We start from the raw sequence: 115,343 nt of genomic DNA, 5'->3' as shown, positions 1-115,343 counted from the left end.
CCTTGGCCACCAGCTCCTCATGCGTGCCCTCATCCACGATGCGGCCATTGTCCATGACGATGATGCGATCCGCCTCCCGCACCGTGGCCAGCCGATGGGCGATGGCCAGGGTTGTGCGCCCTTCCATCAGGGTTTCCAGCGCCGCCTGCACATGCTGCTCGCTTTCGGCATCCAGCGCGCTCGTCGCCTCGTCCAGAAGCAGGATCGGGGCATTGGCGAGAATGGCGCGGGCGATGGCGATGCGCTGGCGCTGTCCGCCGGAAAGATTGACACCCCGCTCGCCAAGCATGGTGTTCAGCCCATCCGGCAGCTTCTCCGCGAATTCGTCCACCCGCGCCGCCCGCGCCGCGGCCAGCACCTCCTCGTCACTGGCCTCAGGATTGCCAAAACGGATGTTCTCCAGAATGGTGCCAGTGAAGATGACCGTCTCCTGCGGCACCAGGGCCGTGCGCGCCCGCACCTGTTTGGGATCGGCCTTGCGGATGTCCACGCCATCAATCATCACCGCCCCGGAATCGGGATCATAGAACCGCAACAGCAGCGAGAAGATGGTGGACTTGCCCGCTCCCGACGGCCCGACGATCGCCACCCGCTCGCCCGGCTTGACCGAAAGCGAAACCCCGTCCAGCGCCTTGTGATCCGGCCGTGTCGGATAGGTGAAGGTCACATTGTCAAAACGCACCTCCCCGCGCGGCGGCTCCGGCAGCGGTTCCGGCCTGGCCGGAGCGGTGATCTGCGGCTTCGTATCCAGTATCTCGGCCAGCCGCTCCGCCGCGCCGGCGGTGAGCTGCACCTCGCCCCAGACCTCCGAGAGCGATCCCAGCGAACCGGCGGCGAAGGCGGCATAAAGCACGAACTGACCAAGCTCGCCGCCGGTGAGCCGCCCGGCCAGCACATCCTGCGCCCCCAACCACAACACGGCAACAATGGCACCGAAGGCGATGAAAATGATTGCCGCGGTCAGAAACGCCCGGGCCCGCGTACGCTGCACCGCCGCCCGAAAGGCAATACGCGTTGCTTCGGCAAACCGGCGGATTAGGCGATCTTCCTGACGATAGGCCTGCACCACCGCCACCGCCGGCAGTGCTTCTTGCGCCAGCGAGGCCGTCTGCGCCAGGGTGTCCTGCGCCTGGCGGGAAAGGCTGCGCACCTTGCGGCCATAGATCACCAGCGGCAGGATGATGAGGGGGATGGCCAGAAGCGTAAGCCCCGAAAGCTTTGGCGAGGTCACCACCATCATCACCACCGAGCCCACAAGCAGCAGCAGGTTGCGCAGCGCCTGCGACGCCGTGGTGCCAAAGGCTGACTTGATCTGTGTGGTATCAGCGGTGAGCCGCGAGAGCACCTCGCCAGTGTGCGTTTTCTCATAAAAGGCCGGTGAGAGTTTCAGCAAATGGGCGAAAACATCGGTGCGCAAATCGGCCACCACCTTTTCGCCCAGCCAGGTGACGTAATAATACCGCGCGGCGGATGCCGCCGCCAGGATGCCGGCCACCACCAGCATCATCGCAAAATACTGATTGACGAACTGGACATTCTCCGCCGAGAAGCCATGATCGATCACCCGCCGCACCGCCAGCGGCACCGCCAGCGTGGCCAGCGCGGCGGCGATCAGCGCCACCAGCGCCATGGCAACATGGCCGCGATGGCGCATGAGATAGGGAAGAAGCCGCTTGAGAGGCTTGAGATTACGGCTTTTCGCCCGTCGCTTGGGGTCGGTCACGATACCGCCCGCCTCGGCGGTATCGCTCTCATCCGTCGCTGCGCTCTCCTCCACCTCTCTGATGCGTCTTCTTCTCATGGTCGCTTCCGTCCCCCCTGATCTGCCGACAATAGCGTACAAACGGACTTAAAAACAGCGCACCGTAAAAAGCGCGGGACTTAGACGCACGCCCTTGAGCCACCTGCTTTCACAAACGCCATTTCGCTGGTCTTTATACTCCGCATCCGCCGCCATGCCAGCGGCAAATCGCCCCGTTTGCGCCTTTCTCCTCGTTTGCGGCGCAGCGGCCTTGCTAAACAGCCCCGTCTCGGGTATAGGAGCCGCGAAAGCCGGGTCGGGAGCGCAAAATTGCGCGCTCCCGCCGTTTTTCGTTGTCCGGAAAGGACAGCGTCAGCGTTGAAGGAATTCCGCCCCGGCCGGTGTCGGGCGCGACAGCAGACAGGATCGCCGAGAGCCATGAAAAAGGACATCCACCCCGATTATCACTTCATTAAGGTGGTCATGACCGACGGCACCGAGTACATCACCCGCTCCACCTGGGGCAAGGAGGGCGATGTGCTCCACCTCGAGATCGACCCCAAGTCCCATTCCGCCTGGACCGGCGGCCAGCAGGCCCTGGTGGACAGGGGCGGCCGCGTCTCCCGCTTCAAGGAGAAGTTCGGCTTCCTCATGGGCGAGAAGTGAACATTCTCGCAGATTGTGCGCATGCTCGCCTGCGCATGCCTGTGACATGACGGAACGGAATTCGCCGCCCCGCGTATGGGACTACCGCGGCGAGATCATGAAAGGGCCCGGTTTCCGGGCCCTTTTTGCGTTTGCGGCAAGAAACCGGGCGCAATGACTGCAGGCAACACATAGCGCCCCCATAGTACACGACACAACGTCACCATTTTTTCTCGTCACCCCGGCGAAAGCCGGTATGACGACGCGGGTGTCGTGTAGTGTGTAGCGCCCCACATTGGCACGTGCCGCCTTACCATCCGGCCATCAAAATTAAAGGGCCCCGGAACGGGGGCTTTCCGGGGCCCCGGCTCCACATCCGCCCCTCGCAAGGCGCGGAGAGGAACCGGCTGCGACATATGCATTTCCTCTCATGAAAAATCCAGCGATTATCACGGGAACTTCCCGCGCATGTGCAACAGTGTGATCTTGTCACAAAACAGCCCGCCGTCAGACAGGCCGGAACGTGGCGGATGTGCGCTGCATCACGTCTCGGCGATGCTGATGCGGTCGCCGGGTCTGATCACGCCCTCGGCGATGGGTTCCAGATACAGGCCGCAATCCTTGTGACCATAGACATCCAGCATCGTGCGGGGGATGTTCATGTCCCGCTCGCCGGTCTCGGGGTTGACGCCCGTGGCAATGCAGCGCCCGATCCGCTCTTGTGCCACGAACATCGGCTTGCCATTGACGAGGATGGTCTTGCCCAGCCAGGAAAATTCCTCCCAGGCCTCCGGGCCCTCGATATAGATGTTGGCACGGAAACGCTCCTTGTGCACGGGCTTGCCGACAACGCGCGCGATATCCGCCACGCTGGCGAGATTGATGAGAGAAAGATAGGGCTTGGGCACGTCGAAGAAATGATGTTCCCCGGCGCCGACCACGCGGGGCGGACCGGGGATCTCATCCCCCAGCCAGGCGGCGAGGAACTGCTCGATGATGTGCCGTCCCACCGGCGTCGTCAGCTGCCCCTTGGCCACCTGCTCGCCCTTGCGCAAGAGTGTGAGCGTTGCGGTTTGCGGATCATAGCGGCTTTCAAGCTCCGCCAGCCGCGCGGTGTTGACAAGCTGCAGGAACTTGCCCTTCGGCACGTGCCGTGGATTGAGCGGATCGAACACGCGCGCCCCCCGCTCGATGGCCCAGCGCCTGTCGTGCGCCAGCGGCTTGTGCGGCTCTATCTGCGCCTCCTTGAGCGCAAGGCCGGAAAGCCCCTTCACCGGCCAGATGTACAGCGACTCGATCCGCGCTTCTTGTATCGTGCCGTTCTCGCTCATGATCCAGGAACCTTTTTTGCCTGCCCACACTTGTGAGCCCTTTTCTGCACACTATATCGGTTTCAGGCAATGGTGCGCATGGCCGCTGCCGCAGGCGGGGCGGCCATGGGCGAAAGAGCAAAGAGCACACTTCCTTTCGGGGAATTTCAATGACCAAGACGCGGCAGGGCAAAGTTCCCGGAAACGGTGCCGAAAACCGCATGCCGGAACCTTCCCGGCGTGTATGAACAGGGCCGTTTCATGCCGCGGGCTTGAAGGGAGAAAGGACACATGAACCTCGAGAAATACACCGACCGGGCCAAGGGTTTCATCCAGTCGGCGCAACAGGCGGCACTCGCTGCCGGGCATCAGCAGTTCACGCCGCTGCACCTGTTGAAAGTCCTGATGGACGATGATCAGGGCATGGCCGCCAACCTGATCAAGGCGGCCGGTGGCGATCCGCGCCTGGTGCAGGCGGACGTGAAGGCGGCGCTGGACAAGCTGCCGAAGGTGGAAGGCGCCGGCGCCGGCCAGCTCTATCTGGCGCCGGAGACCGCGCGCGTCTTCCAGCGCGCCGAGGAGCTGGCGAAGAAGGAAGGCGATTCCTTCGTCTCGGTGGAGCGGCTTTTGCATGCGCTGGCCATCGAGCCCTCCGAGGCCGCCGATATCCTGAAGAAGGCGGGTGTGACGCCTGTGGCCCTGAATAAGGCCATCGACGAGATGCGCGGCGGCCGCAAGGCGGATACGGCCTCGGCGGAAGAGACTTACGAGGCGCTCAAGAAATACGCCATCGACCTGACCGAAAAGGCGCGCGAGGGCAAGCTGGATCCGGTGATCGGGCGTGATGAGGAGATCCGCCGCACCATCCAGATCCTTTCCCGCCGCACCAAGAACAACCCCGTGCTCATCGGCGAGCCGGGCGTGGGCAAGACGGCCATCGTGGAAGGGCTGGCCCAGCGCATCGTCAATGGCGATGTGCCCGACAGCCTGAAGGACAAGCGCATCCTGGCGCTGGACATGGGCGCCCTCATCGCCGGCGCGAAATACCGCGGCGAATTCGAGGAGCGGCTGAAGGCCATCATCAACGAGGTGGTGAACTCCAACGGCAAGATCATTCTCTTCATTGACGAGATTCACAACCTCGTCGGTGCCGGCAAGTCCGAAGGCGCCATGGACGCCTCCAACCTGCTCAAGCCTGCGCTGGCGCGCGGCGAGCTGCATGTGATCGGCGCCACCACGCTCGATGAATACAAGAAGTACATCGAGAAGGACGCCGCGCTGGAGCGCCGTTTCCAGCCCGTCTACGTCAAGGAGCCGACGGTGGAGGACACCATCTCCATCCTGCGCGGCCTGAAGGAGAAGTACGAGACGCATCACGGCGTGCGCATTACCGATTCCGCGGCGGTGGCGGCGGCGACCTTGTCCAACCGCTACATCTCCGACCGCTTCCTGCCGGACAAGGCCATCGACCTTCTGGACGAGGCGGCGGCGCGGCTGCGCATGCAGGCCGAGTCCAAGCCCGAGGCGCTCGATGAGCTGGAGCGCAAGATCATCCAGCTGAAGATCGAGCGCGAGGCCCTGAAGAAGGAAACCGACGAGGCCTCCAAGGAGCGGCTGGAGAAGGTGGAGAAGCAGCTGGCTGAGCTGGAGCAGCAGGCTGCGGAGCTCACGGCCAAGTGGCAGGCGGAGAAGTCGCGCCTGGATGAAGAGAAGAAGCTCAAGGAGGAGCTGGACAAGGCCCGCATCGAGCTGGAGCAGGCCCAGCGCTCCGGCGATCTCACCCGCGCCGGTGAGCTGGCCTATTCCGTGATCCCGCAGCTTGAGCAGAAGATCAAGCAGATGCAGGAGCAGGAGAAGGGCTCTTCCGAGCTTCTGCGCGAGGAAGTCACGGAAAAGGACGTGGCGCAGGTGGTCTCGCGCTGGACCGGCATTCCGGTGGACAAGATGCTGCAGGGCGAAAACGAGAAGCTCCTGCACATGGAGGAGGAGCTCTCCAAGCGCGTGGTCGGTCAGGAGGAGGCGGTGCGCGCCGTGTCCACCGCCGTGCGCCGGGCGCGCGCCGGCCTGCAGGATCCCAACCGGCCCATCGGCTCCTTCCTCTTCCTCGGCCCCACCGGCGTGGGCAAGACCGAGCTGGCCAAGGCGCTTGCGGAGTATCTCTTCGATGACGAGAACGCCATCCTCCGCATCGACATGTCGGAGTTCATGGAGAAACACGCCGTGGCCCGGCTCATCGGCGCCCCGCCCGGCTATGTGGGCTATGAGGAAGGCGGTGTGCTCACCGAGGCGGTGCGTCGCCGGCCCTATCAGGTGATCCTGTTCGACGAGATCGAAAAGGCACACCCGGATGTGTTCAACATCCTGCTGCAGGTGCTGGATGACGGCCGCCTGACCGACAGCCATGGCCATACCGTGGACTTCCGCAACACCATCATCATCATGACGTCCAACGTCGGCGCCGAGTATCTGCTCGAGCTCGGCGAGGACGAGGATGTCGATAAGGTCCGCGATCAGGTCATGGCTGAGGTGCAGCGCACCTTCCGGCCCGAGTTCCTCAACCGGCTGGATGCCATCATCCTCTTCCATCGCCTGAAGAAGAAGAACATGAAGGCGATCGTGGAGATCCAGCTGGGCCGTCTGGAGAAGCTCCTGGCCGATCGCAAGATCCGGCTGGACGTGGACGACGCCGCCAAGGAGTTCCTCGCCGAAAAGGGCTACGATCCGGCCTTCGGCGCCCGGCCGCTGAAGCGGGTCATCCAGGCCTGGGTGCAGGATCCGCTGGCGGAGATGATCCTCGCCGGCAAGATCAAGGACGGCGATACCGTGCACATCACCGCCGACGATCAGGGCCTGATCATCAACGGCGAACACGTCAAGCCGGAGAAAACGGCCGGCATCGCCAGCGCCGCGGCTTAACAGACCTGAAAGACGCAAACCACACGAGAAAGGGCGGAACGGCCTTGCGCCTTCCGCCCTTTCCTTGTGCCCCAACGATTTTCATTAATGCACACTACACGACGTCATGCCGGCGAAAGCCGGTATTTCAGGCCACAAATGCATGAATTTGCGGCCCGAGACCCCGGCTGATCTACGGGGTGACAAAGCACATGGTTCTTATCAGGGACTGTCCCTTGTGCGGACTGAGTCCAGACGAAGCGCCCTCTGCCCCACATCCCGCATCACCTGTCGCCCCTGGACAGCCGGGACAAGCCCGGCTGTGACGGAGTTGGGGAAAGCGAGGTGAAATACAACAACCTTCTCCCTCGCCACAAGAAAGGAGATAGTCACCAACCTATTGAATTTCCATACACTTTCGTCATTGCCGACCTTGCCTGTCCCGGGCTTGAACCGGGAACCCGGCAATCCAGGTCACACGCTGAGGCGGTTATGGAGGGTGATGACATTCGCCGGCAGGCTTGACTTAAGCCTTATGGAAATAAAATGCCGGAACGGGAGTGTATTCCGCTCCAAAATGATTTGGGGGGGAATTTTCCCCGCCGTGAATGTCCTGAATGAACGAGATGAACACCCAGCCGGATTCTTGGCAGAAGGATATCCGAGATCCTTCCCGTATCAGATCAAAATTCAAGCGTCCTTACCACTTCTTTTGGCACTTGCCTTCCTCGTCCAACTTCTGACACTCCTCGCATCCCTTGTCGTTGTGCGGGATGTAATGGCGGACGGTGTAGTCCTCCTTTGGCCAGCCGGAGCAGTTCTCGCACCAGTGCCAGACGTCACCACCGTATTTCTTGCGATACACCTTGCGCATGGATGTTTCCTCCTCCTGTTATCATTGCGTGATGCCGACAGGCCCGCGCCTGACGGAATGGGAAACAAGGGCAGTCAAAGACCTTTTCTTGCGTCTTTGCCGCCGCTCAATGCCGATCGCAAGGGCGGAAGCGCCCCCCGTCCCTTCATTTCTGGGAAGCGGAAAGGCCCATTTCAACCTTTCCCATGCCGGAGAAAACGCAAAACGGTCAAAAGCGTTTTCAGGCCGAGGCCAGCCCTTTTAGCGCCAGCCGGATGAGGCGGGCGGCATCCGCGCCCTCGCCGGCTTCCTGAATGGCTGAGGCCACCGCCGAGGCCGCCTGAGTCTTTGGATAACCGAGATTGACGAGGGCCGAAATGGCATCCTTCGCTTCGGCCGAGGCCTCTTCGTCCACCAGGCCGGACGGCGCCTGCGCCGCCAGGGCCGCGGCTGTCTCCGCCGGCACCGACAGGGTCTCGGGCAGACGATCCTTCAGCTCCGAGCAGATCCGCCGCGCCAGCTTCGGCCCCACGCCCTGGGCGCGGGTGAGCATGGTCGCATCGCCCATGGCGATGGCCGTGGACAGTTCTGCCGGGGACAAGGCCGAAAGCAGGGCCAGCGCCACCTTCGGCCCAACACCCTGAACATCGGCGAGAAGGGCATACCAGTCCCGCTCCTGCGGCGTGGCAAAACCGAGAAGGCGCATCGCGGTTTCGCTGACCAGCATGATGGTGAACACTTCCGCCGCCTCGCCGGGGGGCGGTAAGGCCGCCAGCGTGCGCGCGGAGGCTTCCACCAGATACCCCACGCCATGCACATCGATGATCAGCCAGTCCGCGCCCTTCGAATCGATGATGCCCTTCAGTTTCGCAATCATGATTGTGCAAGCCGCATGGCGGCTCCCCTGTGATGGGCGTGACAGATGGCCACGGCGAGCGCATCCGCTGCATCGGCGCTCTCAGGCCTGGCGCGCGGCAGCAGAATGCGCACCATCGCCGTCACCTGCCGCTTTTCGGCCGTGCCCGTGCCGGTCACCGCCTTCTTGATCAGCCGGGGCGCGTATTCCGCCACCTTCAATCCCGCCTGCGCCGCCACCAGAAGCGCCACGCCCCGTGCATGGCCGAGTTTCAAGGATGCCTTGGCATCGCGGGAGACGAAAGTTTCCTCCACCGCCACTTCCGCCGGCGCATGCGCGGCAATGACGGCGGTGAGCGCCTCGTGCACGCAAAGCAGGCGTTGCGCCATTGGCGCATCCGCATCCGGGCGAATGACCCCGCAGGCGATGAAGGCAAGTCGTGGCCCTTCGCACTCGATAACACCCCAGCCCGTATTGCGCAGGCCGGGATCCACCCCCAGTATGCGAATCCGTTCGCTCATGCCGGCAGATTAGAGGCTGTGCGCGACAAGCGAAAGGCAAAGAGGCGCCCCTGCTTGACGGATTGTGGATTCGGCGCGAAAAAGGCCGCCAGGTTCAAGGCCGCCCCATGACACCGCGCCGCCAGCTCTGGCCGCGGGCGGCCGCAAGGCAGGAAACCCGTTTACAGGCAACAGGAAGAGCCATGGAGAAGTTCGTGCGCCTTGAGGGCATCGCCGCGCCGCTGCCCCTGACCAATGTCGATACCGACATGATCATCCCCAAGCAGTTCCTCAAGACCATCAAGCGCTCAGGCCTGGGCAAGGCCCTGTTCTATGAACTGCGCTACAATGAGGACGGCTCGGAAAATCCGGATTTCATCCTCAACCGCGAACCCTGGCGCAAGGCCAGCATCCTTGTCGCCGGCGAAAATTTCGGCTGCGGCTCCTCGCGCGAGCACGCGCCCTGGGCCCTGCTGGACTTCGGTATCCGCTGCATCATCGCACCCAGCTTTGCCGACATCTTCTACAACAACTGCTTTCAGAACGGCATTCTGCCCGTGAAATTGCCCAAGGCCGAGGTGGACCGCCTCATGGCCGTGGCCGAAAGCGACATGCCCGAGCTTGCCGTGGATCTCGAAAAGCAGCAGATCGAGGCGCCCAATGGTGTCACCATCCCCTTCGACATCGATCCCTTCCGCAAGCACTGCCTGCTCGAAGGGCTGGATGACATCGGCCTCACCTTGCAGAAGCTGGACGTGATCGAGGCCTTCGAGAAGGACTACGCCGAACGTTTTCCGTGGTTGTAAGCCACGTTTGCCGGACTGACGGAAGATGAGGAGAGAGGGGTAAGGGGACATGGCCACCTACAAGGTTCTGCTGCTGCCCGGAGACGGCATTGGCCCGGAGATCATGGCCGAGGCGAAAAAGATCCTCGACTGGATGAACGAAACCGGCATTGCCCGTTTCGAGATGGAGGAAGGGCTCGTCGGTGGCGCCGCCTATGATGCCCATGGTGTTGCCATCTCCGAGGAGGACATGGACAAGGCACTGAAGGCTGATGCCGTGCTCTTCGGTGCCGTTGGTGGCCCGCAGTGGGATGACGTCCCCTACGAAGTGCGGCCCGAGGCCGGCCTGCTGCGCCTGCGCAAGGATCTGGAGCTCTTCGCCAACCTGCGCCCGGCCATCTGCTATCCGGCGCTGGCCGATGCGTCCTCTTTAAAGCGCGAGGTGGTGGAAGGCCTGGACATCCTCATCGTCCGCGAGCTGACTGGCGGCGTCTATTTCGGCGAGCCAAAGGAGATCGTCACGCTGGAATCCGGCGAAAAACGCGCCGTGGATACCCAGCTCTATCACGAGCATGAGGTGGAGCGCATCGCCCGCGTCGCCTTTGATCTCGCCCGCGCCCGCAATAATCGCGTGCATTCCGCCGACAAGAAGAACGTGATGAAGACGGGCGTGCTCTGGGATGATGTCGTCCGCCGCGTTCACGAAACCGATTATGCGGACGTGGAACTGCACCACATCCTCGCCGACAACTGCGCCATGCAGCTGGTGCGCTGGCCCAAGCAGTTTGACGTCATCGTCACCGACAACCTTTTCGGCGACATTCTCTCCGACGTGGCCGCCATGCTCACCGGCTCGCTGGGCATGCTGCCTTCCGCCTCGCTCGGCCCTGCCGATGCGGAAGGGCGCCGCCGCGCCATGTATGAGCCCGTGCACGGCTCCGCGCCGGACATCGCCGGCCAGGGCAAGGCCAACCCCATCGCCATGATCGCCTCGCTCGGCATGATGCTGCGTTATTCCTTCGGCATGGGCGATTGGGCGGACAAGGTGGATCAGGCCATCGCCAACACTTTGGCCAGGGGAGTCGCCACCGCCGACATCGCCTGGGACGGCGCGCGCGTGGTCTCCACCGCCGAAATGGGCGACATGATCCTGGCCGAGCTCAAGGCCCTGGCCGGGTGAGCCATGGATCAGACACTCACCTGAAAACCGGCCCGCTGTGACGTGACAGTCATCCCTTGCCATTCACACCGCCCGGAACATCCATGTCGGACGGTCACAAGATTTCATGCGCGCCTTTTCAGCTCTCCAGCAGGCGGCGGGCGATGACTTCCGCCTGGATTTCGGCCGCGCCCTCGAAGATGTTGAGAATGCGCGCATCGCACAGAACGCGCGAAACGGGAAACTCCAGGGCGAAACCGTTGCCGCCGTGAATCTGCACGGCATTGTCCGCCGCCGCCCAGGCCACGCGCGCCGCCAAGAGCTTGGCCATGCCGGCCTCCATGTCGCAGCGCCGTCCGGCATCCTTCTCCCGCGCGGCGTAATAGGTGATCTGGCGTGCGGCCATGATCTCTGCCGCCATCAGCGCCAGCTTGTCCGCCACCCGCGGGAAATCGATGATCGGCCGTCCGAACTGGATGCGCTCTTCGGCATAGCGCAGGCCAAGATCCAGTGCCGACTGTGCCACACCAATCGCCCGCGCCGCCGTCTGGATACGCGCAGCTTCAAAGGTGCGCATCAGCTGCTTGAAGCCCTGGCCTTCCTCCTCGCCCAGCAGATTTTCCGCCGGCACCGCAAAATTTTCAAACCGCAGCTCGAACTCCTTCATGCCGCGATAGCCAAGCACGGGAATTTCCGTGCCCGTCAGTCCCTCCACCGGGAAGGGATTCTCCTCCGTTCCGCGCGGCTTTTCGGCCAGGAACATGGACAGCCCCTTATAACCAGGCTCGTCGGGATTGGTGCGGGCAAGCAGCGTCATGAGATCGGCCCGGGCCGCGTGCGTGATCCAGGTCTTGTTGCCGGTGATGCGCCAGACATCACCATCCCGCACCGCCCGTGTCGTCAGATGCGCAAGATCCGAGCCGTGATTGGGTTCGGTGAACACCGCCGTCGGCAGGGTTTCGCCCGAGGCGATGGCCGGAAGCCAGCGCTCCTTCTGCGCCTCGGTGCCGCCGGTGAGAATGAGCTCGGCCGCGATTTCCGAGCGCGTGCCCAAGGAGCCCACGGCGATCCAGCCGCGCGAGAGCTCTTCGGAAACCACGCACATGGCCTCCTTGCCCATGGCCAGCCCACCGTATTCCTCCGGGATCGTCAGGCCAAAGACACCAAGCTCCGCCAGCTCGCCGATGATGTCCATCGGAATGTAGGCATCGGCCAGATGCCATTCCTGCGCCTTCGGCTCCACCCGTTCGCGCGAAAAGCGCGCCATGTGCTCGCGCATGTCATCAAGCATCTCATCCAGGCCGCAATCGCCATAGGTGAGATGCCCCTGCGCCTCCCGCATCAGGGCAACGAGCTCGGCCCTGTTTGCGCGGGTGTTGCCCGCACGCAAAAGCTCTCCGGCGGCGCCTTCCTGCATGGGCACCAGATCCGCCTGCTCCAGCCCGAGATCGGCGGGCCGCACGAATTCGGCCTGATTCATGGGAATGGCCGAAACGATCTGCCGCGCCATCTCTCCCCCGGCCACGGAGAGCACCAGCCGCTCCATATCGCCCAAGCGCCCCTCGGCGGAAAGCCGTTCGGCGAGATCGGCAAGCTGGGTCAGGGTCTCGGCCGTGGTGGCGAACCAGGCAAGCCCGTGCGTGGCATGCTGCTGCGCCGTCATCTCCGCAGGCAGCAGTTTGCCTTCGGCACAGACCTTAGAAGCAATCTGCGCCTTCGCCTTTTCCTTCAAGGCCACGGCCTTCTCGGCCGCCTCCTTCAAGGACGCCGCAAGATCCCCGATCACAGCCATGATCCCGCCCTCTTCAAATGCCTCGGTTTTCGCATGCCAGGGATGCAAGGAAATGTGGCTTTGCATCCTAAGGCGGCCCGGGCAGGCACGAAATTGGTCAAACGGAGAACCATACGCCCCCGAAAAAGACCGTGGCCAGTATGATTCAAGAATTCAGGACGGGCATGGCAAATCACATGAGAGAGGAACGTGGCGCACAATTACGCCCCTTCTTCCGGCGCCTCCTCCAGCACATGACCGACGAAGGGAAGCTCGCGGAAGGCATGAGCCTTGTCCATGCCATAGCCGACAACGAACAGATCCGGGCATTCAAATCCGCGAAAATCGGCCTCGATGTCAGCAACGCGATGATGCGGCTTGTCCAGCAGCACCGCCGTCATCACCCGGGCAGCACCGCGCTTCAGCAGCATGTCGCGCGCATGCGCCAGCGTTCGCCCGGATTCGAGAATGTCATCCACAAACAGGACATCCCGATCACGCACATCCGTCTCGATATCCCGCAACACCTTCACCGTGCCTGAAGAGCGTGTTCCGGCGCCATAGCTGGAAAGGATCATGAAATCCACTTCCGGCAAAAGGCCCACCCGGTAAAACGCGCGCAACAGATCGGCAGCGAAAATGAAACTGCCCTTCAGGATCGGAACGACCAGCAGCCGCCGCGGATTTCTGCGGGCGATTTCCGCCGCCATTTCCTCCACCCGCCGCGCGATCATTTCCTCGGAGTAGAGAACCCTGATGCGCGTTCCCTCTATCGTGACCGTATCCATAATCCCTTGAGCGTCCTGTTCACGTCATATGCACCTGGAACCGACAAGTCCGGCACAATCGTCCCGAGACGAAGGCACAGCGCCAAACCCGTGCAAGCAGCGCCTTACCAGCTCGCCCCGGCAAAGGCCAGCATCTCTTGGCGCATTTTTGCGCTTCTTGTGGCCTTTGCCCACAGGAAGTTTCAGGCCGCCTTGCGCGAATGCGCCGGATCGGTCAGAGATGATGCGAGAGGAGAGGAAAAGATGTCGGGCACGCAAGTTATTGGGACCGAGGCGGACCGGCGCCTGCGCGGCGCGCTTGTGCGCCTGCGCACGGCCAGCCTGTGGGCCGACGCCCTCTCCCGCCTGGCACCGCAAGCGCATTTGCTCGACGAGGATTTGCCGCTGCTGTCCCGCCGCGCTTTCCTGAGCGCCTGTCAGGAAATCAGAAACAGCCAGGGCGGAAGCTGCATAACGCTGAACTTTCCTCACGCTGATGCGCGCGCGCTGCATATTGCGGGCATCGTGCTGTTCGAGACCCTGCGCCGCACCGATATCATCGGCCGCCTCGGCCAGCGCACGCTTGCCGTCGCTCTGCCCGGCTGCCCGCCGGCCAGGGCGCGCAATGTGTGCACCCGCATCGAACGCGCCTTGCTTTCGGAAGCGGCCCGCACCCCGCAGGCCGCCACACTCGCAAGAGGTCTTCACGCCGAAATCATCCCCCTCGCTCCTGACGGCTGAAGCCAAAGACCGGCAAACGCTCAAAGCGCCCAAGGATACGCGCAAACGCCATGTGCATGCACGCAGGCGCTGCACATGAAATTTCCGTCATTTGATCCAGGCCATTCGACAAAGCCGGGCAATTGTGTCACACTTTCCCCTGCAGCCGAGGCTGCATGGAAGGGGAAAATCGCACAACGACAAAGGAGGTGCTCATGTCACTGGAAGCGCACATCCGTGAGCTGGAAGCCCGTCGTCAGCGGCTGAAGGAAAAGATCGCGGAACTCATGGCGCATCCGAGTGTGGACGATATCGAGATTGCCCGGCTAAAGCGTGAAAAACTGCATCTGAAGGACGAGATTGCCCGCCTAAAGAAGGAAATGGGCGTGGCGTAAGGTCGCGTCACACAAAGGATCAGACTTGCGGCCGTCTGTGCGGTCTCTGCACCCTTCCGCCGGGAATGGCATATCCGGCCATTTTTGGGCGGCAAGGGAAGGATAAGGAGCATATTCATTCCTGAACCGCGGCAGAAGGCCCTACAACATGCACAATCGTGCGCTGCGTGTCAGGGAAAATCCGGTGAGTAAGTGTGTGATCACCGTGGTTTTCTCCTGAAAGGACAAGAGCTTGCCTGCCCTGCCGTGTTTGCTTCGGCAATGTGGTACAAGCGCTTTTGAGAACCCCACACCATCTCAGGCCCCATCTCCCATCGGGAAACGGGGCCCTCGTTTTGCCAAACGCCTCCTTTTCCCCTTCTTCCGTCGATTGGCAGCGCCTGATCAGGCGCACGGGTCTTTCCTCTCGCCGGATCGAAAAAGGAGCCTCCTTGATAAGAAAGTCCTTGACTTGCCGCGCCGGCCCGTCCACTGTGCTCCCTGTCGATGGCCGCTGCCGGCTTGGCCCGCAGGCAAAACCTGCGCCAGCGCCAAGGCAGGCCCGCGACACAACTGTAAGAAACATCCGACTGTTCACGCCAAAGGCACGTGTGCAGCGGCAGCGCCGGCAAAATGCCGGCCAGGAAGACGACCACGACCCGAGAGAGAAGCCCCTGCCCGTGCCCACGAGATCCCGATCAGGCGTCTGCCGGAAGCAGACCGTCCCGCAAATTCCCCACATCGCGAACACGACGACTGAGGCGCGCAATGCCTCTCGCGCCCGTCAAAACGCATCAGCGCCGCTTCTCAAGAGAAAAACGGCGGACGATCACCTCTATCACTAACGCCATACAAGGAGTGAAGATCATGGCGAATGGTACCGTGAAATGGTTCAATCCGGAAAAGGGCTACGGCTTCATCGAGCCGGAAGGCGGCGGCAAGGATGCCTTTGTGCACATCTCCGCCGTGGAGCGCGCCGGCCTGTCCACCCTGCATGAGGGCCAGAAGGTCTCCTATGACCTCGTGGAAGGCCGCAACGGCCGCTTCTCCGCCGAAAACCTGCAGGTGGAAGAATAAAGTCGAGACAATCTGAGATTATCCATCTCATTACACTCTTTCAGGGCACCACAACATTTGTGGCGCCCTTTTAGTTGCATAAAATACTCTTTGAGTGTATTTGAAATTACTTCAACAATTATCACGATTTTCTAAGAATATATTTTTAAAGTTCTCCAATTCAGATCAGACATAACCCGCTTGACTCACAACTTTTCCTCGGTATATATCCATTACGTCAAGATTAGTTTGCTTGGCCTGCCGGGGGATTGCGTAAAATGAATCATGTAATAGATAAGGATTATTTTAAATACAAAACAGTTGATGATGTTAATTACACAGAAATTAACATAGCTTCAAGGGAAATCATCACAAACAAACATAAATCTACCAAAACGAGTGACATAGAAAACAGGATAATACAATATATAAGAGAAAATGATATAAAAGTTCTCTCCTTTGATGTATTTGATACGTATTTATTGCGAAACAGCAAGCCGGAAGCGGCCAGATATATGGAGCTTTCAAATATCATATTGAAAAGATTAAAGGATTCTCTCCCGCATCAGGAGAGATTATCCACCCTTGATCCAGCAGATATCTGTCTGGCGCGCATTGCGGGCATGCAGGCGACATACAGAACACGACCGCGGGTGGAAGGCTGTGGCGAAGGCGAAATTCGCGAGGTCATCGCCATGCAGTGCCGTCTGATCGGCCTGCCGGCGCAGGCGGAAGACATCCTGCTCGAAGCGGAAATCGCCTACGAAGCGGAAAATCTGTCCGAGAACACGCTGCTCGCCCGCCTAGCCCGCCGTTTCCGCAAGGAGGGCGGCAAGGTCATCCTTGTCAGCGACATGTATCTCGGCGCCGACATCATCGCGGAAATCATTCACCGCGTCGTCAAGCGCCCCGTGCATCAGCACCTCTTCTCCAGCGCCGACATGGTCGTTTCCAAGCGCAGCGGCAAGATTTTCCCGGCCATCGAGCGGATTCTCGGTCACGCCCCGCGTGAATTCCTCCACATTGGCGATTCCTGGACCGGAGACGTGGAACGCCCGCGCAAGGCCGGCTGGCACGCCATGCATTTTCCCATCCCGCGTACGGAGCTGAACAAGCGCAAGGCGGCGCTGGCCGAGTTCATCCGCGAGATGGACGAAAAAGGCATAAACACCCGCGCCTGGGCCAAACTGTAGGACGGGGGCAGATGCAGGAGCTGATCGCAAAGAATGCGGATCATGCCCGCCATGAATTCGGCCGGGAGCTGCTTGGCCCCGTCGTGGCCGATTATCTCTATCGCCTCTATGGCACGATCCGCTTCTTCCAGGACGTGCGCAAGGCCCGTGTCCTCTTCGTCTCGCGCGCCGGCATCCGCATCCGCCGCGCCCTGGACACATTCACACAGGCCACGGGCCTGCCCCCCGTCGAAGACGCGCCGGATTTCTGGATCTCCCGCCTCATGGTGGCCAAGGGCACCTGGCGGCGCCATCGCGACAACGCTATCGCCGTCCTCAAGGGCGAGTTCTACCATCACACATTGCGGGAAATGGCCGAGGCCATGTTCCGCCATGACGGCCTGCCGCCGGATTTTCCGCAGGATGATCCCTGGCTGGAACGCAAGGGCAAGGAGATCGAGGCCTTTTTCGCCGAAAACGGCCCCGCCGCTCAGGTCATCGCCGCCCATTTCGAAGATCAGTCCCGCCTCTTTGAGGAGTATTTCACGGACCTCGCCGGGGATCGCGACACCATCCTTCTCGTCGATACCGGCTGGGCGGGCACGGCGCAGCGCCTTCTCGCCGACGCCTGGCCGGAGAAGACCTTCTGGGGCGCCTACTTCGGCCGCTATGGCTTCGAGACCACCGATCGCCGCTACTGGCCCAACATGATCGGCCTCGTTTTCGAGCAGGATACCTTCGAATACGAAAAGCCCGAGACCTGTGTGGTGCTTCACCGCCACATGATCGAACACCTCTTCGAGCCGCATGGCCCCAGCATAGAACGGCTCGCCCGCAGTGATGCGGGAACGGTTTTCGCCCCGGAGGCCGAGGCGGTGCGCGCCGATGCCCCCACCGCCGCCACCGATCCCATGTTCACTGGGGTCATGACCTATCTCGCCGACCTGCCGGACGGCGGCAGCCTCGCCGCGCTTCATGCAGCCGCCGGCCGCGCCTGGCCGGAGATCGCCCGCATCGTCACCCTTCCCACGCGGGAAGAAACGGCGCTGTTCGGTCACATCCGCCGCTCCGCCGATTTCGGCAAGACGCTGATGGTGCCGCTTCTGTTGCCGCCCGAGGACAGGTTTGAGGGCGATTCACCGGAGCGGCGCATCCAGGATTCGCTCTGGCAGCCCGGCCAGGCGGCCCTCGAATACCCGCGCGACCTCGCCGAGCCGCTGCAGCGGCGCCTCGCCGGCCTCGGCCCCTTCGACTTCAAGAAGCCGTGGACGCCGCCGGCCGTCAATGTCCATATCCGTCAGCGCCCGGCCGTGGCGGTCATCACCCGCACGCTGGACCGCCCCATGTTCCTGAAGCGCGCGCTTGAAAGCGTCGCCGCCCAGACCTTCGACGATTATGTGCACGTCATCGTCAGCGACGGCGGCGATATCGATCTGGTGCGCGACACCATCCGCGACACCGAATGCCGCCACAACCGCATCCTCCTCATCGACAATGTCGAAAACCGCGGCATGGAGGCCGCCTCCAACATCGGCATCCGTGCCGTGGACAGTGACTATATCGTCATCCACGACGATGACGACAGCTGGGAGCCCGCTTATCTCGAAAAGACCGTCGCTTTTCTGGACGGCCCGAAGGGCGAGATCTATGGCGGTGTCATCTCCAAGTCCATGTACGTCTCCGAAGAGGTCACGCGCGAGGGCATTAAGGTGCACGCCCGCGTGCCATATCACGGCTGGGTGGAAAACGTGCACATCATGGAGATGGCCATCCAGAATTTCTTCCCGCCCATCGCCTTTCTTTACAAGCGCGAGATCTATGACCGCATCGGCGGCTATAACGAGGCCTATCCCGTCCTGGGGGATTGGGATTTCAACCTGCGTTTCCTCATGGAGGCGGACATCGGCGTTCTGCCCGAGCCGCTTGCCAACTATCACCATCGCGACCGCGGCAACACCCATCTGTTCGGCAATTCGGTCATCGCCGGCCGCGACAAGCACGTGGAATACGCCGCCATTGTCCGCAACCGCCTGACGCGCAACGCCCTGCAGGGCGGCGGCAACGCGTCCATTGCCGTGCTCGTTGGCATCGGCCTGCATCTGGACGCCTTGCGCCAGGAAACCCGGCGCATTCAGCAGCGCACGGAAGAGATGCCGGGCATGATCAACGCCCTGGCCAATCCCATTCAGGAGCTGGCCCGCAAGCAGCAGAACGAGATGGAGCGCCAGTCCGGCCCCGGTCTGTTCGATGCCGATGACTACTGGGTGGCCATGACCCGGCTGGAACGCGCCGTTCTGCTCAAGGACTGGAGCGTGCTGCGCAAGCTCGGCGTGAAAGACATCAGCCGCGGCCGTCTGCTCCTGATGAAACTGGGCCTCTCACGAAAGGGATTCGAGAAACCACCAAGACTATCTGCGGAAAGCATAAAGTTCTTGACTCAACTCCGAAAGAAAGGCTATGAATTGGAACCACCTCCGGATTTCGATGAGGAAGCATATCTCAGTAGAAACCCGGATGTGGCCGCCGTAGTTGCTCAAGGCAAACTTCATAGCGGCTTTGAGCATTACTATTACTACGGCAAAAAAGAGGGCAGAAAGAGAATTAGTAGGAATTAATAAATGTATATAAAAAGAGATAATAATTTGATTTTTGACATTGGTATGCATAAAGCCCTAGATACAGAATTTTATCTAAAAAAAGGATTTAATGTTGTTGCTGTAGAAGCTAATCCACAATTAGTAGAAGACGCTAAGTGCAGATTATATGATTATATAAAAGAGGGAAGGCTTACTATATTAAATCTTGGAATTTCACCAACTGAAGGAAAGTTAACTTTTTATATAAATTTAGAAAATGATGAATGGAGTAGTTTTAACAAAAATCTCGGAACAAGGGATAATACGCGATATGAAACTATAGAAGTAGATTGCGTAACTCCAATGTATTTATTTACAAAATTTGGTATTCCTTATTATGTTAAAGTAGATATAGAAGGATACGATGTTTATGTTATCAATACTATTAAAGAGTTAAAGATAAAGCCCAAATATGCATCTATAGAGGATTCAGGAATTGATAGTTTAATCAGTTTTTATAATAGCGGATGTAGGAAATTTAAATTATTAAATCAAATAGATAAATGGAAGATACAATTGCCCAATCCCGCTTTAGAAGGAAATTATATAAGTGATTATTCGTTTGGCGCTTGTACTTCAGGGCCTTTTGGAGATGAAGTTCCTGGAAGATGGCTTTCAATAGATGAAGTTATGTATGAATACTTGAATAAAGTTAGAAAGCCTGGTGAACAACATATAATTCAACATGGATGGTGGGATATACATGGTTGTTATGAATGAGGGAAGACATGAAAAACATACAAGAACATATCATTCAAAAAGATTTTTCTCAGTACTTTCCTTATCCGATACCGCAAATTAAATATTTAGCTAATTGCTCTGAAAAATATAAATATATATACGTTTCAACCCCAAAAGTTGCATGCTCAACAATTATAAAAACTTTACAATATTTGGAAGTTGGAGAAGACATGAATAAATTACCTCAGCATGTACATGACAGACATAACTCACCATTATTAAATCCTTATGATTTAAATGCAACACCATACGAGATGCTTGAAACAGATATGTATTTTAGATTTACATTTGTACGCAATCCATACACAAGAATACTTTCTGCATATTTAGATAAAATAGTTAACAATCAATGGGAACGAAATAGATTATTACCTAAATTAGGGTATTCAAAAAATGCTAATCTTACATTAACACAATTTCTTGAAACAATAAGAGAGATCCCCGATGTACACAAAGATATACACTGGACACCTCAATATTATTTAATACAACCTGATAAAATAAATTATCATGTAATAGGTAGATTTGAAAATTTCTCTATCGCATTTAAAAAAGTTATAGAGAAAATAAATAGTGAATGTAATATTGAACTCTTCAAAACTAAAGCAGACCACCATAAAACTAATGCAGGAAGTAAAATATTGGATTATATAGGGAAAAGAGAAAGAGATTTAATATTAGAAATATTTGAAGATGATTTTGTAAAATTTGGATATAGTGAAGATCCGTTTTTTGCTGAGATATAAATATTAAATAGTAACCCACCAGCAAAGCACGAAAGAAGTGACTAAAAAAATGAACTGCAAAGAAAAATACCAACAAGGATGGTCTCTATGGCTAGAAAAGAGGTTTTATGACGCCTTTAAAGAATTTCATGATATAATATTATATAAAAAAGGAGATATAAAAGTCAGAAAAAAGGCATTTGATGCTGCATGCTTTATGTTGATAAAAGATGGAAATAGGGAAAATGAATTTATAGGCTTACTTAATCTAGCTAATGATCTGGATTTTTTTCCAGATACACTTACACAATATCAAGCAAGTTATGAACTCTATAAAGGAAATTATAATAAATTTTGGAAATATATATCTATCTGCCCTCCTTATAATGAAAAGACAATGGGGCCATGGTCAAGAGGATGCACGACTTTACCAAAATCAGAAAACTGGTATTATGAAATAAGTAAAATTAAAAATAATAAGGATGATATTAAAATTCTAATGGATAACAAAAAAAGTAGAAAAAAATTTGTATGTCTCTTTGCTTCTGATGCGAATTATTTTAATAAATATTATTCCTATCCATTTAAATCTATAATTAACAGCAAAACAGAAGCCGATCTTCACTTTCATATTATTAATCCCAACAAACAAACTTATGATATTATCAATAATATAAAAAATAATAATTATATAAATTTTAGTATAGAAGAAGCAGAATACAATAATAAAGCCTATTTTGCTTCATCTAGATTTTTGGTTGCTCCAAACATTATTAGATTTTATGAAAAGCCAATGTTTATATTTGATATTGATGTTTGCATAAATGATAATTTAGAAAAACTTTTCACAATAGAGAAGTGGGATAGAAATATTATTGGTGTACGGCATACTTACGGACTGGCTCTGCCATGGCAAAGAATGGCTGCAGGAGCTATGTATATTCCTTTTAATGGAGCATCTATGCTTTACTTAAGAAAAATTAAAACATATTTATCTTCTATCTTTGATAAAATAGAGCCTAATATAGATATTTGGTGGGTAGATCAGAATGCAATCTTTTTCTCGTTGCTTGATATGATGAAAATTAAAGGATTTAAGTTCCAAACATGGGGAATAAGATTAAAATATTTAACTTTCCCAAACTTATTTCAAGATAAACAAAAAATATTAAATACAAAAATCAAATGATCAATGATAAAAATTATCGAAAATAATCATGTAAATTATGATGAGAGAGGTTATTTTTTAGAGGTTTATAATAAAAAAGTTTTATCATCACTTGGCATAAACGTTGACTTCGCCCAAGATAATCAGTCCTTTTCGTGGAAGGCGGGTACGATTCGCGGGTTGCATTTTCAGATTCCGCCGCATGCCCAGGCCAAGCTTGTGCGTGTGCTGCGCGGGCGCATTCTCGATGTCGCCGTGGACATCCGCAAGGGCTCGCCCACGTTCGGGCAATATGTCGCCGTGGAGCTTTCCGCCGAAAACCGCAAGCAGCTGTTCATTCCTGAAGGCTTCGCCCACGGCTTCTGTACGCTCGAGGATGAAACCGAGGTCTTTTACAAGGTCTCGGACTATTACGCCCCGGAATGCGAACGCGGCCTGCTGTTCGATGATCCCGCTCTCGCCATTCCCTGGCCCGTCTCCCGCGAAAACGCCATCATCAATGCGCGTGATCTCGCCTTTCCCACCCTCGCCGAGCTGCCGGACTACTTCGTCTATTCCGGCCGGGACGGAAAGGAGGACTGACCCATGCGCGTCCTCGTCACCGGTGGTTGCGGCTTCATCGGCGCCAATCTCTGCCTGTATCTCGTGCGTGAGGCCGGGTGTCACGTGCTCAATGTCGATGCCCTCACCTACGCCGCCAATCCCGCCTCGCTGCGCCCCATCGCTGATCACGCCCGCTACCGTTTCCTCAGGGCCGACATTGCCGATGCCGGCGCCATGCGCCAGGCCATCGCCGCGTTCGCTCCGGACATCATCATACACCTGGCCGCGGAAAGCCACGTCGATCGCTCCATTACCGATGCCGCCCCCTTTCTTCGCACCAATGTCATCGGCACCCACGTCCTCCTTCAGGCCGCCACCGCCTACTGGCAGGCCCTGCCGCCGGAAAGGCAATGCCACTTCCGCTTTCTCCACGTCTCCACCGATGAGGTCTTTGGCGATCTTTCCCTGCAGGAAGAGCGTGCCTTTTCCGAACAGAGCCCATACGCTCCTAGCTCGCCCTATGCCGCCAGCAAGGCCGCGGCCGATCATCTCGTCCGCGCCTGGCACCGCACCTACGGCCTGCCCATTCTGATAACCAACTGCTCGAACAACTATGGCCCGCGCCAGTTTCCGGAAAAGCTCATCCCGCGCATGATCATCAACGCCCTCCTGGGGCGGCCGCTGCCCGTTTATGGCCGCGGCGAGAACGTCCGCGACTGGCTGCATGTCGAGGATCACGTGCGCGCCCTTTTCCGCGTGGCGCAAAAGGGGCGCCCCGGCCGCACCTACTGCATCGGCGGCCGCTGCGAACGCAGCAACATCGACCTCGTGCGCACGCTTTGCCGCATGCTCGATGAGATGCGTCCCGCAGGCACGCCGCATGAACGCCGCATCACCTTCATGCCCGACCGTCCCGGCCATGACCGGCGCTATGCCATCGACCCCACCCGCATCGAGACGGAACTGGGCTGGCGCCCGCGCCTCAATTTCGACGACGGCCTGCGCCAGACGGTCCGCTGGTATCTCAACAACGAGGACTGGTGGCGCCCCCTGCTGAAACGCGCCGCGGCACGCGGGGAAGGGGGCATCCTCTATGAGGATGGAACCGGAGACTGAAGCCATGCGCATCCTCGTTATCGGTCACATCGGCCAGCTGGCCACCGCCTTGCGCGAAACATCCCTGCCCGCCGGCTGGCATCTGCGCACGCTGGGGCGCCCGGCTCTGGACCTCTGCGATGCCGAGGCCATCGACTTTGTCCTGACCAATGACGCCCCGGACGTCATCATCAATACCGCTGCCTACACCGCCGTCGATGCCGCCGAGGAGAATGCCGAAGCCGCCTTCGCCCTCAACCATGACGCGCCCGCCCGTCTCGCCCGCGCCTGCGCGCGGCAGGCCATTCCGCTCATTCACATCTCCAGCGACTATGTCTTCGCCGGCAACAAAGGCGCACCCTACACCGAGAATGATCCGCCCGAACCCGTAAGCGTCTATGGCCGCTCGAAACGGGCTGGCGAAATGGCCATTCGCGAATCGGGCGCAACGCACCTCATCATCCGCACCGCCTGGCTCTTCGGCCCGTACGGACACAATTTTCTGCGCACGATTTTGCGCCTGGCGGAAAAAGGCGCACCCTTGCGCATCGTCGCCGATCAGCGCGGCTCCCCCACCTGCGCCCTGCATCTGGCTGCGGCGCTCATTGCCCTGCTGGCGCGCTGGCTTGCCGAACCTGAGACCTTTCCCTGGAACCGCACCTGGCATCTTGCCGGCGCCGGACACGCCACCTGGTTCGAGCTGGCCACGGCGATCATGTGCGCCGCACCCGATTTCGGCCTGCCTTCCGTGCCCATCCAGGCCATCGCAACATCCGCATATCCCGCAAAGGCACCACGGCCACCGGATTCGCGCCTTGACTGTTCGGCTATCGACCGCGCCCTGGGCATCCGCCTGCCGCCCTGGCGTGAGGGGGTCATCGCATCCTTGCAACATCTGGTTTCGAGGGAGGGGGCATCATGAAAGGCATCATTCTCGCCGGCGGCTCCGGCACCCGGCTCTATCCGGCTACGCGCGCCATCTCCAAGCAACTCCTGCCGATCTATGACAAGCCGATGATCTATTATCCGCTCACCACCCTGATGCTGGCCGGCATCCGCGACATCCTCGTCATATCCACGCCGCGCGATCTGCCCCTTTTCAGGGAACTGCTGGGAGATGGCCGCCAGTGGGGGCTGACACTTTCCTATGCGGAACAGCCGCGACCGGAAGGCCTGGCGCAGGCTTGCATCATCGGTGCCGATTTTGTTGGCGAGGAGCCTTTCGCCCTCATTCTTGGCGACAATGTCTTCTATGGCCATGGCCTGCCGCAGCGCCTGCGTGCCGCCCGCGAGCATGTGGAGCGACAGGGCGGTGCCGCCGTTTTCGCCTATCAGGTGACCGAACCGGAGCGCTTCGGCGTCATCACCTTCGATGAAAAGGGCCGGCCGCTTTCCATCGTTGAAAAACCCGAATGCCCGCAATCCCGTTGGGCCGTCACCGGGCTTTACATGTTCGATGCCCAGGCGCCCCGCATCGCCCGGGGGCTTGAGCCTTCCGCCCGCGGCGAGCTGGAGATTACGGATCTCAACAATATCTATCTCGCCCGGGGCACGCTGCATGTGGAGCGTTTGGGCCGTGGCTTCGCCTGGCTGGATACCGGCACACCAGACGGCCTGTTGCAGGCTGCCTCTTTTGTTGCCACCCTCACCCACCGCCAGGGTCTGCGTATCGCCAGCCCGGAAGAAGTAGCATTGCACATGGGATTTATCACGCAAGAGGAGCTGCGCGCCACGCTGCATGCACTCAAGTCATCGAACGCCCCATACGTGCGCTATCTTCGCCGGCTCGCCGGTCAGGATACGGGCTGATCCCCGTATCCTTTTGCCCTCATGGGAACGGCCCATGTGCCTCAATTCCATAGGATTTATGGGCTTTTTCCAAATGAGCCAGTTTCAGTCAGCTCATGGATCCTGAAAACAACCAAAACGCATGTCTTTCACCCGCTCAAAGCGCGTTCGACAATGTCGCGCACATCTGCGGACAAGGCATCGTCTTCGGCCAGGCCCTTCAAAGTTTCTTCGGCTTTCTTTCTTCGCTGTGGCTCCATTACCCGCCAGTTGCCGAAGGCCTGAGCCAGTCGCGCCGCCGTCTGCGGATTGAGCGCATCCACCTTGCGCACCGCCCTGGCCAGAAGCGCATAGCCCGAGCCGTCTGCGGCATGAAAGCGTACGGGATTGGCCATGCCAAAAACCCCGAAGAGAGAGCGCACGCGGTTGGGGTTGCGCCAGGTAAAGGCCTCATCCTCCGTCAGCGCCCACAGGCGCGCTGCACACCCCTCTCCCGTCCAGCGCGCATGCCAGGCAAGCCACTTGTCCAGCAAAAGCGGCTCATGCCCGAAGCGCTCGCGGAATTCCGCCAGCGCCTCATCCCGCTGCGGTGTTTGCGTGAGATTGAGCGCATCCAGTGCCAGCGCCGTCTCCGTCATGTTGCGGGCGGTCCTGAATACCTCCATGGCCAGCGCCGCCCCCCGCGCCGCATCTGCCTGTACAAACAGGGCGAGCATCACCGCCTGTGCCGCACGCCGGCCACACTGTTCCGGCGTCGGCGCATACGGTTCCGTTACGGCAAGTTGCGAAAAGAGCTCAGGTAAACTCTCTCCCAGCCGCCGGGCAAAATGCGCCATGACCGCCTCCCGTGACAGATGCAGGGCCTCCGGATCGACATCGCGCCCCACATGCACGGCTAAATCCTGCACGCCGGGAAACTTCATGATCTCGGCCAGAAACGCCGGATCCGCATTGGCCAGCCGCGGCAAGTCCGGCAGCAGGGCCTCGGCCATGGCGTCAATCAGGGAAAGGGCATCATCGGTCTTTCCCCGCAGATGATCGAGAATGGCCGAAACCGCAAGTGTCTGTCCTGCCTCCCAGCGATTGAAGGCGTCATCGTCATGCTTCAGCAGAAACAGAAGCGTGTCCCGGTCAAGATCGCTCTCAAGCCGGATGGGCGCGGAAAAGCCGCGGTTGAGCGACACCACCGCATCCCGGGGCACATCATCGAAGGTGATCTCCAGCGCCGTTGAATCAAGCAGCAGAATATCGCCCGCCGCCCCGGTTACATGGCGCGCCCCCTCGCCCACAGGCCGCAGCGGCAGCCGCTTTCCCTCCTTGTCAAACAGGGCAAGGCGAAGCGGTATCGGCTGCGGCAGCGCCTTCTCGGGCTTTGCCTCCTGCGCTTTCGGATTGTTCTGCACAAGATGCAGCGTAAGCCGCCCCTCATCGTCATGGCTACGGCGCATGGTGACATGCGGCGTTCCCGCCTGTTCATACCAGCGCATGAAAGCGGAAAGATCGCGCCCGCCGCCTTCTGATAGCGCGGCGATGAAATCCTCCACTGTCACCGCCTGCCCGTCAAACCGTTCGAAATAGACGTCCATGCCCTTGCGAAAGGCGGCCTCGCCCAGCAGCGTGTGCATCATGCGCACGATTTCCGCACCTTTCTCATAGACGGTGACCGTATAGAGGTTGTCGATGGCCCCGAAGGAGGACGGGCGCACCGGATGCGCAAGCGGCCCGGCATCCTCCGGAAATTGCAGGCTGCGCAACAGGCGCACATCCTCAATGCGTTTCACCGCCCGCGAACGCACATCGGAGGTGAACTCCTGATCGCGGAAGACCGTCAGCCCCTCCTTCAGGCACAGCTGAAACCAGTCGCGACAGGTGATGCGATTGCCGGTCCAGTTGTGAAAATATTCGTGCGCAATGATGGCCTCGATATTCTCATAATCCCGGTCCGTGGCCGTGTTCTCATCGGCCAGAATGTAGCGATCATTAAAAATGTTGAGGCCCTTGTTCTCCATCGCCCCCATGTTGAAGTCGGGCACGGCCACGATGTTGAACACATCAAGATCGTAAACGCGGCCGAAGCGCTCTTCATCCCAGCGCATGGCCTTCTTCAGGCTTTCCAAGGCGAAACGCGCCCGCGCCGCCTTGCCCGGCTCCACCCAGATGGCAAGATCCACCGTCCGCCCGTCCGCTGTCGTGAACGTATCCTTCAGCGCTTCCAGCCGCCCCGCCACCAGCGCAAAAAGATAGGAGGGCTTGGGGTACGGATCCTGCCAGACGGCATAGTGCCGGCCATCGTCCATCCGGCCGCTTTCCACCGGATTGCCATTGGAAAGAAGAACAGGCACTTCTTTCTCATCGGCCTGAATGCGCACGGTGAAGCGGGAGAGCACATCCGGCCGGTCCGGCCAGTAGGTGATGCGGCGAAAGCCTTCCGCCTCGCACTGGGTGCAATAGATGCCGTTGCTCATGTAAAGGCCGCTCAGCTGCGTATTGGCGGCGGGATTGATGCGCACGCGCGTGTGCAGCGTAAAGCGTTCCGCAGGCGGCCGTGTAATGATCAGGGCATCATCGCGCACCACATGCGCGCGTGCATCGAGAGGCCTTTCCTCCTCGCCGATTCGCACATCGACAAGCTCCAGCGCCTCGCCATCAAGACGCAGCGGCGGCAGGGCGTTCCCGCCCTCTTTCATGCAGGCGGGATTGCGCCGCACCTGCAGCCGTGCTGAGACCTCCGTATGCTGCGGATGCAAATCGAAGGTCAGCGCCACATTGTCGATCAGCCACTCAGGCGGCGCATAATCGGAAAGATGAATGCGTTTCGGCGCTGCGCTCATGAACGCGTCACTCCTGCTTTAAGCGAGACACTTTTAGGGGCGATGTCATCAGACGGGTGAATTTTGCGAATCAACAACGATACCCGGCAGGATGGCACGAAGGTGAAGACATGAAAAAGGCGCCATTCCGCATCCGGAATGACGCCATGAGGATACATGCCTGAATCGGCTTGTGAGGGCGCCTTTACGTCTCAGTGCGAGAAGAGGACCGGCACGGTCATGTGTTCCATGACGTGCTGCGTGGCGCCGCCAAAGACATATTCGCGCAGGCGTGAATGCCCCCATGCGCCCATGACCAGCAAATCCGCACCGGTATCGGCCACGTGATTGAGCAGCACTTCCCCGGCATCCAGCCCGCCGGAGACCAGCGCATCCACCGCCACCGGCGCACCATGACGGGCAAGCGCATCAGCCAGCTCCGCACCCGGCAGATCGCCCGCTTCTTGCGGATTTTTCTGCGGATCGATCCAGGCAATGCGCACATCCTTGGCGCGGGTAAGGAACGGCAAGGCGTCATGCACCGCCCGCGCGGCCTCGCGCGAACCATTCCAGCCAGCAACAATGATCTCGCCCACCGTCTCGAAAGTGCCTTCTCGCGGCACGAACAGAACCGGCCGGCCGCTTTCCATCACCAGCCGCTCGGCAAAATCCGCTTCCATGGCCGCCGTTTCCTCCTCCGGCGGCTGAGAGGCAATGACAAGATCGCAACGACGGGCAGCATCGATGACCACATCGGCAATGATTGGCGCCGGCGATTCAATCAGCCGCCATTCTCCGTTCAGCCCCTCTCTTTCAAGAAAGTCGCGGAACTGGCCATGAACGTTTTCCGCCATCTCCTCGAACGCCTCGCGATGCTTTTCAAACACCTCCGGCGGCATGGCCATGGTCGCCACCGGATAGATCCGCGGCGCCGGAATGACGAACAGGCCTTCCACATGTGCTTCAAAGGCCTTCGCCACCTTTGCCGCGACATTGAGCACTTCGGAGACGCGATCCACATCATTGAGCGAAACGAGAATGGTGCGATAGGACATGGGCCCCTCCTTGCCGATCCTGCTTTCTGCCCCCTGCCCGGCCTCGCCTGCGCGAACCCCGGCATGACCTGAAATCTTTCACGCACTTCAACAGTTGCGTGATCATTCACTTCCGATATGGGCATCATGCCAGCCTTTTGAAAGAGGCGCATGCCCTAGCCCTTCACATACGCCACCCATGGCGGGACCTGTGAATGAAGGAGCGAGCCTTAAAAAAACACCTGCCTGCAAACCGGAAACCCGCCCTCATGACACGCTGCAATTGCAGGCCACTTTCCGCGAAAGCATGAAGGGCCGGGCGTCCACACATACGACCGCACTTTGAAATGCGGCTGATCATGGCTCATGGCGATGCAATGCGCATTTCGCGCAAGACAAACGGAAATCTGTCGCATCGCTCATGGTCGCGCCACATGAAGCTCAGGCGCCTTCCGTCTGCCCCGCCGCTGCTTGCAGCGCCGCAATGTCCGGCACGAACACCTCGCCGGCCGCACCGGTCTCGATGATTCCCTCATGCCGCAAGTGCGTGATCTGACGCGAGACGGTCTCGATAGTCAGGCCCAGATAATCGGCAATATCCGCACGTTTCAAAGGGATGGTGAATGTAATCGAAGATTCCTCCGCGCAGGCGGGACAGGCTGCCTTGTTGGTGCGGCGGGCCAGCAGCATCAGAAAGCTCGCCACCTTTTCCCGCGCCGTCTTGCGCCCCAAAAGCACCATCCACTCCCGCGCCGCGTCCAGCTCGTCCAGCGTTTTTTCCAGGAGCCGGTGCTCCAGATCCGGATATTTCTGCAAGAGCGCCTGAAAGGCATCGGCCGGATAGCAGCACAGCTCCACCCGCGTTGCCGCCTCGGCAAAACAGGCGTGAGACTGCCCGAAGGCCCGGCCGAGAAAATCCGGCGGAAACTGCAGGCCAACGATCTGCTGGCGGCCATCAGCCAGGGATTTTGTCAGCTTCACCGCGCCGGAAAGGATGTTGGCGAAGAAATCGGGCTGTTCACTTTCGGAGAAAATGACCTGACCCGCCTCATAAGTGCGATGATGGGCCAGCCGGTTGAGCGCGGCAAGCGCATCCAGGTCAATATTGTCGCAGACGCCACCGAACCGGGCCGGACAGCGCTCGCAGGATTTCAGGAAATCCGGCAGGATCACCCTGCCGGTATCGTGCACGTTCATCCCGTTCCCCTCCCGTCCGGCCTGGCTTCACCGGCATGACCGTCCGCCCGCGGCACAACGACGGCCCGAAAGCCCTCCTGTCTTGCGTGCATGGTTTCACGCCAATGTGAAGCACAAGCGCCCAATGCCGTCAACGGCACGCCACCCCTGACATTCGACCTTCAGGAAAAAGCCACAAGCAGCCGCTGCGCACCAACCCCATCCTTTGGCAAAAACGAGGCCATGGTTAAAAAAACAGAAGGACCGTGCACCCCCTTGCGGGATGCACGGCCCAGTTCGGCACGGATGCCGTTCGGCCGAAGAGGAAACAGGAGCGGTGGACTCTCACGGAAAGTGGGGGGAACGAAGCGACAGCTGGCTTTCTCGACAGACCCCACCGCTCCTGAATCACGCGCTTGCCGACTTTCGCCGGATGATTCGAACAGGTGGTCAACTTTCCTGTCCGATACTGCGTTTTCTTTAAACGGCGCCTGCCCAAACCGCATTGATATCGATCAAAGGGAGCGCATTTCTCGCAGCTTCCGCTTGCATGACTTTCGTCTAATAAAGCGCTCCCCAGCCCCGGTGCGCCGGCATTGCAGCGCAAGAGCTGACAAACGCAAGCGCCGATCAGATAGCCGTTGCTCGGAACACCTGTTCTTGTCCTTCCGTATCCCTTTGTCTGCACCGCTGAACGTGCAACAATACGCAAGGCATCCACAAGGGGCATCGCAAGGGGCATACGGCTTGAAAAGCCCCCGGTTTCTGGCGATGCGAACGGCCATGCAGACAGAGGATCAATCCGCCCAGATCGCCTTCATGCTCAACCCGGCCCACTGGCCGGACGGCACCACCCAAGTCGAACATGTGGAGACACACATCTCCCATGTCTTTCTGGGGCGCCGTCTTGCCTACAAGATGAAGAAGGCGGTGCGTCTGCCCTATCTTGATTTCTCCACCCTGGAGCGACGCCGGCGTTTCTGCCGCCGGGAGCTGGAGATCAACGCCCGCTTCTCTCCTCGGCTCTATCTGGGCCTGGATGCCATCACCCGCGAAAGCGACGGCACGCTCGCCCTTTCCGGTCAGGGCGAGCCCGTCGAATGGCTGGTGCGCATGCGCCGCTTCGATACGGCGGACATTCTTGCCAACCATGTGCGCGCGCATGGCATGGACGATGCGCTCATTCGCGCGCTTGCCCGCACCGTCGTGGAAAGCCATCGCATCGCCCAGCCGCGCCTGGTGCCTTCCGGCGCTGCCATTCTCGCCACCACCATTGATGATCAGCTCAATCCCTCCTTCAGCGCGCACACGGATGTGCTCACAGATAAAGGGGAAACACTCCTTGCCCGCCTCAACGATCTGCTGAAACGCCATGCCGCGCGCCTGAATGCCCGCGCCCGCTCAGGCTGGGTGCGCCGCTGTCATGGCGATCTTCATCTTGGCAACATCGTCCTTATTGACGGCCGGCCTCAACTCTTCGATGCCATCGAGTTCGATGAGGCTTTGGCCACCGTGGACGTTCTGCACGATCTTGCCTTCCTGCTCATGGATCTTGTGCACGGATCAGAGCGGGATGCGGCCAATCGGCTGATGAATACCTGGCTTGCCCTCATGGATGACCCTGCCCATCACGAGGCCATGGGCGCCATCGGGCTGATGTGCGCCATCAGGGCCGCCATCCGCTGCATGGTACAGCTGGATCTTGCCGATCAGAAACAGGGCGCTGACCGCGAGAAGGCCATTGACACGGCCCTTGCCTATCTGAAGACCGCTCAGGATGCCTCCCGGGAGAGCGCGCCCCGGCTCATCGCCGTCGCCGGCCTCTCCGGCACGGGAAAAACCACCCTTGCCCGCCAGTTGGCGCCGCGGCTGGCGCCGGGGCCGGGGGCGGTGCATCTGCGTTCTGATGTGGAGCGCAAGATCATGTGCGGCCATGACGAATTGCAGCGCCTGCCCGAATCCTGTTACCGGTCCGAGGTCTCGCGCCGCGTTTACGCCCGTCTGCTTGACCGCGCCCGCCGCGTGCTCGCATCCGGCTGGCCGGTCATCGTCGATGCCGTGTTTCTCAAGGAAGAAGAACGAAAGGCCTTCGAGACCGCTGCCGATGAGGCCGGCGTGCCGTTCATCGGTCTGTGGTTGACGGCCAGGCCCGAAATCCTCTATCAGCGGGTGGAGAACCGGAAGCACGATGCCTCCGACGCCACAGCCGCCATCGTCGCCCGCCAGCTCGCCTGGCTAAAGGAAACCCCCGGCCCCCGCTGGCATCCCATCGACGCATCCGGTTCTGTGAAAGAAACGCTTGACCGGGCGGAGAAAGCTCTTTCTTCCGATCATGCGGGGCAATGACACCTCGCGAGGGGTACATATCCTGCTGCTCGGCACGGAATTCGCCCTGCCAAGGCCCAACCGGAGCGGCAGACCACGAATTTAATGCAGAGTGCCAGAATTCATGAGCAGTTCTGCGTTATAGGACTCGCGCACGGAAAAAGTGAGACACCTTCCGCTCCCGACAGGCTCAGTAAGGGATCAGCCCTTTTTTCTTCAATCCCTCATAGAGCACACTGGCAAATTCATAGTCTTCAGGCGTATCGATATCCACCGACCGCAGCGCCGGAATCTCGAAAAAGGCATATTCCCCGCCATGCAAAGAGCGGTTCGTTCTCAGAAAATCGGCATCGACAATGGTAACCGCCCCATTGGGATAATAAGCCCGCGGAAAGGATTGGGTTGACCGATCCATGGCCTCGTGGTTCAAAGGCGTGAGATGAACTCCATCTTCACTGACGAGTGCCCTTTGTGGCGGATGCGGATAGGCACTGACGGAAATGAGAACGCTCGATTTACTTTCCAGATAGCGCTGCCAGGAAAGCTTCATGTCTTGCGAAACAAGAAAAGGGAATGTTGGCAAGAGAAGAGTTATGGCGCCAATTTTTTCTCCCTCATCTTCCAAGGTTTCAAGAGCGTGAAGGGCCACATCTGAGATTTGATATGGATCATGTGCCAATTTTTCAGGCCTGAGAAACGGAACGTCCAGCCCCCACCTTTCAGCTACTTCAGCGATTTCAGTATCTTCCGTGGAAACGATAACACGATCGAAAATTTCCGCCTCTTGTGCCGCCCTGCCCACACGACAAAAAAGCGGAATACCCCCGATTGGCAGGAGGTTCTTGCGTGGTAATCGGGTTGATGCCCCCTTTGCCGGGATCAATGCGACATGAATTCCTGCAGCATTATCATTCATCGCTTATCAGATCCCAGCCAAGCGGTGTTCCTCTTCTGATATCACACGCTGCCTTCCGCCCAATAATCTCATCATAATACTTCGGCGGCAGTCCATGGCCGGGACGAATGGAACGCACATTCTCCGGTGTGAATTCTTCGCCCGCCGACATGTCTTTTACTACATAAAGGCTCCGCCGGAACACCACATTATTTTTCTCGCTCTCCTTGCGTTCGTAATCGACCTTTCCCAGGGCCTTCCAGGCTATTTCCGTATCCCGCTTCAATTGCGCAAGCTCGAGTGGTTCGATGGAAAAGGCCGAATCCACGCCACCGTCCGCACGTGAAAGTGTGAAGTGCTTCTCAATGGCCACGGCCCCAAGCGCCACCGCCGCGACTGCCACGGCCGTCCCCAGCGTATGATCGGACAGCCCCACGGGAACACCAAAACGTTCAGCCATATCGGGAATGGTTCGCAGGTTCGCATCCTCCGGCGGGGTCGGATAGCCGCTCACGCAATGCATGAGCATCACGTCCTTGCAGCCGCCCTTGTCTGCCGCCTCCAGCGCCTCGGCGATTTCCCGCTCGTTCGCCATGCCTGTGGAAATGATCATGGGCTTGCCCGTCGAGGCCACGTAACGAATGAGCGGAAGATCGACAATTTCGAACGATGCGATCTTGTAGGCTGGAGCATCGAGCTTTTCCAGAAAATCCACGGCCGAGAAATCAAAGGGGGTGGAAAACACGGCAATGCCCAGCTCTCGCCCTTTTTCGAACAGGGCCTGATGCCATTCCCATGGCGTATGCGCTTCCTGATAAAGTTCATAGAGGCGTTGCCCATTCCAAAGTCCACCCTCAACAACAAAACCGGGTCCATCATGATCGATGGTCATGGTGTCCGCAGTGTAAGTCTGCAATTTGATGGCATCAGCTCCCGCTTTTGCCGCAGCATCAACAATATCCAAAGCCCGTTCCAGAGATTTATTATGATTTCCCGACATCTCGGCTATCATGAATGGAGTAGTGGTCGTGCTGATGATCCGATCTGCAATTTTCAGAGGAGTTCCAGTCATTTGACAATTTCCCTGATAACCATGAAGGCTTCAGCCGCTTCTAATCCTACGCAGGCGCCACGCACCTTAGCAAGCGCCTCTACCGCTTCAAATGAGCGGGCATGCGGCCAAGAACGTATTTCCTTAGAATAACATTCTAACGCTTCCCGTTTTTGTTTCATATTTTCGGATATGTCAATGAAGCGGGTTGGATTAAATGCCGGTAAAGTTCCGACTGGTGCCCATTCTGTACTAGAGGGCACTTCAAATGCATATATTGCCTGCACAGTGCTCCCCGGTTGTGGGCGGCAGGCAGTCATTACTGCTTGATGGGCAATACGGTGATCCACATTTAAATCCCCCCCATGATGTGTATAAATAATTTCCGGCTCCACATTTTTAATAATTTTTTCTAGTGATTGCACAACATCCAATAAAGGGACACTATCCAATTTATTGTCGGTATAATTTAAAAATATTGTATTTTTTATACCTATAACTTTAGAAGAACACCTTGCCTGGCGTTTACGTTCTATAATTTCTTTATTTTTTCCACGCGATGTGATGCCATCAGCTAGAAATACACATGTTACGGCATCGCCAGCTTCTGCATGCTTAACGAGCGTCCCACCGCAACCCAGAACTTCATCATCTGGATGCGCCGCAACAACAAGAACAGAAGTCATGAGTCTCCCCCCAAACTGTTTTTTTTCTTTCTAATAATAGCTTTAGCTATAATTTCATTATCAGATATTTCTGCATCAGTGAACTCAAACTGAAATTCACCATATTCTAAAAAGGCATGTGGATAACCTGGTGCGTCTAGCATTCTTATATAATCATACATATTTTCCAACTCCCCCATTTTTGGCAATATGCTTTGTTCAGGCTTTCGTCGCTTGAAAAAAGTTGGAGTTCCTTTTTGGGGAATGGGATCAGGTTCTTTAGATATGATATATTTCATCATGTCGATTGATATACTCGTTGCCCTCTTATATATCTCAAATGCACTACCTGAAAGATCAAGTTCTTTTTTAAGATATATTGGCCCTGCATCAAGTTCTTTCACCATCCTTAAAGCTGAGATCTTAGTCTTTTTATGTCCACGCAATATCAAATTTTGTAAAGGAGAGCCTCCACGCCCAAAAGGCAAGTCTGTCATATGAAAGCAAACACATTCAATTTTATTTATTATATGATCAGGCACAATATATGACCAATGAGGAAAAAAGGCAAAACGAATATCGTAATTAAGAGCCGCACAAACGTCTTCTAGATCCTGCTTGCTGCACACAACATACCATGATCCTGGAAGACTCTTTCTATGATGCATAAACACTTCTATTCCCCACGGAACAGAAGATGCATATATATAGTTATCAGAATTATGTGATTTTATTGACATAACTTCCTCCGTTAAATTTCCTCTTTATAAATTTTTAATATATATTTTTTCCCATTCATAAAAAAGAAGGCCGGATACCTTTCATTATCAACAACTCTAAAAAGATTAAATTGTTCTTTTATACTCTTATTTATATCTATTTCGCTATCTTTTGGTCTTCTTTTAGGATAAAAGCTTTCTTGGCCTGCTTGAGGGACTCCTTTAGGGGGCAAATCAGCTTGAAGAAAACGCATGCACAGTTCAATTGTTTTCTGCCCTTGAATATGCCTTATTTCATTTATTAACTCATGCCCCTCAAAATGCATAACATCACGGTATATTATATCTCCAGAATCAACTTTATCGACTGCCTCAATTAAACATATAGGTATATTGTTTTTTCCTTCTAATATTTGCCATGTCAAAGGGGAAAACCCCTTACCGGAAGGCAAGTCACTTTCATGTACTACTAAATTACGCTTATTTCGCTGCAACACCTCTTTTGGTGTAATTTTCAAACATCCGATATAGAATGCTATGTCTCCCCTTGGCACATGTTCATAAGCCTGAACCAAAGAGGCATTATCTCCTCCTTCACATGCCAGCCTTACAAGTTCCTTTGCATATGGTAGAATCCAACTAGGATTATCCACTATAATTGTAACCTTACGTGGCTTCTTCCACCAGTTAGGTGCCTTTAGCATGACAACACGTCCCTCCTATGAGCAATTTTGCTACGCGTATCGCCCCCTTCCCATCACAAATAGCAGCACTATTTTTTACCATTTTCAAATACTTTATTTTATTATTGCGTAAATACCATATATATTTTACAAGCTTTTGACTGAAATCTCCATCAAACAAACTTATTTGAAAAGCAGCCTCTTGTAATATCAAAGAATTAACAATTTGTTTTTGATTTTTTGCTAACGTCACAATAATAGATGGCAATCCCAATGCACACCTCTCCCAAGACGTAACTCCACCAGCACCAACAGCTAAATCAACTTTAGCCATTAACGAAGCCATGTTTACATTAAAGTCATATAGGTGAACCCTTTTATTAGAAAAAAACTCTTCAACATTTAATCTTCTTTCAGACTGGCACCCCTTAACCACATACAATTCTACATCATTAAATTCATTAATGAGCAATTTTGTTACTTTCTTTACTAGAAAAAACTTATCAAAGCTTCCAAAATTTATTAAAATTTTATATATCCCATTCCTAGACTGGCGTTCTTTAAGAATCTTTTTCCTCCATTGAGCAAATTCCGGTCTTAGTAACGCATATTTAGACCCTAATAAGAGATTACAATTTAATGGAACTAATTTTATATAATCTTTTTTTTGGCGATTGAAAGTTTGATCAAGCAAAACATCACATTCATGACAACGGTCGGCCATATCATCGATGACCATAAGGCGTTCTACATTTTCTTTTATAATCCGCTCCCACCGGGCATCAATTCCATAATGATCAACAACTAGCCAGTTAACATCCCCCAATTCGCGAATGACGCCCAATGTTTGCCGGGCATCAATTTCTGTTTCCTCTGAAAGCCAATGAGCGTAAGTAAAGCCTTTATTTCTCCCAGGCTGGCTCGGGGGAGGCAATAAACGTAACATATGTCCACTTTGAATAATCTTTTCTTTTAATACAGGCAAAATTTCTCTGGATATGAAAATAACCTTGGCTCCTCTCATCTTCAATTCATCAGCCAAAGCCAGACAACGCATTATATGCCCAGAACCGATCTGGGAAGAGGCGTCTGCGCGGATGACCACGGTTTTGCTCATCCCAGTATCCCCCTCAGGGCATCAATGACCTGGTCCTGATCGGCATCCGTCATGGTGGGAAAAAGCGGCAGGCTCATGGCCCTTTCATAATAGCTTTCCGCCGCAGGGAAAAGCCCGGGGCCAAATCCCAGACGCCGATAATGCGGCTGAAGATGCACAGGGATGTAATGCACCTGAACCCCGATACCACTTGCCCGCATTTTTTCGAATACGGAACGACGGGAAGGCGCGCCCTGCGCGTCATCAAGCTCCACCACATAGAGATGCCAGGCCGATCGATGCGTTGCATCGTCCTTCAGCGGCAGGCGCAGGGGCAGATCGGCAAGCGCCTGGTCATAGCGCGCCGCCAGCCTGGCACGGGCATCCACGTAGCGAGTCAGACGCCCAAGCTGGCTGCGCCCCAGGGCGGCCAGCACGTCCGGCATGCGATAGTTCATGCCCAGCGCCTGCTGCTCATAATACCACGGCGCATCGTCATGCATGAGTTTAGCCGCATCCCGCGTGATGCCATGCGTGCGATAAAGGCGCATGCGCTCGGCCAGTTCCGCATCATTGGTCAGGGCCATTCCCCCTTCCGCGGAGGTGATGATCTTGACCGGATGAAAGGAGAAGGTCGTGATGTCCGACCAGGCACAACAGCCAATCGGCCGTCCTTCATATGCGCCTCCCAGGGCATGGGCCGCATCCTCGATGATGCGGATGCCATGCGCCTTCGCCAGCGCCGCGATCTCCCGCATTTCCGCGCTGCGGCCCGCGAAGTGCACAACCACCAGAACCTTCGGCAAACGCCCCGCCTTCTCGGCTGTCTGCAGCTTTTCCGCAAAGGCGTCGGGAGAAATGTTGCGCGTGACCGGATCAATGTCGACGAAATCCACCTCCGCGCCGCAATAGAGCCCGCAATTGGCGGAAGCGACAAACGTGATCGGCGTCGTCCACAGGATATCACCCGGCCCCAGCCCCAGCGCCAGACAGGCCACATGCAGCGCAGCCGTGCCGGAATTCGTCGCCACGGCATGCCGCGCCCCGCACCGTTCCGCCACTGCTTTCTCAAAGTGGGGAACTTCCGGCCCCTGTGTAAGAAAATCCGATTTCAGGACCCGCACAACGGCCGCGATGTCCTCCTCGGTCACCTCCTGTCGGCCGTAGGGCAGCATCGTCTCAGGCCTCCTCCATCTCCACCGTCTCGTTGAAGGCCCGGATTTCTTCGATGGTCAGGAAATGCGGATTGATCCGCGAATTGTATTCAAAGCCGATCTCCACAGGCGAACCGGTCTCTCCAAGCGGGTTTTTTCCGTAGTCGATTTCCTTGTCATAAAAGCGAATGGACGGCGTGATCACGAAGTGATCGGCAAATTCCAGCGTAAGATGCGAGTCATCGGCCGGACACATGACTTCATGAAGTTTCTCCCCTGGCCGGATGCCAATGATCTCGATCTCCTTGTCCGGCGCCATCGCCTTGGCCAGATCGACGATCCGCACCGAAGGAATCTTGGGCACGAAAATCTCGCCGCCCTGCATGCGATGAAAGGCCTTGACCACAAATTCCACACCTTGCCGCAGGCTGATCCAGAAGCGGGTCATGTCCGGATGCGTCACCGGCAACTTTTCCACCCCTTGCGCAATCAGCTTCTTGAACAGCGGCACCACCGACCCCCTGGAGCCCACGACATTGCCATAGCGCACAACGGAAAAGCGCGTCGGTCTGTTGCCTGTCATGTTGTTGGCAGCGATGAAAAGCTTGTCGGACGCCAGTTTTGTCGCCCCGTAGAGATTGATGGGATTGGCCGCCTTGTCCGTGGACAGGGCCACCACCTTCTCCACCCCTTCCTCCAGGGCAGCGCGAATGACATTCTCCGCGCCCATCACGTTGGTGTGGATGCATTCGATCGGATTGTATTCTGCTGCCGGAACGTGTTTCAAAGCCGCGGCGTGCACAACCATGTCCACCCCGGACATGGCCATTTTCAGACGGCTGAGATCCCTGACATCGCCAATGAAAAACCTGAATTCCGGCCGCTTAAATTTCTGCGCCATAATATATTGCTTGTATTCATCTCGCGAAAAAATGATGATCTTGTTAGGTTTGTAATTTTCAATAAGATATTTGCAAAAGGCATTCCCAAAAGAACCGGTTCCTCCGGTAATGAGAATGTTCTTTCCATTGAACATGGACTTACCTCCGCTGAGAAAGAGAATTCTTGATCACCGCGGCGACCTGCCTGGCATTTGCGCGAGGATCGAATTCGTCTAGGTAGAGAGTGTATGCTTCCGTGTCAACGGGAAGCCCCCGCGTGTAAAACCCGGCGATCCTTTGCGCGTCCCTTTCGAAAGCCTCCCGGGAAAATGTATAATTCTCAATATCTTTATATGTCACATCATCCGCACTGAATACCCCAGTCACCCCCCGGTACCAAGCATAGCCGCCACAGATCACCGGCTTTCCCAGCTTGAGCGCCTCCCATCCGGCCGTGCCGAGCACGGCGGCCACGGCCAGTGCGTTTTCCATGAGCAAAAAAGTATCGACATCATCCTTGATGTAATGGACGTTCCTTAGCGCCCTGAGGCGTTCATAGAAGGGCCTTTCCCTGCCGAAAAAGCTCTGCGCCGGGTTTTCCTTGACAATCAGGGCGACGTTATCCGGAAAAATCTCCCTCAATCTTTCAACGAAACGCATCTGCGGACAATATTTCCCCCCAAGCACGTCAATGACCATCTCCGGCTCCATGTGCAGGGGAACATAGACGTATTTCTTTTTGACGAGATCATCGATCCGCGCCTTCTCACCAACATTTGGCGCATGATGGATGAACGCCAGCCGACTGAGCCATCTGCAGACTTCCGAAAATCTCTTGGAGGTCTTTCGCCTTTTCCTCACATCCTTGACCAGGGAAACGAGCAGGCTTCCCGTGGCCTTGAGCAGATTTTTGGCCGCATCATGAGTTTTTCTGCGCAATCTATTCATATAGACAGGCCGCACGCGCACTGGCTCCAGGTCGGGCTTCAGATCCCCTCTCGTAACGGCAGTCTCATACAATCCGATATCATCAATGCGTTCGACGATTGTGAAGGTGTCCAGCGGTAGAAAAGTCGGCCCGGAAAAGGTTATATATGTTCTTACCCCCAGCTCTCTGGCAAGAAAATAGAGGGCCATATCCGCCCCCTTGTGCGGCACATCTCCAAAGAGGACAAATTCTATTTTATACTTAGAAAGCAATTTATGATAATAATTTACGTATCTGTCAAAAACATCCTCATAATATTTTATATTTCTTCTTTGAGAAATGCATCTATTCCTCCTGTAGGTATTCCTCAAAAACAAATGGAATGCATCTCTCTTGACCTTTTCCAACATCTCCACAGGGATGGGCTGCCAGGCATTTTCCGCAAGCTCGAACCGGTTGAGACGCGCCTGTTCAATCAGGAGAGTATCATGCAGGTTTCCATCATAGCGCCCACCCCCCAGGCGCACCCATAAACGGGGCCGGAAACCCTCTGCCTTCAAGGCATCGAAAATGGTGTCCTGAAATCCATACAACAGAAAAGGAACGGCCCTGGCATCGTCAGGCATGATGGATCCTACGGGAAGAGAAGGTGTTGGCGGGCGGCTTACTGCATAAATCTGCAACAACCACCAAAGTCAGGGAAAGTCAACCGCTCCCTTCACATCGTCATGCCACTCAACGCGAGCGACTGCATATGGGCAATCATCAGGATGGTCGGAAAGTCTTTCTGCCACATGTCCTGGATGCATTTTTCCAGATCTTTGCGCAACTGATCATCCAGCCCGGTATAAGGCTCATCGAGCAGGATGACGGGACTGTCGCGCAAGAGGATGCGGGCCAGCGCCACGCGCTGGCGCTGCCCGCCCGAGAGCTGTGCCGGCAGGCGCTTTTCAAGCCCCGAAAGGCCAAGCTGCTTGAAGACCTGATAAATTTTCTCCCGCTCTTCGGCGGAAAAGCGCCCGGTGGGATTGAGCCCCAGGCCGGCGTTGGTGAACGCATCGAGATGCGCAAAAAGGTTGTTGTCCTGAAACAGCATGCTCACCGGCCGCTCTCCCGGCGGCAGGCAGGTGACATCCTCTTCGCCGATAAATACCCGTCCGCATTCCGGTGTGATAAACCCGGCGATGAGCTCTAGCAGCGTGCTCTTTCCCGCACCGGAGGGCCCCGTGATGGTCACGAAGCTCCCCGCCGGAATATCAAGATCATAGCACAGGCGCACATCCCCGCTCCAGTGCACGCACGTCTGCGCAAGACGGATGGACAACCCTTTCACAGCCCGCCTTTCGCCCTCATCACCGTGCATGATCGGCGGCTCGATCCGCAGGGTGATGACATGCCCCTCCCCCAGCTTGAGTGACTTGACCTGCCCGTTCTCTTGCGTTTCCGCCATGAATGGCATCCTGTTCATGAGATTGCCGCGCGCATCAGCGCTTCACCGCCGGCACAGTCCCTTTCCTGCCTTCCGCTGATGTTTCGAACAGCCCGGCCACGCTCAGGAAACCTCCCACCATAATCAACAGTAAAAGCGACAAACTCGCCGCCTCATCAGAGCGATAACTGCCAAGCGCCCGATAGATCAGCCACGGCAGCGTGTGAAATGATTCCGAACCGAACAGGGCGATGCTGCCGAGATCGCCCACCGACATGGCCATGGCCAGAGCAATGGCCAGCCCCACCGCCTTTTTCAGGAGCGGCCAGTCCACAAGGCGCACCCGCGCCCGCCAGCCCATGGCGAGTTGCACGGTCAGACGCCCGTTTCTGTCCTGCACCATCCGCGCTGCCGGATTGAGCACACGCCAGACGAAAGGCAGCACCATAATGGCATTGAGCACGATGACCACCACAGGCGCCATCAGCTCCACCGCATCGAAAACCAGCAGCAGCAAAAACCAGCCCGCCGCCAATGTCACCACCGGCACCACAAGAACGAGACTGGCGATCGCATCGGAAAATCGCGTCCAGCCGTCATCCGGCAGGATCCCTCTGGGATGATGGAGATAGGCCAGCATGAGAAAAACAACGAAAAGAGCAAAATGCGCCGCCGCCACGGAAACGCTCAGGGATGTCAGCACCGCATCCATGACCTCCTCCCGGAGAAGCACCGTTGTGGAGAATGCGGCAACACCATCGATGATCACCGCCGCCAAAGGCAGGATGAGATAGAGCGCCGCCATCGTGATGACCGCCACATCCCAAACCCGCGCGCCAGCCCTGTATGCAAAGGGATGCCGCACATCCCGGCGAAAGCTGCCCGCTTCGCCCTGCTCCGGCGCCCCGAAATATCGCAGAATGATATGAACGGCCGCCATCAGCATGAGCTGCAACAAAGAGAGCACCATGGCCCGCTCTGGCATGAAATCGAACCGCAGCGCCTGATAGATTGCCACTTCTAGGGTTGTGGCCGCCGGCCCGCCTCCGAGGATGAGAACCACGGTGAAACTCGTTGCGCACAGCATGAAGATCAGCACGCCCACTCCAGGCAGCACCGTTCGCATCGCCGGCCACTCCACCAGCGTGAAAACCCGCAGCGGCGGCATGCCCAGTTGCGCTGCCAGCCGCCAGTATTCTCCCGGCACACCTTCCAGCCGGGCCAGCAAGAGCCGCGCCGCCAGCGGCACATTATAGAAGGCATGCGCCATGAGAATGCCGGTCAGGCCATAGATGGACACATCCGTATCGACACCGGCCAGGTAAATCAGGTGGCGAATCCAGCCCTGCCGCCCCCACACCGCGAGAAACCCGAGAACCACCACGATCTGCGGCAGCACCATGGGCAACAGCATGAGCCTTTCAAGCCACACCCGCCCGGCAAACGCACCACGGCGGAACAGGCTGCGCGCCAGCAGCAGGCCGCCCATCAGAGACAGCAGCGTGGACAATAGCGCCTGCAGAAAGGTGAACCCCACCACATGCCAGACATAGGCATCACGCAACGTTTCCATGAAATCCCGCACACCCGGCGGTGCGAAAACGGCCAGCCCGGCAAGAGCCAGAATCACGGGCATGAGCAAAAGCGCCAGCCCGAGAAACGTCAGCCCCTTGCGGGTACTGCGCCAAAAAGGCACCTTCCGGCATACCGGCTCAGTCACCGGCACATCACCGCTTCCTGCTGCGAAAAGCCTGCGCGACATCACCAATCCGGCCTAATCGCTCATCGCCCGCAGCCATTCCGCGATCCAGGCCTTGCGGTTGGCAGCCACCTCTTCAGGCGAGAGCAGCAGCGTACGCTCCGGCTTCACCAGCTTTCGGAAGGCCTCTGGCAGCGGTTTCGATATCGGCGCCGCGGGAAACATCCAGTTCCGGGTGGGAATGTGATCCTGAAAGGCCGGCGTGAGCATGAAAGCCAGAAAACGCCGCGCCAGCGCCTCGTTCCTGCCTTTGACCGCCGCCGCCAGCTCGATCTGCAAATAATGCCCCTCGGCGAATTTTGCTGCCCGATAGCGGTCTGTTTTCTCCTCGATCATGTGATAGGCGGGCGAGGTGACATAGGACAGGACCAAGGGCGCCTCGCCCTTCAGAAACAGACCATAGGCCTCCGACCAGCCCGGCGTGACCGTCAGCACCCGCCGTTTCAGACGGCGCCAGGCCTCAGGCGCCCTATCCCCGTAAACCGCCTTCATCCACAGCAGAAAACCAAGCCCCGGTGTAGAAGTGCGCGGATCCTCGAGAATGATCTTCTCGCTTTCCGGTCCTTCCACCAGCGCCTTCAGGCTCTGTGGCGGATTCTTGATCTTTTCGCTGTCGTAAATGACGGCGAAATGCGCCCAGTCATAGGGAACGAACACGTCATCGGTCCAGGCCACGGGCAATTTGAGAGCGGAAAGGTCCGTCCCGTGCGGTGCCAGCAATCCCGTGGCCTTCGCCTCCACCATGATGTTCGTATCCACGCCCAGGATCACATCAGCCTTGGTGCGCTTGCCTTCCATGCGCAGGCGGTTGAGAATGGCCACCCCATCACCCAGCGCCACGAAATGCACCGCGCAGTCACAAACCTGCTCGAAGGCCTTCTTGATTGCCGCGCCCGGCCCCCAGGACTGCACGAAGCTGTCATAGGTATAGATCGTCAGGCGGGGCCGCTCCTTGGCCTGTGCCTTTGAAAGCCAGGCACCGGGCACAACGCCCGAGAGCATGAAGACCACGAGCACAAGAGCAATTCCGACAAGCCGCATTCCGCGCATGTGACAATCTCCTTGATTTATGCGGCTTCGGGAGAAGCGGGAGAAGACACACCCGGCCCGGAGTGCTTGGCCAGTGCGCAACGCGCCCCAAAGGTGGTGGGAACAAATGGGGCGCTTTGCTGATCAGAAGGACGCTCCATACGCTCCACTCCCTCCGCCGGCATGACCCGGATCAGGTTCCACGGGTTGGCATCCCTTGCATGACATGCACACGGATGCCTCTCAGCCTCTCAAGGAGGCACCCCGGAGAGCTTGGTTCAAGGGTAGGCATGCCACGATTGCGGCGCAAGAGGCGCCATGAGGGGCGTACAAATATTTTTTTCTGGAAACGCCTGCGGGAATGCCCTATAAGGCACGCCTGAACCGCACCTGCGCGCTCCCGGCAAAGGGGCGCGCGGTCTTGCGTTTTATCCGAGGGTTCGGCGACTTTCTGGAGACGAAACGATGGCAGTTCCGAAGAAAAAGGTCACCCGCTCCAAGATCGGCAAGCGCCGCGGCGGCCATCGCAAGGAAATCATCACCTATGTCGAGGACAAGCAGACGGGCGAGCTGCGCCGTCCGCACCACATCGACCTCAAGACGGGGATGTATCGCGGCCGCCAGATTCTGGAACCGAAGGAAGAATTTTAAGGTCTGCACCTCCTCCTGATCGGTTTCACAGTCTTTCACAGGGAGCGCATCATTCCGACGGATGATGCGCTCTTTTCATTATCAGGCAGGCGTGCTTTGCGACTTGATATAGGCGTTGTATTCCTTGATGGCCTCCTTGATATCCTTGAAATAAATGAGCCGGCCGTTCAGCAGGATTGCGGCGGAATCGCAATACCGTTCAAGGATGCTTGCCGAGTGTGCCACCATGATGATATCGGCATTTTTCAATTTGCTCGAGAAAACATCCTGGCATTTTTTTCTGAACACCGCATCACCCACGGAGAGGATTTCGTCCACCAGATAACAGTCGAAATCGATGGCCATGGACAGGCCGAAGGCCAGACGCGCCCGCATGCCCGATGAATAGGTTTTCACCGGCATGTTGTAATGCTCACCGATTTCGGCAAAGTCCCTGACGAATTCCTCCACCTCCTGCACGTCCTGCCCATAGATCCGCGCCACGAAGCGGGCGTTCTCCTTTCCCGTCATGCTGCCGGCCAGACCACCCGAAAATCCCAGCGGCCAGGAGAGACGCACATATCGGGTAATCGTGCCGGCTGTGGGCTCTTCAGCGCCTGCCATGAGGCGGATCAGCGTGGATTTGCCGGCTCCATTCAGCCCGAGAATGGCAATGCTGCGCCCCTTTGGAAAATCGAAGGTGATGTCATCAAGGACGATCTTCTCCCCGTTTCTCAATTTGTATTTTTTCGTCACACCTTCGAGGCGGACGTTGAGGAGCTTTTCTTGCAGCATGAGACAAAACACCGAAAAGCACGCAAGGCGAGCGCTTGCACTGGTTGAGCCCCGTCCCTTTTGTAGAGTGTTCTCATGTGTTAGTCTAGTTCCGGTCGCGACGAAGCATGGCACAACCAAACGGGACCGGGGGCATGTCCAACGAAAAAAGAAAGGTGATTCCGGCGCCATTCGCCAAGAAACCCCAGGAACTTCTTATGGAGGCGGCCAAGGCAGCCCCCGACAGATCCGCAAAGCGATCCGGCCGGAAGAAGACCTATGTCGCGTGGTCGTATTTTCTGTTCGTGATCCTGCCCACCACACTTGTAGCCCTTTATTACGCTTTCATTGCGGCGGACCAATACATGGTGGAAACCCGCTTCGCCGTAAGGGACATGAACGTTTCCCTGGGAAACAGCCTGCTTTCTAATCTCGGCCTTGGCGGCGGCGGCATCGCAACAAGCGATACATACATCATTAGGGAATATATTCACAGCAGGGAAATACTGACAAATATTGAAAAAAAATATCACATAAAAGAAAGATACATGAAGCCAAAAAATGACTTATGGGCAGCACTACCCAAAGACTCAACCTTTGAAGAATTCTTGAGATACTGGAAATATATGACACAAGTAGACCTTGATCGAATTTCTCACATAATAACCATAAAAGTTTTTGCCTTTTCTGCGCGCGACGCCTACGAAATTTCAAAGGCTATACTTGAAGAAAGTGAAAGAATGATCAACGAACTCAGCGAGCGTGCCAGACAGGATGCGGTTGCTTACGCAGAGAAGGAAGTGGCCAAGGCAGAAGAACGCATCAGGGAAATCCGACAGAAGATGCTGAAGTTCAGAAGCACCACCCAGCAGGTGGACCCGGCCAAACAGGCTGAAGTGCAAGTTGCTCTCATCGGCAAGCTTGAGGAGCAGCTTGCCCATCTCAAGGCCAAGCTTGCTGAGACGAGAAACTATCTTTCCAGAAACGCGCCCACGGTGATTTTCTTGCGCAACCGGATCAAGGCAGTCATGAAACAGATCGAGGATGAAAAAAAGAAGCTGGGGAACGCCCTGAAAAACAAGGATTCAAAAGCCAAGAGCCCTGGCATGAACACCCCCCTCAGTGAGACCCTTTCCGAATATGAGGAACTTCTTGTGGACAAGGAGTTCGCCGAAAAACTTTATCTCTCGGCACTTTCGGGCCTGGAACAGGCACGCCTGATCGCCAATAAGCAACAGCGATACCTGGCCACATTCGTGCGCCCCTATGTTCCAGACGAGGCCCGCTTTCCCAAGCGTCTGAGAAACACGTTCTTTGTCTTTTTGGCTCTCACATTGCTTTGGGCCCTGAGCGTCGTGATGTTCCAGTCGATCCTGGACAGGATCTGAGCCATGCCGGTATCGCTCCTGCCACGCAAAACGATCTGGCAGTCCTTCGTCGAACAGGCCCGCGTCATAACTGCCCTGCTTCTGCGCGAGGCCTCGCTCAGGCTCGGACCGTTCCGTTTTGGACACTTCCTCATCATCATGGAGGTGCTTTGGGGAACGACGTTTCTCGGATTCATCTGGCTATATCTTGGCAGGCCCGCCCCCTACGGTGACAGTGTCATCTTCTACATGTTCACCGGCATGTTTCCCTTCACGCTCTACAGAACACTCCACACACGCGTCTCCGCGGCTCTGGATGCGAACAAGGCCCTGCTCAGTTATCCCGTCGTCCGCCCTGTCGATACTCTCATCGCTCGCGCCATTCTGGAGAGCATGTTCCAGCTTGCGGCTCTCATCATTTTCTATCCGACGTTCATCTGGATGGGCGCGGCCAATTTTCCAGCCCATCCGGTCGAAATGTTTGCAGCCCTGGGCGCGACTTTTCTTCTCGGTTTTGGCCTCGGGGCGACAGGCATGATCCTGCGCAGTATGTTCAAGAGTTGGGCGATTATAGATGGCATGATTGCAAGAACGCTGTTTTTCATATCGGGGATTTTCTTTCCCATAGAGTACCTTCCACAGGAAATTCGAGATGTTCTTTACTGGAATCCTCTAGTGCATGCAATAGAATGGTTCAGATATTCTATTTATTATGGCTATGATACGCAGACCTTAAACAAGACTTATCTTCTGGCATTTGCTCTCATTTGTACAATCTTTGGCCTTGTCATGGAAAGAATACGGCGCCCCTTGTTGCTGCAAATCAATTGACGAAACGAAGGGTGGTTATGTCTTCGATAAAGGCTCCATCTGGCCTGAATTCACTTCTTGCAAGCCACAGGAGGTTGCCCGACCCGGCCGGGGCCATCGTTGATATCATCATCCCCGTTTACAACGGCATGGAACATGTCGTCCGCTGTCTTGCCTCCCTTCTTGCTGCCAGATGCAAAACCCCCTTTCGGGTTATCGTCATTGACGATGCCAGCACTGACCGGCAGCTTTCCCGGGTTCTGGATCGCCTCGCCGATCAATTGGGATTCACTTTGCTGCGCAATGAACAAAACCGTGGGTTTGTTCACAGCGCCAATAAAGGCATGCGTTATTCAGCCAATCGCGACGTCGTTCTGCTCAATTCGGATACGGAAGTCTACAATGACTGGCTGGATCGCCTTCGCCAGGCTGCATATCTGAAGGAAAACATTGCCACGGTCACCCCTCTGACCAATAACGGCACAATCCTCAGCTATCCCTGCTATCCGGAGGGTGGCCCCCCTCCCCCCGACATATCCGCCCGGGACCTCGATCGCCTTGCTGCACGATTGTTTTCCGGTCATGTGGTGGAAATCCCGACAGCCGTTGGCTTTTGCATGTATATCCGGCGTGAGGCCCTGCGAAAGACGGGCCTGTTCAATGAAACTGTGTTCGGCCGCGGCTATGGCGAAGAAAATGATTTCTGCCTCCGCGCATCCCGCCTCGGTTTCGTTCATGTTGCTGCACCATTCGTCTTCGTCAGGCACGACGGAGGAGCCTCCTTTGGCGAGGAAAAGAAACGACTGATACGGGAACACCTCAAAATTCTGAACAGAAAATACCCAGGCTACGATGCGCTCATCCGCGATTTCGTGAAACGTGATCCTCTCCGCCCCTGTCGTGAAGTGCTCGATGAGGCCCGCCTGCGCCGTCAGCGCCGGTCTTACAATGTTGTCCTTCTCTCACATTCCCGTGGTGGCGGCACAGAAGTGGCCGCAAAGAAGGACGTCCTTGAACGTATAAAAAGAAACGAAGGCGCATTCAGGCTTTTGCCCGTTCCGGGAGATAAAGGGCGTACGTTGTTGCGATTGGGGCACATGCATACGGGACCGATGCGCAATCTCGGCCCATTCGATCTCCAGGACGGCGGCGACAGACGAAAGCTCGCCTCAATCTTGCGCGAATTGAAAGCAAGGGAACTGATCATTCATCACACGATTGATCTCGGCGCGAATGCGCCAGAGGTTCTGATGCGTTTCAGCGAGGAAGCCTCTCTCCCCTATGTGTTTGCCGTTCATGACTATTTGCCTGTATGTCCCCGGGTCACCCTTACTCTGCCCAAGGGTATTTATTGCGAGGACGGAGAGCGACTGGGCTGCCACATCTGCCTGTGGCGGTACGGCTCGGAATTTGGCCGGCCCCGTATCGAGCGCTGGCGCAAGATGTGGAAGACTTTTCTCCTCAAGGCCGAAGAAGTCCATGTCCCCAACGTGGACGTCATGCGGCGTCTTGAGCACTGGTTTCCGGATGTTCCGGTCTCCTGCTCCCCCAATCACCCGCCGATCACCGGGAAAATCCGCATAAAAAACCCATCCAAAAAGAACGCTCCCATGCGCATCGCCGTTCTCGGCGCCATCGGCTATACGAAAGGCTTTGAGGTCCTGCGCCGCTGCGCACGTTTCATCCGTAAGAAACACCTCCCCATCGAATTGATGGTCATCGGCCACACGCGCCATGACAAGGTCTTGGAAAAGCTGGGAGTCACCATCACCGGCCCGTATGATGACGCAAAACTCCAGACGCTTATCGTGCAGCATCACCCGGATTGCATCTTTCTCCCCTCGGTATGGCCGGAAACCTATAGCTTCACGCTCTCTCACGCCCTGGAAAGCGGCCTTCCCATCGTCACCTTCGACATTGGCGCCATGGCCACCCGCACCCGGGGGCTGGAGCACGCCCTGCATCTCCCGCTTGCTTGGCGCAATGCGCCCGATCGTATCCTGCCAACCGTCATGGAATGGTTGGACGATCTAACCAGCCGGGCAAACGCGCTCAACGGCAAAGCCTTTTCCGAGCCAGCGTGGCAGAAGCCTTTTTCTTTTTTCAGGAAATCTCTCCGGGATGTTCGTGCGGCAGACAGGAGTTATCTGATTTTTTTCACGCCCCGTTCCGGCAGCAGTTATCTCACCGAACTCCTTGCTTCCACAGGCTGCTTTGGCAACCCTCAGGAGTGGTTCAATCCGGCCTGGATGGGCAAGGTCATGCGCAATCTCGGCGCGCCGACACTGCCCGATTATATCCAGGCACTTCTACGTCTTCGAAAAACCGAAAACGGCGTTTTCGGAGCGGAATGCACCATCGAACAAATTGAACGGTTGGGACGGGAAAAGGACTTCATCACCTTCTGGCCCAAAAACCTGACGCCTGTGCTGCTTTATCGTCGCGATATTCTCCTGCAGGCCATTTCTCTCTACAAAGCGACAGAAACCGGAGTGTTTCATATCCGCAAGGACGGAAAGACGCCTTCTCCTCCATCGCCTGAAATACGATCCGTTACATACGATGCCGATCGCATCCGGCATTGGCTCCTCCATATCCTGCACCAGGAGGAGCGACTGCTGCGCTTCATCAAGAGAAACAAACTCACCCCGCATATTCTCGACTATGAACAGCTCGTTACGATCCCGCCCCAGGAAGTGGTTCGGACTTTCGCACGCTGGCTTGACATCGATACAAACTCCTGCAAGCCGGCAATTCCCATGCATTGCAAGGTCGGCAATGAGGAGAATCTGATCTTCCGTGACAGGTTCAAGTCCAAAGAAAAGGATTTTCTGAAACGAATTGCCAAACGGAGAATGGCGCTTTACCGAAGTCTCGGCAGGGACCTTCCGCTTTCATCCTGAGCCTTTCATGTCGGTTTCGGCGATACCGAAAAATTCAAGCCAGAAACGCCGCGCCTTTGCACGTCCATCAAGCCTGCGCGCCAGGTCCGCTCCCTTCATGGCAAGGCGCTGCAAGCGCTCCCTATCGCTGAGCACTTCCATGAGATATTTTTCCGCTGCATCGGCATTCACCGGTATCATTACACCGTTTTCCCCATTTTCAATCACCGAAGAGAAAGGCGGCGTGCGCGTATAGATCCCCGCCGCACCAAAAGCGGCCGTTTCCAGGACCTTGTTCTGCGACCGTGCGGAATTGAAGGCTGTGGCTTGATTGAACACGAGATGGACATGAAAACGTGCACGCTTGAGCATCTGGGCGTATTGGGGCCAGCGCTTGGGCGAGCAGACGATGACTTGCGCATGTTTTTTGAGTTTTTCCGGCGTATGCCGGCCAAGAAAGAGCGTCAGCCGCGCATGGGGCAAGGTGTCGAGTATTCTGCACAAGACAGTTTCATACATGACAAGGTCCGGTAAATGACTCCTCGTCCCGGCAAAAACTAAATTGATGCCCGCCTTTCCCTCCGCCTTATTGGGCAGAAAATGTGCGTGATCATCACAGACATGTACGGCACTGGGCAAAAGCTGCACCAGGCGCTTCCCCCGATATGCACGCAGAATACGTTCGCTCGGGGCGCAAATCGTGTCCACACGCGCAAGAATGTCCGGCAGCACCTCTTCCCGAAAACGTAAAAGCCGCCGTCTGTAGTCTTCCGGCAGCTCCGCTGCATGATCCAGGGAAAAGAGATCATCATCGATGACATAGGCGCATCGCTCAGGTGCGAGGCGCTCCAGCAGCAGAAGTTCCCTCCGTGTCGCATAGCGCAGAATGACGGCCCGACCGTTCCCCATGAATACATAGGGCCCCAGCTGGCGAAGGGGCCCGTGATGCCGGCGCCATCCCCTCTTTCCGATAACATCCACAAGTGGGATGCCGAAATAGAGATCGATTGTCGGAATCCGATCTTTATTCCAGGAAAAAAACACGATACCCCCGTTATCATGAATATCACCACATCTCACAACATATACGAGAATGCGCCTGTCACATCGAGGTCAAATGCCGATCCTTTCGCATTTGCCTGTGCTCCGACTGCGTAAATAACACGCAGGCCGCATGGGCATATGCAACCCGAATGATCGGCGCATTTATGCCGCATATATTCATTTATATATTGACGCGTGCATGCAGTCGTGAATCATGACTTATGCGATAAATTGCCTTTGTCACATGCCTGCCGAGGGGAGAGTGCCTTTCTTCGCGCTGTGACAGAGAAACGCCAAGGGCGTCGACATCCGGGCCTTTAAAGGGGCACCCTTCGGGTTTCTTGCGCCCTATCGGATGTCTTTTCGGGGATACAGGGGGGAGTTCGTGAGTACCGTCAAAGCGTATGCGACACGCATGCACGAGAAGGATCTGTGCATCGCTGAAACTCGCGAAAAATTCAGAACCAGTCCATCATCGTGTTTCGTCAACGGCACTGCCCGGAAAGAGGATGACATACCCTTTCCAAGCCACGAGCAACGTTTTTCAGCCTTGCCGTTTTCGCGACACCACACCACGAAACAGGCACTTCACGAGGCAACCGGAGATATTGACCGGCTGACAGACAACGTATTTCCGCCGCTTCGCCCCGAAGATTTCAAAAACTTTGAAGAGACTCATATGATCAATTTTTCAAATGATATCCCGACAATCTCTCTTGAAACAACAGAAATGCCCTCACAATCCTTACGAAAGGCTTGTTATCCTTCCGCATCATCACAATCGTTGTCATCTTCATCATTCTCCAGAAAAAGAAATCATTCTTTGTCGCGCGGAACACTTCAAGACACCTGGCGCACCCCTCTCCTGCCCTTCTCGGATTGGAGGCAGATGAACGGGCGCGCTTTTTCCCGGGCCGCCTCGTTGCATCTTCATGATGAAGGATCTCGGTCTCACCATTTCCCAGCATCCTTTGTTCCGGATATCGATGGCCTCAGGGCCATGCATCACGCACAATTCTCACATCTTGTCGCAACATTGCGAGACAATCCGCATCTACGTGAGAATGTTTGCCGGACACGCACCATCAATCTTTACGAGAGGAGACACGAGCAGAACACAATCGGCGGAAGTGCAAGAACAGAGAGGATCTGGATCGTCGGCGCTCCATGGGCGCTCAAATTTCTTGATCCACGCACAACCGACACATCCGTTCATGATCCTTATCCCGCCCCTCATGCATCCAACACGCCAAGTTGGCCCGGCCGGATTGTGCGCGTGCCCGGCCCGCTTTTCCTTGCTGCCATTTTTCACGCATGGGGAAAGGATCTCGCGGCAGAGGCCTTGAGCGTTCTGAGAACACGTTTCCCTCAGCTCACGGCGGAACGAACGCTCAGCCCGCAACAAAAGCGGCTTTGCCTTTTCCTGGGCATCCCTTTTCTTGCCTTAAGCCTGATCGCCCCTGTGACAACCTGGCTTGCGGCAAGTGCCTTGGCCACCATCATTTTCGCCTTTGTGATACTCACCCGCCTTTTGGGCCTGCGTACACGGCAACGCCGCCCTCTGCGCATCCCGCTTTCTGATGCGGCTTTGCCCGTCTACACCGTTCTCGTCCCGCTCTATCGGGAAACCGCAGTCATCGATCAGCTCCTTGCCGCCTTGTCCGCGCTTGATTATCCGCGGGACAAGCTGGATGCCAAACTCGTCATTGAGGCAAGCGACCAATCCATGATCGAGGCCTTGCAAAGGCGCATCCTTCCGCCATGGCTTGAAGTAATCACAGTGCCGGACATCGGCCCACGCACAAAGCCCAAGGCCCTGACCTATGCCCTGCAGTTCGCTCGGGGGGATTATGTGACCGTCTTTGATGCAGAAGACATTCCCGATCCGCGCCAGTTGCGCCTGGCGGCGGAAACTTTCGCTGCCGCGCCTGCATCCGTGGCCTGTCTGCAGGCCCGCCTGGGCTGGTATAATGCCCAGGAATCCTTTTTCAGCCGCATGCTGGCCCTGGATTATGCTGCACATTTCGAGGTCATCCTGCCCTGGCTCTCAACACACGGCTGGCCCCTCCCACTGGGCGGCACGTCCAATCATTTCCGAGTCGAGGCGTTGAAGACGGCAGGCGGCTGGGACCCCTGTAATGTCACCGAAGATGCCGATCTCGGCCTGCGTCTGGCGCGATTTGGCTGGCGTGCCTTGATGTTACCTTCTTACACCATGGAAGAAGCCTGCATTTCATGGCGCGCATGGAAGGCGCAACGCGCCCGCTGGCTGAAAGGCTGGTTGCAGACCTGGCTGGTTCACACGCGCGCACTTGGACAGCTGCGCAAGCAGGGCGGCCTGGGTGCCTGCTTCGTTCTGCATGGCATCATAGGCGCCGGGGTCCTCTCTGCCCTGCTGCATCCCATCTGTCTTGCCGTTCTCGTATGTTCCGCCCTGCATGATGGCGCTCTCACGCTCAACCCGCAGCATCCATTCACTCTGTTCGCCCTGATTGTGCTGGCCGGTGGCTATGGCCTTGGCATCATCACGGCCGCGGTCGGCCTTCACCGAAGTGGGCAGCGGCATCTCACCCCCTGGCTCGCTCTCCTGCCCGTCTACTGGCTGATGATTTCCGCCGCGGCCTGGCTCGCCGTATGGGATCTCCTGCGTCGTCCTCATCACTGGCGCAAGACGACACACGGTCTCTCCCGCCATAGCCGTGCCAGAAATCGCGCGCTTGCCGGGCTGTGGGCCCGTGATTATCGGAATCGTCTGCACCCAACACCACAAACGCATCCGGCCTCTCAGAGGCCAACCGGTAATTCGCAAAACAGCCCCGCGTCCCCACCCAAGCACCTCGGTTAAGCATAATATCGGGTGGCCTAAGTGGGGGCGCGGGGCGGTGGGTGGTATGAAGATTCGGCGAAAGGCGAATTTTCGTTTGGACTCTCAGGAAAAAACGTGGGCATTTTTCTCCCATGCTTTCTCCTTGGAAGAATGTTTCACCATCACTATAAAAACGATTGCAGAACGCATCTCGAACGTGTATAGTCACCTCGATCAAGGATCGAGGAGGGGCTCATGCTTACGGCCAAGCAATATGAACTTTTGCTGTTCATCCATCAGCGGATGAAGGAGACGGGCATTCCACCATCATATGATGAAATGAAGGAAGCGCTGGGGCTGCGCTCCAAGTCCGGCATTCACCGGCTGATCACCGCGCTTGAGGAGCGCGGGTTTATCCGCCGCCTGCCGCACCGGGCGAGAGCGCTTGAGATCATCCGCCTGCCGGAGGCCATGACGCCACGCATCGCCAGCCCCCGGCCAATGGGCTTCACCCCCACCGTTATCGAGGGCGATGGCGGCGCGCAGGAGAAAAAGAGCAGCGCTCTTGCCGAGATGAAGGCCCAGGTCATTCCCGTCATGGGGCGGATTGCCGCCGGTGTTCCCATTTCGGCCATTCAGGATCACACGCATGACGTGACCGTTCCGCCCGAGATGCTGGGGCCGGGAGAACATTTTGCCCTGGAGGTGCGCGGCGATTCCATGATCGAGGCCGGCATTCTCGATGGCGACACCGTCATCATCCGCCGCACCGATGTCGCCCACAACGGCGATATCGTTGTTGCTCTCATCGACAATGAGGAAGCCACGCTCAAGCGCCTGCGGCGCAAGGGGGGCTCCATTGCTCTGGAGGCGGCCAACCCCGCTTATGAAACCCGCATCTTTGGGCCGGATCGCGTCAAGATCCAGGGGCGCCTCGTTGGCCTTCTGCGCCGGTACTGAAGGGCAAAATGGTGGCCCCTTATGGCGAAACCTCTCTTTGAGAGGAGCGAAACCATAGCATTGGATCGTTGGCCGACAAGGTAAGGAAGGGTGAAAGAAGCATCGCGTGTGCCAAACGCTAGCCCTGAAAGGGGGCGATTACGGGAACGGCCATAAAGGATCGGTGTTGGCAGCAATTGATGGGTGAAGGCGTGACATGTTATGGCCTCACGGCCGTCTTCTCAGAAGGCCCCCCTTTCTTGATCAGCGGTTTGAAGGTGCGCACGCTCTGCGTGAGGGCGGGGTTTTGCACAGGGAGATCGCAACAATGATTGACGCCTGCGCGCCATCCGTGCCTTTTTCCTGAACGGCCCGCTTTTTTTGCAGCCACCCGCGCGGGCGGCGGATCGATGCGGAACAAAACCAGCGCGCGGGCGCTCATCGCGGGAAGGGCAAGCAGTGGCGCATGTCAATGGCAGGCGGCCACAATATGGATGCAAAAGGACAAAAGCCATGGCAGGCTCAGTGAACAAGGTCATTCTCATTGGCAATCTGGGCGCTGATCCCGAAGTGCGCCACACGCAGGATGGGCGGCCGGTGGTCAACCTGCGCATTGCCACCACGGAAAGCTGGCGCGACAGGACAACCGGCGAGAAACGCGAGCGCACGGAATGGCACCGCGTGGTCATTTTCAATGAAGGCCTTGCCCGTGTTGCCGAGCAGTATCTGCGCAAGGGCTCCAAGGTCTACATCGAGGGCCAGCTGCAGACCCGCAAGTGGACCGATCAGAACGGCATAGAACGCTATACCACCGAAGTGGTTCTGCAAGGGTTCAACTGCGCGCTGACCATGCTGGATTCCCGCGCCGCCGCCTCCGCCCCCGGCATGGCTGCGGGCATGGCCGCCCCGGCAGCCGCACAGGGCTTCAGCGAACCGATGGCACCCGGCGTGGATGATCGCGCCCAGCCGCAAGCAGCGGAAAGCCCGTCTTTCGCCCGGGATCTCGACGACGATGTGCCCTTCTGATCCTTGGTGGCGGAAATGCACAAATGAATGCCGCTGATAGAATGAGCGATGTGACACACGATACAAAACCGCTGATTTCCTCGTCACCTCGCGGATCAGTCAGGGCCTTGAGCCGTAAACTCATGCGCTTGTTGCCTGAAATACCGCCCAATCTACGGTATGACATTGTGCACGTCATGTAATGGCAAGGCAAGTGAATTGGCGACGTAACTGATTGACTTACAATATAAAAATAACGCCCTCTCAGGCGAACAAGGCAGGATGAAGGTCTAATGCCCCGTGGTTTCGCGCTTGTCCTCGGTCGCGCCTGAAGACGCACCAGCAACACATGACATGCGCGGCCAACCTTCCCCGGCTTCATTCAGCCTTTCAAGACGCGGGCGTCCTTCAGCTCCAGAGGCGCTGTGGCCAGCACCTCGGCGATGCGTTCTCCCGCATGGCCGTCGCCATAGATCATCGAGGCCGGATAGGGCCCATGCGCCATCTGCTTTTCGATCGCCGCGCGAATGGCTGCCGCATCATGCGGCACGTCAATGACATTCGGCCCGCGCTCGCGTGAGACCTGCCGGTGCCCGATGTTCACGGCCGGCACACCAAGAAAGGCGCACTCTCGGATCGCTACCGAGGAATTGCCGACAATCCCCCTCGAGTTGACCAGAACCCTGTAAAACACTTCCGGCGGCAGATTGCGGAAAAAGTGCACCTTCGGCAAAAGCCCTCGCTCGCGCCAGACACGCAAGGCCTTGGATGTGGCATCCGAGCCCGCATCCACATTCGGCCAGAACCACAGCGCCGGAACATCCAGCGCCGAGACTGCCTTCAGCGTCTCCTCCGCCTGGGAATAGGCCTGGTCATATTCCGTGGTTACCGGATGCTGCATCACCACAATATAGGGCCCATGAATGTCAAAGGTCGGCCCCGCGCCGCCATACCGGTCGAAAAAATCCTTCGGCAGGCGTGGATCTTGAGTCGCCCGCGCCGCAAGATCTATGGAGGGACAGCCCGTCAGGTATACCGTATCCGGGTGCTCCCCCATGCTGATCACGAAATCCGCCGCGCCTTTGGAGGCCACCAGATGCAGATCGGAAAGTTTCGTTACGGCATGGCGCACCCTATCGTCGATGTTGCCGGTCACCTCACCGCCCTGAATGTGTGCCAGGGGGATGTTCATGTAGCTGGCGGCGATGGCCGTGGCGATGGTCTCGAAGCGATCGGCGATGGTCACCACAACATCGGGTTTCAGGTTATCCAGCGCCGTAGCCGTTTCAGTGAGGCCAATGGCGGTGGATTTCGCCTGTGTCACTAGGTTTTCACCTTCCAGAATCGAATGAATGCGCCAGTTGATGGTAAAGCCATCCGCCTCCATCACACGCACCACCTCGCCATAGCGATGCAGCAGGGTGGAGGCCACGGCGATGATCTGCAGCTCAACGTCTCCCCGCGCCTTCAGGGCTTCAAGAGCCGTGCGCACCCGCGCATAGGACGGCCGCGCGGTAACCACCACGCAGACCTTGCGCTTCTCCTTCCCCATCTCCTGCCCCGCGCTCATGCAATGTCATCCTCTTTCAGCGGTGTTAACGCCGGCACATCGTGCTTCAGCTTCCGCCCCAATACGCGGAAATAGTCGCTGGCCGGCAGCCCCGTGCCCGGCTTGCGCGCAATCAGCACATCTTCCGTGATCTCTTCGCCCGCCTTCATGTCCCGCTTCAACATGAGGCTTTTCATGAAGGTTGCGCGCATTCGCGCCATGTCCTCCTTCAGCGCCGCCTTGTTAAGCGGGTTTGCGCGCATCGCCTCCACAAAGCGCACACCGCGCACCAGCTCGGCCATCTCCTCCACCGTCAGCGAGGCCACGACATCCGGCCCAAAGGCGCGGCGCGACAGCGTCAGATGCACCTCAATCACCTTCGCCCCTTCCCATGCGGCAATCAAACCGGGAAAAATCGTGGCGGAATGATCGGAAAGCCCCACCGTCGTGCTGAAGCGCTCCGCCAGATCGCACATGACATTGATGCCCACCTTCTCAGGTGGTGTGGGATAGCTGGAGGTGCACTGCATCAGACACAGGGGCGGATTGCCATGGTCCCGGATGAGCCGGACCGCCTGCCCGATTTCCTCAAGATCGCTCATGCCGGAGGAGAGCAGGATGGGAATGCCATCGCGGCACATCTCGATGAGCATGGGCACGTTGGTCACCTCGCCCGAAGCCACCTTCCACGCCGCCACCCCGCCAATGGCACGCAACAACTCCACCGCTTCCATGCTGAAGGGCGAGGAGAGAAAGGCCAGCCCCTTGTCTTCCGCGTGCCGCTTCAGGCCCGCCCATTGTTCCGGCGTGAACTCCATGCGTTTCCAGTAATCGTAGCGGGTCTCGTCCTGCGGCGAGAATTTCACCCGCCAGGGCTCCCCCGGCGTGCTTTCGGCATCGGCGATGTGTGTTTGGAATTTCACCGCGTCCACACCAGCCTCGGCGGCTGCATCGATCATGGCATGGGCAAAGCCCAGCGAGCCGTCATGCGCTTGCGCAATCTCGGCGATGATGGCGCACCGCGCCTCTGGTGATGGGTGTGCAAGCCAGTGCCACATGAAAGGTCTCAGCCCCGTTCGATGAAGCCCGCCAGAGGATCGCCACGCTCGGCGATGAGGCGTTCGGCCAGACGGAAATCCTCTTCGGTATCGATGCTGACGACCTCTTCGTCAACCACGATCGCGCGCGCCCGCCTTCCATGGATGGAATGCGTCCTGAGAAATGCCGGCACGCGCACGGCATAGGCCAGCCCATTGCGGATAAAGGTGGGATAGAGGCTTTGGCGATTCACATTGGGGCTGGCCTCGGGCATAACGAAATGCGCCGCGCCCGATTCATCCAGACGGAATTGCTTGAGTGCGTGATAGGGTTTCGGCACTTCCGAAACGGTGAAAGCCGCATCCCACCCCTCCGCTTCCGCCGCCAGCACGGTTTCGCGCACGATCTCAGGCGTGCGCAAGGGGGAAGTCGGTTCAAGCAGCGCCAGGGTATCGAAATGCTCACCCCGATGTGCGAATTCATCAAGAGTATGGCGCATGGCATCCGCCACCAGCGCCGTGTCGGAAGCCAGTTCTGGCGGGCGCAGCCATGGCACATCGGCGCCAAAGCGTTCGGCCTCTGCGGCATAGTCCGCACTGTCAGTGGAAACAAAAATGCGATCGAACAGCCCCGTGGCCCGTGCCGTCAAAACCGCCCGCGCCAGCAGACTGACACCATTGATGGCCCGGAGATTTTTCCCCGGCACGCCCTTGGATCCGGCCCGCGCCGGAATGATCGCCAATCGTTTCATGTTCCGACCGCCAACACCTGAACTGCCCCCAAAAGGCCGTCTGCACCTTGTGCCTTGTATTGGCAGGAAAGCCGCAATACAAGGCCGCATGCGGCCTGTCACCGAAAACGTCTTTCAGGAGCCTCTCCATGCTGATCGCGCCCAAGGGCCATGTTCTCTATCTGCCGGTGGAAACGGCAGCACGGGAGCTCGACGCCAAGCTCCTTCTCGCCCTGCATGCGGCAAGGCGAGGCTTCCGCGTGATCCTCGGCAGCCACACGATCCTGAACATGAACCTGCACAGGCTGCCGACGGGGATCTACCTTTTGCAGTCCTTCAACCGCCCGCGCCGGCGCATCGCCGGCATCCTCTCGCGCCTTGGCCATAGGATTGAGGCATGGGACGAAGAAGGTTTGGTCTGGCTGAATGAAGACGTTTACGCAACCCGCCGCATCGACCATGAAGTGCTTGCCCATGTTTCCCGCATATACGCCTGGGGCGAGCAACAGGCCGAAGCCCTGCGCAAGGCCGGGGTTAAAAACGACCTGGCCCTTACAGGCAACCCTCGCGCCGACCTGTTGCGCTCCCCATTGCTCGCCTTGCAGAACCAGGAAGCCGAAGCGCTGCGGAAGCGTTATGGCGACTTCATCCTCGTCAACTCGAATTTCGGCTGGCTCAACTATGCACTGGCCAGGGAAACCTTCGATCGTCGCGAACACCTGCAAGCCATAGCCAAACGATCCGGCCATCCCCTCGCCTATCTTGAGTTTCGCCAGCAGGTCTTTGAAACCTTTCTCAAACTCATTCCTGCCCTGGCGCACGCCTTTCCGGAGAGAACGATCGTGCTCCGCCCGCATCCTTCGGAAAGCCCCAAGGTCTGGCAGGAGGCCTTCGCGAAACTCCCGAACGTTCTGGTTCATTACGACAGCCATCTTCTTGCCTGGCTGTCGGCTTCCTCCTGCCTCATCCACAACAATTGCACCACGGCGGTGGAATATGCGATCATGGGGCGTGCTCCCATTTCCTTCGATGCCGTGCGCGCCCCCGAATGGGAAAGCCCCCAGCCCGGAGGCGTCAGCATCTCCGCACCCGACATCGATTCCGTCATCGACCTTATCCGCAATCCGCCACGACTGGACAGTGCGCGCCTTGCAGCCCTCGATCACATGCTGACACCACCGCCACCCGGAAGCTCAAGCGCCGAACAAATCGCCCTCCGGCTTTCCGAAAAGCGCATTCCGGCCGCGAAACCCGCCTGGAGCGGACGCTTGCGGGCCTTCCTGCGCGCATTCGAGAAGCGTCTTGCCGCCCAAACCCCCCGCTCTTCCAGCAATCCCGCCTATGTCTCGAGGAAAGTGCCGGACCTGACGACCACCGCCCTGCAGGAAAGAATCACCACCATGCACAAGCTGCAGAACTTGCCGGACCCGGCGCCGGCGGTGCATAAGGTATTGCCACATGTTTATCTTGTTGAAGGCGTATAGTGTATCAGATGCCGGAAAAGGTCCTCATCCTCCCCATCGACATCAAGAGCCGGGAATTCGATGCGCGCCTGCTGCATGCTTTGGTCGCGCTTGAACGGGGATGGACGGTCATCACCGGATCGAAGACGCTCATCAACCGAGCCATCTGGCGCCTGCCCCGGGGGGTTTATCTCTTCTCCACCATGGCTCAGGGGCGGCTCTTTCTCGCCAGAATGCTGAAGAAGATGGGCTACGCCACCATCGGCTGGGATGAGGAAGGACTGGTTTATGCCGATCGCGATCTTTACCTCGCTCAGCGGATCTCGGTAGAGACCATGCGCCTCATGGACAGTGTTCACGCCTGGGGGCAGGCCCATGCGGAGGATTTGAGAGAGGTGGCCATGGCCGCCGGACATGAAGTGAAGGTCAGCGGCAACCCGCGCCTGGATCTCCTCAAGCCCCGCCTCCGCCCGCTTTATGCCAAGGAGACCGAACGCATAAAATCCCGTTTCGGGAATTTCCTGCTGGTCGCCACCAATTTCTCATGGGCCAATCCCCATGTCATTACCGAGGACAAGACCCGGGATGCCGACCGTTTCCGGGCCGAGGGCGCACAAAGCTACATCGCCTATCAGCGCCGCATGAAGCAGGCGTTCATCGACGCCCTCGATGTCATTGCGCCCAAGGTGGACCTCCGCATCATTGTGCGTCCGCATCCCGTGGAGAACATGCAGGCATGGACGGATCTGGCGCAGCGGCATGAAAATATCCTCATCGAACGCAGCGGCGCCATCATTCCCTGGATCCTTGCCTCCAACGCCCTGCTCCACAGCAATTCCACCACAGGCGTGGAGGCCCGCCTTCTCGATAAACCCGCTATCGCCTTTGTGCCCTTTTCCGCTCCCCGACACGAAAGCCCGCTGCCAAACGGCGTTTCGATCCGGGTCACTACCGCCCAGGAGCTTCTTGATATTGTCCTGTCTATCCAGAACGGCGACATTCCCGATACCCAGGAGCAGGACGCCCTACTTGCCCGCTATGTACATATGCAGGATGATCTGTGCGCTTACACTTTCGTAAAAGAGGCAGAACGACTCTGGCAGACACCGCCGCCCGCCTCGGCACTTACGCCTCTTCTGCGCATGCATCTCTTCCTGCGCCATGGCGTAAAGTCTCTCAGATACAATCACCCGCGAGACATACACCGCAGAAACATTTATCCCGATACCTCTCTTTCTGAGATCGAAAAACGAATGGATGAAATCGCACGAGCAGCTAGAATTGATGCTAAATATGACATCAATGTAATTGGCAAAAATATATATAAATTATACCCTAAATAGAACACAATTCTATATCAAGTGGATATGAAAAATAAATAAAATCGTTTATATATAATCTTCTTACCAATTCAATTTCATCAGTTCCATAATATTTCTTGACTTTTTCCAGAGCCCCTGTCGCATGCGTTCTTTCTTCTTTTGATATGATATCATTTAAATTTACATCATTATAAATTCTTTTCACAACTGCCGGCAAATGATCATTGATATGCTCCAACCTGCCAATGAAATGATATCGTATCCGGTCAGGTCGCAAAAAATGAAATTGTGGCGCCCAATGCGGATTCAGATGCAGCTTTTGAGGCGAGGTCAGGGCCTGGAGAAATTCTCGGAAAGACACATCTGCATTTTCTTTAAAACCGAGCTTTTTGAGATATCTGTTTCTTTTCTTGCCGTGAACAATCTTTTCAAGATAGCTTGAAAGAATTCGAGTATAGGGATTCCTTACGAAAGTAAACCTGTAGAATTCATCTGATTCAAAAAGCGTTTTCAGATCGACACCAAGCTTGATAAAGCCCACGAGAGGAGAATCCTCCTTCTGAAGATAACCCTGCGGATCAGGCAGCCCCAGCGACCTGCTTTCGGCAATTTGAAGAAGGATCTTTAATTTTGAGCTCGCTACTTTTGGCGTGCAGAAATAGATGAACTTGTTTCTCTGTGAACAATGGGTGAGATAATCGAGCTTCTTGGCAGGATATCGCGTATATTTTTTCAACTTCACCGCCAGTATAAGTTTATCTGCAGAAAAGGTCATCGTGACACCATCCAACACCAAATCCTGCTCAAGATATCATAAACGCACAGCATGCTCACTCTGGCCTCGCCCTAGAAAGCCGCCGGGAAATTTTGGAAATTGCTGCACGACCGTTCATCCAATGCCTTTTATAAGGATTATTCCATCCCGACACTCTTGGCCAGAAGCCAGTTGACCGGGAGCCATTTTTTCGCTCTTGTGGCTAAAAGATCAAGCCGAAAGAGCTTTCAATACAAAAGAGAGCACCATGTGGAAGACCATCCGGTCCGTTTTCGCGCCCGTGCATCCGGAAGGCTACCCCTTCCTTGCCATCTTCGCCGTTGCAACCATTCTCGCCGGTTTTTTTCTGCCGGATGTCTTCTTCTGGGTTGGCGTGATCCTCACTGCCTGGTGCGCCTATTTCTTCCGCGATCCCGTGCGCACCACGCCTGTTCGTGAAGGACTTGTCATCGCGCCGGCCGATGGGCGCGTTTCCGACATCCGCGAGCTCACCCCGCCACCGGAGCTGGATCTGGATGAAGAAAAGCGCGTGCGCGTTTCCATCTTCATGAATGTCTTCGATGTTCATGTGAATCGCGCGCCCGTGGACGGCCGCATCACCGCCATCACCTATATCCCCGGCAAGTTCCTCAACGCCGAGCTTGACAAGGCCAGCACCGATAACGAACGTCAGGCCTTCGTCATTGAAATGGAGGATGGAAAGAAAATCGGCATGGTGCAGATCGCCGGCCTGGTGGCCCGGCGCATCGTGCGCTTTGTAGAGCGTGATGATGTTGTTCTTGCCGGGCAGCGCATCGGGCTCATTCGCTTTGGCTCGCGGGTGGATGTCTGGCTGCCGCCGAGAGTGAAACCCAGCGTGCTTGTGGGACAGAGGGCGATTGCCGGCGAAACCGTCATTGCCGATCTGTCCTGCACCTTGCCGCCGCCTCAGCCGCGCCGCTCCTGACCGCAGTGGCATCTTTTCCCGGATTTTGCGGTTTCATGCTATCCTTCTGGCTTCAGACATAAGTCCGGCATGAATCTTGCCGCATGTTGGCATTGATATCGCCCTCGCAGCCGGCAGCAGAGAGACCTGTTTCTCTCTGAAACAGCGAAATGGAAACACGCCGATGTCCACGCCCTTCAGACTTCACAGGAGTGATCGCCACCGTCAGAAGGAAAGGCGCCTTGAGCGGTTAAAGCGCATTCCGGTGCGTATCCTGTTGCCCAATCTGGTTACCCTTCTGGCCGTCTCCTCCGGTGTCACCGCCATCCGGCTTGGCATGGAAGGCCGCTTTCAGCTGGCCGTCGGCGCCGTCATCCTCGCCACCGTGCTTGATGCCATGGATGGCCGGCTGGCCCGGCTGCTCAAGGGCACGTCACGCTTTGGCGCGGAGCTCGATTCCCTGGCCGATTTCGTCAATTTCGGTGTCACGCCTGCCATTCTCATTTATCTCTGGTCGCTGAACGCGCTTGGCAATCTTGGCTGGATTGCCGCGCTGGCGCTGGCCATTGCCTGCGCTCTGCGTCTTGCCCGCTTCAACGTCATGCTGGACGATCCGGACATGCCGGCCTGGAAGAAGGGCTTTTTCGTCGGCATTCCCGCGCCCGCCGGCGCATTGCTTGCCATTTCTCCCATGTATCTGGGCTTTCTTGGCCTGTTTGCCGATGGGCACATGCTGGCGCCTTACGTGTTGCCCTGGGTTGTGCTCGTTGCCTTGGGCATGATCTCGCGCCTGCCCACCTTTTCCGGCAAGACCATGGGCAGCCGCATTCCGCGCGAGTGGGTGATCCCTCTGCTGGCCGGGCTTGTCTTTGCGCTGGCCATGCTGATCGCCTATCCATGGCACACCATGCTGATTGCCACCGCGGCCTATGTCATATCCCTTCCCTATGCCGTGCGCTCCTGGAAGCGCCATGAAAAGGCCCAGGCCACAGCGGCCGATGAAGCGGCAACCAAAGAGAACCGCCCGCATCAGGCCGACGCGGCTTAGAACCCAACCGAAAATTCATCAAGCCCACCCGCGTCCCCACCCAAACACCTCGGTTAGGCAAAATATCGGGTGGCCTAAATGGGGGCGCGGGGCGGTGGGCGGTATGAAAATCCGGCGAAAGGTGAATTTTCGTTTGGACTCACAAGGAAATGCATGAACGTTTCCACAAGACCAGGCATTGAAAAACCGCCTCCTCTGACCCGGGAGGCGGTTTTCTTGTTTGTTTAAAGCCCTGAGAGGCGCAAGCGTTACGCCACGCCTTGCTTTATTTCTCATACAGCACGGACGGCAGCCATGTGGCAACATCCGGCCAGAACCAGAGAATGATCAGGGCCAGAACCTGAATGATCACGAAGGGTATGACGCCTTTGTAGATATGGGCCGTTGTCACCTGCGGCGGCGCCACACCGCGCAGATAGAACAGGGCGAAGCCAAAGGGCGGCGTCAGGAACGAGGTCTGCAGGTTGATGCCCATCATAACCCCCAGCCACACCGGGCTCATCGTCTCGCCCGGCGCCACCTCCATCATCAGCAGAATGGGCGCGACAATGGGCACGACGATGAAGATGATCTCCAGAAAATCGAGGAAGAAGCCCATGATGAACATCACGCCCATCACCAACGTCAGCGCCGCGATGGTACCACCGGGCAGATTTTGCAGGAATTCCTCGATGTAAATGTCGCCTTCAAAGCCACGGAACACCAGCGAGAACATGCCGGCGCCGACAAGGATGACGAAAACCATGGACGAGATCTGCACCGTGGAGCGCCCCACCGAGGCCAGAACGGATGTGCCGTCCTCATCCTTGGCCTGGATCGTGCGCCAGATGGCGATGGCGATACCGATGACCACAATGACGGAGAGAGCAAGGGCCACGGCAATGGCAATCTTGTCCGAAAGCGGAATCACATCACGCTGCATGCGCAGATCGAAAAACAGCGTGATGATGAACAGGGCGAAAAAGGCCGCGCCCGCCGCCAGGATCCAGCGCGCCTTGTCCGGTGCGATCTTGTAACCGGCCAGCATGATGGCGCCCACCGCGCCCACGGCGGCCGCTTCCGTTGGCGAAGCCAGCCCCGCCAGAATGGAACCAAGCACGGCGACGATGAGAATGAGCGGCGCAAACAGCGTGCGCAGGAGCATCAGGAGAAACTCGCGCCGGTTCTGTATGCCCAGCTCGTCCCGCGGCACCGGCGGCGCCTCATCCGGCTTGGTGAGCGAGAAGAAGAACTGATAGACCAGATACATGCCCACCAGCATCAGACCGGGCAGCAAGGCACCGGCGAACAGGTCGTTCACCGAAACGGTGTCAGGCGCAAAATTGCCCATCTTGAACTGGGCGTTCTGAAAGGCGATGGAGAGCTGATCTCCCAGCAGCACCAGCACGATGGAGGGCGGAATGATCTGGCCCAGCGTGCCGGAAGCGCAGATGGTGCCGCAGGCGAAGGGGATGTTGTAATTGCGCCGGATCATCGTCGGCAGGGAAAGCAGCCCCATGGTCACCACCGTGGCGCCGACAATACCGGTGGACGCAGCGAGCAGGGCACCCACAACCGTAACCGAATAGGCAAGACCGCCGGAGAAGGAACCAAAGGCGCGGCCCATGTTGTCCAGAAGCTCCTCGGCCACCTTGGAGCGCTCCAGCATCACGCCCATGAACACGAACAGCGGCACCGCCACCAGCACCTCCGAACTCATGATGGTGAAGATGCGCTGCGGAAAGGCGGTGAGGATGGAAAGATCGAAGATGCCAAGAAGATCGCCGAGGAAGGCAAAGCCCAGGGCCGTTCCCGCCAGGGTGAACGCCACCGGATACCCCAGCAGCAACAGCCCCACCGCCGTGATGAACATGAGAACGACCATCAGGCCGTTGGAGATGTCCATGGTCCCCACTCCCGCTCAACGGACGTTCAGGATTTCTGCTCCGCGGCGCCGTCGTGGCCGGCGATGACCTCGCGTTCCTTTTCGACGACCTCCGGCGGCGGATTCTTCAGGTTGCGCCATGTCTTGTAGAGAAGAGAAAGCGCCTGCAGGAACAGAAGGATGGCAAAGATCCAGATAACCGTCTTGTAGGCCCAGATCAGCGGCAGGCCGGAGACTTCCGTGGAGCCTTCCCACACCTTCCAGGAATTGATCACGTAATCCCAGGAAAGCCACAGGGTGGCGATGGTCACCGGCATGAGAAGAAGGATGGTGCCGAGAAGGTCCACCCAGGCCTTGTAGCGCGGGCTGGCCTCGCCATAGATGATGTCCACGCGCACGTGCCCGTTGTGCAAAAGCGTATAGCCGGCGCCGATCATGAAGAGGATGCCATGCATGTACCAGATGGATTCCTGCATGGCGATATTGCCGATGGCGAAGACGTAGCGCATCACCACCACGATGAACTGCACCAGCACCATGACGAGCGCCACCCAGGCCAGACCATGACCGATCTTCTCATTCAGCCGGTCGATGAAGTTCACCAGTGTCTGCATCGTTCTTCAACCCCGGGGGATCCTCTGCGCCTGACCTTGCAGGAACACACGACCAGAAGCAGGCCTCAATCCGCTTCTTCTACGCCAGACCAGCCGTGAATGACCTGCCGGCGCCGCCGCGGTTTCGCTCCTGCCGGTTTCATCGCCTTCTTGTTCGGGCAAGCATGCCGCATGCAGGAAGCACGCACAATGACGGGAAGCAATCAGCCAAACGAATGAAGAAGGGAGCCGGACAAAAAGGTTTCCGGCTCCCTTCCCGTGGATCACCAGCCCGCGAGCTTGCGCTTCTGCGCATAGGCCACGTCGGAAATCTCATTCCAGCCCGTGACCTCCTTGCGGAACTTCATGAAGCTCTCGAAGACCTTCTTGGCCATCGGCGAGGATGCGGCCGCCTCCTCCAGCACTTCCTTGGAAGCCTTGCCGAAAGCCTTGAAGATCTCGTCGGAGAACACGTGCAGCTTCACGCCATGCTTCTCGATCAGCGTGCGCAGGGCCGCACCGTTGTTCGCGTTGTACTCCGCAAGGTTGTAGGAGTTCTCGGCCTGGGCACAGTTGATGAACAGCTGCTTGTCGGAATCGGACAGGCTGTCCCAGAACTTCTTGGAAATACCAAGCGACAGGGTGGAACCCGGCTCATGGAAGCCCGGATAGTAATAATGCTTGGTCACCTTGTAGAAGCCGAAGGCCAGATCGTTCCACGGGCCCACCCACTCGGTGGCGTCAATGGTGCCGGACTGCAGCGCCGGCATGATCTCGGCACCGGCCAGTGTCAGCGCCGTGGCGCCAATCTTGTTGAGCACCTCGCCGCCAAGGCCCGGCATGCGCATCTTCAGACCTTTGAGGTCCTCGATGGTCTTCACTTCCTTGCGGAACCAGCCACCCATCTGCACACCGGTGTTGCCGCACGGCAGGGCCTTCACGCCGAAACCGGCCGACAGTTCATCCCAGAGCCTCTGCGCACCGCCGAAATACAGCCAGGCGTTCATCTCCGTGGCCGTGAAGCCAAAGGGCACGGAGGTGAAGAAGGCAAAGGCGTTGTCCTTGCCGCGATAGTAATACTCGGCGGAATGATAGAGCTCGGCCGTGCCTTCCTGCACCGCATCCAGGCACTTGAGCGGATGCACCAGCTCACCGCCGGCATAGACGCGCACCTTGAAACGGCCGTCGGATGCGGCTTCGATGCGCCTGGCGAAACGGGCGGCCGCCGTACCAAGACCGGGGAAGTTCTTCGGCCAGGACGTGACCATTTTCAGCTGCTTCTTGCCGGAAGCAATGGCCGGCGCGGCGAGCGTGCCAGCCGCAGCCGCCGCCGTGGCGCCAAGACCGGCTGCCTTGATGAACTTGCGACGATCCATATCCCTCTCTCCCTGATGTTGTTGTGGCACCCGGGCAGGCGAAGCGCCCGGTGATGGCGAGGATGGAACCTCCGACGGAAATTAAGCGTTGTGCACGCTTGGCAGGCTCCGTCGGCACCACCCGGTCTTTCAGCGAATGCCGAAAGGGGAACCGGACGGTATGGGCTACTAAAAACCATTCCCTTTCGCCATTCAAGGAGGAAATCGCCCCCGCCCCCTTCACACCTGCATCATGAGGATGCCGCGGAAAGATGACCCCGTGCACGCAGAAGATTCAGGATGGTTTCCGCCGCCTCTTCCGGCGTCATGCTGCCGCCATCAATCGAAAGATCAGGGGAAGCCGGCTTTTCGAAGGGAGAATCGATGCCGGTGAAATTGCGAATGAGTCCTTCCCGTGCCTTGCGATAAAGCCCTTTGGGATCCCGCGCCTCACAGACTTCAAGCGGCGTGTCGATGAAGATTTCGTAGAACTCCCCTGGTCCGAACCGGCGGCGGGCGTTGCGTCTGTCTTCCTCGAAAGGCGAAATCAGCGAGACGATCACGATCAGGCCCGCATCCACCATCAATCGCGCCACTTCCGCCACCCGGCGAATGTTCTCGACACGATCCTCCTTGGTAAAGCCCAGATCCTTGCACAACCCGTGGCGAACATTGTCACCATCCAGAACGAAGGCATGATGCCCCAAATCATGCAGCATCCTGTCCACCGTCGCCGCGATGGTGGATTTGCCCGCGCCCGACAGCCCCGTGAACCAGAGAACACAGGGTTTCTGCCCCTTTTGCCGTGCTCTGTCGCTGGCAGAAATCTTGAGCGCCTGCCAGCGGATATTGCTGGCACGGCGCAGGGCATGCTTGATATAGCCATGCCCCACATGGCCGCTCCCATCCCCTTCAAGAAGGGTGATGTGCGCGAACGCCGAATGTCTGCGCGCAGGCAGAAAGGTGATGGTCCGATCCGTGGCGAGCTTGCAATAGCCGACCTCGCCACGTCCGATTCCCTTTGCCGCCCGTGGCTGCAAACCGGGAGGAGACCACGCCTTGCCAACCTCGAGAACTTCCGCGTTTGCCTCCATACCGCTGGCATTCACCAGGCGGACACGCCGCCCCGGGATCATGTTCTCGTCTCCCAGCCAGTACACATGAACCGCAAACTGATCCGATTCCTCCAAGGGATCCGCCTGATCCGGGGCATTCACGATTCCTTCAAACAAGGCTGTCAGCGCCCGTTTTTCCGAGAATGTCCCTTCAGGAGCATCTCCATCCCCCTCACCAAGGGCTTGCATGGGAAAGACGAAAAGCTCCGGTGCGAGTTCTTTCAGTCCTTCCAGATCGCTTTGAATCTCCTGTTGGATGTCTCGACAGATGGATGTACCGCTTTCAGGATCCCGGATTCCATCAATCAGGCAAAACAAATGCCGCAGCCCGCACAGACCAGCGAGAAAAGCGCTCCACCGTGCGCGTGCTTCCACCCCCAGCCGGGCATCCAGGGCCAGAACAGCCGCTTTGGCCGGTTTTTCGAAGAATGCCGCGTTGATGTCATCGAGAGCATGAAAGCTCACATCCACAACATCATCGCTCCCCATTCCTTCAAGGAAGGAGCGCACCTTTTTGCCAGCGCGCGCGGCGTGGGACCAGAGAATGATAGTCATGATCGATCAAGGCCTCTCTTGCCTCTTTCCCCCATAGCCAAGGAAGCCAGGCATCGCGCCGCGGGCCACCCTTTCCGGCCCTGCATCGATTCGCCTTTCAAATTTTCCGGCTCTGCCCACCACCATCCATGTTGGTGATCAGACCGTTTTCCTCGGCCACCTCGCGCAGCTTTTCACGAGCGGCATCGGCTTCCTGCTGGCGCCGCCACATGCGGGCATAAACACCGCCCTTTTCAAGAAGGGCGGCATGCGTGCCGCGCTCAACGATACGCCCGTCCACCAGCACCAGAATTTCATCAGCATCGGCGATAGTGGACAACCTGTGCGCGATGACCAGAGTACTGCGATTTTCCGAGACAAGATTCAACTCTCTTTGGATCTCGCGCTCCGTCATGGTGTCGAGCGCCGAGGTTGCCTCATCGAGCACGAGGATGGGCGGATCCTTCAGGATCGTGCGTGCAATCGCCACCCGCTGCTTTTCGCCACCGGAGAGTTTCAGCCCCCGTTCACCCACCAGCGTGTCGTATTTCTTCGGCAGACTCATGACGAAGTCATGGATCTGTGCGGCCTTGGCCGCCTCGATCATGTCCTCGTCGCTGGCATCGATGCGGCCATAGCGGATGTTGTAGCCGATGGTGTCGTTGAACAGCACCGTATCCTGCGGCACAATCCCGATTGCCCGCCGCACCGAGGCCTGGGTCACCTCGCGGATGTCCTGCCCATCGATCAGGATGCGCCCTTTCGTCGGATCGTAGAAACGGAACAGAAGGCGCGAAATGGTGCTCTTGCCTGCGCCGGAAGGGCCGACCAGGGCCACCTTCTTGCCCGGCGGCACCACGAAACTGACGCCCTTGAGAATCTCCCGCTCCGGATCATAGGAAAAGTGCACATCCTCGAAACGCACTTCTCCCGCGGTCACTTCAAGGTCCGGCGCCCCCGGGCGATCAACGATCTCCGGCGGCTGGTGCAGAAGCTCGAACATGGCCTCGATGTCGATGAGCCCCTGCTTGATCTCGCGATAGACAGACCCCAGGAAGTTCAGCGGGATCGAGAGCTGAATCAGCAGGGCGTTGACCATGACGAAATCGCCCACGCTCGCCCGCCCTGCCTCCACATCCTTCGCCGCTAGGATCATCAGAGCGGTCAGCCCCAGCGAAAAGATGAAGGCCTGACCGAAGTTGAGAAAGGCCAGGGATTTGGAAGTGGTCACCGCCATCTTCTCATAGCGGGCCATGGCCGCATCATGGCGCCTGGCCTCGTGCTCCTCGTTGTTGAAATATTTGACCGTTTCGTAATTGAGCAGGGAATCCACCGCCTTGCCGGAGGCTTCCTGATCGGCGGCGTTCATTTCTCGGCGGATGCGTGTGCGCCATTCCGTCACCGAATAGGTGAAGGCCACATAGGCCGTAATCGTGATCAGCACCACAAGCGCATAGCGCCAGTCAAAACGCTGCAGCATCACCGCCAGCACCAGCAGGATTTCCAGCGCCGTCGGAAAGGAACTGAACAGGGCAAACCGCAGGATGACCTCGATACCGCGCGTGCCGCGTTCGATCACCCGGGAGAGCGCGCCGGTATGCCGTTCAAGGTGAAACCGCAGGCTTAACCTGTGCAGATGCCTGAATGCGATATCGGCGATGCGCCGCACCGCCCCTTGCGAGACTTCGGCAAACAGCCAGTCGCGCAGCTGCGTGAAGCCCACCATGAGAATGCGCCCCACGCCATAGGCGATGACCAGAAACACCGGCACCGCCCACAGGCTGGCGCGCTCCTTGCCGCCGTGGGTCAAGGCATCCACGGCGTATTTGTAGGCGAAGGGCACAAGCACGGTGATCACCTTGGCCAGCATCAGCGAGGCCAGCGCCAGAATGACGCGCATGCGCACATCCCACCGCCCCGGCGGCCACAGATAGGGCGCCAGTTCCTTCAGCGTCTTCAGCTGGGAAAAGCCAACCTTGCGGCGGGCATCCTCCGGCAGGGCCGTGGTGGAAGCGCGTCTGCTCATGCCTGCCCCTTCGTTCTCAACCGCTCCCCTTCAAGAAAAACATCATGCCGCCCCGGGGCTGCACACAAGCCTTCATGCCCGGCAAGCCCGTTTGCATGACCATCCGCTCAAGATTCGGGCACATAGGGCGGGCGATGCAATCCCTTCGGGGAGAGCGTGAAGATCTCGCAGCCGTCCTCCGTGATGCCGATGGTGTGCTCGAACTGCGCGGAGAGGGAGCGATCGCGGGTGACGGCCGTCCAGCCATCCTTGAGGATCTTCACCTGCGGGCGGCCGAGATTGAGCATCGGCTCGATGGTGAAGAACATGCCGGGCTTCAGTTCATATCCGGTGCCGGGCCGGCCATAGTGCAGGATGTTGGGCGCGTCATGAAACAGCTGCCCCAGGCCATGTCCGCAGAAGTCCCGAACCACCGAACAGCGGTTTTCCTCAGCATAGGTCTGGATGGCGTGGCCGATGTCGCCGGTGGTCGCGCCCGGGCGCGCCGCGGCAATCCCGCGCATCATCGCTTCATAGGTGACATCGATAAGCCGCTGCGCCTTGCGCGAAATGGCACCCACCGGATACATGCGCGAGGAATCGCCGTGCCAGCCGTCGAGAATGACGGTGACGTCGATATTGACGATGTCGCCTTCCTTCAGGCGCTTTTCCCCAGGGATGCCGTGACAGACCACATGGTTGACCGAGGTGCAGATGCTCTTGGGAAAGCCGCGGTAATACAACGGCGCCGGCACACCGCCATGATCGACGATGAATTCGTGCGCCAGCCTGTCCAGCTCCTCCGTGCTCACACCGGGGCGCACGTGTTCCACCAGCATGTCCAGCGTCTCCGCGGCCAGGCGCCCGGCGCGGCGCATGCCCTCGAAGGCTTCCTCGCCCCACAGCTTGATCTGGCCGGTATTGGCAAGTGGCGCGCTCTCCCCGGCGATGTAGCGTGCTCTGTTCATGAATGCTCCAGTGGTATGACCCTGTTGGCAACGATCTGGCCGGGGTCGATGCAGCAGGCGAGACAGACCGTCTCCATGCCGGCCGCAGTCGCCCGTTTCCAGGCTTCCATATAAGCGGGATCGATGTCCGCCGCCAGAGCGCAGGCTTCTGCATCGGTGCGCTGCACCATGTAGATCATCATGGCGCGCGCCTTACCCGCCCTGGCGATCCGTTCCAGCTCGCGCAAATGCTTCGCCCCCCGCGCTGTCACCGCATCGGGAAACTCCGCAAGACCGGGGCGGCGCGACAACGTGACATTCTTCACCTCTATATAAATTGGCGGCGCCTCCTTCGGCTGAACGAGGAGATCGATGCGGGAATTCTCCTCGCCATACCGCACCTCGCAGCGGATTTCGCCATCCGCCGGAATGGAAGGCACGATGCCGGCTTTAATCGCCTCTGCCGCCAGTGCGTTGGGCAGGGATGTGTTGAGACCAACCAGGGCATGCCCCGCCGGCCCCGCCACTTCCACCAGCTCCCAGCGATAGCGGTATTTCCGCCTCGGATCATCGGAAACGGAAAGCCAGACGCGATTGCCCGCATCCAGAAGCCCCATCATGGAGCCGGTATTCGGCGTGGAGGCCGTGACCTGCTCGCCCGTATCCTCCAGGATGACATCGGCGAGAAAACGCTTGTAGCGGCGCACGAGCCGCCCGGGCACCATGGGCTTCGGCAGTTTCATGATCCGATTTGTCCGTTGCTGGCCAAAACGACTGCCTTCTCCTTATGCGCCCGGTGCCTTTTCTGGCAAGGCGTCTTGCCGCCCGCCGGATATCCGGCTTCCTCATCCCTTGCCGCAACAGCGTTAACAACCGGCAAGCGCCCCCGCAAAAATAAATGGCAAATTTACTTTGTCTTTTGAGCGCTTTTTAACACGCCGCCCATAGGATCAGGAACCATCAGGGGCAGGCGGAGGAGAAACAAAAGACATCCGCCGCCCCGCAAAGAAAAAGAATGTGAAGGCGTCAAACGAAATGGGCAGGTGTCAAGATGAACGTCAGAATGAACATGGCAGCGCAGGTGGAAAAACCTGCGGATGATCTGCAGCCGGTCAAGTCCCGCTATCTGGAAGCCCTGAATCTGATCGAGCGTGTGCATCGCCGGTTGCTGGATGTGGTCAAGGACGAATTCGAGCGCCACGGCGAGCGTGAGCTCAATCCCGTGCAGGCTTTGCTGATCTACAACATCGGCGATGAGGAGCTCACCGCCGGCGAGCTGAAGACCCGCGGCTATTATCAGGGCTCCAATGTCTCCTACAATCTCAAGAAGCTGGTCGAGGCCGGCTATGTCGAACAGAAGCGCTCCCGTGCTGACAAGCGCGCCGTGCGCGTGCGCCTCACGGAGAAGGGGCAGGAGGTGCGCCGGCGCATCGATGCCCTCTACGACCGGCAGCTGAAGTCCATCCGCGACGTGCTGGGCATGACCGAAGAGGAGTTCGACCGCCTTAACAAGGCGCTGGCGCGTCTGGAACGCTTCTGGACCGATCAGATCCTCTATCGGCTGTAAAGGCGAAAGGGCGTGCCCGTGAGGGAGACGAAAGAGCACAGAGGAATGATACAGGGAGGCGTCAGACCATGTCCGAAGCCCCGGTGACTGACTGACAAGACCGCAAAAGGGCACGGACAGGACGCCACGGCAGGGGGCGGACGCAAAAAACGCGCGTCCGCCCCTCTCTTGTGACCGATGCTACGCTCGTCCCCTCGCTTCTCATTTTCCCACACCACCATATGTTTTGCGTATATTCATGTTTTGTTCTATACTCTCCCCATCCCATGAGAACATGAGGTCCTTGAGGGGAGTATCATGCACGAGGACGGGGAGGTTCGCTGGCTGTTTCTGGATTTCGACAGCTACTTCGCCTCGGTGGAACAGCAGGAGCGGCCGGAAACCCGCGGCCGCCCCCTGATCGTGGTGCCGCTGGAGGATACCGAGGCCACCGGCGCCATTGCCGTTTCGCGCGAGGCCAAGCGACTGGGCATCCGCCGCGGCATGCGCGTTGAGGAAGCGCGGCGCCTCTGTCCGGATGTGGCCGTTGTGCCTGCCCGCCATGAGGTTTATGTCCATTGGCATCATCGCCTGGTGGCGGAGATCGAGCGCCACCTGCCCATAGACCTGGTGCATTCCATCGACGAGCTTTCCGCCCGCCTCGGCCGCTCCCAGCAGGTGCCGGAAACGGCGCGCCTGCTGGCGCAAGGCATCAAGCGGGGCATCGCCACGCGCGTGGGCGGCGCACTCACCTGTTCCATCGGCCTGGCCCCATCGCGGCTTCTGGCTAAGCTCGCCGCGGAAATGGACAAGCCGGACGGCCTGCGTGTGCTCACCCGCGCTGATCTGCCTGAGGCCATCGCCCATTTGCCGCTGGAGGAAATCCCCGGCATCTCCGGTGGCATCGCGCGGCGGCTGGCCGCCGCCGGCATTCGCGATGTCATCGGCCTGTGGCGTCTCGCACCGAAGCAGGCCCGCGCCATCTGGGGCAACGTCACCGGTGAGCGCTTCATTCGCGCCTTGCATGGCGAAGACGTGGATCCGCCACCGCCGGGCCCGCCGCGCAGCCTCGGCCACGGGCGCGTTCTCGCACCGGAACACCGCACGCCCACCGCGGCCTGGCCGGTGGCCTGCGCCCTGCTCCTGAAGGCGGCCGCGCGCCTGCGCCGCGTCGAAATGACCGCCGCCGCCCTCACCCTCACCGTCAGCTGGCTTGTGCGCGAACCGACAGCATCACGCCCCGCCTTCCTGCGCGCCGCATCCTCTTCCTCCTTGCGCATGCGCAGCGATGACGGCGGCCTTGCCCTCACCGTGCGTTTTCTCCCTTCGGCTGACAGCTTCGTTTTCCTGCGCGCTCTGGAAAGAGCCTGGGCCCAACTGGAAAAGCAGGCGCGCTCACGCCGCAATCCCCGCCTGCGCAACGTCTATGTCTACCTGCATGAGCTGCAACCGGAGAACGCCCGGCAGCTGGACCTTTTCGCCGATCGCGAAACCCGCCGGGAGGAACGCGAGCGCCTCTGGGCGGAGATCGACCGCCTCAATCGCCGTTTCGGCGGCCGCACGGTGGAACCCGCCGCCCTCAAGCACCTGGACCTCAAGTATCTCGGCGCCAAGATCGCCTTCGGCCGCATTCCCGCACCGGAAGATTTCGCCTAGGGCGTGGACTCATAAAAGACGGCGATGCCAGCGGGCATTTTCTACCGCCGGAAGGATATTTTATATCCTTACCCAACGTTTCGGCGGGTTTTTCAAACCCGCCTAAAGCATGAATGGCGGGGTAACATACCCCGCCAAAGCGTTCCGGAACGGGATAAAATCCCGTTCCGGCATTTCTTCCAATTTTTGATTTATCAATGAGTTAAACAACCAATCCCTAACTCATGGAAAATCTCTTTTCCTCGGCCGATTTGGTGGCAACATTGCGCTTCCTGAATTCAGCCCTGCAATCTGCCCGGGTCATTCCCGTGCAGTGCGGCGGCGCAGGCGGCCGGTGCGCATGACCGTCAGCCCCAAATCGCGGATGCGGGTGCGCAAGGTATTGCGATTGATGCCCAGAAGTTCCGCCGCCCGCAGCTGGTTGCCGCCGGTCGCTGCCAGGGCTGCGGAAATCAGCGGCGCCTCCACCTCGCGGATCACCCGGTCGTAAAGCCCGGGCGGCGGCAGCTCCTCCCCGTGCTGGGCGAAATAGTTCTGCAGCCAGCCTTCCACCAGCTCCGAAAGCGACGCGCCGGCGGAGACCTCGCTCAGCCCCGGCGCCGCCCCGCGCGACATCTCGGCCAGTTCCGCGCGGATGATATCCGGCCCGATCTCCTCTTCGGAATAGATGGCAACAATTCGGCGCACCAGATTTTCCAGCTCGCGCACGTTGCCCGGCCAGCGATGCTGCTTGAGCACCTCGATCGCCTCCGGGCTGAAGCGCTTGGGCGAGAGCCCCTCCTCCACCGCCTGCATGAGGAAATGGTTGACCAGATCCGGTATGTCGTCCAGCCGTTCGCGCAACGGCGGCAGACGAATGGGCACGACATTCAGGCGGAAATAGAGATCCTCGCGGAACTGGCCGGCGGCGATCATCTGCTTGAGATTGCGGTGCGTGGCGGCGATGATGCGCACATCGGCCTTGATCGGCGTTGTGCCGCCCACGGTGGTGAATTCCCCTTCCTGCAGCACGCGCAGCAGGCGCGTCTGCGCCTCCATGGGCATATCCCCGATCTCGTCCAGAAACAGCGTGCCGCCGCGCGCCTGTTCGAAGCGCCCGGCCTTGCGCGTGGTGGCGCCGGTAAAGGCGCCCTTTTCATGGCCGAACAGCTCCGATTCGATCAGCTCCCGCGGGATCGCCGCCATGTTGAGCGCCACGAACGGCCCGCGCCGCCGGCGCCCGAAATCGTGCAACACGCGCGCGACCAGCTCCTTGCCGGTGCCGGATTCGCCATAGATCATCACCGTCAGGTCCGTCTGGGTCATGCGGGCGATGATGCGATAAATCTCCTGCATGGCCCGGGAACGGCCGATGATGGGCAGGTCTTCCGCCGCCGGCGCCCCGCCGGGTAAATTGCGCTGCGCGGCTGAGGCGGCCTGTTCCAGCGCCCGGCGCACCACGCCCAGCATCTCGTTGAGATCGAAGGGCTTGGGCAGATATTCGAAGGCCCCCTTCTCCGCCGCGGTGATCGCCGTCATGATCGTGTTCTGCGCGCTCATCACGATGATGGGCAGATCCGGCCGCCGCTGCTTGATGCGGGGAATGAGCTCAAAGGCATTCTCATCAGGCAGAACCACATCGGTGATCAGAACATCCCCCTCGCCTGCGGCCACCATCTCCCACATGGCCGCGGCGTTGGAGCCCGTGCTCACGTGATAGCCCGCCCGTGTGAGCGCCCGCGTCAAGACGGTGCGCACCGCGGCATCGTCATCCACAACCAGGATCGTGTTCTGAGCCATGTCCGTTTTCGCCCTGATCCGTTCAGTCAGTCCATCATCCCGGCCCACACCGGCCCGTTCGGACAAACGGCGCACCGCGCCAGATCATTCAGGCCGCATCCTCATCATAGATGGGCAGCAGAACCCGAAACGTGGTGAAGCGTTCATCGGACGTGAACTCCACCACCCCGCCATGATCACGCACGATCTTGGCCACCAGCGCCAGCCCCAGCCCCTTGCTGGAGGGCTTGGTGGTCACGAAGGGATCGAAGATGTGCGGCCGGATTTCATCCGGCACCGGCCGCCCCGTATTGCGCACCTTCACTTCCAGCGGCAGCGAGACCTTCTGCCGCGAGCCGGGCACGGCGATGCGCACACCGGGGCGAAAGGCCGTGGTGAGATCGATGTGCCCGCCCGGACGATCATCCGCGCGCACTGCTTCTGCCGCGTTCTTCACAAGATTGAGAAACACCTGGATGAGCTGATCCCGGTTGCCCAGCACCGGCGGCAGTGAGGGATCATAGTATTCCTGAATGGGAATGCCCGCCGCAAAGCCGCTTTCCGCCAGTTTCTTGACATGATCGAGCACCGTGTGGATGTTCACCGCCTCCCGCTGCAGGGGGCGCTCGTCGGTGAACACCTCCATCTGATCAACGAGATTGCGGATCCTGTCGGCTTCCGCGCAGATGAGCTGGGTGAGCGCCCGATCCTCTTCCGGCAGCGAGGGCTCCAGCAGCTGCGCCGCTCCGCGAATGCCGGAGAGCGGATTCTTGATTTCATGCGCCAGCATGGCGGCCATGCCGGAAACGGTGCGCGCCGCGCCGCGATAGGTGAGCTGCCGGTCGATCTTCTGCGCCATGGACCGCGGCCAGATCTGCAGCACCACCACGCCAGGAAGCTCCGGCACGATCCCCGCCTGCAGGTCCACCGCGCGCTCACCGCCCGTGCGCGGCGTGCCGATGCTCACCTCGTATTCATTGATGGTCGCGCCCGTGCGCCGCACCGATTCGATCAACTCAAACAGCGGCGAGGTGAAGGGGATGATGCTCTCAAGCCCATACTTGCGCAGCGTGCGCGCGGAGGCCTGAAAGAAATTCTCCGCCGCCGCATTGACGAAGAGAATGGTATTTTCGGCATCGATGGCAATGAGCGGATTGGGAATCGCCATCAACAGGGCCGAGCGCATGCGCAGCACGGCATCATCCTCGCCATCCTTCATGAGGGGTGTTTGCGTCATGTCACCGCCTCCGTCCTTGCCGCCCGTCGCATAACCGCCGCCGGTTGCGCATTGTCAAAATCCTGTCGCAGCGCGCGCCCGGCAAGCAGCGTTTTCAGCCGCTCAAGCGCTTCCGCTACCACATCTTCCGCTTCTGCCCGCACAAGGCGCGCGCGCCATATCACGGCCTCTTCCTCATTGAGCAGCCCGGCCGCCTGCCAGCGCATGACGGCCCAGCCCAGATGCTTGCGCGCAATCCTGATGCCCTGCTTCGGGCCATAGAAGCTGAGCAACCGTGCATGCAGCCTACGGGTTTCATCCACCTGCGTGCCGATATCCGGCAGCGAGAACACACCGTCTCCATCAAGCGCCCTGGCAATGGCGCCGACGATCCATGGTTGCCCGCGCGCAGCGCGCCCCACCATCACCCCGGCGGCACCGGACACCTCAAGCGCGCGTCGGGCCGAGGCAACATCAATGATATCGCCATTGACAATGACCGGTACCGACACCGCCCGCACCACCTCGCCAACAGCCCGCCAGTCGGCCACGCCATCGTAGAACTGATCGCGCGTTCGGCCGTGTACCACGATCATGCGCGCGCCCGCCCCTTCCGCCAGCCTGGCGATCAAGGCGGCGTTCTTCTCCCGCGCGCTCCAGCCCAGGCGCATCTTCACCGTCACCGGCACAGCACCTGCGCCGCGCACCGTGGCCTCGATGATGGCCAGCGCCACATCGGCATTGCGCATCAGGGCTGCGCCCGAAAGCTTGCCCGCCACCATGCGCGCCGGACAGCCCATGTTGATGTCGATGATGTCCGCCCCCAGATCCACCGCCAGCCGCGCGCCCTCTTCCATGTCTTCAGGCGTGCGCCCGGCCAGCTGGATCACGCGCGGACGGATCGGCGCCGTTGCCTTATCGCCCTCGTCAAATCCACGCGCCCGTGCGAGAACATCCCTGCGCCCTTCCTTGAGCGCGCGGCCCACCACCATCTCGCTGACCACCAGCCCGGCCCCGTAGCGCCAGGCGCAGGCGCGAAAGGGCGCATCGGTAATGCCGGCCATGGGCGCGAGAAAGACCCGGTTGCGCGTTCGCCAGGGGCCGATTGTAATGCTCATCTTTTCATCACGAATTTAATTTGCACAATTTAATATCATTTTGCCTTTGCCTGCTTAAGCTGGCAAGAGCCTCGTTGCCCTTTTTCCATGCCTTCGATAGAAGGCGGAGAGAAGAAGCGACAGATCCGGCATGCGCGCCGGTTTCCGGGCAGTGTCTTTGAAACCTTGAGGAACCCATGCCATGACCACCGCCGCCCTGATCGTGGCCGCCGGTAGCGGAACCCGCCTGGGCAGTGATGTGCCCAAACAATATCTGAATGTCGCGGGAAAGCCCATCCTGCGGCGCACGATCGAGGCCTTTCTGGCCCATCCCGGGATTGACCTGATCCAGGTCGTCATTGGCGAGGGACATGAACAGTTTTATGCCGAGGCCATCACCGGTCTTGAGCTGTCCGAAGGCAAACACATGCCCCTGCCGGTCACCGGCGGCGCCACCCGGCAAATATCCGTGCACCGCGGGCTAGAGGCCCTGGCCCGCCGCGAACAGGGTGCACCGAATGTTGTACTCATCCATGATGCCGCCCGTCCCTTCGTGCAACCAGCGCTCATTGACCGTCTGCTTCATCACCTGGGCATGCACGAGGGTGTTGTGCCCGGCCTGCCTGTCACCGATACCGTCAAGCGCGTGAATGCGGAGGGCATCGTGGTGGAAACCCCGCCGCGGGACAGCCTGCGCGCCGTGCAGACGCCACAGGTTTTCTACCTCGCCCCCATCCTTGCCGCGCATCGTCAGGCGGCGGAAGAAGGCCGAACGGACCTCACTGATGACGCCGCCGTTGCCGAATATGCCGGTTTCGAGGTGGCGGTGGTTGAGGGCGATCCCCTCAACCGCAAGATCACCCATGCCGAGGATCTGACCTGGGCGGAAGAAGTGGCCCGCCGTCTCAACATGCAGGAGAAAGACGCATGAGCCGGGCGGAACACGGCGCTGATGCCGCACCCCTTTTGCCGGATGTGCGCGTGGGCAATGGCTTTGATGTGCATGCCTTCACCGAAGGCGATCACGTCATCCTCTGCGGCGTGCGCATTCCGCATGAAAAGGGGCTGAAAGGCCATTCCGACGCCGATGTGGCCATGCATGCGCTGACCGATGCGCTATTCGGCGCCCTCGCCGCCGGCGACATCGGTGCGCATTTTCCGCCTTCCGATCCACAGTGGAAGGGCGCTCCCTCGCATATCTTCCTGCGCCATGCCATGGAGATGGTGAAAGAGCGCAAAGGCCGCATCAGTCATTGCGACATCACCATCATCTGCGAGCGCCCGCGCCTGCGCCCCTATATCGAGGAGATGCGCGCCACACTGGCCACCATCCTCGATTTGGACATCGCGCGCATCTCCGTGAAAGCAACCACGACGGAACGCTTAGGCTTCACCGGCCGCGAGGAAGGCATCGCCGCGCTTGCCACCGCAACCATCATCCTGCCCTGAACCCGATCGAGGAAGCATACGCCCCATCCCCTCGCCGGCCATGGCAAGACCCCATTCATCCTGACATCCGAAAGCCCGGGAGGGCTTATTCCGCGCCGTCCGCCTTGGGGCTGGGATCCAGCTTCTGCAGCCAGGCCAGCACCGCGGCGATGTCGGAAAGCGGCAGGAAGCGCAAGGAAAGCATGTCGGCAGAAGGCACGCCGTTTCTGATCTTGTGCAGGGCCTGCTCCGGCCTGTGCCGCGCCACCCAGCCCAGCGCCGGACGATCACCTTCCTCGCCTTCGATGTAGGCCTTGCCGTCGGCATCATGACAGCGGATGCAGGTCCCCTCATAGATGTCCTTGCCGCGCAGGGGATTGCCCAGGGCTCGTCCCTTTGCGTCAATCATCCGCCTCACATCATGCTGGCCGCGGGAAATGAACAGCGCCAGCGCCTTCAGCATGGGCGGCGGCAACACCGATGAGACCTTGCCATGCGGCGCTGCGAGGATCGCGGCGGTGATTTCGGAAACCGGTTTGCCCGCCATCTCCCGCAGGGAAACGAATCGGGGCGAGTTGGCCAGCCGTTTCAGATGTCCTTCCCGTCCGCGATAGTCCCAGCCATGACAGGCCACGCAGCGCCAGGTATCGGCAGCCGGGATATTGACACCGGCCGGATAGACGGGATTGCGCCCCGCCGGCGGCTGAATGCCGAGCACGGCCCAGTGATTGTCGTAAAGACGCCCGCCCAGGGAAAGCAGCCAGAGCTTGCCGGTCATGGACGGCTCATCCGCAGCACTCGCCAATGGCCCTGCGGCGATGAAACGAAAGACCGCAAGCGCCATGAACATGGCGGTCAGGATGATGGACGTGCGTCGTTTCATGGTCTCACTTTCAAGCAGGAATGGACTGCGGGCCTTGACCGGCATCAAGCAGGGCGGCCTTGCGGTTCTTCACACATCAAGCTCAATGAGCAGGGGCACATGATCGGAAGGCTTCTCCCAGCTGCGCACGCGCTTGTCGATCCAGGCCCGCTGCAGACGATCCGCCGCCTGTGGCGAAAGCAGGAAAAAGTCGATGCGGATGCCGTCATTCTTCTGCCAGGCACCGCCCTTGTAATCCCAGAAGGTATAAAGTCCCGGTTCTGCCGTCCACGCCCGGAGAGCATCCACCAGGCCGAGATTGAGGATGGCATGCCAGGCAGCCCGGGTTTCCGGCGCATACAAGGCATCGCCCTCCCAGTGTTCGGGAAAGGCCGCATCCTCCGGCCCCGGAATGACATTGTAATCACCGCCCAGGGCAAAAGGCTCCTCCAGCTTCAGAAGCGCCCGGGCATGTTTGCGAAAGGCCTCCATCCAGCGCAGCTTGTAGGCGAATTTCTCGCTGTGCACGGGATTGCCGTTCGGCGCATAGACGGACGCAACCCGCACCACGCCTTTGTCCGTGGGAATCACCGCCTCCAGATAGCGCGCCTGCTTGTCCTCCTCCATGCCCGGAAGGCCGCGCGTGACATCCTCCAGCGGACGGCGGGAGAGAATGGCAACACCATTGAAACCCTTCTGCCCGTGCGTTTCCACATTATAGCCCAGATCCTCGAACGGCTGGCGCGGAAAGCCCTCGTCCACCGTCTTGATTTCCTGCATGCACAGAACATCGGGGCTGGCATCCTTCACCCAGGACAGAACCGTCTCCAGCCGGGCGCGAATGCCGTTTACGTTCCAGGTGGCCAGTTTCATCAGACGGATTCCTTTTAGTCTCATCCTTTCATCAGCGGCGGCGCCGCACGCGACACTGGATCACCGCCGGCGGATTGCCGCAGCCGAAGGGCCAGATGCGCGCTGTGGATCCGGGCGGATAGACACCGCAGGTATCGCCGCAATCACAGGCGCGCACAAGCGGACACTTGCCGGAATAGGACGGCCGCCATCCGGATTTCCATGGCCCTCCCGCAGGCATCGGCCCGCCGATCTGCACCCATTCATAAATGAAGGGCGCCCGGGATCGCCCTGGAACGGGACGCGCCGGTGCAGAGCCCTGCCGCCGGCAGGCCCGCAAGGCCCGCTCGCGCATGGCAATCAGGTTTTTCCTTTCGGGCACGGTGAGCCGTCGGCATGCCTCGAACTGCCGGTCGAAAGAAGCCGCCCATTCCGGCCCGGAAAAGCCGCAGCCCAAACCACGGGCCCGCCGCGCCTGCCGCGTTGCGATGCGCGCATACAGCCGGCAGGATTCCAGATCGGCCATGGGCGCCTCGCGCACTGGCGGCCCGCCAAAGGGATCATCCTCGCCCGGCGTGATGGTCACCGGTGGTTCCGGTGTGCGCATGGGCGGATTGTTGCGGCAGCGTGCGATGGCGTCCTCGCGGGCGCGGGTGTTGGCCTCCGCTTTCTGGCGCGAATTGCGCATGCACCAGTTGAAATACCCCCGCCGCGAAGCGCCCCAGCGCCCGCCCGTATAGCCGCAGCCCAGTTGCCGGTTCAGGGCATTGGCCCGCATGGCGGCATCGGCATAATCGTTGCAGAAGCGCCGTTTCTCCTCCATCGCCAGCCGCGTCTGCTCATCCATGCCAGACATGCCAGCGCCCGTGCCGGTATCATCGGGAAGGCGCTCCGCCTCGATAACCCCGCTTCCTGCCTCTTCCTGTGCGGATGAGGCGGAACCCGCCGAGGATGCATCAGGCGCGACCGGTACCGATGGCGACGCACCCGGGCGCTCCGCCGTCTGCGCTCCCGTGTCATCATCGCCCGTTTCTGTCTCGGCCGGTGGCGTCACAGGCTCCGCAACCGGGGTCTGAGTGCCGGATCCTGCGCCCTTGATGCCGGAAATGCAGCAGGTATCGGCCTTTTTCTCCGGAACCGTCTCTTTCAGGAAACATTTGGCCCGCTTGCCCCGCTTGCCCGGCCAGACAAACGTCCAGGCCTTGCAGCGTGTATCCTTGGCGCACACGTTTTCGCAGAACTTCGGCAGTGGCGAGATCAGCTCGAAGGAGCGGTAGTCTCCGCCCGGCAGGTCTGTATCCGCAAGGCGCTCCGCCGCCGGCAGCGGAAAGGAAAACAGCGTCAACAGGATGAGCGAAATCAGCCAACCGGTGAGGCGATGCGTGGTGCGGGTCATCGAACTGGCCTTCTGCAATCGAGAAGAAGCGACATCTCCTTGACCAAGACGTCCGGTGACGATTGCCCCGCGTCTTGATCGCGGCAGGCCGCCGGAGTCTCGTTCGCCCATCCGCCCCTTGCGGTCATGGGTATCGTGCATGCCGTCGCTTGTCCAGAGCGCCCATCAGGGAAGTGCCTGGCAACGACGTGTCTGCCTGATTTGTCAGGCCCGCCGCAATCCTCTAGCATGCCAGGAAAATGCACGGCATGCGGGCGCCATGCCTGAAGGCAATGGCGCGGAACCTGTCAAGAAAGGGAGAGAGACACACAATGGCGCGGGTCGGGCTGGCTTTGGGCGGAGGTGCGGCGCGCGGGCTGGCGCATATTCCCGTGCTGGAAGGTCTGGAGGATCTGGGCATCCGGCCGGAAGTCATCGCCGGCAGCTCCATGGGCGCCATGGTCGGCGCCGCTTTCGCCTCCGGCATCTCCGCCGCCGAGATTCGCGACCATGCCCTCTCCGTGCTCGGCAACAGGCGCGCCGCTGCGCGTCACATTCTGCGCGGCGGTGAGCACAGCCCGCTCGCCCTGCTCAATTTCTCGCTTTCCCGCCCGGTGCTGATCGACGGGCGCGCGCTCGTTGAACTCGTCATGCCACACGGCGTGGCCCGCCGCGTGGAGGATACGGAAATCCCCCTCATCGTCACCACCACGGATTTCTATGCCGCGGAGGAGAAGGTGATCCGCAAGGGCGATCTGCTCGCCGCCGTGGCCGCCTCCATCGCCATCCCCGGCGTCATCGCCGCGCCCCGTCTCGACGGCCGCCTTCTCATCGACGGTGCCATTGTCAATCCCGTCCCTTTCGATCACGTGCGCGCCCATGGCTGCGATATCGTCGTGGCCGTGGAGGTCACCGGTCAGCCCCAGCCCTCGGAAAAGGGGCGCAAGCCCGGAGTAACAGAGCTGGCGCTCGGCGCCACCCAGATCATGCAGCTGCAGATCGCCCGGCTGAAACGGATGCTGGAGCCGCCGGAGGTCTGGATCGACCCGCCCGTGGATCGTTTCAAGGCCTATGATTTCCTGCGCGCCGCCGAAATCCTTGAAGCCGCCGCCCCCTTGCGCGAGGAGGTCAAACGCAAGCTCAGCCCCATCCTCGAGAAAATGGCCTGAACCGATGGCCACGGAAGAACACCCCGCAACACGCGTTTCCTCATGCCGCTTGCAGACCGGCATCGTAAAGCGCCAGGCGGAGGCCTTGCTTCACCCTGCCCTTGGAAACCGGATGCACATCCGGAAATTGTCTTGCGCGCGTGCGCCGTGAACAGAAGGAAAAAGGCGCCCGGGCGAATGGGAAGCGTTTGGCGATTCACTTGTTGGGGGCCAGGATCATGACCATCTGCCGGCCTTCCATCTTGGGCTGAAGCTCCACCTTCACCTCATCGCCGGCATCGGCCAAAACCCGCTCAAGCAGGGCGCGCCCGAGATCGGCATGCGAAACCTCGCGCCCGCGGAACCGGATCGACACCTTCACCTTGTCCCCCTTGCTGATGAACTTGCGCAAGCTGCGCATTTTCACCTCATAGTCATGGGTGTCGATGGTGGGGCGCATCTTGATTTCCTTGACCTCGATGGTCTTCTGCTTCTTGCGCGCCTCCGCCGCCCGCTTCTGGGCCTGATACTTGAACTTGCCGTAGTCGAGGATCTTGCACACCGGCGGGTTGGCATTCGGCGCCACCTCGACAAGATCCAGCCCCGCCTCCTCGGCCAGTGCGAGCGCGTCTTCTATGGGCATCACCCCCCGCTTTTCACCGTTCTCGTCGATAACGAGAACCTCGGGCGCCCTGATCCTGTCGTTGACCCGCGGTCCCTCATCGCGAGGTCGCGCAGGTCCCCTGTGTGGTCTGCGAATGGCAGTCTCTCCCTTCTGTTGACGTGATCGTGTGCCTTTATCCCCGAAAACGGCAACAGCGCCGCGCTCCGCCTCTCGCCGGGCGGAAAGCGGCCCCATGCCTTCCTAACAGTGCAATATAGATGTTCAGCCGGGCATGCAAGTCAAGCCGCGCTGCAAACGCGCACACGCTCGCCTTTTTTCGCCGATTGTGGCATTCAGGCCCCGATCAACTGCTTGAGAAACGCCAAATGCGCCCCGCGCCGCCGGGGCATCACAGCAGAGGGATGCAAAGGACATGACCGACACCGGCCTGCCCCCCAACACCGTTCAGGAAAAGGGAACGCTGAAAAGCCCCGCCGGAGACGACATCGCCTGGATTGCCGACGGCCCCATGCCGGCGGAGGATGCGCAAGCGCCGTGCGGCTTTTTCTGGCTGGGAGGCTTCATGTCGGACATGAGCGGCTCCAAGGCCACCGCGCTAGCTGCGCTGGCCAATGCTACCAAGCGCTCCTTCGTGCGCTTTGATTATTCAGGGCATGGCGCCTCGGGCGGCCGCTTTGAGGAGGGCACCATTGGCAAGTGGCTCAATGAGGCCGAGGCCGTTTTCCGTCAGGTGGCGAAGGGGCCGCGCGTTCTGGTCGGATCGTCCATGGGAGGCTGGATAGCGCTCTTGCTGGCCCGCCGCCTGCTGAGAGAGGATCCGCAACAGGCCCGCCGCATCCGCGGCATGGTGCTGCTGGCTCCCGCCACGGACATGACGAAGGATCTGATGTGGGATCTCTTCTCCGAAGACATGCGCCAGACGCTCACCCATGAGGGCCGCATCGCCATCCCCAGCGAATACGGCCCGGAGCCTTATGTGATCACCAAGGACCTGGTGGAAGAGGGCATGAATCATCTCATTTTAGAGGAAGGTCTTTCCGTGCCCTGGCCCGTGCGCATCCTGCAGGGCGAGGCCGATGCCGACGTGCCCTGGCGGCACGGGCTGAAAACCTTCGAGGCCCTTTCAGGCGACGATATCACCTTCACCCTCGTCAAGGGCGGCGATCATCGCCTCTCCACACCGCGCGACCTGCAGATGCTCGGCGAGACCGTGCTCGCCCTCTGTGCCCGGGCCGACAAGGCGGCGCACACCGCCTGAGCCGATACAAGGGAAAGCCCTGCCTTCGCCTTGAAGACAGGGCAAAATCGCCTCTTTCTTGCCTGAATCACGCAAGGAGTCAGACCGCTTCCGCCCGGCAGATCTCGCAGCTCCAGCCCTCATAAGAACCGCCGAGCTGCTCGGCCATTTCGGTGATTGCGGCAGTATCGGCGTCGATCTCCTCGGGGATCAGCGGCATGCGCCGGTGAAACTGCAGCACGAACCACGGCGTTTCCGCATTGGGCGAGAGAATGCCGTCCACATGAAAGCGGTTCTTGCGCGCCCAGTTGGCAAAGGCGATGGCCTGATGCCGGTTGCTGAAACGCGCGGTGTGCTCCACCGGGCGCGGACAGGAGAGATCATCGCCCTGCAGGCGCATCTCCGCGATGCGTGCATGATCACGCATGCGCCGCCGCTCGTCCTTGGTTGGCAGCATCAGGTCCAGAAACACGCGGTTTTCCGGATCGGGCTCCATGTGAAAGGCCAGGTCCTCATCGCGCCTTAGGGCAATGCGCCGCACCAGGTTCTTGGCCTCCTCGCGCCCGCAGGAGACGTAGAAGAAGAACGTGCGGTGCTTGAGCGCCGTGACATGGCCCACATAGAGGCCGCCAATCGCCCCCACCCACTTCTCCAGTTCGTCTTCCAGATCCTCCAGGCGCTTTTCCTCCACCGGCAGCGGCAGGCCGTCCTCGTCTGCCTTGAACGGAGCCTGCACCCGCATCAGGTTCGGCAGATCCAGCTGCGGCAATTCGCGCGCGGCATCGGCATTGAACACGATCCAGGCCGGCACGCCATCAATCTCGGTGGCGAAGGCATCCCATTTCGCAGACATCGGACTTCCACCCTGCTACGCGTTACGCGACTTACACTCACGGACTCGTTTTCATCCCGTCTCAGCCAAAGGCCGTTCTTCATGCATCGTCTGCAAGACCCATGACGGGATCATCGCAATTGTCGATATTCTGGACAGAAGCCGTTAACGGCCTCTTGTCAGCAGACGGGGATTGCCGCCATGGTTTCCAATTGGAAAACACCCTGATAGGGAAAGAGGGCATGCCCGCTGTTTCAAAAGTAGGGACAGCGCAGGCGATGATGAGCTGCACGGGGGCTTAAAAAACGTCATGAACCGCATCTGGAGCACGCAGGAGAAAAGACGCGCCCTGATCACCGGCGCCTCCTCCGGCATCGGTGAGGCTTTCGCCCGCCTTCTTGCCGAAGAGCATTGGGACCTGGTATTGATCGCCCGCCGCGAAGAGGAGCTCTACCGCATAAAAGGCGTGCTTCAGGCTGAACATCCCATCACCGTGCATGTTCTTCCGGCCGATCTTTCCCGGAAGGATGCGCCGGATCACATCCTGCACGCCCTTGAAGAGAGAGGCTTCGTCCCTGATGTGCTGATCAACAACGCCGGATTCGGCCGCGCCGGTCCTGCGCATGTTCTGAACGCCGATGAGCAGCTCGCCATCGTTGATGTCAACGTGCGCGCGGCCACCGCCCTGGCGTTGAAGCTCCTGCCCCGCATGGTCGAACGCGGCATGGGCGGCATCATCAACGTCGCCTCTCTGGCCGGCTTCATGCCCGGCCCCGGCATGGCCGTCTATTTCGCCACCAAGGCCTATCTCCTCTCCTTCTCCGAGGCCCTGCACGAGGAAATGCGCGATCACGGCATCACCATCACTGCCCTCTGCCCCGGCCCGGTGCGTACCGGCTTTCAGGCAGCCTCAGGCATGGACAGGCTGTGGCTGACGAAGGTCTTGCCCATGGCGAAGGCCGAACAGATCGCCCGCGCCGGCTGGCAGGGCTTCAAGGAAGGGCGCGCCATCGTCATCCCGGGCCTGTTTCACGCCTTCACCGTACAGATGGGACGCATCTCTCCGCGCGTGCTCACTCGCCGCATCGTCAAAAGGTTGCTCCTGCCCAGGCGTCGCCTGAAACTGCTGAAAGAGAGGAAAGAGAGGAAAGAAATCCCGGATCAGGAGCGCGATTCCAACACCGGCGAATCCGGGCGCTAAAGCCGCCTTTTCTTGGCGCCAGTCACAGTGCGCAGGCACCTCCCTGTGCGGGAAGATCCGCTTGCGTTTCCGCCGCCCAGCCGGAGAGATAGAGAAGATCAAGAGTCACCGCGAGGCGCCCGTCCGCCTCCGTGCAGGCGGCCTCCAGCGCCGCCGCCGCCCGCGCCAGCCGTCGCCGCGAAACCGGCCGTCGCGGCCGTTCCATCAGCATGTTGCTCCAGCCCAGCGCCTTAAGCTCCTGCATCAGCGACAGGGCATCGTCATAGCGCAATGTGAGCCGCTCCACATCCGTCACCGGCATGACGAACCCTGCCAGCTGCAACAGGCTTCCTGCCTGACGCACATCGCAAAAGGGTGCCACCCTCAAGGAAGGCGCACCTTCCTCCCTCATGTCGGCATGGGCCCAGGCCGCCCGCAGCTCCCGCAAGGTTTCACCGCCGGGAAAGGCGCTCAGAAACAGCCCGCCGGGGCGCAAAAGCCGCCGCCAGGCGAGAAGCGCATCCGGCAGGCCATCGATGAAGGCAGGCTCCATCAGCAGCACGGCCAGATCAAAACGGCGCTCCGCAAAAGCAGGCGCGCGCGGATCAATCACGCATTCATGCCCCCCGCCCGCCGGCCGCGCCCAGGGAGCGGCGAAAACCACCTCTCCCACATTGCCGGCACCTTTCAGAAGCAAGGCCCCGTCCGCCGGCGCCAGGGTGCACAAGAGCGCCCGGTCAAACTGCCGCTTTGTTGCCGAAAGGCGCGCGACAATTTCCTCAAGCGCATGCCGGTGCAGAAAATCCGGCATTGCCGCATCACCAGCAAGGGAAAGACGGGCATAACGCTGAGAGAGAAGTCTTGTGTCAAACAGGGCCGGCATTGCCTGTTTCGCCCTCCTTCGCCCGTCTTGCCTGCCGGCGCGGTGTAAACGTTCGCGCCGATGCGCAGGCAGGATTCAGGATTCGCCCCTTTCATCAGCGGGGGCACTCTCGGGGTTTAAGGCATCCGGACATTCCAGCAGGGCGATCAGGCTGGACGTATCCCAGCGGCCGCCGCCCATGGCCTGTATCTGGGCATAGAACTGATCGACAAGCGCGGTGATCGGCAGCCGCGCCCCGTTGCGTCGCGCCTCGGCAAGGCAGATGGCGAAGTCCTTGCGCGCCCAGTCCACCGCAAAGCCGAAGTCGAATTTGCCGTCGGCCATGGTGCGATAACGGTTCTCCATCTGCCAGCTCTGGGCCGCGCCCTTGGAGATCACGTCGAAGACGGCATCGATATCAAGCCCCGCCCGCTTGGCGAAATGCACACCTTCCGCCAGGGCCTGGATCAGCCCGGCAATGCAGATCTGATTGACCATCTTCGTCAATTGCCCGGACCCCACAGGCCCCATCAGCCGCACCATGCGGGCATAAGGCTCAAGAAGCGGCCGAATGCGCTGGAATGTCTCCGGCTCGCCGCCGCACATGACGGTCAGCACGCCGTTTTCCGCGCCCGCCTGCCCGCCGGAAACCGGCGCATCGATAAAGCCAAGGCCTCTCTCTTTCGCCGCTGCCGCCAGCTCCCGCGCCACATCGGCCGAGGCGGTGGTGTGATCCACCAGCACCGCCCCTTCTTTCATGCCTTCAAAGGCACCTGCCTTGCCCAGGATCACGCTGCGCAGATCATTATCGTCACCCACACAGACGAAAACCGCATCGGCCCCTTCCGCCGCCGCGGCCGGCGTTTCGGCAAGCCGGCCGCCGTATTCGGAAACCCAGCGCTCCGCCTTGGCCCGCGTGCGGTTATAGACCGTCACCTCATGCCCGGCCCTGGCCATATGCCCCGCCATGGGATAGCCCATCACGCCCAGCCCGATCCACGCAACCGTTGCCATCAGCGATCCCTCCACTCAACACTTGCGTCCTTTTTTCGCGCACGCCCGCGCATGGACACGCATGATCCTGTGCTTATAATCCGCTTGCGCAAGCGGCCCCAAGCCTTAAATTGCCTGCCCAGGATGCGCCGGCATGCACGCCGCCCAAAACGGGCATTCCGGCTTTCGCGCATGCAGCCGGCACCGGGCAGAACGCGGCGGAAGGTCTTTTGAGCAAAGGGGTGTGACAGCCGTGGAACGGCAGACTTTTCCACAATTTTTCATCACGGCCGAAGGCGCCTGTCCCTATCTGCCCGGCAGGCGCGAGCGCAAGGTCTTCACCCATCTTGTCAGCTTCGACGCGCCGGAGGTGCACGAGCTGCTCACCAAGACCGGCTTTCGCCGCTCACAGAACATCGCCTATCGCCCGGCCTGCGACGGATGCAATCTGTGCATCCCCGTGCGCATCCCGGTGGCCGATTTCCGCATGAACCGCACCATGCGCAAGATCTGGCGCCGCAACGCCGATCTCACCGCCCGCTTTGAGCGCCCCATCGCCACCGCGGAAGCCTATGATCTCTTCCGCGCCTACATCGAGGCCCGCCATGCCGACGGCTCCATGGCCGGCATGACCATGCAGGATTTCGCAGCGATGATCGAGGAAACCTTCCTCGACACCCGCCTTGTCACTTATCGCCTGCCGCAAGGGCCGGCCCTGGCCGAGCCCCGCCCGCATTCGGGGCGCCTTGTCGCCTGTGCGCTCACCGATGTGCACACCGACGGCCTGTCCATGATCTATTCTTTCTACGATCCCGCCCTTGCCCGCCGCTCGCTCGGCACGTGGATGATTCTCGAACACGTGGAGCGGGCCCGGCGCATGGGCCTGGCCTATGTCTATCTCGGGTATTGGGTGCCGGGCTCGGCCAAGATGGGCTACAAACAGCGCTTCCTGCCGCAGGAGCGTTTGATCGAGAACGAATGGATCCGCATCGAGACCGAAGACGCCCGCCTGTTTCCGGAACCCAAAGGCAAATGACCCCATGATCCCGCATGCGCCGCATTCCTCAAATCCTCTTCACCGCACGTCATTGGCGGGCATCATGACACGCTTCATCGCGGCCATGGCACTGCTGGTCATGGGCGCGCCCTTGAGCAAGGCCGCAAACGCCGAAGAGGGCCTGAAAGGCTGGTGGCTGAACAAGCGGTTCCTGCCTCTGCCCGAGGCGGCAAGCCCGCAGCTTCAGGAGAGCATCCGCACAGGCAAGAAGCCGGATGTGCGGGCCCTTCTTCTCATCACGCCGCAAGATGCCAGGGGCTGGAAGGTTCTGCAGACCATCAACGATGCGCCCATTGCCAAGCGCGTGCCTGAGCGCGCGGCCTCATCCAATGTCACCATCGAGGAGGCCAAGATCGCCGGCGTGCGCGTCTTTCGCGTCACCCCACACAAGATTGCCCCGCAGCACAAGAATCATCTCTTCCTGCATGTCCATGGCGGCGCTTTCGTCTTCAATGGCGGCCTTGCTGCAACGCCGGAGGCCATCCTCATCGCGGCGCGTGCAAGGATTCCCGTCATCAGCGTTGATTACCGCATGCTGCCGGATCATCCCTTTCCGGCCGCGCTTGAAGACGTCACCGCCGTTTATCAGGCCCTCATCAGGACACACGCGCCGGAAAAGATCGCCATGGGCGGTACATCCGCCGGAGCGGGATTAACACTTGCGGCCATGCTGCATTTCAAGAAGCTCGGCCTGCCGCTGCCCGCTGCCCTCTTTCTCGGCACGCCCTGGGCGGATCTGTCCAAGACCGGCGATTCCTTTCATCTCAATGCCGAGGCCGACCGAACGCTTGTTGCCTACGAAGGCGTGCTCGCCGCAGCGGCGCGCCTGTATGCCAACGGCCGCAGCCTGAAGGATCCCGAAATCTCGCCTCTTTATGGCGACTTCTCCGGCCTGCCGCCCGCGCTCGTGGCCAGCGGCACACGTGATCTCTTCCTTTCCCTCGCCGTGCGCGTGCACAGGCGCCTGCGCGATGCCGGCATTCCGGCCGAGCTTCACGTCTTCGAGGGCCTCTCGCATGGCGAATATATTCCCTTGCGCGACATTCCGGAATCAAAAGCCCTGTTCGCCGAACTGTCCGCTTTCCTCTCCCGCCATCTGAAATAGGGCGCACAACGACAGTTTCGAGAAGAACGCCCGCACATCCCGCCTGTACCCCTGTATTGCTCCCAAAAAAGGAAAGCCGCCTGCGACGGGCGGCATGTCGCAGGCGGCCAGGCACCGGGGGCTTTTCGGTCACGGCCGAAAACGCCCCTTCAGCGCCATGTCACATCAAAGCGGTCGAGGTTCATCACCTTCGTCCAGGCGGCGATGAAATCGCGCACGAACTTCTCCGCATTGTCATCCTGGGCGTAGAATTCGCTCTGCGCCCGCAGCTGCGAATTGGCACCGAAGACGAGATCCACCCGCGTGCCCGTCCAGCGCACTGTGCCGGTTGCACGGTCCACCCCTTCAAAGAGGGTCTCCGCCTCATCCGCCGGACGCCATTCCACATCCATGCTGCAGAGATTGACGAAGAAGTCGTTGCTCAAGACCCCGACACGATCGGTGAAGACCCCGTGCGGATTGCCGCCATGATTGGCGCCGAGCACGCGCATACCGCCGATGAGCACGGTCATCTCCGGAACCGTCAGCGCAAGCAGGCTGGCACGATCCAGCATGGCCTGCTCGGCCGGCAGCTGACAGCGCGGATCCATCCAGTTGCGGAAGGCGTCGGCCACGGGCCTTAGATACTCAAAGCCTTCCACATCCGTCTGATCCTGTGTGGCGTCCACCCGCCCCGGCGTGAACGGCACGCGCACGTCAAAGCCGCCATCCCGCGCCGCCTTTTCCACCGCTGCACAACCCGCGAGCACGATCATGTCCGCCATGGAAACGCGCTTCGCACCCGTCTGGCGGGCATTGAAGCCCTGACGGACCTCCTCCAGCCGCGCCAGTACGCGCGATAAACGCTCAGGCTCGTTCACGTCCCAGTTGCGCTGCGGATCGAGGCGAATGCGCGCACCGTTGGCGCCGCCGCGCTTGTCGGAATCGCGGTAGGTGGATGCCGCCGCCCACGCCACGAACACCAGATCGGAAACAGTAAGCCCCGCGTTCATGACCTCCGCCTTCAGGGCCGTGACGTCTTCCTCTTCGATGAGGTCGAAATCCCGCTCAGGCAGCGGATCCTGCCACAGGAAGTCCTCCTTCGGCACCTCCGGCCCCAGATAGCGGCTCTTCGGCCCCATGTCGCGGTGGGTCAGCTTGAACCATGCCCGGGCGAAGGCTTCCTCGAACTCGCGCGGATTGTCCAGAAACCGGCGGGCAATGCGGGCATAGGCCGGATCGTAGCGCAAGGCGAGATCGGTGGTCAGCATGATGGTCTTCACCTTGCGGGAACCGTCATGCGCATCCGGCGCCAGATCCTCCTCGTCCGGGTTCACCGGCTCCCATTGCCAGGCACCGGCCGGGCTCTTGGTCAGGTTCCAGTCATATTTGAACAGGATCTCCAGAAAGCGCGTGTCCCATTGCGTCGGCGTCGGTGTCCATGCGCCCTCAATGCCGCTGGTGATGGTGTCCGGCCCCTTGCCGGTGCCATAGTCATTGCGCCAGCCCAGGCCCATCTCCTGCAGGGGCGCCGCTTCCGGTTCCGGCCCCAGATGATCGGCGCTGGCCGCGCCATGACACTTGCCGAAGGCATGCCCGCCGGCAATCAGGGCCACGGTCTCCTCGTCATTCATGCCCATGCGGCCGAAAATCTCGCGAATGTCGGCTGCTGCGGCCAGAATGTTGGGCTCGCCGTTCGGCCCTTCCGGATTGACATAGATGAGGCCCATCTGCACCGCCGCAAGCGGGTCCTCCAGCTCACGTCCCTCGCGATGGCGTTCATCCCCCAGCCATTCGCTTTCCGGGCCCCACCAGGTGTCCTCCTCCGGCTCCCAGACATCTACGCGGCCGCCGCCGAACCCCAGGGTCTTGAACCCCATGTCCTCCAGCGCCACGTTGCCGGCCAGGATCATGAGATCAGCCCAGGAGATCTTCTCGCCATATTTCTTTTTCACCGGCCACAGAAGCCGGCGTGCCTTGTCCAGATTGACGTTATCCGGCCAGCTGTTCACCGGCGCAAAGCGCTGGTTGCCGGTATTGCCGCCGCCGCGGCCGTCCTGCATGCGGTAGGTGCCGGCGCTGTGCCAGGCCATGCGGATGAACAGTGGCCCGTAATGACCGAAATCCGGCGGCCACCAGTCCTGCGGCGTGCGCATCACCTGCCGCAGATCTTCCTTGAGCGCCTCATAATCCAGTTCGGAAAATGCCTTGGCGTAATCAAAGCCGGGATCGACCGGCTTCAGCGCCTCGGTGTTCTGTTGCAGGATCTTCAGGTTCAGCTGATTGGGCCACCATTGCCGCACCATGCTGCCGCCCTGTGTCATCGGTTTTAAGGCCTCGTGCGGGAATGGGCACTTTCCGCTTCCATGCATCGTTCTCTCCTCCTTGGTGCAAGGCCGGATGGGCACCGCCCATCTATGCAAATTATAATTATTCTAATTCGAAAAAGTGGTCAAGCATGAATCTTCCATCAGGATGACCGGACCTGGCCCATCATCTGACAAGACAATCAGGCCGCATCCCTGTGGCGCAGCATTCCCGCGGTCATGAGATCATCGATCCGAAAGGGAAAAAGCCCGCCGCATTTGCGGACTTGCAAGAAGGCGCAAGACTGCATTATAAGGCGCCAGGCGCCCCGGCCTTTCCGGCCGGGGTGTTGCGATGTGCGTGCTGATGTTGGTTACCTCATCGACAGGCAGGGTAATCCGATCACAAGCAGCCATCGCGAAAAGCATGAAAAGGAGGTCGCCCCCGGCCACATGGGCTGCCGCGCGGGCGACGCAACACGGCAAGCGGCCAGGGATGAGATGGCCGCCGGAATGCAAGGAGAAGCCGAATGCCCAAGCTCAAGAACAAGTCCGCCGCCAAGAAGCGGTTCCGTTTCACCGCCACCGGCAAGGTGCGCGCCACCCAGTCCGGCAAGCAGCACGGCATGATCAAGCGCACCAACAAGCAGATCCGCAATCAGCGGGGCACCACCATCCTCAAGGATTGTGACGCCAAGATCGTCAAGAAGATGATGCCTTATCGCTGATCGGTTGCGCAAGGCACCCCTATCCCGCGCCCGACTGCGCAGGGTGCATAAGCAGGAAAGGGGGACGAGCCGCCGGAAGCCGACAGCCGGAAACCCTGCATCAGATACCGATTACGGAATTCGCTTTGGAGGAGAACTGAACCATGCCGCGCGCAAAGAAGGGTGGCCCCAGGGCCCGCGCCAGACACAAGAAGGTCATCCGCCAGGCCAAGGGCTATTACGGCCGGCGCAAGAACGTCTATCGCGTTGCCGTGCAGGCGGTGGAGCGCGCTCATCAGTACGCCTATCGTGACCGCCGCCGGCGCAAGCGCGTTTTCCGCAGCCTGTGGATTCAGCGCATCAACGCCGCCTGCCGCGAACTCGGCTTCACCTATGCCCGATTTATCGACGGGCTCGGCAAGGCAGGAATCGAGATCGACCGCAAGATGCTGGCCGATCTCGCCGTGCGCGAGCCCGAGGCCTTCAAGGCGCTTGTCGAGAAGGCGAAGGCGGCGTTGGCCTGATCGGGCCACGGGCGCTGAAAAACGCGCCCCTTGCCCGCGCCGGACGAAAGGCAACACGCGGGCACGCTGACACGATTATCAACACCACTCCTGCCAGGGCCGGGCCCCTTTCCGTCGGACGCCGGGATTTCCCGCAAAACCCCTTTGGCGTCCTTGCGGAAACGTGCCCGGCCCTGTTGATGTCAGGGGCGGAAGAAAACCGAACAAGCGGGGTTTTATGCCATCATGAACGGAAAGGACGACCTGCAGGAACTTGAGGCACGCTTCCTCGCCGAGATCGAAAAGGCCGGCGATGAACGCGCGCTGGAGGACATCCGCGTCGCCGCCCTCGGCAAGAAGGGCGAGATCAGCACCCGCATGAAGGGCCTGGGCAAGCTGCCGCCGGAAGAGCGCAAGAGCATGGGCCAGGCGCTCAACGCCCTGAAAAGCCGCATTGCCGAGGCCATCGCCGCCCGCCGCGAGGTCTTGAAGCAGCAGGCGCTCGCCGCGCGGCTGGAAAAGGAACGCGTGGATGTGACCCTGCCGGTGCGCCCCGAACACAAGGGCAGTATCCATCCCGTCTCCCATGTCTGGGAGGAGGTGGTGGAGATTTTCGCTGATCTCGGCTTTTCCGTCGCCGAAGGGCCGCATATCGAGACCGACTGGTACAACTTCGAAGCCCTCAACATCCCGCCGGAACATCCCGCACGCCAGGAGCATGATACGTTCTATTTCCACCGCAAGGACGACGGCACGCGCATGCTCCTGCGCACCCACACCTCGCCGGTGCAGATCCGCACCATGGAAAGTACCCCGCCGCCCATCCGCATCATCGCGCCGGGCCGCACCTTCCGCTGCGATTCCGACCAGACCCACACGCCCATGTTCCATCAGGTGGAGGCCCTGGTCATCGACGAGGAGACCCACATGGGTCACCTGAAGTGGACGCTTGAGGAATTCTGCAAGGCCTTTTTCGAGACCGATTCCGTGAAGATGCGTTTCCGCGCTTCCCATTTTCCCTTCACGGAACCGTCCATGGAGGTGGACATCAACTGCTCCTGGGAAGGCGGGCAGGTGAAAGTGGGCGAGGGGGATGACTGGCTGGAGATCCTCGGCTCCGGCATGGTGCACCCCAATGTCATCCGCGCCGGCGGCCTCGATCCTGAGCGCTATCAGGGCTACGCCTTCGGCATCGGGCTGGACCGCCTGGCCATGCTCAAGTATGGCATCCCGGATCTGCGCGCCTTCTTCGAGGCCGATCTGCGCTGGCTGCGCCATTACGGCTTTTCGTTCCTGCAGGTTCCCACTCTGGCAGGAGGGCTTTCGGCATGAAGTTCACGCTGTCCTGGCTGAAGGACTATCTCGAGACCGACGCCTCGCTGAGCGAGATCGTCGATGCGCTCAACGCCATCGGGCTGGAGGTCGAGGAGGTCATCGATCCTTCGGAGAAGCTCGCGGCCTTCTCCGTCGCCCGCATCATTGCCTGCGAGCAGCATCCCAATGCCGATCGTCTCAAGGTCTGCCGCGTGCAGACGGCGAACGGCGAGGTGCAGGTGGTCTGTGGCGCGCCCAACGCCCGCGAGGGCCTGGTTGGCATATTCGCCCCGCCCGGCAGCCACATTCCCGGCACCGGCCTTGATCTCAAGGTCGCCAAAGTGCGCGGCGTGGAATCCGCCGGCATGATGTGTTCCGAGCGCGAGCTGGAAATCTCCGAGGATCACGAGGGCATCATCGAACTGCCCGAGGACACGCCCATTGGCGAACCGGCGGCCAGGGCCCTTGGCGTTGACGATCCCGTCATCGAGATTGCCATTACGCCCAACCGCGGCGATGCCCTGGGGATTTATGGCATCGCCCGCGATCTTGCCGCCCGCGGGCTCGGCCACCTCAAGCCCCTGCATGTGGAGCCGGTTGCGGGCAAGGGCGCCTCGCCCATCGCCGTGCACATCCATGACGACGGCAATGCCTGCCGCCAGTTCATCGGCCGTTACTTCACGGGCGTGAAAAACGGCCCCTCGCCGGAGTGGATGCAGCGGCGCCTGAAGGCCGTGGGCTTGCGCCCCATCTCCGCCCTCGTTGACATCACCAACTATGTGATGATGAGCTTCAACCGGCCGCTGCACGTTTTCGATGCCGACCGCCTCAAGGGCGACATCCATGCCCGCCGCGCCCGCCCGGGCGAAACCCTGCTGGGCCTGGACGGCAAGGAATATACGCTGGATCCCGACATCACCGTCATCGCCGATGATGAACGCGCCGTGGGCATTGCCGGCATCATCGGCGGTGAGGAAACCGGCTGCACGGATGAAACCGTCAACGTTTTCCTCGAGGTGGCCTATTTCGAGCCCATCGCCATCGCCCGCGCCGGGCGCAAGCTCAACCTCATGACCGATGCCCGCTACCGCTTCGAGCGCGGTGTTGATCCCGCCTTCCTGCCGCAGGCGGCGGAAATCGCCAGCCGTCTCATTCTGGAGATTTGCGGCGGCGAAGCCTCCGAGATCGTCTCCGCAGGCAGCGAGGCCACGCCACCGCGTGAAGAGCGCACCTTTACCCTGCGCAAGAACCGGGTGAAGACCCTGGCCGGCCTGGATCTGCCGCTTGAACGGCAGAAGGAGATCCTCTCCGCCCTTGGTTTTGAGATCGAGGAGACGGCGGAGGGCTTGAAGGCGGTGGCGCCAAGCTGGCGGCTGGATATTCGCGGCGAGGCCGATCTCGTTGAGGAAATCGTGCGCATCGAGGGGCTGGACCGCATTCCTTCCACGCCCATGTCGCGCCTGCATGCCATCGCCCGCCCGGTGCTGACCGACCGGCAGCGCCACATCGTGCGCGCCCGTCATCTGCTTGCCGCCCGCGGCATGCACGAGGCCGTCACCTATTCCTTCCTGCCCAAGCGTCATGCCCGGCTTTTTGGTGGTGGCGAGAAGATGCTGGAGCTCGCCAATCCCATCTCCACCGAACTTTCCGACATGCGCCCCTCGCTGCTGCCCAATCTTGTCGCGGCCGCCGGACGCAATGCCGCGCGCGGCCATGCCGACGTCTGCCTCTTCGAGGTGGGCAGCATCTATCGCGATGACACGCCCGAAGGCGAAAAGACGGTGGCTGCCGGTGTCCGCGCCGGATATGCTTCCCCGCGCCATTGGGCTCTTGCCCGCCGTACCTGGGACGTGTTCGATGCCAAGGCCGACGCCATCGCCGTGCTCGAGGCCTTGGGCGCTCCGGTCGCCTCCCTGCAGACGCGCACCGAGGATCTGCCCTCGTGGTATCATCCCGGCCGCGCCGGCGTTCTCACCCTCGGGCCGAAAACGGTGCTCGCCCATTTTGGCGAGCTGCACCCCGCCGTGCTGGAGGCCATGGACGTGAAGGGCCCCGTTGCCGCCTTTGAGGTGTTCATCGACGCCCTGCCGGCGAAGAAACGGAAGGGAACGGCCCGGCCGCCGCTTGCCGCTTCCGATCTCATGCCGCTGACGCGGGACTTCGCCTTCGTCGTCGATGAGAGTGTCCCGGCCGAGAAGATCGTGCAGGCCGCGCGCAATGCCGACCGCACGCTCATCGAGGCGGTACAGGTCTTTGACGTGTTTGCCGGCGAGAAGGCCGCGCAGCAGCTGGGCGAGGGCAAGAAATCCGTTGCCATCGAAGTGCGCATCCAGCCGCGCGAAAAAACCCTCACTGACGAGGAGATTCAGGCCCTGGCCGACAGGATCGTCTCCGCCGTCGCCAAGGCCACCGGCGCCACCTTGCGCGCCTGAACGCCAAAGACGCTTGGAAAAGCAAACCGGCCGCAGGAAGTCCCTGCGGCCGGTTTTGGTTTTATCATACCAAGTTGCGCAATGGCTGACCTGTGAAATCGCCCCGCGCCCCCACCCAGGCCCTTGTTTATAATAATTGGGGGGTTGGGTGGGGGCGCGGGGCGGTGGGCGGCTCGTTATGCAGGTTGATATCAAACAGCCCTTTTCATTCCTGCCGTCATGGAAGCAGGATGGTCTGTCCCGTGGTGCGCCGCGCCTCCAGATCCGCATGCGCCTGTGCCGCCTCGCTCAGCGGATAGCGCTGATCGATGCTGATGCGCACGCGCCCGGAAGCCACCATCTCGAATAGCTCCGCGCTGGCACGGGCCAGATCGGCATCCTCCGCCACATAGTCCATGAGCACCGGCCGGGTGACATAAAGCGATCCTTTCTCGGCCAGCAGGCCGAGATTCACACCCGTGACCGGCCCGGAGGCATTGCCGAAAGAGACCATCAGCCCCCGGCGCTTCAGACAGGAAAGCGCGGATTCGAAGGTTGCCGCCCCCACGCCGTCATAGACCACATCGACACCACGCCCATCCGTGATTTCGGCCACCCGTTCCGCCAAATCCTCGCGGTCATAGGCGATGACATGATCGTATCCATGCGCCTTCGCCTTCTCCACCTTGCCGGAGGAACAGGCGCCTATGGTCACCGCCCCCAATGCCTTGGCCCACTGCCCGGCAATCAGGCCAACCCCACCGGCCGCCGGCAAAAAGAGCAGGACATCGCCCGGCCTGATTCGAAAGGTTTCCCGCAGCAGATACCAGGCCGTCAGCCCTTTCAGCATCATCGCCGCCGCCGTTTCACAATCAATGGCATCCGGCAGCCGCGCAACGCGACTGGCCGGCATCGTCCGCCATTGCGCATAGGCCCCCAGAGGCCCCGCACCATAGGCCACGCGATCGCCGGGCTGCAGGTTTTCAACCCCTTCGCCCACCTTCTTGATCACACCGGCGCCTTCCAGCCCCGGAACCGCCGGCAGCGGCACCGGATAAAGCCCGGAACGATGATAGGTGTCGATGAAATTGAGCCCGATCGCCTCATGCTGGATGAGCACCTCGCCAGGCCCCGGTTCTGGCACCGGTGCCTCTTCCACTTGCAGCACTTCCGGCCCGCCCGTGCGATAAAACCGAACCTGCTCCATGAGCCCGCCCACTTTTCCAAAAACTTAAGAGACCACGACCAGTGAACATGAGCGGGAAAATACGTGACATCATCCGCCTCAACGACGCAAGCACCCCCTTCGTAGCGTGCGCCCGCACGCCCATGCCATGCCCAAGAACCCAAGTTTCCGAAGCGGGAGGACCTCAGGAAATTGCAGGAGGGCAGTGACCCCGGGAAAAGACAATCAGCCGTCATCGCGGCCATGCACGATCTCGCCAATGGCCGAGACGAGGGAATTCCACTCCAGCTCTTCCAGCGGGATGATGCGCACATCAAGCACGGCCGCCTTGCCCATCAGCGCCATGTATCGCGGCTGATCGCGTACTTCGTCAATGAGATCGGTGGTAACGAGAATGCCCACGCGCTCGCCTTCACGGCCGAAATGATCGCAGAGATTGTCCGCCTCATGCAGGGCGTCCATCAAGCGCGCCCTGTGCTTTTTGCTCTCGGCGTTGAATTCCGATTGCAGCGCCTTGCAGGAAACAAACCCCAGCCGTTCCGCCTTGCGCACGATCAGGTCGATCTCGTTTTCGCCATAGAATTCGCCGACCCGCCAGCCCAGAACCTGAGAATAGATGGCCTCGTCCGCTCCGGCGGCCATCGCCGCAAGCCAGGCCAGCTCCTCCAGCCAGCCGCCTGAAAGAAACCGCCGCGCCGCGGCATCGGCCGCCACCAGCCGCCCTTCCTCCGAAAGGCGCACGATTTCCTGGGCACGCAAATGATCCAGGAGCTCCATCAGGGCCTCGTGATCGGAGACCATCTCCGGCACCACGCCCTGACGGGTCATGAGCTGATCACGCAATGGCTCGAAGAGAGGATAATTGTGTTCGATCACTTTCAAGAGGGGCTCGTGACGCCGTGCGGTCTCTTCACATCCCGGTTGCCCCTTCAGAAATGCGCCTCGGGATTCAAGTATGGACGCAATGGTTTTCTCGCCTGTCATGAGTTCCATCCCCGGCCTGCGGAAGCCCCCGCACGCATCACTTCCGCAAACCACTCACATTGGCGGGCTTGCCGGCTCGCCCCGAAAATGGGCGGAACCGACATGCGCCAAGATTTTATGGGCGCTAGGCGCCGCCCGGATCACTGCTCCAGCGGTTTGGACAGCGTAAAGGCACCCCGCAGCTGACCGAGCTTGAAACCGATGGCCTGATCCTCCGGGTAATATTTCTTGATCGTCTTGTAGAGGTCCGGATTGACCTTCTCGCCATGGCAGTTCAGGCAGGGTTTCTTCACCGGGATCGCCTTCATGAAGCGGAACACCTTCTTGCCGTCCTGCTCCACGATCTCGGCCTTTACCAGGGTCTTGGGATCAGCGCCCTCGGCGATCTTCTTCTCGAACTCCTGCAGAACCGCCTTCTCCCAGGCATCCGGCGCATTCTTGGGATTGCGGATCTTCAGGGCCGTGCGCCCCACCTTCCAGCCGTTCTTGTTGTGCTTCTTGGTGATTTCCTGCGCCTTTTCATGACAGACATCCACAGCGCCCGCCGGCCCTTTTTCCTTCATGGTGGAGACGAGCGTGCCCTTCAGTTCCTTGAAAAAGCCCTGCACGATCTCCTTCGCCTCCGCCTTCAGGGCGTTGATGTCCGGCTGATCGGCAGCGATCACCGGTGACATGCCAGCAATGACGAAAGCCGCACCGGCAACCAGAAGGGATTTCCTGAAAGTCATGTCTGCTTACCTCCCTGTTTCAAAAACGTCTCCTGCCTGGCCTGATAGGGGCGGGTGTCGCCATTACGGGGCACAGGCCGCATCCTCCGCAAAGAATGAACGAGCCGTGACACGCGCTTACCGCATCATCCTCAAACGACCCCTTGTGGATCACGGCAGACACCGGCCCCATTCCATGCAAGGCACAGCGTTACTGACCACTGGTTCCGTGGCGCGCCCCCGGATTCATGTTCGCGCGTAACATGGTTGAAATTTTGTCCGAATTCAACAGCCCTCTCCTGGCCATGATGACGCGCCTGAAACGCCGCGTGAGATGGTTGCGCTTGCCTGCATTTTGCGCGATCGCCGCCCTGAACTATTCATTGCATCTAGGCCGTCTTTAAGAGCTGATCTCTTCGTGCCCTTGAAGGCTTCACGCACATCGCAAATGACTTAAAAAGGCCTGCATGGGCGGCTATGCTTCACGCTGCTGACCTACGCGGTAACCTTCTGTTTATCATCTCCCCTCTCAGCGGATTCTCAAATGCCCTGCTTTTGATCATAGTGTCGCAGGGCCCGGACCAATCCCATCCTTTAAACGAACAACACGGCATGCATTCCGTCTACGCCCATATATGTCGCCATTAGAAATCAATGATCACAAATGCGACACCTGGTCACGGACTTGCCGTGCGAAAGGGCTGGACAAATATCACGATTTGCTCATATTAGAATTATTCCAAATTGCAGGAACGAACTGAAACGCCATCAACAAACAACCGCTCAAAACCGAAAAAGGAGAAAGACTATGAGCGAGACCAACGAGAACGTCGTTAATGAGGCTCCGGTGTATCCGCGCCTGAATGAGCCGGCTCCGGAATTCACCGCTCCCACCACCCATGGGCAGAAGTCCCTCTCCGACTATCGGGGCAAGTGGCTGGTGCTCTTCTCCCATCCGGCGGACTTCACGCCCGTCTGCACCACGGAGTTCGTGGCCTTCGCCAGGCGCGCCAAGGACTTTGCCGAGCTGAACACCGAGCTTCTGGGGCTGTCCATCGACTCCAACTTCTCGCACATCGCCTGGGTGCGCAACATCCGCGAGAAGCTGGGCGTGGAGATCCCCTTCCCGATCATCGCGGATCTGAAGATGGAGGTCGCCAAGAAGTACGGCATGATCCACCCGGCCGCGGCCGACACCTCCGCCGTGCGCGCCACCTTCATCATTGATCCGGAAGGCATCCTGCGCGCCATGGTCTATTACCCGATGACCAACGGCCGCTCCATCGACGAGATCCTGCGCCTCGTCAAGGCCCTGCAGACCACCGACAAGTACGGCGTTGCCACGCCGGAGGGCTGGCAGCCCGGCGACAAGGTGATCGTGCCGCCGCCGGCCACCATCGACGAGGCCGAGGAGCGCATGAAGATGGAGAACGCCGAGGTGACCGACTGGTACTTCGTCAAAAAGGACATCGCCTGAGGCCTTGGCAATATCCTCACATCTCTCATGCAGGCGGCTCTCTCAATAAAGCCGCCTGCCTTCTCCCTCCCCCCGGAAGGCTTCCCCTCCGCCTTCCCGTCCGGCCCGTCGCTTTGAAAGTGGCGGGCCATTCTTTTTCCCGCGCGACACAACATATCCATCGTCATACCGGCGCAAGCCTACTGGTGTCCGAAGAAATTCAGGAAGCGTGCTGTTGACGCCAAATCGACCGAGAAAAAAGACTTTCCATAAGTCAGGAGTGGTTATTTAACTCATTGATAAACCACAAGAAAACGTCATTGCCGGGCCTTGTCCCGGCAATCCAGGGCCAAGGATGAGGCGGTTTTGGTGGGCGATGGTGCTTACCAGCAGGCTTGATCTGAACCGTATGTTTTTTGAAAGGAGATCCCTTTCAAGGACAGAGCCTGGAAGAAGCGTTCCTGCCTGCCACTGCTGTATGTGTAAACCGCCCCTAGATGCCCGGGACACGCCCGGGCATGACGTAACCTATTGATCTTCCATATAAAAACAACACACTCCAAGTTTTGGGCGGTGGTGGGAGAATGCCTTGGTAAAAGTATCTGTATTGTATGTGAGTGCTCACCTTTTTCAGGGTAAAAATCACTCGCAACGCATAGAGCAATTTAATTGGACACGCCTGGGCCCAAGCCGGTATCTCAGGCCATTCACTTATGCGTTGATGGCCCGAGGCCTCAGGCTCTCGCCGGAATGACGAGGCTAGTAGCGATCTTGTGTCGTGTTGTGTGCTCTTTTCCCTTTTGAGGAAAGATCGCCTATTGATTTTTGGGAGAATATTCCCAATAAGAGAAGTGGCGTGTCCCTCATTCCGCGCATGCACATTCGCGCTTGAAGAGACGTCACGCCGCCCGTCCCCATCCATGACAGGGCTGAAGCTCGTGCGGAATGTGTGCTGCAGACAGGCGCATTCCGCGCGGAGTGGGTTTCTGTTGTGTGCATGAGGAGGGAGAGACATCATGAGCAGGAAGATCCGTGTCGCCATTGCCGGCGTTGGCAATTGCGCAAGTTCTCTTGTTCAGGGTGTCGAGTACTATCGCCGCAATGGCTATGATGGCTCCACGGGGCTGATGCATCCGGACATGGCCGGATACAAGCCCTGGGATATCGAATGGGTGGCCGCCTTCGACGTCGACAAGAGGAAGGTGGGCCAGCCGCTGGAGAAGGCCATTTTCGCCAAGCCCAACTGCACCATGGTCTTTCAGGAGGACATTCCTGAGACCGGCGTGACTGTGCAGATGGGCCCTGTGCTGGATGGCGTTGCCCCGCACATGGCCGACTATGATGAGGATGAGGCCTTCCGCGTCGCCGATGCAGAACCGGTGGACGTTGCCGAAGAGCTTAAAAAGGCCGGGGCCGACGTGCTGTTGTGCTACCTGCCGGTCGGATCTGAAAAGGCCGTGCGTCATTACGCCGAAGCGGCCCTGAAGGCAGGGGTGGCTTTTGTCAACTGCGTGCCGGTCTTCATTGCTTCCGATCCGGAATGGGCGGAGCGCTTCCGTGCCGCCGGCGTGCCCATTGTGGGTGACGACATAAAGAGCCAGGTGGGCGCCACCATCGTGCATCGTGTGCTCACCCGCCTGTTCGGTGACCGCGGCTACAAGCTGAACCGCACTTATCAGCTCAACACCGGCGGCAACACTGACTTCCTCAACATGAAGGCGCTTGATCGCCTCAAGTCCAAGAAAAAGTCCAAGACCGGCGCCGTTACCTCCCAGCTCGACGTGCCCATCGATCCCAGGAACGTGCACATCGGGCCGTCGGATTACGTGCCCTGGCAGAAGGACAACAAGATCGCCTTCATCCGCATGGAGGGCGAAGGCTTCGGCGGCGCGCCCATCGAGCTGGAGCTTCGGCTGTCGGTTCAGGATTCGCCCAACTCCGCCGGTGTGGTCATCGATGCCCTGCGCTGCGCCATGATCGCCAAGGAGCGCGGCATGGCCGGCCCGGTGCATCCGGCCTGCAGCTATTACATGAAGACGCCGCCCATCCAGATCCGCGATTCGGAGGCGCGCCTGGCCGTGGACGCCTTCGTGGAGGGCAAGGACTGGCAGCGCTTCTTCCCCAGCGAGGAGGCGGCCTATCGCGAAGCGGCGGAGTAAGGGCCATGAACGCGCCGGTTCATCTCGGGGAGGGGGGCCTGATCACCCCCTCCCTTTTTCATCGTCACCGCCAATCCCTGCTTGAAAAGAACAAAGGAGCGGACTGGCGAAAGCTGCTTCTTGATCTCGCCAATGCGGCACGCGATGCCGTAACGGAAGCGCAGGGCAAAGGGCGCACACAGGAGCACAACGCCAAGGGCGATGTGCGCCATGCCATGGATCTGGCTGCTCAAGCGGCGGTGTTGCGCATTCTGGAACAGTCAAGACTGCCCCTCCGCCTGCTGTCGGAGGAAAATGACGGCGCCGGCATGATCGATTTTGGCGTATCGCCGCCGCTTTGGCAGATCGTCGTCGATCCCCTAGATGGCACGGACAATGCCGCACGCGGTCTTCCCCTATCGGCCTTCACCGCCGCCATTCTGCCCATGGGCGCACCCCTTTCGCCGCTAAATGTGATCGCCGCCGTAATCGCTCCCCTGCCGGATCAGGCGCCGCCATTTCTGCTCATTAACGATACGGTGGAACATGCCCGGCCCGCTCCGGTTGACGATTTGCGAGAGGCCCTGATCACGGTGGAGCTCAATCATTTTGCACCGCAAGGGGCATTCGCGCGCCTTCTCAAACAGGTGCGTGGCGTGCGTTGCTATGGCTGCTGCTCGCGTGCTCTCGGCCTGATGCTTTCGGGCGCCACCCAGGCCCACATCGATGTGCGCGACCGTCTCACACCGGAAAGCTGGCTTGCGGCCGCCGCCATGATCCTGGCCAGCAATGGCGCCGTCTTTATCGGCGATGCCACGCTGAACCCCAGACCGGCGCCAACCCACCTCCTTGATAAGCGCAGCCTCATAGCTGCCAGCAGCCCAAATCTCCTCAACGCCCTGCTGAGCACGCTGAAAGAGGATGAAGGGTCATGACCATGCATCAGGATTTGTCCCGCACACAATCCACGCAAAAGATCTTTTCTGAAGGGAAACAAACCCGAAACATGCCCTGTCCGGATACAGCCGTCATCCTCGCCGCCGGCGCCGGCACGCGCATGCGCGCAGGCGGCAGGGACGAGCCCAAACCGCTCGTGCGCCTGCTGGGCTTGTCCCTGCTGGAGCGCAGCATGCGTGTTCTGCGCGATATGGGCGTGCGCCATTTCATCATCGTCACGGGTCATGAAGCCGACCGCATTGCCGCGCATGCGCATGATGTCGCGCGCAGAAACGGTCTGAACGTCACGATCGTTCAGGCGGAAAACTGGCAGAAGGGCAACGGCGCCAGCGCCCTTGCCGCGGAACAGGCCGTGCCGGCCGATCGCCCCTTTTTCCTCACCATGGCCGATCATGTTCTTTCTGCCGGCATGAAGGCAAAACTGTGCGCATCCCCCTTGCCGGAAAACAGCGTGCGCCTTGCCGTTGATCGCGATCGCAGCGCGCTTTTCGATCCCGAGGACGCCACCAAGGTCTCCCTGGAGGAAGACCTGGCAGAAGACCATGCTCCATCGCGGAATGTGCGCATTCGCCGGCTGGACAAGGCGCTCGTTGATTGGGATGCCGTGGATACCGGCCTGTTTCTTTGCTCACACGCGCTGTTTTCGGCCTTGCGCCGCGCCGCCCAGGCAGGGCGCCATGGCCTGTCCGATGCCATGAACATCCTCGCCGAAGAGGGCCGGCTTTTTGCCGCCGATGTCACCGGCGAATTCTGGATGGATGCCGATACCCCCGATGCCCTGCAAGAGGCTGAACGCCGCCTGCTGACCATGGAACGCGGCAAAGGGCATGACGGCCCTGTCTCGCGCTATATCAACCGGCCCCTCTCGCGCCTGCTCACATCCTATCTCGTCCATTACCGCTGGATAACACCGAACCGCATCACTCTGGCATCCTTTCTCCTTGCCCTGCTTGCCGCCTGGATCATGGCACAGCCGGGCTGGCTGATGCTGGCTCTGGGCGGCCTGCTGGCTCAGTCCGCTTCGATCATCGATGGCGTGGACGGAGAAATCGCCCGCCTGCGCCATGAGCAAAGCGACTTCGGCGGCTGGCTCGATGCCGTGCTCGATCGGTATGCCGACGGCGCCCTGCTATTCGCCCTCGCCTGGCACGCCGCATCAGCCTCAGCCGCTTCCGCACAGGCGGCATGGCTGTGGGGGTTCCTTGCCATCATCGGCAGCTTCGTGAACAGCTACACGGCAGACAAGTATGACGGCTTCATGCGGCGCAAGCTTGGTGAAACAGCTCGGCAGCGCTTCCGCCTCGGGCGGGATGTGCGCATCTTCCTCATCATGCTCGGTGCGCTTTTCAACCTGCCGCTCCTGATCCTGGCAATCATCGCCATCGTCATGAATGCAGAAGTCGCCCGCCGCATCTGGCTGCTCTACCGCGCCGATCTATCAAGCGATCAAATATGATCAAAAGTGAACGCACAAAAAGAAAAACCCCGCCGAAGCTTTACGGTTTGGCGGGGTTTCTGCGGAATTCGTGAATGAAGGGATCGTCCGGAATGTGCTTGGCAGGCCTGGCAGCGACCTACTCTCCCACGTCCTTACGACGCAGTACCATCGGCGCTGAGGGTTTTAACGACCGAGTTCGGGATGGGATCGGGTTTGGACCCCTCGCCATAGCCACCAGGCCGGCGAAGCACATCCCGGATCATGCGCAAGCTTTTTCTCAACCGCTCCCAATAAGGGCGGTTTCCCTTCCATCGGATCCAACATGCCCTTCAGGCCTTGCTTCGGCATTGGATATCAATGCCGTTTACGAGAACGGATGGGCATTGATTAATGGGAACGATCAAGCCGATCGGACTATTAGTACCGGTCAGCTCCACGCATTGCTGCGCTTCCACCTCCGGCCTATCGACGTGGTGGTCTACCACGGTCCTGATAGGGAGACCTGGTTTTGAGGTGGGCTTCCCGCTTAGATGCCTTCAGCGGTTATCCCTTCCGCACATAGCTACCCTGCACTGCCGCTGGCGCGACAACAGGTCCACCAGAGGTGCGTCCACCCCGGTCCTCTCGTACTAGGGGCAGATCCTCTCAAGTCTCCAACACCCACGGCAGATAGGGACCGAACTGTCTCACGACGTTCTAAACCCAGCTCACGTACCGCTTTAATCGGCGAACAGCCGAACCCTTGGGACCTGCTCCAGCCCCAGGATGCGATGAGCCGACATCGAGGTGCCAAACCACGCCGTCGATATGGACTCTTGGGCGTGATCAGCCTGTTATCCCCGGAGTACCTTTTATCCGTTGAGCGATGGCCCTTCCACACGGGACCACCGGATCACTATGGCCGACTTTCGTCTCTGCTCGACTTGTCAGTCTCGCAGTCAGGCGGGCTTATGCCATTGCACTCAACGACCGATTTCCGACCGGCCTGAGCCCACCTTCGCGCGCCTCCGTTACTCTTTGGGAGGCGACCGCCCCAGTCAAACTACCCGCCACACACTGTCCCGGCCCCGGATGACGGGGCGCGGTTAGACATCCATGTCAGCAAGGGTGGTATTTCACCGGCGACTCCACCGGAGCTGGCGCCCCGGCTTCACAGTCTCCCACCTATCCTACACATGCTGGCACGAATGCCAGTGTGAAGCTGTAGTAAAGGTTCACGGGGTCTTTCCGTCTGACCGCGGGAACTCCGCATCTTCACGGAGAATTCAGTTTCGCTGAGTCCGCGCTGGAGACAGTGGGGAGGTCGTTACGCCATTCGTGCAGGTCGGAACTTACCCGACAAGGAATTTCGCTCGGTTTACCCTGACCGTTTCCGATCAGGCCGGACTCTATCTTGTAGCCGTCAATCCCCTGAAGCTCGATAGCGGTTCATGCTCGCCGCAATGGCCTGGATTTTCTCCAGTCCTTCCGGCGTGAGATGCTCTCCCTTTTCCATGAGAAGAAGCACTTTCCTGAATTTCAGGAAATCGACCTTCTTCTTGGTTTTCAGGGAGTGCTTCATGAAGAACGGCACGATACGCTCCAGAAGCTGCTGTCTGTCGCGCACCCGCCATGCCATGCGATCGCCGTTGTTCCTGCGCACGACGCCACATCCGAAGTGCCGTTTGAGAGCATAAAGGATGTTCACGTCGCGCTCGTGCTGCACCACCGTGAATTCCGGCAGCACCTGCACGCCGAGGCGCATGTCTTCATGCCGGCTGATGCCAACATGAAAGCACCCTTCGCCATCGACGAAACCGACGATCCATTGTGTTTCGAGCTTCATGGGCGGCTACCTGAGCGTCTGGTCTCTGAGGATTCCGTCACATCCTTCAGAATGTGCCGGCCTTTCCTGCGGATTGTCCCCATGTCCGCCGGATTGTTACTGCCGGGCGCTTCGTCCCGACGAGTACCGGACGGCTGTACGAGGAGTTTCCCGCATATAGCTCAGTTTTACTAAGGCTAGCGAGAACGACAAGGCATAAAGCCTTGCCGCGAGCGTGACCTCGCAGTCAACCTTAGGACCGTTATAGTTACGGCCGCCGTTTACCGGGGCTTCGGTTCGGGGCTTGCACCCCTCCCCTTAACCTTCCGGCACCGGGCAGGCGTCAGTCCCTATACGTCGCCTTGCGGCTTCGCAGAGACCTGTGTTTTTAGTAAACAGTCGCCACCCCCTGGTCTGTGCCACCCGCCTCCGGTTGCCCGGAAACGGGCCTCCCTTCTTGCGAACGTACGGGAGCAATTTGCCGAGTTCCTTCAGCGCGGTTCTCTCAAGCGCCTTAGCCTTCTCAGCCAGTCCACCTGTGTCGGTTTAGGGTACGGTCTGTACGGAGGGGCTATTTCCTGGGACTCCTAGCCTGCCGACCCAATCCAGTAAGGATCGACAGGGGCCGGAATCCGTCACCTCCTCCAGGCCCAGGAATATTAACCTGGTTCCCATCGGCTACGCCTTTCGGCCTCGCCTTAGGGGCCGGCTAACCCTGCCCTGATTAGCATTGGGCAGGAACCCTTGGACTTCCGGCGAGGGGGTCTCTCACCCCCTTTATCGCTACTCGTGTCAGCATTCGCACTTCCGATACCTCCAGCGCCCCTCGCGGGTACGCCTTCACAGGCTTACGGAACGCTCCGCTACCGCGCAGCACAAATGTGCTGCACCCGCAGCTTCGGTGCGTGGCTTGAGCCCCGTTACATTTTCGGCGCGAGGACTCTTTGCCCGAAGGCATAGACCAGTGAGCTGTTACGCTTTCTTTAAAGGATGGCTGCTTCTAAGCCAACCTCCTGGTTGTCTTGGAGTCCTCACTTCCTTTCCCACTTAGCCACGACTTGGGGACCTTAGCTGGCGGTTAGGGCTGTTTCCCTTTCCACCACGGACCTTAGCACCCGTAGTGTGTCTCCCGTGCAGTGCTTCCGGGTATTCGGAGTTTGCCTAGGTTTGGTACCCCGGTGAGGGGCCCTAGCCTAAACAGTGCTCTACCCCCCGGAGCATTCACACGAGGCGCTACCTAAATAGCTTTCGCGGAGAACCAGCTATCTCCAGCCTTGATTGGCCTTTCACCCCTAGCCACAGCTCATCCCCGCCTTTTTCAACAGACGTGGGTTCGGTCCTCCAGTGGGTGTTACCCCACCTTCAACCTGGCCATGGCTAGATCGACTGGTTTCGGGTCTGGTCCGACATACTGAACGCCCTGTTCAGACTCGCTTTCGCTGCGCCTACACCTAACGGCTTAAGCTTGCATGCCAGACCAAGTCGCTGACCCATTATACAAAAGGTACGTAGTCACCCAGGACGAACCTTGGGCTCCTACTGCTTGTAGGCATCCGGTTTCAGGGTCTGTTTCACTCCCCTCGTCGGGGTGCTTTTCACCTTTCCCTCACGGTACTGGTGCACTATCGGTCGGCAGGGAGTACTTAGCCTTGGAGGGTGGTCCCCCCATGTTCGGACAGGGTTTCACGTGCCCCGCCCTACTCGAGGCCTCTCCTATTCTTACCCGTACGGGGCTATCACCCTCTATGGCGCAATTTTCCAACTGCTTCCGGTTACCTTCGGAGAGGCACTGGGCTGGTCCGCTTTCGCTCGCCACTACTCGCGGAGTCTCGGTTGATTTCCTTTCCTCCGGGTACTGAGATGTTTCAGTTCCCCGGGTTCGCCTCCCGACACCTATGTATTCGGTGCGGGATACCGCACGAGGCGGTGGGTTTCCCCATTCGGAGATCCGCGGATCAAAGCTTGTTCGCAGCTCCCCGCGGCTTATCGCAGCGTACCACGTCCTTCATCGCCTCCTGCCGCCGAGGCATCCACCAGATGCCCTTAAGACGCTTGATCGTTCCCATTATCGATGCCCACCCATCATGCGACGCCCCTCGGCAGAAGCGCCGCCGGATGGCACCGATGGAAAGATCTTGCTTGCGCGGGATGACATCGAACGACGACCTTG

At 59.1% G+C, this 115,343-nt stretch carries 96 protein-coding genes, 2 rRNA genes and 1 riboswitch (1 of these 99 cut by a window edge); of the genes, 47 read left to right on the top strand and 51 right to left on the bottom strand.

All coding sequences use genetic code 11. The features are described from left to right. On the bottom strand, positions 1–1,801 hold the 5' portion of the coding sequence (locus EK16_RS07845) for an ABC transporter transmembrane domain-containing protein (RefSeq protein ID WP_051929081.1). 86 nt of this gene lie to the left of the window's left edge; only the first 1,801 of its 1,887 coding nucleotides appear in the window; it begins with the start codon at positions 1,799–1,801; its stop codon lies off the left edge, out of view. Positions 1,802–2,179: 378 nt separating this feature from the next. Here EK16_RS07845 and rpmE point away from each other — a divergent pair, with 378 nt between their 5' ends. Beyond that, positions 2,180–2,407 carry a 50S ribosomal protein L31 gene (gene rpmE / locus EK16_RS07840; RefSeq protein WP_038035725.1) on the top strand — a complete coding sequence of 76 codons (228 nt, stop codon included), beginning with the start codon at positions 2,180–2,182 and terminating at the stop codon, positions 2,405–2,407. Between the two features lie 521 nt (positions 2,408–2,928). On the opposite strand, the gene EK16_RS07835 is transcribed toward rpmE, so the two are convergent. Continuing rightward, complete coding sequence (locus tag EK16_RS07835; protein ID WP_038035723.1) at positions 2,929–3,717, bottom strand: MOSC domain-containing protein; 789 nt, start codon at positions 3,715–3,717, stop codon at positions 2,929–2,931. Positions 3,718–3,987: 270 nt separating this feature from the next. On the opposite strand from EK16_RS07835, the gene clpB reads away from it, so the two are divergent. Next, on the top strand, positions 3,988–6,612 hold the full coding sequence (gene clpB / locus EK16_RS07830) for an ATP-dependent chaperone ClpB (RefSeq protein WP_051929080.1): 2,625 nt from the start codon (positions 3,988–3,990) through the stop codon (positions 6,610–6,612). 679 nt (positions 6,613–7,291) lie between these two features. On the opposite strand, the gene EK16_RS12285 is transcribed toward clpB, so the two are convergent. The 3 genes from EK16_RS12285 to ruvC form a co-directional block, all read right to left on the bottom strand. Next, on the bottom strand, positions 7,292–7,465 hold the full coding sequence (locus EK16_RS12285; RefSeq protein WP_156098526.1) for a hypothetical protein: 174 nt from the start codon (positions 7,463–7,465) through the stop codon (positions 7,292–7,294). 220 nt (positions 7,466–7,685) lie between these two features. Then, complete coding sequence (gene ruvA / locus EK16_RS07820; protein WP_038035720.1) at positions 7,686–8,321, bottom strand: Holliday junction branch migration protein RuvA; 636 nt, start codon at positions 8,319–8,321, stop codon at positions 7,686–7,688. Next, the gene (gene ruvC, locus EK16_RS07815) at positions 8,318–8,821 is read right to left on the bottom strand and encodes a crossover junction endodeoxyribonuclease RuvC (protein ID WP_038035719.1); all 504 of its coding nucleotides are present in this window, start codon (positions 8,819–8,821) and stop codon (positions 8,318–8,320) included. Before ruvC ends, ruvA begins: the two co-directional genes overlap by 4 nt. Positions 8,822–9,003: 182 nt before the next feature. Here ruvC and leuD point away from each other — a divergent pair, with 182 nt between their 5' ends. Together leuD and leuB are read left to right on the top strand one after the other, a co-directional pair. Next, positions 9,004–9,606, top strand: coding sequence for a 3-isopropylmalate dehydratase small subunit (gene leuD, locus EK16_RS07810; RefSeq protein ID WP_038036299.1), 603 nt, complete (start codon positions 9,004–9,006; stop codon positions 9,604–9,606). Between the two features lie 49 nt (positions 9,607–9,655). After that, entirely contained in the window at positions 9,656–10,765 is a 1,110-nt protein-coding gene (leuB, locus tag EK16_RS07805) for a 3-isopropylmalate dehydrogenase (RefSeq protein WP_038035718.1), read from the top strand. Between the two features lie 118 nt (positions 10,766–10,883). Here leuB and EK16_RS07800 read toward each other — a convergent pair whose 3' ends face one another. Beyond that, positions 10,884–12,536, bottom strand: coding sequence for an acyl-CoA dehydrogenase family protein (locus EK16_RS07800; protein ID WP_038036297.1), 1,653 nt, complete (start codon positions 12,534–12,536; stop codon positions 10,884–10,886). Between the two features lie 200 nt (positions 12,537–12,736). Then, positions 12,737–13,303, bottom strand: coding sequence for a hypoxanthine phosphoribosyltransferase (gene hpt, locus EK16_RS07795; RefSeq protein WP_038035717.1), 567 nt, complete (start codon positions 13,301–13,303; stop codon positions 12,737–12,739). A gap of 243 nt (positions 13,304–13,546) precedes the next feature. Between hpt and EK16_RS07790 the strand changes: the two genes are divergently transcribed. The 12 genes from EK16_RS07790 (at position 13,547) to rfbA (ending at position 25,321) form a co-directional block, all read left to right on the top strand. After that, a complete protein-coding gene (locus tag EK16_RS07790; RefSeq protein WP_156098525.1) occupies positions 13,547–14,023 on the top strand; it encodes a hypothetical protein in 477 nt (158 codons plus the stop codon). Between the two features lie 194 nt (positions 14,024–14,217). Then, positions 14,218–14,397: a YdcH family protein gene (locus tag EK16_RS07785; RefSeq protein ID WP_038036296.1), complete on the top strand. Its 180-nt coding sequence runs from the start codon at positions 14,218–14,220 to the stop codon at positions 14,395–14,397. Between the two features lie 846 nt (positions 14,398–15,243). Next, entirely contained in the window at positions 15,244–15,453 is a 210-nt protein-coding gene (locus EK16_RS07780) for a cold-shock protein (protein ID WP_038036295.1), read from the top strand. A 257-nt stretch (positions 15,454–15,710) separates the two neighbouring features. Then, positions 15,711–16,625 (top strand): HAD family hydrolase, encoded by a 915-nt coding sequence (locus tag EK16_RS12280; protein ID WP_156098524.1) that lies wholly within the window; start codon positions 15,711–15,713, stop codon positions 16,623–16,625. An 11-nt stretch (positions 16,626–16,636) separates the two neighbouring features. After that, complete coding sequence (locus EK16_RS11540; protein ID WP_051929078.1) at positions 16,637–19,219, top strand: glycosyltransferase; 2,583 nt, start codon at positions 16,637–16,639, stop codon at positions 19,217–19,219. Between the two features lie 3 nt (positions 19,220–19,222). Then, a complete protein-coding gene (locus tag EK16_RS11965) occupies positions 19,223–19,960 on the top strand; it encodes an FkbM family methyltransferase (RefSeq protein WP_081910369.1) in 738 nt (245 codons plus the stop codon). A gap of 8 nt (positions 19,961–19,968) precedes the next feature. After that, positions 19,969–20,727, top strand: coding sequence for a sulfotransferase family protein (locus tag EK16_RS11960; protein ID WP_197059651.1), 759 nt, complete (start codon positions 19,969–19,971; stop codon positions 20,725–20,727). 49 nt (positions 20,728–20,776) lie between these two features. Continuing rightward, the gene (locus EK16_RS12275; protein WP_156098523.1) at positions 20,777–21,895 is read left to right on the top strand and encodes a hypothetical protein; all 1,119 of its coding nucleotides are present in this window, start codon (positions 20,777–20,779) and stop codon (positions 21,893–21,895) included. Between the two features lie 3 nt (positions 21,896–21,898). Beyond that, positions 21,899–22,456 (top strand): dTDP-4-dehydrorhamnose 3,5-epimerase, encoded by a 558-nt coding sequence (gene rfbC / locus EK16_RS07760; protein ID WP_038035710.1) that lies wholly within the window; start codon positions 21,899–21,901, stop codon positions 22,454–22,456. A 3-nt stretch (positions 22,457–22,459) separates the two neighbouring features. Next, a complete protein-coding gene (rfbB, locus tag EK16_RS07755) occupies positions 22,460–23,533 on the top strand; it encodes a dTDP-glucose 4,6-dehydratase (protein WP_038035709.1) in 1,074 nt (357 codons plus the stop codon). 4 nt (positions 23,534–23,537) lie between these two features. Continuing rightward, on the top strand, positions 23,538–24,434 hold the full coding sequence (rfbD, locus tag EK16_RS07750; RefSeq protein WP_038036290.1) for a dTDP-4-dehydrorhamnose reductase: 897 nt from the start codon (positions 23,538–23,540) through the stop codon (positions 24,432–24,434). Next, positions 24,431–25,321, top strand: coding sequence for a glucose-1-phosphate thymidylyltransferase RfbA (gene rfbA / locus EK16_RS07745; RefSeq protein WP_038035708.1), 891 nt, complete (start codon positions 24,431–24,433; stop codon positions 25,319–25,321). The genes rfbD and rfbA overlap by 4 nt, the downstream gene beginning before the upstream one ends. A gap of 128 nt (positions 25,322–25,449) precedes the next feature. Here rfbA and pepN read toward each other — a convergent pair whose 3' ends face one another. The 3 genes from pepN to EK16_RS07730 form a co-directional block, all read right to left on the bottom strand. Continuing rightward, complete coding sequence (gene pepN / locus EK16_RS07740; RefSeq protein ID WP_038035707.1) at positions 25,450–28,131, bottom strand: aminopeptidase N; 2,682 nt, start codon at positions 28,129–28,131, stop codon at positions 25,450–25,452. Positions 28,132–28,322: 191 nt separating this feature from the next. After that, positions 28,323–29,165, bottom strand: a complete 843-nt coding sequence (locus tag EK16_RS07735) for a universal stress protein (RefSeq protein ID WP_038035705.1) — start codon at positions 29,163–29,165, stop codon at positions 28,323–28,325. Between the two features lie 420 nt (positions 29,166–29,585). Continuing rightward, positions 29,586–30,341: a Crp/Fnr family transcriptional regulator gene (locus EK16_RS07730; RefSeq protein ID WP_051929076.1), complete on the bottom strand. Its 756-nt coding sequence runs from the start codon at positions 30,339–30,341 to the stop codon at positions 29,586–29,588. Positions 30,342–31,103: 762 nt separating this feature from the next. Between EK16_RS07730 and EK16_RS07725 the strand changes: the two genes are divergently transcribed. Further along, on the top strand, positions 31,104–32,666 hold the full coding sequence (locus EK16_RS07725) for a bifunctional aminoglycoside phosphotransferase/ATP-binding protein (RefSeq protein ID WP_038035703.1): 1,563 nt from the start codon (positions 31,104–31,106) through the stop codon (positions 32,664–32,666). A 169-nt stretch (positions 32,667–32,835) separates the two neighbouring features. Here the strand turns inward: EK16_RS07725 and EK16_RS11955 are convergent, their stop codons facing one another. From EK16_RS11955 to EK16_RS07690, 11 genes are all read right to left on the bottom strand, one after another. Next, entirely contained in the window at positions 32,836–33,561 is a 726-nt protein-coding gene (locus EK16_RS11955) for an acylneuraminate cytidylyltransferase family protein (RefSeq protein WP_081910365.1), read from the bottom strand. After that, positions 33,554–34,612: a pseudaminic acid synthase gene (gene pseI, locus EK16_RS07715; RefSeq protein ID WP_051929075.1), complete on the bottom strand. Its 1,059-nt coding sequence runs from the start codon at positions 34,610–34,612 to the stop codon at positions 33,554–33,556. The genes EK16_RS11955 and pseI overlap by 8 nt, the downstream gene beginning before the upstream one ends. After that, positions 34,609–35,277, bottom strand: a complete 669-nt coding sequence (locus tag EK16_RS11950; protein ID WP_081910364.1) for a PIG-L deacetylase family protein — start codon at positions 35,275–35,277, stop codon at positions 34,609–34,611. Before EK16_RS11950 ends, pseI begins: the two co-directional genes overlap by 4 nt. After that, positions 35,274–35,996, bottom strand: a complete 723-nt coding sequence (locus EK16_RS11945) for a formyl transferase (protein WP_081910363.1) — start codon at positions 35,994–35,996, stop codon at positions 35,274–35,276. Before EK16_RS11945 ends, EK16_RS11950 begins: the two co-directional genes overlap by 4 nt. A gap of 11 nt (positions 35,997–36,007) precedes the next feature. After that, on the bottom strand, positions 36,008–36,679 hold the full coding sequence (locus EK16_RS11940) for a formyltransferase family protein (RefSeq protein ID WP_081910362.1): 672 nt from the start codon (positions 36,677–36,679) through the stop codon (positions 36,008–36,010). Beyond that, entirely contained in the window at positions 36,663–37,775 is a 1,113-nt protein-coding gene (gene pseG / locus EK16_RS11935) for a UDP-2,4-diacetamido-2,4,6-trideoxy-beta-L-altropyranose hydrolase (protein ID WP_081910361.1), read from the bottom strand. Before pseG ends, EK16_RS11940 begins: the two co-directional genes overlap by 17 nt. Beyond that, complete coding sequence (gene pseC / locus EK16_RS07710; RefSeq protein ID WP_038035697.1) at positions 37,772–38,929, bottom strand: UDP-4-amino-4,6-dideoxy-N-acetyl-beta-L-altrosamine transaminase; 1,158 nt, start codon at positions 38,927–38,929, stop codon at positions 37,772–37,774. The genes pseG and pseC overlap by 4 nt, the downstream gene beginning before the upstream one ends. Positions 38,930–38,933: 4 nt before the next feature. Further along, a complete protein-coding gene (gene pseB / locus EK16_RS07705) occupies positions 38,934–39,944 on the bottom strand; it encodes a UDP-N-acetylglucosamine 4,6-dehydratase (inverting) (protein ID WP_038035695.1) in 1,011 nt (336 codons plus the stop codon). Between the two features lie 4 nt (positions 39,945–39,948). After that, a complete protein-coding gene (locus tag EK16_RS07700) occupies positions 39,949–41,343 on the bottom strand; it encodes a capsular polysaccharide export protein, LipB/KpsS family (protein ID WP_038035688.1) in 1,395 nt (464 codons plus the stop codon). A gap of 92 nt (positions 41,344–41,435) precedes the next feature. Further along, the gene (locus EK16_RS07695) at positions 41,436–42,167 is read right to left on the bottom strand and encodes a thiamine ABC transporter ATP-binding protein (RefSeq protein ID WP_051929074.1); all 732 of its coding nucleotides are present in this window, start codon (positions 42,165–42,167) and stop codon (positions 41,436–41,438) included. A 34-nt stretch (positions 42,168–42,201) separates the two neighbouring features. Further along, positions 42,202–43,782 (bottom strand): ABC transporter permease family protein, encoded by a 1,581-nt coding sequence (locus EK16_RS07690; RefSeq protein ID WP_231573637.1) that lies wholly within the window; start codon positions 43,780–43,782, stop codon positions 42,202–42,204. Here EK16_RS07690 and EK16_RS12535 point away from each other — a divergent pair. After that, positions 43,781–43,924 carry a hypothetical protein gene (locus tag EK16_RS12535; RefSeq protein WP_231573636.1) on the top strand — a complete coding sequence of 48 codons (144 nt, stop codon included), beginning with the start codon at positions 43,781–43,783 and terminating at the stop codon, positions 43,922–43,924. The two genes, EK16_RS07690 and EK16_RS12535, sit on opposite strands and share 2 nt — an antisense overlap. On the opposite strand, the gene thiB is transcribed toward EK16_RS12535, so the two are convergent. Continuing rightward, positions 43,921–44,946 carry a thiamine ABC transporter substrate binding subunit gene (thiB, locus tag EK16_RS07685; protein WP_197059660.1) on the bottom strand — a complete coding sequence of 342 codons (1,026 nt, stop codon included), beginning with the start codon at positions 44,944–44,946 and terminating at the stop codon, positions 43,921–43,923. The two genes, EK16_RS12535 and thiB, sit on opposite strands and share 4 nt — an antisense overlap. Before the next feature lie 140 nt (positions 44,947–45,086). Then, positions 45,087–45,211: riboswitch (TPP riboswitch) on the bottom strand. A 188-nt stretch (positions 45,212–45,399) separates the two neighbouring features. On the opposite strand from thiB, the gene rpmF reads away from it, so the two are divergent. After that, the gene (gene rpmF, locus EK16_RS07680) at positions 45,400–45,585 is read left to right on the top strand and encodes a 50S ribosomal protein L32 (protein ID WP_038035682.1); all 186 of its coding nucleotides are present in this window, start codon (positions 45,400–45,402) and stop codon (positions 45,583–45,585) included. A gap of 81 nt (positions 45,586–45,666) precedes the next feature. Here the strand turns inward: rpmF and EK16_RS07675 are convergent, their stop codons facing one another. Further along, positions 45,667–46,359 (bottom strand): ABC transporter ATP-binding protein, encoded by a 693-nt coding sequence (locus EK16_RS07675; protein ID WP_038035680.1) that lies wholly within the window; start codon positions 46,357–46,359, stop codon positions 45,667–45,669. 134 nt (positions 46,360–46,493) lie between these two features. Here EK16_RS07675 and EK16_RS07670 point away from each other — a divergent pair, with 134 nt between their 5' ends. The 3 genes from EK16_RS07670 (at position 46,494) to EK16_RS07660 (ending at position 51,418) form a co-directional block, all read left to right on the top strand. Next, complete coding sequence (locus tag EK16_RS07670; protein ID WP_156098522.1) at positions 46,494–47,726, top strand: KpsE/RkpR family capsule polysaccharide export protein; 1,233 nt, start codon at positions 46,494–46,496, stop codon at positions 47,724–47,726. A 3-nt stretch (positions 47,727–47,729) separates the two neighbouring features. Then, positions 47,730–48,536 (top strand): ABC transporter permease, encoded by an 807-nt coding sequence (locus EK16_RS07665; RefSeq protein ID WP_038035674.1) that lies wholly within the window; start codon positions 47,730–47,732, stop codon positions 48,534–48,536. 74 nt (positions 48,537–48,610) lie between these two features. Further along, a complete protein-coding gene (locus EK16_RS07660) occupies positions 48,611–51,418 on the top strand; it encodes a Stf0 family sulfotransferase (RefSeq protein ID WP_051929072.1) in 2,808 nt (935 codons plus the stop codon). On the opposite strand, the gene EK16_RS07655 is transcribed toward EK16_RS07660, so the two are convergent. Further along, entirely contained in the window at positions 51,410–52,441 is a 1,032-nt protein-coding gene (locus EK16_RS07655) for a glycosyltransferase (RefSeq protein ID WP_038035672.1), read from the bottom strand. The two genes, EK16_RS07660 and EK16_RS07655, sit on opposite strands and share 9 nt — an antisense overlap. Positions 52,442–52,856: 415 nt before the next feature. On the opposite strand from EK16_RS07655, the gene EK16_RS11930 reads away from it, so the two are divergent. From EK16_RS11930 to EK16_RS07635, 3 genes are all read left to right on the top strand, one after another. Continuing rightward, positions 52,857–55,286: a glycosyltransferase gene (locus EK16_RS11930; protein ID WP_197059650.1), complete on the top strand. Its 2,430-nt coding sequence runs from the start codon at positions 52,857–52,859 to the stop codon at positions 55,284–55,286. 216 nt (positions 55,287–55,502) lie between these two features. After that, positions 55,503–56,207, top strand: coding sequence for a transcriptional repressor LexA (lexA, locus tag EK16_RS07645; protein ID WP_038035671.1), 705 nt, complete (start codon positions 55,503–55,505; stop codon positions 56,205–56,207). A gap of 492 nt (positions 56,208–56,699) precedes the next feature. Continuing rightward, positions 56,700–57,212 carry a single-stranded DNA-binding protein gene (locus EK16_RS07635; RefSeq protein ID WP_038035665.1) on the top strand — a complete coding sequence of 171 codons (513 nt, stop codon included), beginning with the start codon at positions 56,700–56,702 and terminating at the stop codon, positions 57,210–57,212. A 361-nt stretch (positions 57,213–57,573) separates the two neighbouring features. Here the strand turns inward: EK16_RS07635 and neuC are convergent, their stop codons facing one another. Genes neuC through EK16_RS07620 form a run of 3 tightly spaced genes read right to left on the bottom strand, consistent with a single transcriptional unit; the run spans position 57,574 to position 60,529 of the window. Further along, complete coding sequence (gene neuC / locus EK16_RS07630; RefSeq protein ID WP_231573635.1) at positions 57,574–58,761, bottom strand: UDP-N-acetylglucosamine 2-epimerase; 1,188 nt, start codon at positions 58,759–58,761, stop codon at positions 57,574–57,576. After that, positions 58,758–59,798: an N-acetylneuraminate synthase family protein gene (locus tag EK16_RS07625; protein ID WP_051929070.1), complete on the bottom strand. Its 1,041-nt coding sequence runs from the start codon at positions 59,796–59,798 to the stop codon at positions 58,758–58,760. The genes neuC and EK16_RS07625 overlap by 4 nt, the downstream gene beginning before the upstream one ends. A gap of 8 nt (positions 59,799–59,806) precedes the next feature. Beyond that, positions 59,807–60,529, bottom strand: coding sequence for an acylneuraminate cytidylyltransferase family protein (locus EK16_RS07620; RefSeq protein ID WP_197059649.1), 723 nt, complete (start codon positions 60,527–60,529; stop codon positions 59,807–59,809). 128 nt (positions 60,530–60,657) lie between these two features. Between EK16_RS07620 and EK16_RS07615 the strand changes: the two genes are divergently transcribed. After that, a complete protein-coding gene (locus tag EK16_RS07615) occupies positions 60,658–61,992 on the top strand; it encodes a surface carbohydrate biosynthesis protein (RefSeq protein WP_038035664.1) in 1,335 nt (444 codons plus the stop codon). Between the two features lie 8 nt (positions 61,993–62,000). Then, on the top strand, positions 62,001–63,314 hold the full coding sequence (locus EK16_RS07610) for a surface carbohydrate biosynthesis protein (protein ID WP_156098521.1): 1,314 nt from the start codon (positions 62,001–62,003) through the stop codon (positions 63,312–63,314). Here the strand turns inward: EK16_RS07610 and EK16_RS11925 are convergent. Then, a complete protein-coding gene (locus EK16_RS11925) occupies positions 63,307–64,083 on the bottom strand; it encodes a sulfotransferase family protein (protein ID WP_231573634.1) in 777 nt (258 codons plus the stop codon). The genes EK16_RS07610 and EK16_RS11925 overlap by 8 nt on opposite strands. A gap of 181 nt (positions 64,084–64,264) precedes the next feature. Between EK16_RS11925 and EK16_RS07600 the strand changes: the two genes are divergently transcribed. Further along, complete coding sequence (locus EK16_RS07600) at positions 64,265–65,014, top strand: phosphatidylserine decarboxylase (RefSeq protein WP_255353324.1); 750 nt, start codon at positions 64,265–64,267, stop codon at positions 65,012–65,014. Positions 65,015–65,177: 163 nt separating this feature from the next. Beyond that, complete coding sequence (locus EK16_RS07595) at positions 65,178–66,041, top strand: CDP-alcohol phosphatidyltransferase family protein (protein WP_051929068.1); 864 nt, start codon at positions 65,178–65,180, stop codon at positions 66,039–66,041. Positions 66,042–66,306: 265 nt separating this feature from the next. Here the strand turns inward: EK16_RS07595 and EK16_RS07590 are convergent, their stop codons facing one another. From EK16_RS07590 to cysC, 4 genes are all read right to left on the bottom strand, one after another. Further along, positions 66,307–67,926, bottom strand: coding sequence for a TRAP transporter large permease (locus EK16_RS07590; RefSeq protein WP_038035656.1), 1,620 nt, complete (start codon positions 67,924–67,926; stop codon positions 66,307–66,309). A 26-nt stretch (positions 67,927–67,952) separates the two neighbouring features. Beyond that, entirely contained in the window at positions 67,953–68,519 is a 567-nt protein-coding gene (locus EK16_RS07585; protein ID WP_156098520.1) for a TRAP transporter small permease subunit, read from the bottom strand. 263 nt (positions 68,520–68,782) lie between these two features. After that, positions 68,783–69,874, bottom strand: coding sequence for a TRAP transporter substrate-binding protein (locus EK16_RS07580; RefSeq protein ID WP_038035654.1), 1,092 nt, complete (start codon positions 69,872–69,874; stop codon positions 68,783–68,785). Between the two features lie 230 nt (positions 69,875–70,104). Continuing rightward, the gene (gene cysC, locus EK16_RS11535; protein WP_197059648.1) at positions 70,105–71,043 is read right to left on the bottom strand and encodes an adenylyl-sulfate kinase; all 939 of its coding nucleotides are present in this window, start codon (positions 71,041–71,043) and stop codon (positions 70,105–70,107) included. Here cysC and EK16_RS12425 point away from each other — a divergent pair. Next, on the top strand, positions 71,014–71,661 hold the full coding sequence (locus EK16_RS12425; RefSeq protein ID WP_197059647.1) for a hypothetical protein: 648 nt from the start codon (positions 71,014–71,016) through the stop codon (positions 71,659–71,661). The two genes, cysC and EK16_RS12425, sit on opposite strands and share 30 nt — an antisense overlap. Here the strand turns inward: EK16_RS12425 and EK16_RS07570 are convergent. From EK16_RS07570 to sfsA, 3 genes are all read right to left on the bottom strand, one after another. Then, positions 71,621–73,528 carry an ABCB family ABC transporter ATP-binding protein/permease gene (locus tag EK16_RS07570; RefSeq protein ID WP_038035651.1) on the bottom strand — a complete coding sequence of 636 codons (1,908 nt, stop codon included), beginning with the start codon at positions 73,526–73,528 and terminating at the stop codon, positions 71,621–71,623. The genes EK16_RS12425 and EK16_RS07570 overlap by 41 nt on opposite strands. Before the next feature lie 107 nt (positions 73,529–73,635). Continuing rightward, positions 73,636–74,475, bottom strand: a complete 840-nt coding sequence (gene map / locus EK16_RS07565) for a type I methionyl aminopeptidase (RefSeq protein WP_038035648.1) — start codon at positions 74,473–74,475, stop codon at positions 73,636–73,638. Next, entirely contained in the window at positions 74,472–75,197 is a 726-nt protein-coding gene (gene sfsA, locus EK16_RS07560; RefSeq protein ID WP_038035646.1) for a DNA/RNA nuclease SfsA, read from the bottom strand. Before sfsA ends, map begins: the two co-directional genes overlap by 4 nt. 320 nt (positions 75,198–75,517) lie before the next feature. Between sfsA and ldtR the strand changes: the two genes are divergently transcribed. Beyond that, complete coding sequence (gene ldtR, locus EK16_RS07555; protein ID WP_051929066.1) at positions 75,518–76,021, top strand: transcriptional regulator LdtR; 504 nt, start codon at positions 75,518–75,520, stop codon at positions 76,019–76,021. Between the two features lie 297 nt (positions 76,022–76,318). Continuing rightward, entirely contained in the window at positions 76,319–77,656 is a 1,338-nt protein-coding gene (locus EK16_RS07550; RefSeq protein ID WP_038035644.1) for a Y-family DNA polymerase, read from the top strand. A 300-nt stretch (positions 77,657–77,956) separates the two neighbouring features. On the opposite strand, the gene ntrC is transcribed toward EK16_RS07550, so the two are convergent. The 3 genes from ntrC to EK16_RS07535 form a co-directional block, all read right to left on the bottom strand. Continuing rightward, on the bottom strand, positions 77,957–79,435 hold the full coding sequence (gene ntrC / locus EK16_RS07545) for a nitrogen regulation protein NR(I) (protein WP_038035643.1): 1,479 nt from the start codon (positions 79,433–79,435) through the stop codon (positions 77,957–77,959). 88 nt (positions 79,436–79,523) lie between these two features. Continuing rightward, a complete protein-coding gene (locus tag EK16_RS07540) occupies positions 79,524–80,651 on the bottom strand; it encodes a two-component system sensor histidine kinase NtrB (protein WP_081910355.1) in 1,128 nt (375 codons plus the stop codon). Beyond that, a complete protein-coding gene (locus EK16_RS07535) occupies positions 80,648–81,748 on the bottom strand; it encodes a tRNA dihydrouridine synthase (protein ID WP_081910354.1) in 1,101 nt (366 codons plus the stop codon). Before EK16_RS07535 ends, EK16_RS07540 begins: the two co-directional genes overlap by 4 nt. A 181-nt stretch (positions 81,749–81,929) precedes the next feature. Here EK16_RS07535 and ispD point away from each other — a divergent pair, with 181 nt between their 5' ends. Further along, positions 81,930–82,658 (top strand): 2-C-methyl-D-erythritol 4-phosphate cytidylyltransferase, encoded by a 729-nt coding sequence (ispD, locus tag EK16_RS12660; protein ID WP_038035640.1) that lies wholly within the window; start codon positions 81,930–81,932, stop codon positions 82,656–82,658. Beyond that, positions 82,655–83,176, top strand: a complete 522-nt coding sequence (gene ispF / locus EK16_RS12655; RefSeq protein ID WP_051929064.1) for a 2-C-methyl-D-erythritol 2,4-cyclodiphosphate synthase — start codon at positions 82,655–82,657, stop codon at positions 83,174–83,176. The genes ispD and ispF overlap by 4 nt, the downstream gene beginning before the upstream one ends. Positions 83,177–83,261: 85 nt before the next feature. Here ispF and EK16_RS07520 read toward each other — a convergent pair whose 3' ends face one another. The 3 genes from EK16_RS07520 to EK16_RS11530 form a co-directional block, all read right to left on the bottom strand. Beyond that, a complete protein-coding gene (locus EK16_RS07520; RefSeq protein ID WP_156098519.1) occupies positions 83,262–84,038 on the bottom strand; it encodes a c-type cytochrome in 777 nt (258 codons plus the stop codon). A 69-nt stretch (positions 84,039–84,107) separates the two neighbouring features. Beyond that, positions 84,108–84,890, bottom strand: a complete 783-nt coding sequence (xth, locus tag EK16_RS07515) for an exodeoxyribonuclease III (protein ID WP_038035635.1) — start codon at positions 84,888–84,890, stop codon at positions 84,108–84,110. A gap of 31 nt (positions 84,891–84,921) precedes the next feature. Beyond that, positions 84,922–86,265, bottom strand: a complete 1,344-nt coding sequence (locus EK16_RS11530) for a PAN domain-containing protein (protein ID WP_051929063.1) — start codon at positions 86,263–86,265, stop codon at positions 84,922–84,924. Positions 86,266–86,576: 311 nt separating this feature from the next. On the opposite strand from EK16_RS11530, the gene EK16_RS07505 reads away from it, so the two are divergent. After that, positions 86,577–87,413: a patatin-like phospholipase family protein gene (locus EK16_RS07505; protein WP_051929062.1), complete on the top strand. Its 837-nt coding sequence runs from the start codon at positions 86,577–86,579 to the stop codon at positions 87,411–87,413. Between the two features lie 196 nt (positions 87,414–87,609). Here the strand turns inward: EK16_RS07505 and infC are convergent, their stop codons facing one another. After that, a complete protein-coding gene (gene infC / locus EK16_RS07500; protein ID WP_231573651.1) occupies positions 87,610–88,152 on the bottom strand; it encodes a translation initiation factor IF-3 in 543 nt (180 codons plus the stop codon). A 277-nt stretch (positions 88,153–88,429) separates the two neighbouring features. Here infC and EK16_RS07495 point away from each other — a divergent pair, with 277 nt between their 5' ends. Then, entirely contained in the window at positions 88,430–89,275 is an 846-nt protein-coding gene (locus EK16_RS07495; protein WP_081910350.1) for an alpha/beta hydrolase, read from the top strand. Between the two features lie 79 nt (positions 89,276–89,354). Here the strand turns inward: EK16_RS07495 and EK16_RS07490 are convergent, their stop codons facing one another. Beyond that, the gene (locus tag EK16_RS07490; protein ID WP_038035628.1) at positions 89,355–90,107 is read right to left on the bottom strand and encodes a DUF695 domain-containing protein; all 753 of its coding nucleotides are present in this window, start codon (positions 90,105–90,107) and stop codon (positions 89,355–89,357) included. Between the two features lie 289 nt (positions 90,108–90,396). Here EK16_RS07490 and EK16_RS07485 point away from each other — a divergent pair, with 289 nt between their 5' ends. Continuing rightward, positions 90,397–91,287 (top strand): SDR family NAD(P)-dependent oxidoreductase, encoded by an 891-nt coding sequence (locus tag EK16_RS07485; protein ID WP_051929060.1) that lies wholly within the window; start codon positions 90,397–90,399, stop codon positions 91,285–91,287. A 22-nt stretch (positions 91,288–91,309) separates the two neighbouring features. On the opposite strand, the gene EK16_RS12260 is transcribed toward EK16_RS07485, so the two are convergent. Further along, on the bottom strand, positions 91,310–92,149 hold the full coding sequence (locus EK16_RS12260; protein WP_156098518.1) for a methyltransferase domain-containing protein: 840 nt from the start codon (positions 92,147–92,149) through the stop codon (positions 91,310–91,312). A gap of 75 nt (positions 92,150–92,224) precedes the next feature. Next, positions 92,225–93,142, bottom strand: coding sequence for an NAD(P)-dependent oxidoreductase (locus tag EK16_RS07475; protein WP_051929058.1), 918 nt, complete (start codon positions 93,140–93,142; stop codon positions 92,225–92,227). Positions 93,143–93,365: 223 nt separating this feature from the next. Between EK16_RS07475 and EK16_RS07470 the strand changes: the two genes are divergently transcribed. Next, positions 93,366–94,157: an arginyltransferase gene (locus EK16_RS07470; protein ID WP_038035625.1), complete on the top strand. Its 792-nt coding sequence runs from the start codon at positions 93,366–93,368 to the stop codon at positions 94,155–94,157. Between the two features lie 64 nt (positions 94,158–94,221). Continuing rightward, a complete protein-coding gene (locus tag EK16_RS07465; RefSeq protein WP_038036252.1) occupies positions 94,222–95,283 on the top strand; it encodes an alpha/beta hydrolase in 1,062 nt (353 codons plus the stop codon). A 149-nt stretch (positions 95,284–95,432) separates the two neighbouring features. Here the strand turns inward: EK16_RS07465 and katG are convergent, their stop codons facing one another. Further along, the gene (gene katG, locus EK16_RS07460) at positions 95,433–97,634 is read right to left on the bottom strand and encodes a catalase/peroxidase HPI (protein WP_038035623.1); all 2,202 of its coding nucleotides are present in this window, start codon (positions 97,632–97,634) and stop codon (positions 95,433–95,435) included. A 464-nt stretch (positions 97,635–98,098) separates the two neighbouring features. Between katG and rpmI the strand changes: the two genes are divergently transcribed. The 4 genes from rpmI (at position 98,099) to pheT (ending at position 102,524) form a co-directional block, all read left to right on the top strand. Further along, the gene (gene rpmI / locus EK16_RS07455) at positions 98,099–98,296 is read left to right on the top strand and encodes a 50S ribosomal protein L35 (protein WP_038035621.1); all 198 of its coding nucleotides are present in this window, start codon (positions 98,099–98,101) and stop codon (positions 98,294–98,296) included. A 143-nt stretch (positions 98,297–98,439) separates the two neighbouring features. After that, complete coding sequence (gene rplT / locus EK16_RS07450) at positions 98,440–98,799, top strand: 50S ribosomal protein L20 (protein WP_038035619.1); 360 nt, start codon at positions 98,440–98,442, stop codon at positions 98,797–98,799. Positions 98,800–99,024: 225 nt separating this feature from the next. Then, positions 99,025–100,110: a phenylalanine--tRNA ligase subunit alpha gene (gene pheS, locus EK16_RS07445; protein WP_038035618.1), complete on the top strand. Its 1,086-nt coding sequence runs from the start codon at positions 99,025–99,027 to the stop codon at positions 100,108–100,110. Next, positions 100,107–102,524, top strand: a complete 2,418-nt coding sequence (gene pheT, locus EK16_RS07440) for a phenylalanine--tRNA ligase subunit beta (protein WP_038035616.1) — start codon at positions 100,107–100,109, stop codon at positions 102,522–102,524. The genes pheS and pheT overlap by 4 nt, the downstream gene beginning before the upstream one ends. A gap of 217 nt (positions 102,525–102,741) precedes the next feature. Here the strand turns inward: pheT and EK16_RS07435 are convergent, their stop codons facing one another. From EK16_RS07435 to EK16_RS07425, 3 genes are all read right to left on the bottom strand, one after another. Continuing rightward, positions 102,742–103,710, bottom strand: coding sequence for a quinone oxidoreductase family protein (locus EK16_RS07435; RefSeq protein WP_038035614.1), 969 nt, complete (start codon positions 103,708–103,710; stop codon positions 102,742–102,744). A 204-nt stretch (positions 103,711–103,914) separates the two neighbouring features. Beyond that, positions 103,915–104,565, bottom strand: coding sequence for a Card1-like endonuclease domain-containing protein (locus EK16_RS07430; protein ID WP_231573649.1), 651 nt, complete (start codon positions 104,563–104,565; stop codon positions 103,915–103,917). Positions 104,566–104,813: 248 nt separating this feature from the next. Further along, positions 104,814–105,401 (bottom strand): Tll0287-like domain-containing protein, encoded by a 588-nt coding sequence (locus EK16_RS07425; RefSeq protein ID WP_051929056.1) that lies wholly within the window; start codon positions 105,399–105,401, stop codon positions 104,814–104,816. 787 nt (positions 105,402–106,188) lie between these two features. Here EK16_RS07425 and EK16_RS07420 point away from each other — a divergent pair. The 4 genes from EK16_RS07420 (at position 106,189) to EK16_RS07405 (ending at position 111,387) form a co-directional block, all read left to right on the top strand. After that, complete coding sequence (locus tag EK16_RS07420; protein ID WP_038035611.1) at positions 106,189–106,857, top strand: peroxiredoxin; 669 nt, start codon at positions 106,189–106,191, stop codon at positions 106,855–106,857. Between the two features lie 995 nt (positions 106,858–107,852). Beyond that, complete coding sequence (locus tag EK16_RS07415; RefSeq protein WP_038035610.1) at positions 107,853–108,995, top strand: inositol-3-phosphate synthase; 1,143 nt, start codon at positions 107,853–107,855, stop codon at positions 108,993–108,995. A 5-nt stretch (positions 108,996–109,000) separates the two neighbouring features. Then, a complete protein-coding gene (locus EK16_RS07410) occupies positions 109,001–109,909 on the top strand; it encodes an inositol monophosphatase family protein (RefSeq protein WP_038035607.1) in 909 nt (302 codons plus the stop codon). 71 nt (positions 109,910–109,980) lie between these two features. Next, positions 109,981–111,387, top strand: coding sequence for an NTP transferase domain-containing protein (locus tag EK16_RS07405; RefSeq protein ID WP_197059645.1), 1,407 nt, complete (start codon positions 109,981–109,983; stop codon positions 111,385–111,387). Positions 111,388–111,492: 105 nt separating this feature from the next. Here EK16_RS07405 and rrf read toward each other — a convergent pair. Beyond that, positions 111,493–111,608: ribosomal RNA gene (gene rrf, locus EK16_RS07400) — 5S ribosomal RNA — on the bottom strand. 157 nt (positions 111,609–111,765) lie between these two features. Further along, positions 111,766–115,231 (bottom strand): 23S ribosomal RNA (locus EK16_RS07395). Positions 115,232–115,343: the final 112 nt, after the last annotated feature.

The sequence above is a fragment of the Thermopetrobacter sp. TC1 genome (assembly GCF_000746275.1).
Classification (GTDB): domain Bacteria; phylum Pseudomonadota; class Alphaproteobacteria; order Rhizobiales; family Aestuariivirgaceae; genus Thermopetrobacter.
The sequence above is the reverse complement of the archived record's forward strand: the minus strand, read 5'-3'. Positions and strand labels throughout refer to the sequence as shown.

What these genes read in the sequence shown, in the direction of transcription:
- rpmE (WP_038035725.1), top strand. Translation starts at nt 2,180, where the DNA reads ATGAAAAAGGACATCCACCCCGATTATCACTTCATTAAGGTGGTCATG.
- EK16_RS11950 (WP_081910364.1), bottom strand. Translation starts at nt 35,277, where the DNA reads ATGACTTCTGTTCTTGTTGTTGCGGCGCATCCAGATGATGAAGTTCTG.
- EK16_RS07590 (WP_038035656.1), bottom strand. Translation starts at nt 67,926, where the DNA reads ATGGACATCTCCAACGGCCTGATGGTCGTTCTCATGTTCATCACGGCG.
- EK16_RS07495 (WP_081910350.1), top strand. Translation starts at nt 88,430, where the DNA reads ATGACCGACACCGGCCTGCCCCCCAACACCGTTCAGGAAAAGGGAACG.
- EK16_RS07435 (WP_038035614.1), bottom strand. Translation starts at nt 103,710, where the DNA reads ATGGAGCAGGTTCGGTTTTATCGCACGGGCGGGCCGGAAGTGCTGCAA.
- EK16_RS07405 (WP_197059645.1), top strand. Translation starts at nt 109,981, where the DNA reads ATGCCCTGTCCGGATACAGCCGTCATCCTCGCCGCCGGCGCCGGCACG.
- EK16_RS07580 (WP_038035654.1), bottom strand. Translation starts at nt 69,874, where the DNA reads ATGGATCGTCGCAAGTTCATCAAGGCAGCCGGTCTTGGCGCCACGGCG.
- EK16_RS07595 (WP_051929068.1), top strand. Translation starts at nt 65,178, where the DNA reads ATGTCCACGCCCTTCAGACTTCACAGGAGTGATCGCCACCGTCAGAAG.
- EK16_RS07540 (WP_081910355.1), bottom strand. Translation starts at nt 80,651, where the DNA reads ATGACGCAAACACCCCTCATGAAGGATGGCGAGGATGATGCCGTGCTG.
- EK16_RS07800 (WP_038036297.1), bottom strand. Translation starts at nt 12,536, where the DNA reads ATGGCTGTGATCGGGGATCTTGCGGCGTCCTTGAAGGAGGCGGCCGAG.
- EK16_RS07535 (WP_081910354.1), bottom strand. Translation starts at nt 81,748, where the DNA reads ATGAGCATTACAATCGGCCCCTGGCGAACGCGCAACCGGGTCTTTCTC.
- rpmF (WP_038035682.1), top strand. Translation starts at nt 45,400, where the DNA reads ATGGCAGTTCCGAAGAAAAAGGTCACCCGCTCCAAGATCGGCAAGCGC.
- EK16_RS12535 (WP_231573636.1), top strand. Translation starts at nt 43,781, where the DNA reads ATGAGCAAAAGCGCCAGCCCGAGAAACGTCAGCCCCTTGCGGGTACTG.
- EK16_RS11945 (WP_081910363.1), bottom strand. Translation starts at nt 35,996, where the DNA reads ATGTCAATAAAATCACATAATTCTGATAACTATATATATGCATCTTCT.
- sfsA (WP_038035646.1), bottom strand. Translation starts at nt 75,197, where the DNA reads ATGAAACTGCCGAAGCCCATGGTGCCCGGGCGGCTCGTGCGCCGCTAC.
- ispD (WP_038035640.1), top strand. Translation starts at nt 81,930, where the DNA reads ATGACCACCGCCGCCCTGATCGTGGCCGCCGGTAGCGGAACCCGCCTG.
- EK16_RS07410 (WP_038035607.1), top strand. Translation starts at nt 109,001, where the DNA reads ATGAACGCGCCGGTTCATCTCGGGGAGGGGGGCCTGATCACCCCCTCC.
- EK16_RS07505 (WP_051929062.1), top strand. Translation starts at nt 86,577, where the DNA reads ATGGCGCGGGTCGGGCTGGCTTTGGGCGGAGGTGCGGCGCGCGGGCTG.
- pseG (WP_081910361.1), bottom strand. Translation starts at nt 37,775, where the DNA reads ATGAGCAAAACCGTGGTCATCCGCGCAGACGCCTCTTCCCAGATCGGT.
- leuD (WP_038036299.1), top strand. Translation starts at nt 9,004, where the DNA reads ATGGAGAAGTTCGTGCGCCTTGAGGGCATCGCCGCGCCGCTGCCCCTG.
- rpmI (WP_038035621.1), top strand. Translation starts at nt 98,099, where the DNA reads ATGCCCAAGCTCAAGAACAAGTCCGCCGCCAAGAAGCGGTTCCGTTTC.
- pheT (WP_038035616.1), top strand. Translation starts at nt 100,107, where the DNA reads ATGAAGTTCACGCTGTCCTGGCTGAAGGACTATCTCGAGACCGACGCC.
- pepN (WP_038035707.1), bottom strand. Translation starts at nt 28,131, where the DNA reads ATGAGCGCAGCGCCGAAACGCATTCATCTTTCCGATTATGCGCCGCCT.
- EK16_RS07675 (WP_038035680.1), bottom strand. Translation starts at nt 46,359, where the DNA reads ATGCTGCAAGAAAAGCTCCTCAACGTCCGCCTCGAAGGTGTGACGAAA.
- ispF (WP_051929064.1), top strand. Translation starts at nt 82,655, where the DNA reads ATGAGCCGGGCGGAACACGGCGCTGATGCCGCACCCCTTTTGCCGGAT.
- EK16_RS07425 (WP_051929056.1), bottom strand. Translation starts at nt 105,401, where the DNA reads ATGACTTTCAGGAAATCCCTTCTGGTTGCCGGTGCGGCTTTCGTCATT.
- EK16_RS07835 (WP_038035723.1), bottom strand. Translation starts at nt 3,717, where the DNA reads ATGAGCGAGAACGGCACGATACAAGAAGCGCGGATCGAGTCGCTGTAC.
- EK16_RS07725 (WP_038035703.1), top strand. Translation starts at nt 31,104, where the DNA reads ATGCAGACAGAGGATCAATCCGCCCAGATCGCCTTCATGCTCAACCCG.
- EK16_RS12425 (WP_197059647.1), top strand. Translation starts at nt 71,014, where the DNA reads ATGAACCGCAAACTGATCCGATTCCTCCAAGGGATCCGCCTGATCCGG.
- ntrC (WP_038035643.1), bottom strand. Translation starts at nt 79,435, where the DNA reads ATGGCTCAGAACACGATCCTGGTTGTGGATGACGATGCCGCGGTGCGC.
- EK16_RS07735 (WP_038035705.1), bottom strand. Translation starts at nt 29,165, where the DNA reads ATGTCCTATCGCACCATTCTCGTTTCGCTCAATGATGTGGATCGCGTC.
- leuB (WP_038035718.1), top strand. Translation starts at nt 9,656, where the DNA reads ATGGCCACCTACAAGGTTCTGCTGCTGCCCGGAGACGGCATTGGCCCG.
- EK16_RS07585 (WP_156098520.1), bottom strand. Translation starts at nt 68,519, where the DNA reads ATGCAGACACTGGTGAACTTCATCGACCGGCTGAATGAGAAGATCGGT.
- hpt (WP_038035717.1), bottom strand. Translation starts at nt 13,303, where the DNA reads ATGGATACGGTCACGATAGAGGGAACGCGCATCAGGGTTCTCTACTCC.
- EK16_RS11530 (WP_051929063.1), bottom strand. Translation starts at nt 86,265, where the DNA reads ATGACCCGCACCACGCATCGCCTCACCGGTTGGCTGATTTCGCTCATC.
- EK16_RS07730 (WP_051929076.1), bottom strand. Translation starts at nt 30,341, where the DNA reads ATGAACGTGCACGATACCGGCAGGGTGATCCTGCCGGATTTCCTGAAA.
- EK16_RS07670 (WP_156098522.1), top strand. Translation starts at nt 46,494, where the DNA reads ATGTCCAACGAAAAAAGAAAGGTGATTCCGGCGCCATTCGCCAAGAAA.
- EK16_RS07690 (WP_231573637.1), bottom strand. Translation starts at nt 43,782, where the DNA reads ATGCCCGTGATTCTGGCTCTTGCCGGGCTGGCCGTTTTCGCACCGCCG.
- lexA (WP_038035671.1), top strand. Translation starts at nt 55,503, where the DNA reads ATGCTTACGGCCAAGCAATATGAACTTTTGCTGTTCATCCATCAGCGG.
- EK16_RS07790 (WP_156098525.1), top strand. Translation starts at nt 13,547, where the DNA reads ATGTCGGGCACGCAAGTTATTGGGACCGAGGCGGACCGGCGCCTGCGC.
- EK16_RS07620 (WP_197059649.1), bottom strand. Translation starts at nt 60,529, where the DNA reads ATGAAACGATTGGCGATCATTCCGGCGCGGGCCGGATCCAAGGGCGTG.
- ruvA (WP_038035720.1), bottom strand. Translation starts at nt 8,321, where the DNA reads ATGATTGCGAAACTGAAGGGCATCATCGATTCGAAGGGCGCGGACTGG.
- rplT (WP_038035619.1), top strand. Translation starts at nt 98,440, where the DNA reads ATGCCGCGCGCAAAGAAGGGTGGCCCCAGGGCCCGCGCCAGACACAAG.
- ruvC (WP_038035719.1), bottom strand. Translation starts at nt 8,821, where the DNA reads ATGAGCGAACGGATTCGCATACTGGGGGTGGATCCCGGCCTGCGCAAT.
- EK16_RS07695 (WP_051929074.1), bottom strand. Translation starts at nt 42,167, where the DNA reads ATGGCGGAAACGCAAGAGAACGGGCAGGTCAAGTCACTCAAGCTGGGG.
- EK16_RS07780 (WP_038036295.1), top strand. Translation starts at nt 15,244, where the DNA reads ATGGCGAATGGTACCGTGAAATGGTTCAATCCGGAAAAGGGCTACGGC.
- clpB (WP_051929080.1), top strand. Translation starts at nt 3,988, where the DNA reads ATGAACCTCGAGAAATACACCGACCGGGCCAAGGGTTTCATCCAGTCG.
- EK16_RS07635 (WP_038035665.1), top strand. Translation starts at nt 56,700, where the DNA reads ATGGCAGGCTCAGTGAACAAGGTCATTCTCATTGGCAATCTGGGCGCT.
- EK16_RS07415 (WP_038035610.1), top strand. Translation starts at nt 107,853, where the DNA reads ATGAGCAGGAAGATCCGTGTCGCCATTGCCGGCGTTGGCAATTGCGCA.
- EK16_RS07550 (WP_038035644.1), top strand. Translation starts at nt 76,319, where the DNA reads ATGCACGAGGACGGGGAGGTTCGCTGGCTGTTTCTGGATTTCGACAGC.
- EK16_RS07625 (WP_051929070.1), bottom strand. Translation starts at nt 59,798, where the DNA reads ATGTGGCACTGGCTTGCACACCCATCACCAGAGGCGCGGTGCGCCATC.
- EK16_RS07420 (WP_038035611.1), top strand. Translation starts at nt 106,189, where the DNA reads ATGAGCGAGACCAACGAGAACGTCGTTAATGAGGCTCCGGTGTATCCG.
- neuC (WP_231573635.1), bottom strand. Translation starts at nt 58,761, where the DNA reads ATGAGCGCGGGGCAGGAGATGGGGAAGGAGAAGCGCAAGGTCTGCGTG.
- ldtR (WP_051929066.1), top strand. Translation starts at nt 75,518, where the DNA reads ATGAACATGGCAGCGCAGGTGGAAAAACCTGCGGATGATCTGCAGCCG.
- EK16_RS11540 (WP_051929078.1), top strand. Translation starts at nt 16,637, where the DNA reads ATGCAGGAGCTGATCGCAAAGAATGCGGATCATGCCCGCCATGAATTC.
- pseC (WP_038035697.1), bottom strand. Translation starts at nt 38,929, where the DNA reads ATGCTGCCCTACGGCCGACAGGAGGTGACCGAGGAGGACATCGCGGCC.
- EK16_RS11940 (WP_081910362.1), bottom strand. Translation starts at nt 36,679, where the DNA reads ATGCTAAAGGCACCTAACTGGTGGAAGAAGCCACGTAAGGTTACAATT.
- EK16_RS07485 (WP_051929060.1), top strand. Translation starts at nt 90,397, where the DNA reads ATGAACCGCATCTGGAGCACGCAGGAGAAAAGACGCGCCCTGATCACC.
- map (WP_038035648.1), bottom strand. Translation starts at nt 74,475, where the DNA reads ATGAACAGAGCACGCTACATCGCCGGGGAGAGCGCGCCACTTGCCAAT.
- EK16_RS12260 (WP_156098518.1), bottom strand. Translation starts at nt 92,149, where the DNA reads ATGCCGGCCCTGTTTGACACAAGACTTCTCTCTCAGCGTTATGCCCGT.
- EK16_RS07665 (WP_038035674.1), top strand. Translation starts at nt 47,730, where the DNA reads ATGCCGGTATCGCTCCTGCCACGCAAAACGATCTGGCAGTCCTTCGTC.
- EK16_RS11965 (WP_081910369.1), top strand. Translation starts at nt 19,223, where the DNA reads ATGTATATAAAAAGAGATAATAATTTGATTTTTGACATTGGTATGCAT.
- EK16_RS12285 (WP_156098526.1), bottom strand. Translation starts at nt 7,465, where the DNA reads ATGCGCAAGGTGTATCGCAAGAAATACGGTGGTGACGTCTGGCACTGG.
- EK16_RS07570 (WP_038035651.1), bottom strand. Translation starts at nt 73,528, where the DNA reads ATGAGCAGACGCGCTTCCACCACGGCCCTGCCGGAGGATGCCCGCCGC.
- rfbC (WP_038035710.1), top strand. Translation starts at nt 21,899, where the DNA reads ATGATAAAAATTATCGAAAATAATCATGTAAATTATGATGAGAGAGGT.
- EK16_RS07615 (WP_038035664.1), top strand. Translation starts at nt 60,658, where the DNA reads ATGCTGATCGCGCCCAAGGGCCATGTTCTCTATCTGCCGGTGGAAACG.
- thiB (WP_197059660.1), bottom strand. Translation starts at nt 44,946, where the DNA reads ATGCGGCTTGTCGGAATTGCTCTTGTGCTCGTGGTCTTCATGCTCTCG.
- EK16_RS07475 (WP_051929058.1), bottom strand. Translation starts at nt 93,142, where the DNA reads ATGGCAACGGTTGCGTGGATCGGGCTGGGCGTGATGGGCTATCCCATG.
- katG (WP_038035623.1), bottom strand. Translation starts at nt 97,634, where the DNA reads ATGCATGGAAGCGGAAAGTGCCCATTCCCGCACGAGGCCTTAAAACCG.
- EK16_RS07610 (WP_156098521.1), top strand. Translation starts at nt 62,001, where the DNA reads ATGCCGGAAAAGGTCCTCATCCTCCCCATCGACATCAAGAGCCGGGAA.
- EK16_RS07520 (WP_156098519.1), bottom strand. Translation starts at nt 84,038, where the DNA reads ATGAAACGACGCACGTCCATCATCCTGACCGCCATGTTCATGGCGCTT.
- rfbD (WP_038036290.1), top strand. Translation starts at nt 23,538, where the DNA reads ATGCGCATCCTCGTTATCGGTCACATCGGCCAGCTGGCCACCGCCTTG.
- EK16_RS11960 (WP_197059651.1), top strand. Translation starts at nt 19,969, where the DNA reads ATGAAAAACATACAAGAACATATCATTCAAAAAGATTTTTCTCAGTAC.
- rfbB (WP_038035709.1), top strand. Translation starts at nt 22,460, where the DNA reads ATGCGCGTCCTCGTCACCGGTGGTTGCGGCTTCATCGGCGCCAATCTC.
- EK16_RS07465 (WP_038036252.1), top strand. Translation starts at nt 94,222, where the DNA reads ATGACACGCTTCATCGCGGCCATGGCACTGCTGGTCATGGGCGCGCCC.
- EK16_RS07785 (WP_038036296.1), top strand. Translation starts at nt 14,218, where the DNA reads ATGTCACTGGAAGCGCACATCCGTGAGCTGGAAGCCCGTCGTCAGCGG.
- xth (WP_038035635.1), bottom strand. Translation starts at nt 84,890, where the DNA reads ATGAAACTGGCCACCTGGAACGTAAACGGCATTCGCGCCCGGCTGGAG.
- rfbA (WP_038035708.1), top strand. Translation starts at nt 24,431, where the DNA reads ATGAAAGGCATCATTCTCGCCGGCGGCTCCGGCACCCGGCTCTATCCG.
- EK16_RS12275 (WP_156098523.1), top strand. Translation starts at nt 20,777, where the DNA reads ATGAACTGCAAAGAAAAATACCAACAAGGATGGTCTCTATGGCTAGAA.
- EK16_RS12280 (WP_156098524.1), top strand. Translation starts at nt 15,711, where the DNA reads ATGAATCATGTAATAGATAAGGATTATTTTAAATACAAAACAGTTGAT.
- EK16_RS07490 (WP_038035628.1), bottom strand. Translation starts at nt 90,107, where the DNA reads ATGTCTGCGAAATGGGATGCCTTCGCCACCGAGATTGATGGCGTGCCG.
- EK16_RS11930 (WP_197059650.1), top strand. Translation starts at nt 52,857, where the DNA reads ATGCACGAGAAGGATCTGTGCATCGCTGAAACTCGCGAAAAATTCAGA.
- pheS (WP_038035618.1), top strand. Translation starts at nt 99,025, where the DNA reads ATGAACGGAAAGGACGACCTGCAGGAACTTGAGGCACGCTTCCTCGCC.
- pseI (WP_051929075.1), bottom strand. Translation starts at nt 34,612, where the DNA reads ATGACTGGAACTCCTCTGAAAATTGCAGATCGGATCATCAGCACGACC.
- pseB (WP_038035695.1), bottom strand. Translation starts at nt 39,944, where the DNA reads ATGTTCAATGGAAAGAACATTCTCATTACCGGAGGAACCGGTTCTTTT.
- EK16_RS07700 (WP_038035688.1), bottom strand. Translation starts at nt 41,343, where the DNA reads ATGCCTGACGATGCCAGGGCCGTTCCTTTTCTGTTGTATGGATTTCAG.
- EK16_RS11955 (WP_081910365.1), bottom strand. Translation starts at nt 33,561, where the DNA reads ATGAATGATAATGCTGCAGGAATTCATGTCGCATTGATCCCGGCAAAG.